This is a genomic window from Peribacillus asahii, from assembly GCF_003570725.1.
Lineage (GTDB): Bacteria > Bacillota > Bacilli > Bacillales > DSM-1321 > Peribacillus > Peribacillus asahii.
The window spans coordinates 1-87,926 of the sequence record NZ_QWVS01000012.1; the positions used below are offsets into that span (position 1 = coordinate 1).

An 87,926-nucleotide genomic window follows, 5' to 3' on the forward strand; every position below is an offset into this window, starting at 1 on the left:
CACCACCTAGATAGTTGCCATGCCTGGCACACTAGGGAAAGCGAGCGATCATCATCGCCCGCTTTTTCATAAATGACATGCAAATATTTTAATCGTTCAATTAACCCACAAAACCGTTCGGTTTAATCGCAATGCTGTGACGTCCTTCAACAAAACGAACAGTACCTGATTTTGCACGCATAACAACTGAATGAGTTGAACCATAATGTCCTTTAAATTGAACACCGCGTAACAATTCTCCATCTGTTACCCCTGTTGCCGCGAAGATAGCATCATCACCGCGAACAAGATCTTCCATACGAAGAATTTTATTTACATCAAGGCCCATTTTCACGCAGCGAGTTAATTCTTCATCACTCTGTGGAAGTAACTTCCCTTGAAGTTCTCCACCTAAGCATTTTAATGCAACAGCAGAAATAACACCTTCTGGAGCTCCGCCTGAACCAAATAAGATATCGACACCTGTTTGATCAAAAGCTGTATTAATTGCCGCAGCTACATCACCATCATTAATGAGCTTAATTCGTGCTCCCGCTTCGCGCAGTTCATGAATAATTTTAGCATGACGATCGCGATTTAAGACAGTCGCTACTACATCTTGAATGTCTTTATTTTTTGCTTTAGCAACAGCTTTCAAGTTATCCAAAACAGATGCATTTATATCAATCTGTCCAACCGCTTCCGGCCCAACAGCGATTTTATCCATATACATATCAGGAGCATGAAGAAGATTGCCTCGATCAGCGACAGCTAACACGGCTAATGCATTCCAACTACCAGATGCAACGATATTCGTTCCTTCTAAAGGATCTACAGCTATATCAACTAAAGGTCCGATTCCCGTCCCTAATTTCTCGCCGATATATAACATAGGAGCTTCGTCCATTTCACCTTCTCCGATAACGACCGTTCCTTGCATAGGAATTGTATTAAATACATCACGCATTGCTGTAGTAGCAGCATCATCTGCTTCGTTTTTCTTTCCGCGTCCCATCCAACGTGCAGAAGATAAAGCTGCTGCTTCTGTAACGCGAACAAGCTCCATTGATAAGCTTCTTTCCATTACTGGTTCCTCCTCAGTGTTCACTAACATATATGACTTGTTATATTTTTAAACCAACAATAGTATAACACATTATATCATATACGATAACACAATAAGAGAAGAATTCAGCTTTTTAGCTGTTCTACTTCTTCTTGCGTCATTTTTTCACGCCAAATAGTCGCTCCGAGCCCCGAAAGCTTCTCTACTAAATGGCTATATCCACGATCAATATGCTCAAGTCCTGTTACTTCAGTCACCCCTTCGGCCATAAGACCTGCAATAACAAGAGCAGCTCCTGCTCGTAAATCGCTCGCTTTGACCTTCGCACCTTGCAACTGAACCGAACCGTCAATAATTGCGGATCTTCCTTCGACTTTAATCTTCCCATTCATTCGACGAAGTTCATCAATATGCTTAAAGCGAGCACCATAGATCGTATCTGTAACAATGCTTGAACCGTTAGCCCTCGTTAATAAAGAGGTAAATGGCTGCTGTAAGTCCGTTGGAAATCCAGGATATACAAGCGTCTTAATATCAACGGCTTTCAATCCCTCTCCTCGTGAAATAAACATTTGATCATCTGCCACTTCAATTTGAACACCCGCTTCACGAAGTTTAGCTGTAACAGATTCAAGGTGCTGAGGGATCACATTATCAATTAAAATCCCTTCTCCTACGGCTGCTGCCAAAATCATAAACGTTCCCGCTTCAATTCGGTCTGGAATAATCGTATGGCGACAACCATGCAGATGCTCTACTCCATCAATGCGAATAATATCCGTTCCCGCCCCTTTAATTTTGGCACCCATGTTCGTGAGTAACGTAGCAACATCAATGATTTCCGGCTCTTTTGCTGCATTTTCAATCACGGTTCTTCCTTTTGCCAAAACAGCAGCTAACATAATATTAATCGTAGCGCCAACACTTACGACATCAAGGTAAATACGAGCTCCTTTTAATTCATCTGCTCGCAAATAAATGGCGCCTTGTTCATTTGTTACTTTAGCCCCTAATGCTTCAAATCCCTTAATGTGCTGATCGATTGGGCGAGGACCTAAATGACAGCCGCCAGGGAGACCGATAACAGCCTTTTTAAATCTCCCAAGCATAGCCCCCATTAAATAGTAAGAGGCACGAAGCTTTTTCACACGCCCGTTTGGTAAGGGCATAGAAACCATCTTTCTAGGATCTACTGTCATTTCTCCATCTTCAAAACGAACTTGTCCACCGATTTCTTCCATTAACGCTTGTAATGTTTGCACATCTGAAATATCTGGTAACCCTTCAATCGTCACAGGAGAATCCGCTAAAATAGTTGCAGGTATTAGAGCAACCGCACTATTTTTAGCACCGCTTACACGAATGCTTCCTTTCAAAGGATAACCGCCAGCTATTTTTAATTTTTCCATATTAAACTCCCTTCTACGCTAAGCACTGAAGAAGATATTTTAAATAGTTATTTTTTCCAATTGACATGTGCAAAAATCGACAAATTTATTTTTTCATTTTATTAGTGTGCACAAAAATGGCAAATTCATGTAAGAAATTAAGAAAAATAAAAAGAAAACTCGTCGATTGGCTCGCTTTTAAATAACCTAAAGCGTAGTTGCCCATATACGATTTCCATAGACTAAGCAACTACGTCAAAATGACTTCTATACGATTATATAAAGCCCACAAAATACCACGGCTTAGCGAGAAAGACTCTTATTGTTCTGTACGTGAGCTCCAATCCTTAAGAAATGCTTCAATCCCTTTGTCTGTTAGTGGGTGATTGAATAATTGTAGAATAACTTTATAAGGAACTGTCGCAATATGCGCACCTTTTAAAGCAGCTTCTGTAATATGCATTGGATGACGAATAGATGCTGCAATAATTTCCGTTTGAATATCATGAATAGCAAAAATATCTGCAATATCTGAAATAAGTTGTAAACCATTATGCCCGATATCATCTAAACGACCAAGGAATGGTGATACATAAGTAGCTCCTGCTCGAGCCGCTAACAGTGCTTGGTTGGCGCTGAAAATAAGCGTAACATTTGTCTTAACTCCTTTTTTCGAAAGAGCCGCTACCGCTTTTAAACCATCTGGAGTCATAGGCACTTTAATTGTGATATTCGGAGCGATGGCTGTTAGCTCTTCTGCTTCCTTCATCATTCCTTCAAAATCAAGAGCAATAACCTCTGCAGATACAGAATCTTTCACTAAGCTTGTAATTTCTCTTAAACGATCATGAAACGAAACGCCTTTTTCCTTTGCTACTAGTGATGGATTCGTTGTTACACCTGCTAAAATCCCTAAAGCATGTGCTTCACGAATTTCTTCAATATTTGCTGTATCAATAAAAAATTTCATGAGTAAGCCTCCAATAAGTAAGTAATTGATAACAAAGTCCTTTCATGCTAAATGAATGTAACTCCTGCATGAAAGGACATAAGATGGATTATTAAAAAAGATTACGCTTTTCCGTTCGAACCAAATTCACGAATCTTTCCAATAACAGTTTCTTTAATCGCTTCACGTCCAGGTCCGATAAATTTACGAGGATCGTATACTTTTGCATCCTTATTCAAAATATCACGAACTACTTTCGTAAAGACGATTTGATTTTCTGTATTTACATTGATTTTAGATGTTCCAAGTGAGATTGCTTTTTGGATATCTTTCGTAGGAATGCCCGTACCGCCGTGCAGCACTAATGGAACTTTCGTTAAATCACGAACCTCTTCCATTTCTTTATATCCAAGGTTTGGTTCACCTTTATAAGGGCCGTGAACAGACCCAAGTGCTGGAGCAAAGCAGTCCACATTTGTTTCTTTTACTAACTGTTCACACTCTTTTGGATCTGCATAAATAACACCTTCAGCCACAACGTCATCCTCTTGTCCGCCAACTGTTCCTACTTCCGCTTCTACAGATACGTTACGCGCATGTGCATATTCCACCACTTGCTTTGTTGTACTAATATTTTCTTCAATTGGGTGATGAGACGCATCAATCATGACAGATGTGAAACCAGCATCGATTGCTGCTTTACACTTCTCAAAGCTTGATCCATGATCTAAATGAATCGCAACAGGAACTGTAATGTTCATATCCTCCAGCAACCCTTTAACAAGCATTACAGTCGTTTTAAATCCACCCATATAGCGGGCAGCTCCCTCAGATACTCCTAGAATAACCGGAGACTTCTCTTCTTCTGCTGCAGCTAAAATAGCTTGTGTCCATTCTAAATTATTAATGTTGAATTGCCCCACTGCATATTTTTCTGCAAGTGCTTTGTTCAACATTTCTTTCATTGAAACTAAAGGCATGTTTGTTCCTCCTATGTAAATAAAAATCTAAGTGTTTTTTACAACATGTATTCAATCTCTAGCTATACCCTTAAATGACTCTGGTCAATCGCTTAGAGTTCATGTTTTTTCTCTTTTAGCATATCAATACATGAAAAAAACAGCAACAAATACCCCATGTTTATTTACTTACTTTTAGGCTATATTTTATTATTATTTATTCCTGCTCCGGCATCTTGAAAGACGTGAGAAACTACTTTTCATAACAACACGGCTGTTCTTTTCATAAGGACAGCCGTGTTGTTATAGTTAGAAAGAGCTAAAGCGTGTCCATATACCGTTTCATTCTCATAGGAAACACTTATTGAACATTGCCGAATTAATTAGATTGAATCGGTAAATAATCCCGGACAGCTTTTCTTATATCATCAATATCAAATGGTTTAGCAAAATGAGTAATAGCTCCTAATTCCTTCGCTTCCTGAATCATATCGAGTTCTCCGTAAGCTGTCATAATAATCACTCGAATCTCAGGTTTAATTTTCTTTACTCGTTTTAAAATTTCAATGCCATCCATACCTGGAATTTTCATATCTAATAAAACTAAATCAGGATCATGTTGGTGAACGATTTCGAGCGCCTGTACACCGTTTGCTGCTTGATAAGTTTCATATCCTTCTCGAACCATAACCTCATTTAACAAAATCCTAATTCCAAATTGATCGTCGACAATTAAGATTTTCCCCGCCATACTACCACCTCTTCTTTATCTCCTGATTTTTCGTACAAACTATTCTCTCGCTTCATAATTCGCTAATAATGATAAAATTCCTGCATTAGCGCATTAGTAATATACATTAACATTTATCACTATTTTATCCTTTTTCTCCATAATGTACAGACAAAATCATTCAATTCGTGAAAAACTGCAATTTCTGATAGTATGAAAAGAAAAAATGAAAGGAAGCTTACACACTCCATGTTGAAAATATTTTCTACTCAAATTAATGGGTTATTTAAAAAAATGATAGACCAGGAAGAATTTAATATAGAAGATGCCGCTCGGCTCTTAGCTCAAGCCGTTATCGGTGAAGGATCCATTTATATATATGGATTTGAAGAAATGGACGGTGTAACAAAGGAGGCCTTAAGCGGGGTTGAACCTTTACCTTCAGCAAAGGTCTATTATCTTGATGAAGCACTAACACTTGGCTCTGAAGATCGATTCTTATTGTTCAGTCGATTCTCTAACGACCCAGAAGCCGTTCGATTAGCACAACGATTACAACAAGCGGACATTCCTTTTGTTGCTGTATCGACCGTTGTTGAAGCAGAGGGCGATTCTCTCGCTACACTCGCTGATGTACATATTGATTTACGCGTACAACGAGGATTAATTCCAGATGAATTAGGCAACCGAGTCGGCTACCCTACTTTATTAACCGCTTTATTCGCTTACTATGGCATTAAATTTACCATAGAGGAAATTTTACAGGAGTATCAGTGAATCAGCGGAATTCCTCCTGAAAACAAACAGAAACAGAGGCTGCCCAATTGGACAGCCTCTGTTTATTTTTTTACACGTTTTCGCTGCGTTGTAATGCCGTACCAACAAAGTCACGGAATAACGGCTGCGGGCGATTCGGGCGTGAAATAAACTCTGGATGGAATTGTGATGCTACAAACCAAGGATGATCTGTCAACTCTACGATTTCTACTAGACGTCCATCTGGGCTTGTACCAGAGAAGACAAAACCAGCTTTCTCCATCTGTGGACGATATTCATTATTGAACTCATAGCGATGACGGTGACGTTCGTAAACAACAGCTTCTTTATATGCTTCAAACGCTTTTGTTCCTTCTGTCAATTTACATGGGTATAATCCAAGACGAAGCGTTCCACCTAAATCTTCCACATCTTTTTGTTCAGGAAGCAAGTCGATAATTGGATTTTTTGTCTCTGGCTTAATTTCCGCTGAATGTGCATCCGGTAAGTTTAATACGTTGCGCGCATACTCAATAGATGCCAGCTGCATACCTAAGCAAATGCCAAGGAACGGAACTTTATTGACACGTGCATATTCAATCGCCACAATTTTCCCTTCAATTCCACGGTCACCGAAACCGCCTGGAACAAGAATACCATCTGCACTTTGAAGTAATTCTTCCACATTTTCTTTCGTAACATGTTCAGAGTTAATCCAATCAATTTCAACATCCGCATCGAAAGAATAGCCAGCATGTTTTAATGCTTCTACAACAGAAAGGTAAGCATCTTGTAATTCAACATATTTCCCAACAAGAGCAATTTTTGTTTTCTTTGTAAGAGATGTTACTTTTGCTACAAGCTCTTTCCAATCTTCCATATCCGCTTGACCACAATCTAATTTCAAATGATCACAAACGATTTGGTCCATGTTTTGTTCTTGCAATGAAAGCGGAATCGAGTATAGCGTATCTGCATCTTGACATTCAATAACAGAATCTTTGTCAATATCACAGAATAACGCTAGTTTATCTTTCATATCTTGTGAAATAGGTTTCTCAGTACGTACAACGATGATGTTTGGTTGAATACCAAGGCTGCGAAGTTCTTTTACACTATGCTGAGTTGGTTTTGTTTTCAATTCACCCGCTGCTTTGATATATGGAACAAGCGTACAGTGAATGTACATTACATTGTCACGACCAATATCACTCTTAATTTGACGGATTGCTTCTAGGAATGGAAGAGACTCGATATCCCCTACAGTTCCTCCAATTTCTGTAATAACAACATCAGCATTCGTTTCTTTTCCAGCACGGAAAACACGATCTTTAATTTCATTTGTAATATGCGGAATAACTTGAACTGTTCCACCTAAATAATCACCGCGACGTTCCTTTTTCAACACCGTTGAATAAATTTTACCTGTTGTTACGTTACTATGTTTACCTAGGTTAATATCGATAAAACGCTCATAGTGGCCTAAGTCTAAGTCTGTTTCTGCTCCATCATCTGTTACGAATACTTCTCCATGTTGATATGGACTCATAGTACCTGGATCCAAGTTAATGTATGGATCAAATTTTTGAATCGTTACATTTAATCCTCTATTTTTTAAAAGTCTCCCTAAAGAAGAAGCTGTAATCCCTTTACCTAGGGAAGAAACTACTCCACCTGTTACAAAAATATATTTGGTCATGATATGTCCTCCTCTTAAAGTTATCAACCAATGCTGTTGATTTAATTACTGCTCAGATGCTTACCCAGCAACGCGCACATCCTCTGTTCATCCTACAACTTCCACTCGGCTTCCTACCTAGTTTCTACTTCTTTAAAAAATTCATTTGAAAAAATAAAAAAATGATGTCATTGTTCATTCCATCATCTGTAGTCCATTACCGATTAAAAGCTGTACATATACTAGCAGCTCTTGTTTTACCTATACTAACTTACTCAGCCCATTACAAGCCAAGCAGTACAAGACAATTACACTGTGTTATATAGCGCCATTCATTTTTTAACCTATTTCATTTAATGAAAAGGCATAACTAACGAAAGTCTCATAAAAAATACACCCAAAAATAAAAACGCTCCACCTACTAGTGTAAGGGAGCGATATCATTCATCATTGTGTCCTTTTTAAGGAGCCCAAAAATGATTCTACAAATTTCGTCATGAAAAGTCAAGCCCGATTATTTTACTTTTTATCTTCCTCATCTTCGAATAATTCGTCTTCTTCCTCTTCTTCGTCTTCTTCGTCCAGCTCAAATTCTTCATCTTTTAATAAATCTTCATCCAAATCTTCTTCTTCATCTACGTCATCGAGAAGATCATCATCTAAGTCATCATCATCATCAAGAAGATCGTCATCTTCACTATCATCAAGATCTTCTGCCAAATCCTCAAGATCTTCATCAAATTCTAAATCTTCATCATCTAATTCATCGAAACCGTCAAGCACAGCAGCTGCAGCCTTTTTCGATTTCTTTTTCTTTTTCGGTTTATCTGTATGTACGACTTCTTCTTCCACTTGATCGACTGGATACCAGATTTTTAATCCCCAACGATTTTCCCCAAGTGAAGTAAAGCGACCATCTACATTTAAATCTGTATAGAACTGAGCAATTTTAGACGCAAGTTCTTCTTTTGATACACCTTTTAATGCAGCCATTTCTGCCACTAAATCATTAAAAAAGACTGGCTCATTTTTCTCTACTAATAAATCGTATGCTAATTCAATTAACGACATTTCTGCCAATTGTTCTTTTGAGCATTGTTGTAAACTCAAATGACACACTTCCCTTCTCTATTTAAACAGCTTCACTTAACCATTCTATTTTTGATAGGCTCTGTTATATGACATTGTTGCCTTTTGAATAATAGTATTAATTAGCCTTTTAATCAACCATTTAACTAGAACTTGATAGGCACAGCTCCAGCTAAACATATAAACCATTATAAACAAATTGCAGAGGTTTATGCTAGTTCAATCTAAATACTTTCACAGTTTTTCCCTATTTTAATCCTCTTACTTTACTTTCCTTTGACGATAAGCTGCTACAAAACAAATAATCGATAAAATTAGAAAAGCAATTGCTCCTAATTGATGTTCATATAATGTGATACAGACAAACAAAGTGAACACACAACCGATAATTATCATAAGCAGTCTCATTACATCTCTCAACTCCAAAATGGGGTATTCCCTGTTTTATCATCTATTATAATCGAAAAGTCTGCTAAACGAATGGTATATAATGAAACTCAACCTAGTTCTTTTTCTTTATTCTGTTATAGAAAGCTGTTGATTTTTGGCCCATTTCGTGCGGAATTGAGGTTTCGTACTCCTTTTCTTAAGACCATGTGATGAACAGAACTGACAAATCAACAATAAAAAGAAGGTTGTCGAACATGTTCGACAACCTTCCTCCCTTTTACGTATTTCTTCTATATTTTCCGCCAACTTCATATAAAGCATGAGTAATTTGGCCAAGGCTTGCAACTTTAACCGTTTCCATAAGCTCTACGAAAAGATTTTCTCCATTTAACGCCGCTGCTTTTAGACGGTTGATTGCCTCATCATATTGAGGTTTATTTCTTTCTTGGAAAGCTCGAAGGTTTAAGATTTGACCTTCTTTTTCTTCGTACGTTGATCGAGCGATTTCCATATTGTCAATTTCTTCAAGAGAAGGAGGATTTGGATTCAAATACGTATTAACGCCGATGATCGGTAATTCTCCACTATGTTTCTTCATTTCATAAGTCATTGACTCTTCTTGAATTTTCCCACGTTGATACTGCGTTTCCATTGCTCCTAGAACGCCGCCGCGATCATTAATTCGATCGAACTCCTGAAGAACAGCTTCTTCCACTAGTTCTGTTAATTCATCTACAATAAATGCTCCTTGTAGCGGATTTTCATTTTTAGAAAGACCATGTTCTTTCGTAATGATCATTTGAATAGCCATAGCACGTCTAACAGATTCTTCCGTTGGCGTTGTAATCGCTTCATCATAGGCATTTGTATGCAATGAGTTACAATTATCTTGAAGAGCCATTAACGCTTGTAAAGTTGTTCGAATGTCATTAAAATCGATTTCTTGAGCGTGTAGGGAGCGACCAGATGTTTGAACATGATACTTCAGCTTTTGGCTTCGTTCATTTGCTCCATACTTATTACGCATTACCGTTGCCCAAATTCGGCGTGCCACACGCCCAATTACTGTATACTCCGGATCAAGTCCATTAGAGAAGAAGAACGATAAATTTGGTGCAAAGTCATCAATATTCATGCCTCTGCTCAAATAATATTCGACATATGTCAAACCATTTGCAAGCGTGAATGCAAGCTGAGAAATTGGATTCGCTCCAGCTTCTGCAATATGATAACCCGAAATGGATACTGAATAGTAATTTCTTACTTTATTATCAATAAAGTACTCTTGAATATCACCCATTAATTTCAACGCAAACTCTGTAGAGAAGATACATGTATTTTGTCCTTGGTCTTCTTTTAGAATATCCGCTTGAACCGTTCCACGTACCGTTTGTAAAGTATATGCCTTCACCTCTGCATATTCTTTCTCAGTTAACTTACGATTTAGTTCTTGCTCTTTTTTCTCCACTTGTTGATGGATAGCTGTATTCATATACATCGCTAAAATAATCGGTGCAGGTCCGTTAATTGTCATTGATACGGATGTAGACGGATGACAAAGATCAAATCCAGCATACAGTTTTTTCATATCGTCTAACGTACAAACGTTAACACCGCTTTCCCCGATTTTCCCGAAGATATCCGGACGATAATCTGGATCTTCTCCATAAAGAGTCACGGAGTCAAAAGCCGTACTCAATCGCTTCGCATCATCATCCTTTGATAAATAATGGAAACGGCGATTTGTTCGTTCAGGCGGCCCTTCTCCAGCAAATTGACGTTTTGGATCTTCTCCCTCGCGTTTGAACGGGAAAACCCCAGCCGTATAAGGGAAAGAACCTGGTACATTTTCACGATAAACCCAACGTAAAATTTCGCCATAATCCTCATACTTTGGAAGTGAAACCTTTGGAATAGACAGACCTGAAAGACTTTTCGTTTGCAACTGTGTCACGATTTCCTTATCACGGACCTTCGTGACTAATTTCTCTCCTGCATACTGTTCTTTAAGCGCTTGCCATCCCGCTAAAATTTTCCTAGATTCGTTAGTTAATTGAGCGATCGCTTCTTCTTTCAATGCTTCAAGGGCAGCGATTACTCCTTCATTGTTCTCACGATCTTGAACAGCTGCTATTGCACCTTCTAGTTGGAATACTTTTCGAGCAATTCTAGCTTGTTCTTCTGATTGCTTATGATATGAACGAACCGTTTCACTAATTTCTCGTAAATAGTAACGACGATCTGTTGGAATAATCACGTCTTGCTTATGAACTTCCGCTTTCTTTGAAAAACGAGTGCTCCATTGTACACCTGTTTTCTCATTTAACTTTTCGATTAACGCAGCGAATAAGGCATTTGTTCCTTCGTCATTAAATTGAGAAGCAATTGTACCGTAAACAGGCATATCAGCTAAGTCACGGTCAAATTCCTGACGACTTCTTTGATATTGCTTACGAACTTGGTTGCGCGCGTCTTCTGAACCTTTTCGTTCAAACTTATTAATAACAATTAAATCGGCATAATCAATCATATCGATTTTCTCTAACTGTGAAGGAGCTCCAAATTCGCTCGTCATCACATACATTGCTACATCACAAATCTCTGCAATTTCAGCATCGCCTTGACCAATACCGCTCGTTTCTACGACGATTAAGTCAAATCCAGCTGCTTTTGTAACTGAAATGGCATCTTTAATAGCTAAAGAAAGCTCTGTTTTGGAGTTTCGAGTAGCTAAACTTCTCATATAAACGCGGTCTGAGAAAATGGCATTCATTCGAATTCTGTCACCAAGTAAAGCTCCGCCTGTTTTTTGCTTTGTCGGGTCAACCGAAAGAACGGCAACTCTTCGATTAGGTATTTCATTAAGGAAACGACGAATCAATTCATCTGTTAAGGAGCTTTTTCCTGCACCACCTGTCCCTGTAATACCGAGAACTGGAACCGCTTGCTCTGATGTCTTAATTTGTTCAAGGAGGCTCTCCGTTGTAGCCGCTGATTCACAAACAACATCAAACTTATTCTCAGCAAAGGTAATAAATTGCGCAACTGCTTTTACATCGCCACTTAACAGCTCATCCAAACGATTTTGCAATGGCGATTGAACCGTTGGATAATCACACTCCTGAAGCATTAAATTAATCATCCCTTGAAGGCCATACTCTCGCCCATCATCAGGTGAAAAAATTCTTGCAATTCCATAGTCATGCAATTCTTTAATTTCACGAGGGATAATAACGCCTCCGCCACCCGCATAAATCCTAATATGCGATGCTCCCTTTTCCTTCAACAAATCATACATATATTTGAAATACTCAACATGTCCGCCTTGGTAAGAAGACATCGCAATTCCTTGTACATCCTCTTGAATTGCCGCATTGACTACTTCCTCAACAGAACGGTTATGACCTAGATGAATAACTTCTACTCCGCTCGATTGTAAAATACGTCTCATAATATTAATCGATGCATCATGACCATCAAATAAACTAGATGCTGTAACAAAACGAATATGGTGCTTTGGTTTATATACCTCTACTTCACTCATAAGAATCCCCCTCATTAAAATGTTTTAGATTCAACATCCCTCTTGTTCAATATGCCTTTTAATAATAGGTCAGTTTGAAGCTCAATGTACTCTTCTAGATTATATGTTTTATTCAATGCCCATCTGCGGAAGCTCCACATTTGCCCATGTACAAAAATGTTATGAGCCATGAGACATACTTCTTTTTCATTTAATTCAATTTCACCTTTGTCGACACATCGTTGAATCAGTTGCTCAAATATGGAGACCATTTCAATCTCCTTCTTTAATACATAAGATAAAGCATCTTTTGTCAGTGCTTTCACTTCTTGATACATAACAAGCACTTCATCCTGTCTTTCATCAATAGATTGATAGAAGTAAGCAATCGATCGCTTTAATCCTTCAACTGTGCCGTCACTTTTATGAAATTCTTCTTGTAAATTTTCTTGAAACTGTTCATAAATATAATCACACACGAGATATAAGACATCTTCCTTTGAGCGAATATATTCATAAAGAGTGCCAATACTAAACCCAGCTGCTTTAGCAATTTCTCGAGTAGTTGTTCGATGGAAGCCCTTTTCACGAAAAAGAGTTACAGCACCTTTAATCATTTGCTTCCGTCGCTTCTCGACAAGCCGCTCATCCTTAACAGATGCATGAACCTCTCTCTTCTCCATCCTTCCTCTCCTTTATAAAAGGAGTTACCCGGCACTATACTTACAGCCGGATAACCGCTCACCTATTTTATTTATTTTGTTACCATTCTAGAGATAACAAGCTTTTGAATTTCTTGTGTTCCCTCATAGATTTGAGTAATTTTCGCATCACGCATATAGCGCTCTACTGGATAATCTTTTGTATAACCATAACCGCCAAATACCTGAACAGCCTCTGTTGTTACTTTCATAGCTGTGTCACCTGCAAATAGCTTAGACATTGCAGATTCTTTCCCGTATGGTAGACCTTCAGATTCTAACCATGCAGCTTGGTATGTTAATAGTCTAGCTGCTTCAATGTTCGTTGCCATCTCTGCTAATTTGAAACCAATTCCTTGTTGAAGAGCAATTGGCTTTCCAAATTGAACACGCTCTTTCGCGTAATCTGTTGCAGCATCCATTGCGCCTTGTGCAATTCCAACTGCTTGAGCAGCAATTCCGTTACGACCGCCATCAAGTGTCATCATCGCAATTTTGAAGCCTTCACCTTCTTGCCCTAGTAAGTTTTCTTTTGGTACACGGCAATCTTCAAAAATGATTTCTGTTGTTGGAGATGAACGAATACCTAATTTTTGTTCTTTTTTCCCTACGCTGAAACCTGGGAAATCTTTTTCAACGATAAATGCACTTGTTCCTCTTTGTTTAGATTCTGGATCTGTTAGTGCAAACACTACATATGTATCGGCAATACCGCCATTTGTGATAAAGATTTTAGAGCCATTTAAAATATATTCATCACCAACTAGTTTAGCTGTTGTTCTCATACCGCCTGCATCTGAACCTGAACCTGGTTCTGTTAAACCGTAACCACCGATTTTTTCACCTTGAGCCATTGGACGTAAATATTTTTGTTTTTGTTCTTCTGAGCCAAATTTATAAATCGGCCAACCTGCAAGTGATGTATGTGCAGATAGTGTAACACCTGTAGAAGCACATACTCTCGATAATTCTTCGATTGCAATACAGTATGCTAAATAGTCGCTGCCGATACCGCCGTACTGTTCCGGCCAAGGAATACCTGTTAAACCAAGCTCCGCCATTTTATCAAAAATTTCACGATCAAAACGCTCTTCTTCATCACGCTCAGCTGCTGTTGGAGCTACTTCGTTTAACGCAAAATCGCGAACCATTTTTCTAATCATTTCATGTTCTTCTGTTAATTTAAATTGCATAGTCTGTTCCCCCAATAAATGTAGTTTTTATAGATGTTTACTAATAACTATTCGTTGAATTTCACTTGTTCCTTCATAAATCTCTGTTACTTTTGCATCCCGGAAGTAACGCTCCACAGGATATTCTTTCGTATATCCATAACCACCAAACACTTGAATAGCTTCAGTCGTCACTTCCACCGCTGTTTTAGAAGCAAACAGTTTTGCCATCGAAGCTTGCTTGCTGCATGGCAGTCCTTGTGCACGTAAAGATGCAGCTTGATAAATTAGTAGTCTAGATGCTTCGATTGCTGTCGCCATATCAGCCAGCTTAAAGCCAATGCCCTGCTGCATAGCAATTGGTTTCCCAAATTGAATGCGCTCTTTTGCATATTGCACAGCGTGTTGATAGGCTCCTTCGGCAATCCCAAGTGCCTGAGCAGCAATTCCAATTCGCCCGACATCGAGATTCGCCATGGCGATTTTAAACCCTTCGCCTTCTTGACCAAGCAAATTCGCTGCTGGGATTCGCATATCTTCAAACGATAATTGAAGAGTCCTCGAACCATGAAGTCCCATCTTATGCTCATCTTTACCGAAGATTAAACCAGGTGTTCCTTTCTCGACAATAAAGGCTGAAACTCCTTTACTGCCCTTGGATGGATCGGTTGAGGCAAAGACAATGTATACATCCGCTTCACCAGCGTTCGTAATAAATACTTTCGAACCGTTAATGCGGTAATAATCCCCCTCCTTTACTGCTTTTGTTTTCAAACTTGCAGCATCTGAGCCTGCACTCGGTTCAGTTAAACAAAACGCGCCAAGCCATTCACCTGAAGCAAGTTTTGGTACATAGCGCTGCTTTTGCTCTTCCGTACCGAAATAAACAATTGGATTTGTACCAACTGACGTATGTACAGAGAGAATAACACCGATTGTTGGGCTTACTTTTGAGATTTCATGAATCGCAATAATATAGGACATAAAATCCATTTCAGCCCCGCCGTATTTCTCCGGGATGGGAATACCCATCAAACCAAGCTCTCCCATTTTGTACAAAACCTCACGCGGAAATTCACCATTTTCCATGTTTGCTATAAATGGAGAAATATGTTCTTTAGCAAAATCACGGACCATATTCCGCATCATTTGTTGTTCTTCCGTAAATTGCAGTTTCATGAATATTCCTCCCACTGAAAATCAAATGCAAGACTTAGTTATACTCGTAAAAGCCACGTCCTGATTTCTTGCCATACCAACCTGCTTTTACATATTTGCGCAGCAGTGGACATGGACGATATTTATCATCACCGAAGCCTTCGTGCAATGTTTCCATAATGTATAGACATGTATCTAAGCCAATAAAGTCAGCAAGCGTTAACGGTCCCATTGGATGATTCATCCCAAGTTTCATAACCTCATCGATAGCCTCTTTTGTTGCTACTCCTTCATATAAGGCATAAATTGCTTCATTAATCATTGGCAGCAAAATACGGTTCGATACAAACCCAGGTGCATCGTTAACTTCTACCGGAGTCTTCCCTAATGATTTAGCCATTTCTTCAATTGCCACGTATACTTCATCAGCAGTTGCCAGACCGCGAATGATTTCTACCAACTTCATAACTGGAACTGGATTCATAAAATGCATACCAATCACCTGAGTCGGGCGCTTTGTTGCGGCTGCAATTTCTGTAATCGGTAATGATGATGTATTCGTTGCTAAAATAGCATGTTTCGGAGTGATTTGATCTAGCTCTGCAAACAACTTTGATTTAATTTCCATATTTTCTACAGCTGCTTCAATAACTAAATCAACATCTGCTGCATTTTGCAGATCAGTAGATGGCGTTAATCTTGATAAAGTCGCATCTCGCAATTCTGCAGTAATCTTTTCCTTTTCTACTTGGCGAGCTAGGTTTTTTGTGATAGTAGCCAGACCTTTTTCTACAAAAGCTTCTTGTAAGTCGTGTAGAATAACCTGATAGCCACCCATTGCACATACTTGGGCGATACCTGAACCCATTTGCCCCGCTCCAATGACCATTATTCTTTTAATTGCCATAACTGTATGCCTCCATTATTAATAATCCATTAATCTTGTTTTGGTACTTCAATTAAAACAGCATCACCTTGGCCGCCACCGCTGCAAATCGCCGCAATTCCTAATCCGCCGCCACGACGCTTTAGTTCATGCATCAGGGTGATAATAATTCTGGCGCCACTTGCTCCAATCGGGTGTCCTAGCGCAACAGCCCCTCCATTGACATTTACTTTCTCTGGATTGACCTTTGCAATCTCCTCAGTAATCAGTGCCACTGCTGCAAAGGCTTCATTGACCTCAAACAAGTCAATTTCCTCTAAAGATTTTCCTGTTTTCTCTAATAGTTTATTGATGACATGGCCCGGTGCTTTTGGGAAATCCTTCGCTTCCATTGATAGCTCAGCATGACCAACAATATAAGCAAAAGGTATTTTTCCTTCTTTTATTGCACGTTCTTCACTCATCAATACAAGAGCACCAGCTCCATCATTTACGCTTGGAGCGTTCCCTGCTGTAATCGTTCCTTCTTTATTAAATGCCGGTGCTAATTTAGCTAAAACTTCAAGTGAAGTATCCTTTCTAGGTGACTCATCTTTTTCAATCAAAATCGGTTGGCCTTTGCGGACCGGAACTTCAACAGGTACAATTTCTTCTGCAAAAATACCGCTTTCTATAGCCTCAATTGCTTTTTGATGGCTGCGATATGCCCATTCATCCTGAGCCTCGCGGGATAGCTTGAATTCCTCTGCTGATTGGTCTCCATACGTCCCCATAGATACACCCGTAAAGCTGCAGCTTAATCCGTCATGAGTCATTGAATCTTTTAACTCAGCATCACCCATACGTAAACCCCATCTTGCTTTTGGAATGAAGTACGGAGCATTGCTCATCGATTCCATACCGCCTGCCACAATCACTTCCTCATCCCCAGAGCGAATAATTTGATCGGCTAATGTAACACTTCGAAGTCCCGAGGCACACACTTTATTAATCGTCTCTGTTTTAATATCCCAAGGAAGGCCCGCAGCACGAGCAGCTTGACGAGAAGGAATTTGGCCTTGCCCTGCCTGTAATACATTTCCCATAATAACTTCATCTACTTGATCAAACGGTACACCCGATCTCTCAAGTGCTTCTTTAATTACAATTCCGCCAAGTTCTGAAGCCTTTAAACTGCCTAATCCACCGTTAAACTTTCCAATTGGTGTTCGAACTCCACTCACAATGACTGTTCTACCCATTAAAATCATTCCCCTCCGAAATATTATAAAGATTCCGAAAACTAATTGACTGAACGCTCGCTCAAAACGACATCATAAAAAATGGGCCTATACGTCTTTCATTACACCTTCAACATACATTGCAATCTGATAGATTATTAGTAGTTGGTAGATACCTGCCTCAATAGACCATCGAAGCAGGTATTCTACTGTTTAAGAAACTAAAATTGTGGAGTCACCAATGATGGATTTTTCTAATAATTCTGCTACATCATACGTTTTTACATTTTCTTCGACTTCTTTTGCTTTTGTTCCATCAGATAACATGGTTAAACAGAATGGACATCCAGAGCTAATAACTGATGGATTAACTGCTAAAGCCTGCTCAGTACGAGCAACGTTAATACGGTGTCCTGTTTCTTCTTCCATCCACATTAAACCGCCGCCTGCACCACAGCACATACCTGTTTCACGTTTCCGCTCCATTTCAACAAGCGTAACACCTGGAATCGATTTTAAAATCTCCCTTGGCGGGTCATAGACCTCATTGTAACGACCTAAGTAACAAGAATCATGGAATGTAATCTTCTCATTTACTTCATACTTCGGTACAAGTTTCCCTTCTTGAACAAGCTTCGCTAATAGTTCAGTATGATGATAGACTTCTGCCTCTAAGCCGAAATCCGGGTACTCATTTTTGAAAATATTAAAGGCATGAGGATCAATCGTTACGATTTTCTTCACTTCATTCTTCTCAAACTCAGCAATATTATTGCCTGCAAGTTCTTGGAATAAGAACTCGTTTCCTAAACGGCGTGGAGTATCACCTGAGTTTTTCTCTTTATTTCCCAAAATAGCAAACTTTACTCCCGCTTCATTTAGTAGTTTCGCAAAAGAAAGGGCAATCTTTTGACTGCGGCTATCGTAAGAGCCCATAGAGCCAACCCAGAATAAATATTCGAATTCTTCGCCAGCTTTTTTCGCTTCTTTCACAGTCGGTACATGAACATCGTCACGAAGCTCTCTCCAGTCTTCTTTTTCCTTACGGTTTAAGCCCCACGGATTCCCTTGACGCTCGATGTTTGTCATCGCACGCTGTGCATCTGGATCTAACTTACCTTCCGTTAACACTAGATAACGACGCATATCAATGATCTTATCTACATGCTCATTCATAACAGGACATTGGTCCTCACAGTTTCGGCATGTTGTACATGACCAAAGCTCTTCTTCTGTAATAACCTCACCAATTAAGCTTCTCGAATATACTTCTGCTGTTGCAGCTGATTCTTGAGCGCCAATTGAATTTGCTGCCGCTGCTGCCAATTGATTTCCTTCTGCGTTTCCAAAAACAAAAGTCGGAACCCACGGCTGTTTACCTGTTACAACAGCTCCTGTGTTCGTTAAATGATCACGCATTTTAACAATGATATCCATCGGAGACAGCATTTTGCCTGTTCCTGTTGCTGGACACATATTTGTACAGCGCCCGCATTCTACACAAGCATATAAATCAACAAGTTGAAGTTGCGTAAAATCTTCGATGCGTTTCGCACCATAATAAACTTCCGCTTCTTCATTCTCTGGTTCTTCCTCAAAATTAATCGCTTTCAACTTTCCTGGATTATCTAAACGATTCAAATATACATTCAACGGTCCAGCAATCAAATGGAAGTGCTTAGATTGTGGAATATATACTAGGAACGTTAGAATAATAAGCAGATGCAACCACCAAGCTATGTAGAAAACTGTAATAGCCGCCGTTTCACTCATCCATCCAAACAGAAAAGAAATACTGGAAGCAACCGGTTCAGACCATGCAGCTTCATGCCCATGCCAGATCATTGCCATTCCATTTCCTAGTAAAACTGTAATCATAATTCCCATGATAAAAATAACAACTAAGCCTGATTTCAACCCTCGTTTTAAACGAACTAGCTTTTCAATATAACGACGATAAAAAGCAGCAAAAATAGCGATAAGCACTGCTAGCGTAACAATCTCTTCAAAGAAAGTGAAAATTGGATACACAGGCCCCAATGGCAAATGAGCCCCTGGCTTAATTCCTTTAATAATGAAATCAATCGCGCCAAATTGAACAAGAATAAATCCATAGAAAAGAAAAAGATGAATGATTCCACTCTTTTTATCCTTGAATAGCTTTTTTTGCCCGAAAACGTTGATTTTAACTTTTTCGAGTCGTTCTTTTACACGATTGTCAAATTCTACCTTCTTACCGAGCTTCACATAAGCTGTTCGTGTCTTTAACAAGTAGACAAACAAACTTACCCCGTAAGCGGTTACAAGTAGAGTAGCAATTAAGTTAATCCACAGTAAGCCATTCATTTCTACACTCCGCCCCCTTTTGCATATTTTAAATGATTTAAAAATACCATATATTCTGTTTTTTTGTATAATTGGTATTTTTAAGAAATTATATGTTACCTCTATTATATAATGAATGAGCATTCAGTCAATCACTTTTTTGAATTTTTTACATATTTTTCTTTGGTTAGGAAATGGGTTTTTTGAAGAAAATGAAGAAACAAGGGGTAAATCGGCGTTCTTCATACTTTGAGCTTCACCTACATTAAAGGATTATTGGAACATAAAAATTAGTTAAAAAGGGGAAATATTGTTGGAAATCGCTAGAACGATAGCCTTCATCATCTTCATCATAATTATTCTATTGTGGATTGATTATAAGTGGGGCCAAGCACAATATCGAAAAAAAGTGAAGAAAAAAACGTATCCGCTGCGTCGAAGCAATATCAAAATTTTTAATTCAGGACCAAAGCTGTTCTATGACTTATTTACAGAAATTGAACATGCCCAAAAACATATTCATATTTTGTTTTATATTATTAAAAATGATCAGTTCAGTCAGAAATTCATCTCCCTTTTAAAGCAAAAAGCTGAAGGCAATGTGGAAGTTCGTTTGCTAGTAGACTGGATAGGTGCCCATAAGTTGTCTAAACAAATCATACGGGAATTAAAACAAAGCGGCGTACATTTTTCCTATTGCTTCAAACCGCGATTTCCGTTCTTTTTTTATACATTACAAAAACGGAACCATAGAAAAATTACCGTCATTGATGGAAAAATTGGATATATGGGTGGGTTAAATATTGCAAAAGAATATGTCAATCAAGATGACAAGCTAAATCCTTGGCGGGATTATCATATAAAAATAAAAGGTGAAGCTGTTCAGGATTTGCAAAGCACATTTTTAACCGATTGGTATATGGCTACAAAAGAGGATTTGCGCGTGCATCCACATTATTTTCCACCGCTTTCTCCCGGTACCCAAAAGCAGCAGCTAGTAGTGACAGATGGCTGGGGAGTTGAAGGAACATTCCTAGATCTTATTGACCAGGCAAAAGAAAAAATCGTGATTGGTACACCTTACTTTATTCCAAGTGAAAGATTATTTAATAAACTAAGACAAGCGCTCCATAAAGGCGTTGCTTTAACAATTATTGTTCCAAAAATATCGGATCATATTTTGGTTAAAGAGGCCTCCTATCGGTACTTTCGTGTATTAGAAAAAGAAGGAGCAACCATTTTACAATTTCATAGAGGTTTCTATCATGCAAAAGTGATGCTGATTGACGATCAAATCAGCGATATCGGAACATCCAATTTCGATAAGCGAAGTTTATTTTTGAATAGTGAAATTAATGCTTTACTATTCGATTCTATATCGATTGAACAGACCAAAAAGTATGTAGAAGTCGACATTACTGAATCCGCTCCAATTAACGAGAAAGCTTATAAAAAACCTAATGCATTTCACAAATTAAAAGAAGCAATCGCTTTTGTCCTATCACCATTTTTATAAATAGTTTTATTAAATATTTTTTAAATAAAATGTTTTCGGCTCATTTCGTGTGAAACATCGGTTTCATAAGCCTTTTAGCATAACCTAACAAAGGGAGAGAATCATAGATGAAAATCCGCTTCGGTTATGTCGCCAATGCTACTTGTTTATGGGAGGCCTCCCCTGCTAAAACTTTAACCTTTAAGAGATTCACAACTCTAGGTAAAGAAGAAGGGCTGGCAAAACTGCTTAACGTGACTAAGCAAAATATCGAAAGTACACGGCGTATCTTATATTACAATACCGCTCATCAAATCGAACTCTATCGTCTTTCGAGTTCACTTGTTCCATTGGCGACACATCCTGATATTGAGTGGGATTTTGTCACTCCGTTTAAACAAGAATGGAGGGAGCTCGGCGATTGGATTATACAGCATGCTTTGCGTGTTAGCTTCCACCCTAATCAATTTACACTGTTTACAAGCCCGCAGCCCCACATAACAAAAAATGCAGTAAAAGATATGATCTTTCATTATCGAATGCTTGAAGCGATAGGCATAGAAAAGCAGTCCTATATCAATATTCACGTCGGCGGGGCCTACGGGGATAAGGTTGCAGCTACTGCTCGTTTTCATGAAAATCTAAAACAACTTCCCCAACAAGTAAAAGCGCAGATGACATTAGAAAATGACGATAAAACGTATACCGCACTCGAAACGTTCCAGATTTGTCAGAAGGAACAAATTCCACTTGTATTTGACTATCATCATCATATGGCCAATTTATGTGAGGTACCGCTTACAGACTTACTTTATGATGTTTTTTCCACTTGGAAGCATACGAATGTAGTACCGAAAATTCATATTTCTTCTCCAAAATCAGAAACAGCCTTTCGCTCACATGCTGATTTTGTGGATATTGAGTTTCTTAAACCCTTATTCAAGGCTCTACAAGAAATTGGACAAAATGTGGATTTCATGATTGAGGCTAAAATGAAGGATCAAGCAATGCTAAAATTAATCGAAGATATAGCCAAAATTCGCGGTGTTAAAAGAGTAAGTGGCGGCAGTGTTATATGGAAATAGAAAAAACGGACAAACCATTTTGGTGTTTGTCCGTTTTTTCATAAGCTGATTAAGCTATTTCCGCTTTTCTTTTTATCCAGCTCCAACGGCTAGCTCGCTTTGAAAAAGATGAAAGCCCTCGAAAGGCAAAGAGCGCCTTCCGGGTCTTTCCCTATTTTCTTTGCGAGCTGATCGAGCCGTTTCCGCTTTTCTTTTTACATCTTCTCTGGCGCAGATACACCGATTAGTGCTAGGGCATTTTTCAATGTAATTTGAACAGATTTAACAAGCGCTAAACGTGCTTTACTTCTGTCTAACTGATCTGCATCTAATACTTTCTCCGCATTATAGAAACTGTGGAATGTAGATGCTAAATCAAAAATATAGTTCGTGATGCGGTGCGGCATCCGTTTATCCGCAGCTTCTGCAATAGCTTGAGGAAATTCTCCTAGCTTTTTCAACAGCTCAATTTCTTTTTCAGAAGAAACTGCAGTGAAATCCGTAACTCCTTCAAAGCTAATGCCTTGTTCTGCACCTGAACGTAAAATACTTGAAATACGAGCATGCGCATATTGTGCATAGTATACTGGGTTGTCATTTGATTGAGAAACAGCTAGATCCAAGTCAAAATCCATATGTGTATCGGCACTTCTCATCGCAAAGAAGTAGCGCGTTGCATCTAAACCGACTTCATCAATTAAATCACGCATCGTCACAGCTTTACCTGTACGTTTACTCATTTTCATTTTCTCGCCGTTTTTATATAAATGTACAAGCTGAATAATTTCCACTTCAAGCTGCTCACGATTGTATCCTAGCGCTTCAATAGCCGCTTTCATACGCGGAATATACCCGTGATGGTCCGCTCCCCAAATATTAATTAATGTTTCAAAACCGCGCTCTAATTTATTGCGGTGGTAAGCAATATCTGGTGTTAAGTACGTATAAGAACCATCTTGTTTAATTAACACGCGGTCTTTATCGTCACCAAGCTCCGTTGAACGGAACCAAGTTGCTCCGTCTTGCTCATAAATATGACCATTTTCTTTTAGTACAGCTAGTGCAGCATCGATTTTTCCATCTTGGTAAAGAGATGTTTCTGAATACCATACATCAAAACCGACACGGAAGTTTTCAAGATCTTGCTTTAATTTAGCCATTTCATATTTTAAACCGTACTCACGGAAGAAATCGAAACGTTCTTGTTCATCCATATTCACATACTTGTCGCCAAACTCCTCAGCAAGCTTTTTCCCAATTCCGATAATATCTTCCCCATGGTAACCATCAGCAGGCATTTCTTTATCGATGCCTAACGCTTGGAAATAACGTGCTTCTACTGAAAGAGCTAAGTTATTAATTTGATTCCCAGCATCATTAATGTAGTATTCGCGAGATACATCATAGCCTGCTTTCGCTAACACATTACATAATGAATCCCCTACAGCTGCCCCGCGAGCATGTCCTAGGTGTAGATCACCAGTTGGGTTTGCCGAAACAAACTCTACCTGAATTTTCTCACCCTTTCCAAAATCGCTTGCACCATAACTATCCTTTGCATCAAGAATAACCGGAATAAGCTCCGTTAAATATGAATTATTCATATAAAAGTTAATAAAACCTGGGCCCGCAATCTCAATTTTTTCAATCGATGCTTTAGATTGATTGAAGTTCGCAATTAATTCTTCTGCAATCATTTTTGGTGCTTTTTTTGCAGTCTTTGTTAGGCGCATCGCCATATTGGTTGAATAATCACCGTTTGCTTTATCTTTTGGCAATTCTAGAATAACATCTGGTAGTTGTTCTTCTGTTGCTAGGCCAGCTTTTAAGACAGCTGCTTTAATTTCTTCTTTTAACTTTGCTTGCACTTGTTCTACAACGTTCATTTCGCTGTTTCCTCCTTATAAGAAATCTTCATCTCATATTGTCCAGGCTCGCTTCCTTGCATCTGTAATGTATAACGCAACATAAGCTTCCCTTCTCTTGCTTGCTCATCCCAATGATAACTGCGTACTTTCGTTTTCGTTTGCGTTCCAAGCCGACCATATATACTTTCATAGTAGCCGTCTGTTAATTCGTTTAAACGAAATACTTGACGCATTTTAAACACACCGCTTCTAAGCAGTAATGTTTCATTTTCTTTATGCTTAACCGTTGTATTTGTCGAACCCGCTTCGTTTTCTTCAGTATATTGAATGTATAACGTATCTCCTTTGTACACACTTGTCCCAAAGGTAATGAGTTCATACGTTTCTGTATCTTGACCAAACGTGATTTTCGTTTGGAGAGTTACTTTAACTTTTTGTTTATTTATATGATGAAGAGACAAAAAAACACTTCCTTCATAGCGTCATCCTTAACTTTTTAAGTATAAAGATTCTGAAGCGAAGTTTCAACTTCGATTTCATGTGAAATAAACAAGCCTTATATAAAAAAACTCTACAGAGAAACAAAAGTCTTTGTAGAGTTTTAATACACATCATAATTATTTTTTTTGAACCCATCCTAAAATCATTTCACGAATCAGCTTACTTGCTGTGTTAGCTGTTTGCTCAGACGGATCATAAACAGGAGCAACTTCGACTAAGTCACAGCCTACCACTTTAATGTCTGAACCAGCAATTGCGTGAATCGACGCTAATAATTCTTTCGATGTAATGCCGCCGCAATCAACTGTACCTGTACCTGGTGCGTGTGCAGGGTCTAATACATCAATGTCAATAGTTACATAGACAGGACGACCTGCAAGCTTCGGTAATACTTCTTTCAATGGCTCTAGAACTTCAAATTTCGAAATGTGCATACCTTGCTCTTTCGCCCATTCAAACTCTTCCTTTAAACCAGAACGAATGCCGAAAGAATACACATTCTTTGGACCGATTAAATCAGCTGCTTTACGGATGATTGCTGCATGTGAAAGCGGCTCACCTTCATAATCTTCGCGTAAATCAGTATGTGCATCCATATGAATAACCGCCATGTCCGGATACTTTTTATACATTGCTTTAATAACCGGCCAGGACACAAGGTGTTCACCGCCCATTCCAAGCGGGAATTTACCATCTTCAAGTAATCCGTCGATATAGCTTTCAATTATATCAATGCTTTTTTGCGGATTTCCAAACGGTAATGGAATATCCCCTGCATCAAAAAACTTTACTTCTTCTAATTCTCGATCCAGATAAGGACTGTATTCCTCTAAACCGATTGATACTTCCCGAATGCGTGCTGGACCGAAACGGGAACCTGGACGGAAGCTAACCGTCCAGTCCATCGGCATTCCATAAAGAACCGCTTCCGACTCTTCATAATTAGGGTGACTTTTAATAAATACATTACCTGAATAAGCTTCATCAAAACGCATGTTTATGCCCTCCTTAGCAGACAAGGGGCGGAATTTTATTAATTTCGTTAACTGGACCAAAATCCGAACTGAGCTTCAACAATGAGCAAAGCTTAGCTCTGTTCACGCCGCCTTTTTTCTTTAACATTTTATCTATAATAGGAGTTTCTAAAAAAACTCTTATTTATTTTACTAAATCTTGAACAAACTTAGGCAGTACAAAAGCTGCTTTATGAAGTTCTTTTGTATATTGCTTCAATCAGTTTGTTCTGTATGTAAAGTACGATTCACTTTCATCGTAATACCAAAGTTCTCAGTTTGTTTCTCGTAAACCAAATGCTCATTTATTCGCATCTATTTATTGAAATGAACCGGTTGCTGTTGGCTTTAGCTAGAAAAAGTATAGACGAATCTAGCAAAATTGCAAGATAAATCTTTGCTATTTACAATTACGACGTTTAAAAAATACTTTTTCTTCCATAATAAATAATAGATAGATGATTCACCTTACTTAGCAAACTTTTTAATAAGGAGGCAAAGCAATGGAAGTGATACCACTTCAGCGATTTAAAAGGGCTGGAAAATATGTGCGAGCATTTCTAATCCTAGCAACACTCGGAATAATCCTTCTATTTATCATGCTTCTGTCTCTGCTCATTTATGCAAAAATCCTTGGCCCACCTCCATTGGCCGTCCCGGAATCTACCCTTTACTACAGTGAAAGCGGGACAGTCATCGGAGAAACCAATAATGGCCAAAAACGCTATTGGGTGTCGATTGACTCCATTTCACCGGAGCTTGTTAACGCGACTGTCGCCGTGGAAGATCGACAGTTTTATACACATAAGGGCTTTGATGTAAAGCGAATTGGCGGCGCCATTATAGCAGATTTAAAAGCAAGAGCAAAAGTCCAGGGAGCAAGTACGATTACTCAGCAATATGCTCGAAATCTTTTTCTCGATCACGATAAAACATGGAAGCGAAAATGGAATGAAGCTTTATATACGATTCGGCTCGAAATGAATTATTCAAAAGAAGAAATTCTCGAAGGCTACTTAAATACAATTTATTATGGACATGGAGCTTATGGGGCTGAGGCAGCCAGTCAATATTATTTTGGAAAAACAGCAAAAGAACTCACTCTTGCTGAGGCCAGCATTCTGGCGGGCATTCCAAAAGGGCCAAGCAGCTACTCTCCAATTGTAAATCTAGAGAAAGCAAAAACTCGCCAAAACATTGTTTTGCATTCAATGGTACAAAAAAACTACATTTCTGAAGCAAAACGAAAACAAGCTCTCCAAGCTCCTTTATCCTTAAAAGGTGAACATACAATTGTTACAAATAAAATAGCTCCGTATTTCCAGGACGCCGTCAAGCAGACGCTGCAAAAGGAGTTAGGAATCGATGAGCGGACCATTGAGCTTGGCGGTTTACGTGTATATACAACATTAGATGAAAAACAGCAAGCATTAGCAGAAGAAGCATTTGAAAAAATCATCACCAAGTCCTCCAACATTCAAGGAGCACTCGTGGCGATGAAACCTAAAACGGGAGAAGTAACAGCGCTTGTAGGAGGAAGAGATTATCAACAATCACCTTTCAACCGAGCTACACAAGCGCTTCGTCAACCGGGCTCTACGATTAAGCCGCTTCTCTACTATGCTGCATTAGAAAATGGGTTCACGCCTTCGACTACTTTAATGAGTGAAAAAACGACATTTAAATTTGATGAGGGCCAATCCTCGTATTCACCAAGTAATTACAACCATCAGTACGCCGATTCGGAAATTACACTTGCTCAAGCCATTGCCCTATCAGATAACATTTATGCGGTGAAAACACATTTGTTCCTTGGACAAAAAGTACTTCGCGATACCGCTAAACGTTTCGGACTAACATCAAAGATGGAAGTCGTGCCATCGCTTGCATTAGGAACGTCGGGAGCACGTATCATAGAAATGGTCAATGCATACAGCCTATTTGCTAATGGTGGGAAAAAGGTAAAACCAGTTTTCATTACAAGAGTAGAGAATCACCAAGGCGATGTTTTATTTCAATATAAAAAAGAAAACGAACAAGTGCTGGACCCTGATCAAACTTTTGTCATGACACAGATGCTAACAGGCGTCTTTGATGAAACGCTTAACGGTTATACCAAAGTAACAGGCAGCACGATTAGTAAACAATTAACGCGCGTGTACGCCGGAAAATCCGGTTCTACCTCTACAGATAGTTGGATGATTGGCTACACACCACAACTTGTTACAGGGGTATGGACAGGGTATGATCAAGCAAAAAAAATTGAAAATCCAGCCGAAAAGGGATACGCTAAGAAAATTTGGGCTACCTTCATGGAAGCAAGTCTTAAAGATAAGCCAGTAAAATATTTTAAAGAAACAAGCAACGTCGTCGGTCTTCATATCGATCCAAAAAGCGGAAAAATTGCGTCCGAACGTTGCTCCAATTCCCGTTTAACCTACTTTGTCAAAGGAACAGAACCAGAGGAATATTGTCCAGAGCATTTCAAAGGTGATGCACCGAAAGAACAACAACCAGCGAAAAAACCTTGGTATAAGTGGATTTTAAAACCTTGGGGCTAATAAACATTGAATTGGCGGGATTACAAGACAATTCAGCGGGATTTTTTACAAATTTGGCGGGATTCTCTCTCTATTTCGCGGGATTTTTTCATTCTAGACAAACAAAGAAGCCACCCAAAAGTATATACTTTTGGGCGGCTTCTTCTACTTCCTATAGTTACTATTATTCAACCGTCAAATCCTGCTTTAATTGCTCTGCAGAACGCTCCCACATACCTGCATCATGATTCTGTAAATAATCGGCTAATATCTTTTTCGATTTATCGTCCATATGCTCGACCATAATATGACGTTTCAATGATTTATCCATTTTATTCACATGCTCTGGCAATGACTTGTATCCACGGCGAATCGAGCGATCAACCGTCATTTCACAAGCCGTTACACCAGCATATAGCGGACCATTTGGACCTACTTCAATCGTAACCCAGACGAGCCAATATGGTTTAGCATTTGGGACTTCCTCTTTAGAAGTTAAAAACTTAATGCCGCGTTCTACCGCACTGCGCGCATGCATCGCACCAATATCCACTTCTGCTTCTCCAGCTTCGACATCAATAATGACCGGTGAAATATTATCAAGCGTTAATACACCTGCACCAAATCCACCATGTCCCTCTGTAGGATCGTTTTTGATAATATTAAAACCGACCTTTTTCTTTTGTTGTTCTTCCATTCTTCTACTCTCCTCCATCCATATTTATCTTAAAAAAAGATACCGCTAAAAAATTGACTTAATGTACCTGAAATAAACGGCAGTACCGTTTGAAATAGTGGATCAATCGTATAATGACTGAGCGGGGTAAGAACGATAATTAAAAACACTAACATGCCATACTGTTCAAATTGCGTTAATTTAGCCCGCATATCTGTCGAAACTAAGTCTTCAATAATCCGATATCCATCCAAAGGAGGAAACGGCAATAAATTAAAGACAAACAACACAAGATTCAGCCAAATAAGCATTTCAAAAAACGGGACAATCAATGGAGATATTTGTACTCCTGCGGCAAGCAATCCGTACCAAACAAAGTACCCTATACTCGCAACCACTAAATTACTAAAGGGACCAGCAAAAGATACTAAAATTCCTGCTAGACGTGGATTTTTAAAATAAAAACGATTCACAGGAACCGGTCGCGCCCATCCAAATCCAAACAGCAAAATAAAAATCGTACCGACTGGATCTAAATGTGAAACTGGATTTAACGTCACTCGGCCCTCATTTTTCGCTGTTAAATCACCAAACTTATACGCCACATAAGCATGGGCAAATTCATGTACGGTAAAAGCAATTAGCAGAACGACGATGACATATGGCAACTGTTGTAAATCAAACGCTAAAAAATCCATCCATAGTTTCTCCCCCATTATTTTATACCCCTAGTATACAGGAAATCACTGAGAAGGGAAAAAACTCTGTTTTCAGATTGTTGCAATTTCTTCCACAATATGAAACACTACAATCATATCGGGAAAGGAGGGAAACTATATGCCATATGTAACTGTAAAAATGCTAGAAGGCCGTACAGACGAGCAAAAGAAAGCATTAGTAGAAAAAGTAACTGCAGCTGTTTCGGAAACAACAGGAGCACCAGCAGAAGCTGTAACGATTTTTATCGAAGAAATGTCTAAAAACCATCTAGCTGTCGCAGGCGTTCGTAAAAGCGATTTATAAAAGGATAGAGAAGTGTAAATTCTAGCTTACTGGCTAGGTCACTGCGAAAAAGACCGGAGCCATCAGTGCCCCATTTGGTACGCAATTTGACCGAGCTAGTCCCGCTTTTTTATTCTATACATAGAGAAAAAGCTAAGCTGTTAGCTCAGCTTAGCTTTCTCTTGTAACTGTTCAATATATACATACGCTTCATCAATTTCTTCGAGTGTATATTTCTGCTTGCTTTTTAATGTAAAAATCTTCTCGATTACCTCATCTTTTTCGAGCGTATCGAAAAATAATACGGTAGAAACAAGCTCTAAAAAGCGTGCATTTTGTTCGTTCATATCTAGCAAGCACTCTTCTAACATTGGCATATCCACTTCCTGCATCGATAAAAAGTCACGACCCGCTTCTGTAATGGAATAGCAGTATTGGTAATACCCAGCCCTTTTTTCTCTTACTTCATTTAAGTAGCCCATATTGCACAGCTCTTCAATTCGTAATGTTAGTTCCTCTGAATACGGTCCATAGAAATGGAACTGATATTTCTCTTGAAAGGGAAATGATAGCTTTTTCGCAATATAGACGATCTTTTGCAGTTTTTTTCGGCCAGAAATCTCTCCTGCAACAGAAATAGCATTTATAATTTTCGCATGATCCTTAAACAAGGCTCATCACTCCTTACCCAAATGTTCCTATCTTATTCCGGCAAATCCAATAGTCTTCGAATTTGTCTTTTTACAATTTTCTTTGTCGATTCATCGCGCAATAAATCTTCAGGGAAATATAGCTTATGATCCGTTCTGCGCTTACCTGAAATAGCATCAACGATTTGTGATTCACGAGACAATTCACGAATCTCTCCGTTATTCTTCAACAGATGAATCGGCAAACGCTCTTCTTCCTCACCTGGACGATAGAAATCATAGGGTAAATCGGATGAAGAATCGACCACGAGATAATATTCGGGATCAATGCCCGCTTTTTTAAATAACGTATTTAATTCCATTAACTTATTCATCTGTTCATTTGATGGGTGAAATTCCACATACTTAAACAATCTACGATTTGCAAACCGACTACATAAATCCTTTAAAATGGCATCCTCTTCATTTTCCCAGCATTGAAAATAATAGAGCATCACGGCTTCATCCATTTTTAAATAATCCGCTAACGTCACATGCCCGTTAAACATCGAATAAAAATGGACAGGCTCTTGAGCGAACGTATAGCCTGACTCCGATAAGTATTTCGCTCTATGCAAAATCTTTGTTAAAATCACTTCCGCACTGCGCGTTACTGGATGAAAGTAGACTTGCCAATACATTTGATAACGACTCATGATGTAATCTTCCACAGCATGCATCCCGCTTTGCTTAATAACAACCTGCTCTTCGCGAGGACGCATAACACGCAGAATCCGCTCCATATCAAAATGGCCGTAGCTAACACCTGTAAAATACGCATCACGCTGCAAGTAATCCATACGATCTGCATCAATTTGGCTTGAAATTAAACTGACAACTAACTTATTTGCATATGTTTTGGCAATAACTTCTGCGACTTTTTTCGGGAAATCCTCCGCCACTTTTTTTAACACAGCATTCACTTCTGTATCACCAAGAATAATTTGCTGAGTAAACTGCTCATGGTCCAAATTAAATACTTTTTCAAAAGAATGAGAGAATGGCCCATGCCCTAAATCATGCAAAAGAGCCGCACATAAAGAAAGAAGCCGTTCCTCCTGCTTCCATTCTTGTCGATTCACAAATACATCATCTACAATACGACGCACAATTTCATACACACCAAGTGAATGATTAAACCGACTATGTTCAGCTCCATGAAATGTCAAATAAGTTGTACCTAGCTGCTTAATTCGACGCAATCGTTGAAATTCCTTCGTCCCTATTAAATCCCAAATCACCCGATCACGAACGTGAATATAGCGATGCACTGGATCTTTAAACACTTTCTCTTCCATTAATTTTTCATGGGAATACTTCATAAGCGCCTCTCTTTTTTAAAATCATTTCTATCAATTATAGCTTGTTTCCCTTTAAAAGCCTATCTTTACAGCAAGAAATGCGGCTAAAATTGTAAGAAGTCTGGAATAAATCTTCTATTAAAGAGGCATCCTACCTATGCATTCGCGATAAAAAATCACCACGCCAATCAACTACGAGGTGATGATGATACAGTACATTATTTAAGCTTCTTATCTATCTTATCCATTAACTCATCTTCTGTTGGCGCTGCTACTGGACGATTATTCACAAAAGCAAAAGATTTCTTTCTTCCTGGACCACAATAGGATTGGCAGCCCACTTCAATCTTTGCATCCGGGTCTAGCTTTTGTAAACGAGGTACCAAAGTTTTGATATTAACTGCCTGGCAGTCATCACACACTCGGAATTCATTAGCCATCCTTCGTTTACCATCCTTTCTATATATAAACAATCTACTCTTTATATTTATATTTAAATAACTAAATGGTATTTTACCGCTTCTACTTGTTTATTTCAAGAGGTGAACATGCACCGAATATACGCTCCTTTTCCTACTTTTTACAAAAGTCATATATGAGTAACAATCTAAAGCAGTCAAATAAAAACTACTATCCTTTTAACTTTTATGAATAAAATTTCCCGAACCTGTCCAAACTGATTAGTAAAATACAACAATGTTCCTAAACTTCAATATCATCAATTTATCATTTTTAGATAGTACAAGAAAGGAAGTATGCGCTTATGAAAATTCGGCAAGATGCTTGGACAGAAGAAGACGATTTATTATTAGCAGAGACGGTACTACGTCATGTTCGTGAAGGAAGCACACAATTAAATGCTTTTGAAGAGGTGGGCGACAAATTAAACCGGACTTCAGCTGCATGCGGTTTTCGCTGGAATGCGGTTGTTCGTCATAACTATGATAAAGCTCTATCACTCGCCAAAAAACAACGAAAGCAACGTCAAAGAATTTTAGGAAAAGACCAAGGTGGAAAGAAGAAGTTATTATATACACCACCTACCCCTACTATAGCAGACATTACTGTACCAAAAGGCGAGCCTAATGAAGTTGAACTAACATTAGAAACTAGCAATTATGAGGACGGTAAAGCGGAAACTACGGTTCACAATTATGCACTCACAGAAACAACACTGACACTCGATACAGTCATTTCATTCCTCGAAACAATGAATGGACGTATGCTGCAAGCGGAAGTGTTAAAAACAGAGAATGAACGTTTAAAGCTTGAAATTAAAGAATTAAAAAAGCGGAATGAAGAACTTGAAGGGAAAGTTAATCATTTAGAACAAAATACGGGCTTAATTCAAGAAGATTATGAAACTCTGATGAAGATTATGAACCGGGCAAGAAAGCTTGTTTTATTAGAAGAAGATGAGCGCCCAACAACGAAATTTAAAATGGACCGCAATGGAAATTTAGAAAAAATGGCGGAATAAGAGAGCAAGATTTTCTTATACTATCTGAATGTATACTAAACGAAAGATAGTATAGAAAAAGGTTATATATAAACAATTTGGTTTTCGACAGTCTCTTATCTAATTTTTTGGCCCCTGTTTTCTCTTTGTTTCATGGAGCTAGAGCTGCCTTTTAGCGTAGCTGAAAGGCGGGTGAGACCGTAATCCCACATGAGCAGGAGCCAAATCAACAGCGTATTCAAATAAACATTCTTATGCCCCTTTAACAAGTTGAACATGTACGGTAATAAGATACGTCTTTTCCTTTCAACATAAACTACTGCCTATGAGCAGTTTAAAATAACTAAAACTCTGTTTATCCTCTTAACAATATGGAAGAGAATAAACAGAGTTTTTTATCATATAAATGAATCTTAAAACTTGTGTATCCCCAAAGAACACACGACTCTTATATAGAAACTTAACTTTTTTCATAAAATTCCCTAAATAGTCTCCATAATTCTTCATAATTTTCGGAATAATCTGTTTACTTACACATAAAGAGCCCTTATAATAAATGTATACTTTTCTAAGGAGGGATGGAAAGATGAGAAAAACAAAAGTTTTTTATGGCGTATTGCTGCTTGTCTTTTTGTCCTTCTTAGTTACTCAATATACGGGCGAAAATACGAAAGCTTTAGATTTGCATGAAAGCAAAGCAATCACCGCCTTTAATGGGGACGTCCAAGACTTTCCTTCAAAAGATGATAATAAGAAACATCCTTTCACTCCAATAAATATTTTACAATTCTTTATCTATTTATCTCTTGTTTTTATCTCATTCAATGTCTTATTAACTCAAACCCGCAATAAACTTATTTTCTTTACACCCATTTTTTATCAGGCGAATTATCTAATACGTACTCCTTGATTTTTTTTAAAAAAATTACAAGGGGGAATATATATGTGGATTCGTTTTTTAATGATGGGGTTCTTTTCACTTACAGCATTTAGCTTTCTTTTTTATCAAGGAATTGAAATTTCCCATGCATTTTTAGATTACTTTAAAAAGAATAATTTATAATCTAAATTCATTCGACTATAGGGCGATTCTCTAATATTCATTCAAGGGGGATCGTCTTTTTTATTTACTCAATCTCACTATGGCGGCTGTTAGTATTCCATTCCGCGCCATTACAATTTGCTCATGGAAGAATGATTATACTACACTTTTGAAAAAAGAAGAGTCACCGAAAGGGAATTTCTCTCTTTCGATGACTCTTCTCTGTGATTAATCTAAACGAGCCAGTTTCTCTTTTCTTGATATCTTGCTCCAGATACCTTCTACTTTTCTTACTTTGGCATCGCCTTGTCATTTCTCTCTTTAATTCTTGTTAAATAAGACTCAAATAATGGTTGCTCTTCCACGGTTAGAGGTAGCATCTGAACTTGTCCAGTATGTGTTTGGAGTACTTGTAAAAAGCGCTTTATTACATCAGATATCGTAAGACGGGTTTGAAGTAATTCTTCTAGGGATGCCATCACATCGGGTTGAATATCCGGATATGTAAATTTCGTTTTTGTCTCCGCAAGCGCTGCATGATAAAACTCTTTGATTAGCTGTGCTCGTTTAGAGCCGCTTCCACTGACACAAAGATAGATTTGAACAGCAACGCCATTTCGAATACGGCGCTGTGAAATACCCGCGAATTTTTGACCAGCAATGCTTAAATCGTAGCTGCCAGGACAATAAGAACCAACAATCTCTTTCGCTTCAATCTCTACCGCAAAATCAGCAAACATAAGCCTAATTAAGTCCCACATTGTGTCGTAACCACGATTGATATCAATTCGATGTTCTGTTTCAGGAAAAACTAATGATAGATTTAATACACCCTCATCTAGTACAACAGCAAGCCCCCCTGAATTTCGAACAATCGCTTGAAAACCATGTCTATCCAACACATCAATACCTTGTTTAAGAAAAGGAAGCTTTGTATCTTGAATGCCTAATACGACGGTTTGATGATGAACCCATGCTCTAGCAACAGCGGTCGTTTGCTCTGCCCCAACTAAAGCGCAAAGCGTATCATCCATCGCAAAGGACTCCAACGCATGAAACTTTGAACCGAGAGATGACTGGTCAATCACTCTCCACTCTCGCTGCACTAACAAAGAATCTGTCTCACGCATATCGATCTCCCCTTCAATAAGTTATCAACAATTTATCCACACCACTTAAAGTGACTGAGCCGCTGTAATAATTGCTAATTTATACACGTCTTCTTCGCTGCAACCGCGGGATAAATCATTAACTGGGCGATTAAGGCCTTGTAAAATTGGACCGACTGCTTCAAAATTGCCAAGACGTTGAACCATTTTGTAGCCGATATTACCCGCTTCAAGACTTGGAAAAACGAATACATTAGCGTTTCCGTGAAGAGGTGAATTCGGTGCTTTACTTTTTGCAACAGCTGGTATGAAGGCAGCGTCAAATTGAATTTCACCATCGACAACAAGCTGTGGATCCATCTCATGTACTAGCTGTACAGCTTTAACGACTTTTTCTGTTTCAGGTGAAACAGCAGATCCCTTTGTTGAAAAGCTTAATAGAGCTACACGTGGCTCAATATCAAACATTTGACCTGTTTTCGCACTTTCCACCGCGATTTCAGCTAAATCTTGGCTATCTGGAGAAATATTGATGGCACAGTCTGCGAATACGTATTTCTCTTCCCCGCGCACCATAATAAATACACCAGAGGTTTTTTGAATACCAGGCTTTGTTTTAATAATTTGAAGAGCTGGACGAACCGTATCAGCTGTAGAGTGCGCAGCACCGCTTACCATTCCATGTGCATCATTCAGATGAACAAGCATCGTGCCGAAATAGTTTCCATCTAATAGGATTTGGCGCGCTTGCTCCTCTGTCACCTTTCCTTTTCGAACTTCTACAAAAGCTGCAATCATTTTATCCATGTCTGGATATTTTTTCGGATCATACAATTCTACCGATTCTAAAGAAACCTTTAATTGATCCGCTTTCTGCTGAATCTCTTCGATGTCTCCAATTAAAATTGGAGTTAATAATTTCTCGTTGGCAAGTCGAGCTGCAGCGGCAAGGATACGCTCATCTAATCCTTCTGGAAAGACGATTTTTACATTTTCTTTAGAGATCTTCTCTTCTAAAATCTTAAATAAATCACTCATTGCTACATCCTCCTTAATGTATACGATTCCCTTCTCTGTTCGCTCATTATGTATGGCGAGAAACGTATGGTTTTTGGTATAACTTAAGAATACTCTAGGATGTATTAAAATTCCATACTTATTAAACCGCTTTCAAACTATTTTCATGGTTTTAAATGATTCCCTTAATGGGAAAACTCTATTTATGAAATTTTTTCGAACATTGTCAATTGATTGTTTAAAGACAAATCTATTATGAAAACTATGTTATATTAAAGGTATCTTAACACTTTAGGAGTGATTGTAATGAGTGAAGCAGCACAAACTCTAGATGGTTGGTATTGTTTGCACGATTTTCGCCTAATTGATTGGGCTTCTTGGAAAACGCTTTCGAGCGATGAACGCCAATTAGCGATTTCAGAATTCCAAGGTTTACTAGACAAATGGAATACAACACAAAGCAACAATGAAGGAAGTCACGCTCTTTATTCAATCGTTGGTCAAAAAGCAGACTTTATGCTTATGTTTGCTCGTCCTACAATGGAAGAATTAAATGCGATTGAAAATGAATTCAATAAAACAAAGCTGGCTGAATATACAATTCCAGCCTATTCTTATGTTTCTGTCGTTGAGTTAAGCAACTACTTAGCAGGTGGAGACGGGGAAGATCCGTATCAAAATCCACATGTACGCGCTCGACTATATCCAACTCTGCCAAAAGCCAAACATGTATGCTTCTATCCAATGGATAAGCGTCGCCAAGGAGATGATAACTGGTACATGCTTAGCATGGATGAGCGCAAAAGCTTAATGCGTTCTCACGGTATGATTGGCCGCAGCTATGCAGGAAAAGTAAAACAAATCATTTCGGGTTCTGTCGGTTTTGATGACTACGAATGGGGTGTTACACTTTTTGCAGATGATGTACTTCAATTTAAGAAATTAGTATACGAAATGCGCTTTGATGAAGTAAGCGCTCGCTATGGAGAGTTCGGTTCGTTCTTCGTTGGAAATATTTTAACAGAAGAATCTATTCCATCCTTCCTATATGTTTAATTAAGAAAAGCAGAAACGGCTCGATCAATCAGCCGTTGGAGCTAGACATTAAGAAACGTGCAAGTGCATTAAGTGAGCTCTCGATTATTCGAGGGCTTTTCATATTCCATATGAAATTAAAATTTCTTCTAGCATAATCCAACCCTTTCCCCCATAAATTTGAAATAGTGATAATTTTAACAGCTTATCACTTACTAATCTTTATACAACATACTGCCTTCCCAACCAACACAATCCGAATGCCCAAGTGTTTCTCAAACCTTTTAAATATTGATTAATTAGGAGGGAATACCATGTCACAAAATAATAACCCAAACCCTTATGGAGTGTATCCTTATGGCGGTCCTTACCCGCCTTTTGAAAGTCCAGATGCTGCTTATAGACAAGGGGAAGGCTATCAACAAGGGTATATGCCACAGCAGCAAATGTCTTTTCCACAACAGCAGGCACCTTTTCCACCGCAACAGCAACAGCAACAAGCACCTTTTCCGCAACAACAAGCAGGTTCGCAAGGTTCCTTACCAACAGGCCAGCCTCCAGGAGGACCTGAAGTCCCTGGTATGCTTCCTGTCGAACAATCTTATATTGAAAACATTCTCCGCTTAAATAAAGGAAAGCTTGCCACCGTTTATGCAACTTTTGAGAATAACAGAGAATGGAATGCAAAAAAATTCAAAGGGATTATTGAAGCGGCTGGACGTGACCATCTCATTCTTAGTGATCCACAAAGCGGACAACGTTACTTAATTCCAATGGTATACGTAGACTACATTACATTTGATGAAGAAATTGAATATGAATATCCATTTGGAGGTGGTTCCAATTTAACCTCCTTCCCACCGAGATAAAAAAAGCTGGTGAAAGGCATAAACCTTTCACCAGCTTTTTGATTTTTACAATTTATAGACCGCAATAATCATAAGAACCCATGCTGCTAAGAAAGCAACCCCACCAATTGGCGTAATGGCACCTAATACCTTAATCTGTGTCACAGCTAAGACGTATAGACTGCCTGAGAAAATAATAATCCCTGCAAACATCAGCCAGCCAGACCAATTAATAAGAGAACCCGAAACTTTTCCGGCAAGTAAACCAATCGCTAGTAAACCACCTGCATGAAACATTTGATATTGAACGGCTTTTCCCCATATATTCAAATATTTATCCGGAATTTTCCCTTCTAAACCATGTGCTCCAAATGCTCCTAAAGCGACCGCTAGAAACCCATTGATCGCTCCTAAAATAATAAACAGCTTCATCTTATCTCTCCTCTATGTTTAAAAATCCAATAACGAACTTCCGTTAGCCCCTTCTACCTTTACTCGCTCTGTTATAGGGACTGCTGTTGTATGTTGCACAGTCGTCATCTGCTTCACGGGTTGACTTATGTGCAGTGGAGAAGTTGACGGCTGCTCATTCACCATCACCTCACACAGTGCTTGTACAGCCATTATGTATCCTTTTAATGCGTCTTCAGAGTCTGCCTGCTTTGCCTTTGCAACAAGCTCCTCCATCTTTTCTAACACTTGCTTCGATGAGATTTGCAATTCTATTCACCTCGCCTATTAGGTCTTATTTAGCATATCAAAAATTCCCCTTCAACAGAAACAATGTGCATGCTAGATTTTCCCCCTCTTTCGCTTATCTTCAAATTTCAGACACACTTCTCCTGACGAGCGAAAGACATCTAGAGATGGTAAGTTTGGTGTTTTAAATTGAAAAGCGCGACACCCTTTCGGAAATTTCATATCCCATGTGACAAAATAATGCTTACATGCCATACAATTTACCCTTTTCATTAACCGGTTTCTCCCTTCCCTTTACCGATTTGAAATTTGCCAATCGATTTCTTGCATACCCCATTGCTTTAAATAGGCGTTTGTCTTCGAAAAAGGCTGGCTCCCAAAGAAACCTCGATTAGCTGAGAGCGGACTTGGATGTGGAGCTGTTAAAACTTTATGACGCTCTATATCAATGAGAGACATTTTACTTTGAGCTGGTTTCCCCCATAGAATAAACACCATCGGCTTTTCTCGTTCATTCAACAAACGAATCACTTCTGTCGTGAACGTCTCCCAGCCCTTCCCACGATGAGAATTTGCCTCTCCTTCTCGTACCGTCAAAACAGTATTTAACAGCAGCACCCCTTGCTTAGCCCATTCAATGAGATAACCATTATTCGGAATGGAACAGCCTATATCTTGATGCAGCTCCTTATAGATATTCTTTAAAGATGGCGGAATTTTCACTTCAGGTTGAACAGAAAAGCTTAAACCATGCGCTTGATTTGGACCATGATACGGGTCTTGCCCAAGAATAACAACTTTCACCTCTTCATAAGGGGTTAATTGAAGGGCCTGGTAAATGTTCTCAGCCTTCGGATATACATGATGCTGTTCATACTCTTGCTCCAAGAAATGTTCGAGCTCCATATAATATGGTTTTCTAAATTCTTTTTCTAAAAGAACTTGCCAATCTTTTGCTAACACGTGGTTTATCATTTTCACCCTCCTTTTTATCTCTCATTATTACCTATCATATAAGCGAAAACAAAGTTCTTCTTCATTTTACAGAATGGAAATAATGGTATATTCTAAAACAAGGATATTGGGTATAATATCATACAGATTTTAATTCTCCTAAGGGGGTCACACATATGACTATGAAAAAAGCGATGACAGTAGCTGGCTCAGATTCTAGCGGGGGCGCTGGTCTTCAAGCTGACTTAAAAACATTCCAAGAATTCGGCATTTACGGAATGTCTGCACTGACAACGATTGTAACAATGGATCCAAAAAACGGTTGGGCACATAACGTATTCCCAACACCTGTTAACGTATTAGAAGCACAAATGGAAACGATCTTATCTGTCGGCATCGACGCAATGAAAACAGGTATGCTCGGTTCAGTAGAAATTATTGAACTCGTTGCTCGAAAAATAGACGAACTAAAATTAGATAAAGTCGTAATTGACCCTGTTATGGTATGTAAAGGTGAAGATGAAGTGCTTCATCCTGAAACAGCTATTGCTCTTCGCGACGTGCTTGTACCAAGAGCAACAGTCGTTACACCGAACCTTTTCGAAGCGGCACAATTAGCTGGAACAGCACCTATTAAAACGATCGAGGATATGAAACAAGCGGCAGAAAAAATTCATGCGCTTGGTGCAAAATATGTCCTTATCAAAGGTGGAAACAAATTAGACCACGATAAAGCAATCGACCTTTTATTCGATGGCAAAGAGTTTGAAATTTTAGAATCCGAAAAAATTGAAACAACAAATACACATGGTGCTGGCTGCTCATCTTCAGCAGCAATTACAGCTCAACTGGCAGAAGGAAAATCAGTAAAAGAAGCGATTTATACAGCAAAAGACTTCATTACTGAAGCTGTACGTCATTCTTGGAAAATGAATGAATATGTAGGTCCAGTTAATCATGGAGCCTATCATAAATATGGCACGCCAAACAAAGTAACTCAATAATGAATCTACATCATCATAAAAGGCTTGCTCCAATATATAGAGCGGCCTTTTCACTTTCATATATAGGGGGGAAAATCGATGAAATCTATTGATTTAAAAGAAGTACAGGCTGTCATTGACTCCTTTGCTAAGCAGGATGTTTATCTTCATTTGGAGACAACAAATGGAGCCTATGCCAGCCATCATAATGAAGCGTTCTTCTCAGCAGGTGCTTATATTAGAAATGCCCTTGTTCAATATGAACATGGAAAAATCATTGGTGAAGGCCCATACCGGGTTGGCTTAAAACTTTCTATCGGCTGGATTTATGCAGAAGGTTTAACTCATTTTGAGGTGGATCAATCAGGTAGATTATTATTAGCCGGACTTGATTATACAGGCAAGCTAGCTGTTGCCTTACAGCTTAGTTACAGTCCGTTTGAATAAGGAATGGAAGGAGAGATAATATTGGAAAAGGAAAAACATATTTTAGTCGTGTTCCCGCACCCTGATGACGAATCGTTTGCTGTTGCCGGAACGCTCGCTCTACACATTCAAGCTGGTACGCCTGTTACATACATGTGTTTAACATTAGGTGAAATGGGGCGCAATCTTGGCAACCCGCCATTTGCAACGAGAGAATCACTTCCAACTATTCGTAAGCAAGAGCTCCTGAATGCTGTTAAAGCAGTTGGGATTCAAGATTTACGAATGATGGGACTACGTGATAAAACGGTTGAATTTGAGGATGACGAAAAGCTAACAAACATGATTACAGAAGCTATCGATGAACTTCAACCCTCTTTAGTAATTACATTCTATCCAGGTTACAGCGTGCATCCTGATCACGAAGCAACAGGAAGAGCTGTTGTACGAGCTATTGCAAGAATGTCAGAAGATGAGCGTCCAAAGCTCCATTGTGTAGCTTTTTCAAACAACTGCCTAGATGAATTAGGAAATCCAGATATTGTACACGATATTCGTTCTGTTCAAGATAAAAAACTAGCTGCCATGAAAGCACATCGTTCTCAAACAGAGGCACTTCTAGCAAATTGGGAAGAACAAGTCGCCAACAAAGAAGTAGAATTCATTTCTCAACTTATGGAAGAACGTATGTGGACATATAAATTTTAAGACAACCCGCCATTGGCAGGTTGTCTTTACTTTCCACTTTCTTTTAAATTTTTCTGTAGACTCCTCAAAGTTCGCCTTGTTACTTCACGATCATTTTCAGGAATATCTTTCATAATATTTTGTTCAAATTCATCGACTATCTTTTTACCTCCCTCATATGTATGTACACCTAAGTCCGTCAACTGAATACGGCGTTCCCTCTTGTCTTTTCCCGGAATTTGTTCAATAAACCCTCGCTCTTCTAAACGATTAACGGTCCTTGTTATAGTTGGTTTTTCCACATTTAAATAAGTGCTAATTTCAACAAGCGTGGCCGTCCCAAACTCATGTAAATAATAAATAACCGACCATTGAGCTTGATGTAAATCTATTTTAGAAAGATGCTCATTTAATTTCTTCGTAAAGAATCGAGATACTTGTAGATAATGGTGAAAAAATTTATTGTAAAAAGGCATTGCTCCACCTCCAAAGATATAACCGCCTAATATTTCCTCATTAGAAAATTCGCCTTTCACTCACCTTTTGGAAAAAGGCCTAGTTATCATTATACTATCCTCTTAAAATCATCAGCTATATCAAAGTACATTTTTCAATCAAAAAAAACGCCTGTAAATATAATTACAGGCGGAGAAAAGGGGGAATACTTTTGGAAAAATTCAATTACGTCAATAGTATGTCCCCTTATGATATCTTTTATACCGCTTTTAAAAATTTTCAGCATGCAATCGTTTACCTGTTTGGCTCGATGCTTTTTTTCCATGAAGGAAATAATACACAACAAGGCAAGCAAAGGCACTGATCGCCATTATGACATATAAACCACGAAAGCCTATAGAAGGTACCAGAAAACCTAATAAGAACGGACCTACTCCAACCCCTAAATCTGTAAATAAGAAGAATGTGGAGGTTGCCAAACCCATTCGATGCGAAGGTGCCTTTTTCACCACAATCGCCTGAGCGCTTGATTGGTATGTACCATAACCAATTCCAATAAGAGCCCCAGCAATTAATAACACTGATCCTATATAAGCCTGACTTAGTAAAACGAGCCCAATGGCAAACAATAGAATCGCTGGATAAATAACTGCATTCTCCCCATATTGATCAAACCAACGGCCCGTAAACGGACGGGATAATAATAAAAAGACAGAGAACATTACAAAGAAAAAGCTTGCTGCACTAACTAAATGAATCTCCTGTGCGTAACTTGTTAAAAACGATAAAACACTTGAGTAAACAAATCCAATAATCGCCATTAACAATGAAACAGGAAGAGCACTTTTCTCAAAGAAATCACCTAATTTTAATCCTTTTTCCGTTTTCTCTTCTGTAAAAGTCAACGATGGAATGCGTATAAATAGTGTCGCTAATAAGCCAGCAACTGAGAAGGCTGTTACAGCGAAAAATACGAATGTATAGCTTAAATATTGTGTAATCATTAACCCGATAAAAGGACCAATTCCCATCGCTATATTCATACTCATCGAGAAGTAACCCGTGCCTTCACCACGTCTTTCGGCTGGAATAATTTCAGCGGCAATTGTTGCTGTAGCAGTCGTCGCAATACCAAAAGCAATCCCATGAATAACACGATTCAAGAATAAAAGAGCTAAACTATTTGTAAAAAAATAAAGAATGCAGGCAATAAGAAATAACACAAGCGACAAGATCAGCATCTTCTTCCGACCAATTCGATTAATGGTCTTCCCTGCAATTGGACGAACTAGAACAGCTCCAAGCACAAATATACTAGAGGCAAGCCCTGCTTGACTCGGGGAGGTCTGAAACTCCTTTAGTGTATAAGCGGTTAATGTAACCATTAATAAATAAAAAGTTAAAAAAATAAAAAAGTTTGTCGACGAAACGATAATAAAATCTTTCGTCCACAATTTCGGTTTGTGACTCATAAATTAACTACTCTCCTTCTTCCTTTCTATAGCATTTAATAACATATGATTAAATATATTGGTAAGCTCATCCACTACTATAGTTATCTAGGTAACTATACTCCTGTTTTTCACACTTGTCTAGTGGTAATTTGCAAAAGTTAAGCTAAAATCTAGCAAGTCCATAATATTTAGTCATATGACCTAATAAAGAAATACCGTACTCTATTGAAGAATACGGCATTGGCTATTAATTAATGCAAAATCGACTTAATTGTATTTCCTTTTGCTAAATCGAGGATATCCGTTTCCATATCCTTTTGAATATCATCAATAATCGTAAAGTCAATCGCTCTTTGATAAATCTTTTCTATCTCATCATGCAGCTTCTTCGCTTCGGATAAACTAGCTGTTCCATCATTCATCTTTGCACGATATATAGCTGAAACGTCTTTAATTTGGTCACTATAAATTTCGTCTGTTCCAGGTAAAATAGCAACCTTATATAAATCGATAATTTCATCGCCTGCACGACTTGGAAAATATTCATGAGGAGCTGTACTATCAAAAATCGCCATTCCAAGCTCCCGAACAATCACCATATCCAAACTATTTGGATCAAATCCACAATGATAGATTTCAACATCAAAGCCTCTATTCTCCGCTGTCGTGGCAAGCTTTTTCAACAGCGTCGATTTTCCTGAACCAGGTCTTCCTTTTAAGAAATAACGTTTCGGCAAACCTTCCGTTAAATTAGGAACATAGTCCACAGCCCCAATCGGTGTAGCAGCTCCTAGAAAACGATGTCGTACATCTGCTTTCTTATTCAAGAAAATATCACCGAAGAACTTTGTTTTTAATTTCCCTGTTAATGCATTTAACTTTTCAAAATCCATATTGGCAATATATATTTCTTCCCATTCATCATGAACAGCTAGTGCCTCAGCATAATATTTGTAAGCCCTCTCATAAGCTTCCTGCCGTTCCTTCATTAAACGAAGAATCTCTGCTTTTTCCGCAACTAACTGCTGTGAATTCCATGCATGACCTAAGTTCACATATTCTTCAATAGCTCCTGGTGCTTTCGGTTCTACGACATGCGGCTCTGTTCCATCCACAATCCCAATTTTTAAAGCCGGAAAAATAACACCATCAATCGAATCTGGATCGGAAGAACAATGAATATACTCTACATCATAGCCTTTTTCTAGCCATTCATTCGCTAATTTTTTCATTAACGTTGATTTTCCCATCCCTGGGCCGCCTTTTAAAATAAAGATCTTCTCTAACTCAGCGAAATTAGATTCGTATAAGCTAAAATAACCTCTTGCTGTATTTCCCCCGGCAAAGTAATGCAATGCTTTTCCTGTCACTTTGAACACACTCTCCTCTTTAACCAGATGTGTTGCTTCAGGATAGGGTATGCAAAACAGAATGGATAGGTGAATGCCTACCTTTTAATAAGTATGGTTTTCCATCAGCTATTCATAGAAACAGCAAAAAGGCTATCCAAAAAGATAGCCTCTATTTCGTTAATGCTTCCACTTTCACCTCAGTCGCAGCTATTAAATTTTCAAGAGTTAGTTCAATTTGCGTACCAATTTTCCCACCGCTGACAATGATGGTATCAAGATTTTTAGCACTATCATCCACAAAGGTTGGATATAGCTTCTTCATCCCAATCGGAGAACAGCCACCGCGGATATAGCCCGTCCATTTTAGAAGATCTTTGACATGAAGCATTTCAATCTTCTTCTCGCCCGCTGCTTTAGCTGCCTTTTTCAAATCTAGTTCTTCTCCTACTGGAATGACAAAGACATATACATGCTGCGGGGCACCATGAGCAACTAACGTTTTAAACACTGACTCAGGATTTTTTCCAATTTTCTCAGCAACCGACAAGCCATCAATTTTGCCGTCTTTATTGTCATAGCTCATCATCTGATAGTCGATTTTCTTTGCATCAAGAAGACGCATCGCATTTGTTTTACTAGCCATAAAAAACAAGAACTCCTTTAATCTAAACGCTTATTCTGTCTCGCGTTCCTTTCTTTTTCCGCCGCGGAATACATTCGCACTACGCGCATATTCTACATCGCTCACACCTAAACGGAAGTTAATAACGCGTGCAACTGCAAATAAATAATCTGATAAGCGATTTAAATATTGAAGTGCTAAAGGAGACACGGCAGCTCCCGTTTTCACAAGGGCAACAACCAATCGTTCTGCACGACGAGTCACTGTACGAGCAAGGTGAATTGTTGCCGCTGCCTTTGATCCTCCTGGTAAAATAAATCGCTCTAATGCTGGAGCTTCTACGATAAATGCATCAATTCTCTCTTCTAAATATGTAATCGCTTCATCCGTTAACTTTTTCGGTGCTTTTTCAGAAATGGTTGCTAAGTCGCCGCCACAGTCAAATAGCTCATGTTGAATTTTTTCAAGATCTGCTAATACATCAGCGAAAACAGCAGGATCTAACTCCGTCACCGCAAGCCCAATATAACTATTCACTTCGTCAACTGTACCATAAGACTCCACTCGAATATCGTCTTTATCTAAACGACCGCCAATCACACTTGTTTGTCCTTTATCACCTGTACGTGTGTAAATCTTCATAAAAAAATTCCTCCTCTATTTTACTTGTTGAGCTATTCCATACCAAATGATGTCAACGCGGCTAGAAGCAGCAGCTATATCTTGAAAAAACCAGCCGGAAGCATCGCGCCAAGTTCGATTACACGCTTCAATTGGGACAATTCCTTTTGTAATATCCGCTCCAATGATAATACAACACCTTGTTTTTTTCTCCTCTTCCCATATTCGCCATCGTTTGATGATTTCCTGCCATTTTATGCGAATTGCCTCTGCCGTTTGCTCTTGTATATCGTTTCGAAGCCACATCTCGACTCCCTGCAATACAACAAAATCTTCATCAAAATCAAAGGGAAGTGCTTCATCTTGATAAGCAGATATCCATTGAACTGGCGCCTTCTCAGAGTAATAATTCCTTACCCATTTTGCTTTTCCATTATAGGCACCACCCGTAACGAAGTGCATCGCTCTCCCCTCCTCCATGCTTCTTTATCATTCCAAAACAATTTATACCCACCTGCATGGGGAATCTGCCAATCCCAAAATGACTTTTCCTCAGGGGCATAATGGGCTAACAATTCACGAACTACGCCGCCATGTGTCATAATGGCGATATTCTCTGCTTTTTCAATGTTAAGATTTCGCCAAGCTTCCCTGATTCTTTCCGAAAAAACAGGATAGCTTTCCCCATTCGGAACATCCGCTTTCATTGGGTTTTCCAACCAAGCTTGATAGTATGAATCTTCCTTCAATTGTTCATACGTTTTTCCTTCCCAAAGTCCCCAATTCATTTCACGAAAAGCAAAGTCTGATATAATAGAGGCATTCGGAAATAGGAGCTGTGCAGTTGTTACACAACGAGGCAAATCACTGGAGATGACATGTTCATATGTATCAAAACAGCCGGCTAATGCCTGAATGTCTGCCTTGCCGCCTTCACTTAGAGGAGAATCTGTCCAACCAAGATAGGCCTTGCGCTCGTTAGCCTCTGTTAGCCCGTGACGAAGTAATGTAATAGCCACAGAATGAACCATAACCACAATTCCACTCCTTCTACTGATGCACCTAATACATCCCCAGTGATTCCGCCATACCATTGCACAATTTTCTTCTTAAGAAATAGCAAAAATAAACCGCTTGCTATCATAAGAATCATTAATAAAATACCGAGTTTCGTTCCTAATACAAAAGCTATCACAGCACTTGCCAGTAAATATAACCAATAAACGTGCAGACTATTTTTGCGAGCAGCACTTTGAAAAAAGGCCCCTAAGCCTTCTTGTTTAGCAAGTGGCATTTTACAAAGCAAATAGCCCATCACACACTTGCTTAAAAACGGCATAATAATGATGAGAAAATAACTCCAAACGGTTAATCGGTCAACAATCTCATAAATAAATAAGAAACGCATAGCAAGCAGCACAATAACCGAAATAACACCAAAAGCACCTGTACGCGAATCTTTCATAATCTCTAAACGTCGTTCTTTATCCTGATAGGAAAAAAATGCATCGCTCGTATCAATCCAGCCGTCCAAATGTAGACCACCGGTTAACACAATTGTTAATAACCAAAGAACAAAAGCGATTGAAAGCGTTGAAAACGGAGTCCATTCAACCATTGCATATAAAACAGCTCCCATTACCAGGCCGAGTAACACTCCTACTAGAGGAAATGTTTGAATGGCACGATGGATAAATGGTTTCTCCATTGGCAGTGCTTTTTTTAGCGGAATAACCGTTAAAAATTGCAGGTTGATCAGAAACCCAATCAGTGCACTCATATTGGCGTTCCTCCTTTTTTCATAACCGGTATCCCCCACTCAACCATGTACGCTGCATCAGCACGTTCTACAATGGCTTGATGAAGCAAGCCTAACATTTTCGCATATGTATGCAGAAATTCGTTGTGGAAAATTGGTTCTTGAATCACTTCATTGCTTACAATAATCAAACAAGCAGCGTGACGCTGAATTTCTTCAATACCATTCATAATTTTTATGAAAGTCTCTTCTAAAAACTCCGCTTCAAGCGGCTTTTGCTGTGTAAATAATTCATTATCCACAAGCGTTGTTAAACAATCTAGTAAAACAACGGAATCTTGATTGATTCCATCTACGATTCTCTCAATATCAGTAGGGAATTCCCAAGTTTTCCATGGAATCGGACTTTTCTCACGATCTTCTTGATGTCTATTTACACGCTCTGCCATTTCAGCATCAAATACTCGTCCACATGCCAAATAATGAAGAGTGGCGTGTTGCTCTATAGCCCATTCTTGTGCAGTTTGTTCGGCAAAGCGGCTCTTTCCACTTCTGACGCCACCTGTTATAAAGTAGAGTGCTGCTTTCGCCATTCACGTAATCCCTCCATCAATACTTCATTATCCCGTTTACTTTTAATCGCGAAACGAAGCCATCTGCCATCCAATCCCGGGAAGTTATACGTGTGGCGCGGGATAATCCCCCGGCTTAATAAAAATTTCAGCATCGCCGTTGAATCTTTAACTTTTGAATCTTTTAATAGGTAAAAGTTAATGGAACTATCAGAAACATCAAACTTATACTCTTCAAAAAACGAAAATAGTTTCTGCTTTTGCTCATGGATATACGCCCTTGTTTTCTCTACATATATCTCTTCAGTAAGACAGAGCTTCCCGGCCTCTAGTGCAATAGCATTAACACTCCAATGCGGTTTATACGGTTTTAATTGCTGAATCATTTCTGCATCTGCTAATAAATAGCCTAAACGTAAACCTGGAATGGCAAAAATTTTCGTTAACGAACGTAAAATCATAACATGCTGATATTGAGCAAGAAGTGGTGCATAGGTAAAAGAATCTTCTGTAAAATCATAAAATGCCTCATCAATGACAACCATACAGTTCGCTTGTTCACATTCCATAATGAGTTCGCGGACCGATTCTTCCGCGAAGGAAATACCTGTAGGATTATTCGGTGTACATAAAAAAACAGCATCACTTTTTTGCAAATACGGACGCAATGATTCGATATGTAACTCCCAATTCGGTTCTTGCAGCTGATAAAAACTCACATCACAGCCGGCAGCGTAACAGCTTTCTGCATATTCAGCAAAAGCAGGCTGAATAATCAGTACCTTCTTGCCCGTTAACAAACGCGCAACAAGGGTAATCATTTCTGCACCGCCATTCCCAACCAGAATAGAATGTTCCGGAAGCTGCTCTTTATAGGCTAAAAGCTTCGTCAACTCCACAGCATGCGGATCTGGATAGTGAATTATGCTGTTAAACAGACGCGACCAATGCTCTTGTAAGCTAGAAGGAGGGCCTAAAGGATTAATGTTCGCGCTAAAGTCGACATAGGATAAAGGCATGTCCATGCCAAGCGCTTCATATAAGTAATGCGGATTAGCTCCATGAGTTGGTAACGCCATAATAAGTCAAGCCTCCTAACCAAAGCAGTATTAAGAAAAGCAACGACGCAAAATGCATAATAGAAATGGTCTTATGAATATGAATGGCTTTTAACGGAACAAGAGGCTGCCCCATTTTTGCACGATAAGAAACCACTCCTTTATACACATTACGACCGCCTAGTTGAATACCTAAAAGAGCAGCCACTGCTGCTTCTGTCCAGCCGCTATTTGGACTTGGATGACGCTTTGCATCTGCCCATAATATCAACCAGCGCTTTTTCCAATGCTGATAGCGCGACGGATAACCGAGCATCATTAAAAAGCCTGTTAATCGACTTGGTATCCAGTTCACAACATCGTCTAACTTAGCAGATGCCCAGCCGAACTCTCCGTATTTATCATTGCGATAACCAACCATCGAATCGCATGTATTAATCGCTCGGTACACCATCGCTAGCGGAGCCCCGCCAATAAGAGCCCAAAATAAAGGAGCTGTAATGCCGTCACTCGTATTTTCGGCGACTGTTTCAACTGTTCCGCGAACAATTTCTCCCTCATCCAGCTGATCCGTATCACGACCAACGATATAGGAAAGCTTTAAACGAGCTTCTGACATATCTCCCTCTACAAGCGGACGAAATACGTCCATTCCTGCCTGACGAAGACTTTTTTGAGCGATCGTTGTGAAAATTAAAATCGCTTCCACAATGATTCCTGCAATCATATGTAATTGATAAGTTAAATAGGTAACCGCAAACGTTAATCCAAATGCTAGCAGCAAAACAATCACTAGCATCCCTATTCCTTTTTGTTTCTTATAATGACCCGTATTCCACTTTTGATCTAATTTACCAATAAGTGTACCAATCCACTTCACAGGATGCGGCCATCTAGGCGGATCTCCAATGATTAAATCGAGGAAAAACGCCAACGTAATCGCATATAGATGAGTTAGTATCATGTTCGTTTCACCCGCTCATTTTTTTCAATCGCTTCAACTGTACAGTCATATACTCCTCGACTAATCAGCTTTCCGAGCGGCGTAATGGTACCTGCATAGTGAAGCCCCTCACCTCGCTGTGTAGCGGCGATTAATATACTATCTGTTGATGTTCCTGTTGCCCATGTATTCGTGACTGGATCTTTCACGCCAAGTTCATGTAAGGCTTTTACTTTCGCTTCTGTTGCTGTGACAATGCTATGAATGAATGCTTCTTCAGCTACGTGACCGTTGATAAATATCCACGTATTAATCGTTCCTGGCCTTGGCGCATCTGAATGTTGATCAGCAAGCGAAGCATCAACTGCGTTTCCGACTCCCGCCGTCACAACGATAAAGATTGAGAAGTTTTCTCCATGTAAAAACCGATAAGACACGGCTTCTAAAAAAACAGCCGTCATCATACCAACTGTTTCACTCGGTTCAAATCCATGACTTCGTAAATAATCCGTCATTTCTTCTACATGATTCTCACAACTATACGTATGAGACACATGACGATTCACGAATTTCTGATGCCAGCCTGTTCCAGAACCAGTCACGCCTGAAGACATCGTCCGCAGTGGGATTGGGGCATGTAATTGAACCATTTCATCTGAAACCGTTAAAAATTGTTCATTAATCACAACTGAGTCCTTCTCTGAATCATGCTGATTGGGAACAATAAACATTTGCGGTCTTGGTATCGCTGGATGTGGATGCTTTTCAATCTCTGTTCGATACACTTGCTGAATTCTCTCCTGCTTAAGCACCTCATTTGGGATGTCATTCACCCTTACTTGGCCTTTTTCAAGCAGCATTAAACGATCACAATATAAACCAGCTAAATTTAAATCATGAAAAATAGCAATGACCGTTAGCTCATACTCCATCGCCATCTTTTTCATTAAATCGAGCAGCCCTTTTTGATAGGCAAGATCGAGATGATTCGTCGGTTCATCTAGAAATAAAATTTCTGGTTCTTGAGCAAGTGCTTGAGCTAACAATACACGCTGTCGTTCTCCACCCGATAACTGTTCAAACTGATAATCACTAAAACCAGCTACTCCTGTCTGTTCCATTACTTTCTGGACGACAGCTTCATCTTCATCTGACCATGAATGAAATAGGCCTTTTTGATGGGCATATCGACCGAGTGAAACGGTTTCTTTCACCGTATAAGAAAACGCGAGAGAAGAATGCTGTGGTAAAACGGCAATCACTTGTGCTAATTGCTTTGCTGAATATTCCTTTAGACTTGTTCCTTTAATTTTAATTGTACCGGCTTTATAAGCTAACACGCCGCTTAACATGCTTAGAAGTGTTGTTTTTCCGCTTCCATTTGGACCGAGTATTCCAAACAACTCCCCTTTATTTACTGTAAAAGAAACCGAATCTAAGACAGGGTGATTATAATACCCACCCGATAACCCCGTTACTTCAAGCATCTTATCTCTCCCCTCGCCTTCTTCTTTTTAGTAAAATTAATGCAAATGCTGGCGCACCAATTAAAGATGTAATAACCCCAATCGGCAATTCAGATGGTGATATAACCATCCTTGCGACCAAATCAGCTAATATTAAAAAACCACTGCCTATGAGTAACGATAACGGCAATAAATGTTTATGATCCGGTCCCCAAATTTGCCGAATAATATGAGGAATAACGAGACCCACAAAGCCAATCGTCCCTGATACAGCAACAGCAGCTCCGGTTAAAACAGAGCCTGCTATTAAAATGGTTAACTTCCTTCTTTGTACGTTCACACCTAAATGCTTCGCCCGATTCTCCCCAAATGTCATGGCATTTAATTCCTGAGTATTCATCATTAAAACAAGTGAACCGATAACGAAAAATGGCAGGATAATGACAATATAGCTCCAACCGCGCATCGACACGCTCCCCATGAGCCAACCAATTATTTGACGTAATTCCTCACCTGTTAACGCAATCATGAGCGAAATGAACGCACTTAAAAACGAACTAAAAATAATTCCTGTTAAAATAATCGTTTCAACCTTCATCGAGCGATCCATTTTCTTAGTAAAAAACAGCACACAAAAAATCGTAACGATCGAAAAGACTACGCTCAATATCGGAAGTGTAAAGTTACCTAAAACAGGTATAGAAATTCCAAGAAAAATCGTTGCAACTGCCCCAACAGATGCACCTGAAGAGACTCCTAGTGTATATGGGTCGGCAAGCGGATTGCGTAACAAACCTTGAAAGGCAGCTCCCGCAATAGCGAGAGATGCCCCTACTAAGCCCGCTAACAGCACACGTGGCAAGCGAATATTCATAACAATATTCGTAAACATCATATCTGGTTGCGCTGCAATAGGTAAATGAAATACTTCCTTACCTAAGATTTGAAATAATGTGAAAAAAGGAACCGAAACTGAACCAATTGAAATCCCTACCATCATCGAAAATAGTAGAAAACTAACGGCAATAATATAAGCTAAAGGTTTATTATTAGTTAAAGATTTCCGGATAGATTGCTTTACCAAGTTCCTCTACTCCCTCTACTAAACGTGGGCCAGGATGGTCAACTAAATCCGAATTTATATTATAAACTTGCTTATTTTTAATCGCAGTAATATCTCCCCAAGCATTGCGCTTTAATACTTCACTAATTGGGTCCTTTGTGCGATAGCCATGAGTTGTAACAATAACATCCGGATTTGCAGTAACAACGGCTTCTTCATCCATTTTCGCCCAACCTTCTAATTGACCTGCAATATTGTCTGCTTGAATGATTTGAAGCATTTCATCCATAAACGTGTTTTTACCTGGCGAATAAATCTCTGGTGGTGGAGACACTTCAATCAAAACTTTTTTGCGTTCGTCAGCTGTTACAACTTTCACTTTTTCTTTAACATCCTTCAATTTCGTCTGCATATCTTCTACGATGACTGTTGCAGCCTCCGTTTTACCTGTTGCTGTTCCAATCATTTCAATAGAATGATACACTTGTTTAAAATTTTGAGCATCATTTACGACAAGGACTGTAATCCCCATCTCCTTTAACTGTTTAACCCCTCCCTCAACATTATTAGAGCTATGGGCTAAAACTAAGTCAGGCTTTAATGAAACTACTTTTTCTATATTCATTTCCAAACCGCCAATTTTCTCAATATCCTTCGTTTCCTCTGGATAAGTATCATAATCAGACACACCAACGATTTGGTCACCTAAACCTAATGCAAAAGCAATTTCCGTATTACTTGGGATAACAGAGACAATTTTTTTCGGCTCCTCTTTAATTGTCACTTTTTCACCTGATCCGTCCGTAATCGTTACGGGAAACTGTGAAGCTGCTTGCTTCGGTTCTTTCGAATTTGAAGCACTATCCTCTTTTGTTGAATTACTGCAACCAACCATCACACCAACCGAAAGCAGCAAAACAAATAATAGACTAACTACCTTTTTCATGTTTCTCCCCCATTTTTCTTTTTTGAACATAGAAAAAACACCTCCTACAGAATAAGAGATGTTTGCATGGCTATATATGTATAAATGGATATCCGCCACACACTTCCCTATCCGCGTAGGTATTATAAGTGTTCGAATATGGCAGGTCTCCTGGCTTTTAGAAATTGTTTACAACACCTTCCCATATAAACATACAGTGGCATTCGCTGCAAACTTCTAATAACAGTGGCGGGACCGCGTTGGATTTTCACCAACTTCCCTTTTAAGTCAATGTAGACACCTTATCCGTTTCATATTTATAGTTCATTATGCTTGATTATACACTAAAGACGGGCGGGCGATAATCTTTTTTATAATTAAACGGAAAATTTAGGATTTATCAGCTTATACAAGCTTTCCATATCAACATGTTGCTTTACATGATTCGCAAGCAAATTATAAGCCTCTTCTCGTCTCTCGGCATCCGATTTAACCGTTTCCTGCACTCCCGGCAACCCTTTTTGTTTACGAATTTGATTAACTAGTTCTCTCGTAAATTGGCGATTATGAAACACACCGTGAAAATACGTGCCGATAACAAGACCATCATTCGATACAGCCCCATCTTCTCGGCCATCTTCTAATAGTAAAAAGGGACTCGCTTTTGCGGCATCAATTTCTGTTCTTCCAAGATGAATTTCAAAGCCTGAAAGCGTCATCTCATTTAATCCGATTGCCTGAACAAGACGACCTGTCATTTGCTTTGTTTTCTTCTCTTTATTAAAAACGGTCTTCACTGGAAGTAAGGAAAGCCCGATAGCACTTTCACCATTGCCTTCCACTGCATCAGGGTCTAGTAATTCACATCCTAGCATTTGAAAACCGCCGCATATACCGATAACTCGCTTTCCTTTTGCATGAAGTTCACAAATGGCCCGGTCAAATCCTTCTTCTTTCAGCCACGCCAAATCACCGATTGTATTTTTCGTACCCGGAATAATTAATAGATCTGGCTCGCCAAGCTCTTTTAATGAACCAACGAGGCGCACACCAACATCCGGTTCATCAAAAAGTGGATCAACATCCGTAAAGTTAGAAATACGCGGCAAACGAATCATCGCTACATCGATAGCAAATTCATTTTGCTTTGGTTTTTTAAAACGTAATGAAGAAAGAGCAAGGGAATCTTCGGCTTCAATATTGACATCAATATATGGAACAACACCGAGAACCGGGATACCTGTTTCCTGCTCAAGCCAACGGAGTCCATCATCCAGCAGTTCACGCATACCACGGAATTTATTAATAATAATGCCCTTAACACGCTTTCTTTCCGCTTCATCTAAGAGTGCTAGCGTTCCAACAATAGAGGCAAATACGCCTCCTCGATCGATATCAGCAACTAAGATAACCGCTGCATCTGCCAGATGAGCCATTCGCATATTAGCAATATCGCGATCTTTTAAATTAATCTCTGCTGGACTGCCTGCCCCTTCCAAAACGATTACATCATAAGATTGTTGCAGCTTACGAACAGATTCTTCCACGATTGGCATCGCTTCTTGAACAAAATTATTGCGATAGCTTCTCGCATCCATATCTAAAAAGTGTCTACCATGAACAATAACTTCTGACACCATATCTTGCTTTGGTTTTAATAAAATGGGATTCATATCGGTTGTCGCAACGACACGTGCTGCTTCCGCTTGAACGCCTTGCGCTCGTCCAATCTCACCGCCATCTGCTGTCACGAATGAGTTCAGCGCCATGTTTTGTGATTTAAAGGGCACGACGCGTAATCCATCATTAGAAAAAATTCGGCAGAAGGCTGTACAAATGACACTTTTCCCTACATCAGAGGATGTCCCTTGAATCATAATTGCTTTTGCAGTCATAAACATACCTCGCTTCTTTAAAATTCTAATCCTTTTACAGCAGGAATTCCGCTTTCATAGTAATGTTTCGTTGCATCAATTGTAGACACAAGATCAGCGAGCTCGATTAATTCGTTCGCCGCACTTCTCCCTGTTACAACGAGATGCATATGAGAGGGGCGGTTACGAATCGCTTCCACCACTTCTGCAAGCGGCAGGACATCATCGATTGGAAATGTCGAAATCGCTAATGCATTATTCAGTTCATCTAACACAAGCAAATCTGTTCCAGGATTTTGGAGCGCTTCTTTCGCTTTTGCCCAAGCCTGCTTTAGGGCTGCCCGATGTTCTTCTGGTGTTTTCGTCCACGTAAACCCGATGCCTAATTGCTCCATTTCGACACCTAACTTCCGAAGTGCCAATGCCTCTCCATATGTGCGCTCTGGCGATTTAATAAACTGCAAGTATTTTACGTTCATTCCCCGGCCAATTGCCCTAAGCGTCACACCAAGCGAGGCCGTTGTTTTTCCTTTCCCCTCACCCGTATAAATCAAGAACAATCCTTGGCGTGCCATCTCAATCTCCTCTTTTCCTTATGATTTAGAGCCAAACGGTTTTTTTCGTATAAGGAGTTCGCTTCGTCGCTGGCACTTCTTGATCGGCTTTTGGATACCCGATAAAAATCGTCCCTACTACCTTTTGATTTTCTGGCGATCCGATAAACTGATGCATTCTTTCGTCATGAACAAGACCGACTCCTCTTGTACGCCAAACGAACCCAAGGCCAAGCTCTCCAGCTGCAAGCCACATCGATTGAATCGCACAACATACGGCAAATACATTATCGTGAGAAGCATCTGAATCATCTGGAACCTGATCTGCCGTTACAACAATGACGACCGGTGTCGATGTCACAACTTTTAGCGAGCTTTCTACTAAATGAGGCTTAGTCGGAAAGCGTTCTTGCAAATATTCTTGTGCTAATGCTTCATAACGCTTTTTTGCTTCATCTTTAATCACATAAAAATTCCAAGGCTCACGCAAACGATCATTCGGTGCATATGTCGCAGCTTCTAATAACTGCTGAATTTTCCCCTCTTCGACTGGAGTGTCCTCATAATTACGAATCGCGCGCCGCTCTTTCAGTGCTTGAATAATCGACAAGTCGTATCTCTCCTTTTTAAGGTGTAACCGTTTCTGTTTCTATTATTTTTTCGTACCATTTAATTTTGTCACGTAATTGAACAACCTCGCCGACAAGAACCATCGCTGGGTTTTGAATATTCTCCTGTACGACTAAATCATGAATCGTTTCAAGGTTTCCAGTAACCGTTCTTTGTTTGTCTGTTGTTCCCCATTCAATCACAGCAACAGGTGTTTGAGCGGATCTTCCATGATCAATTAATTGTTTACAAATATACGCTAAGTTGCCGACACCCATATAAAAGGCCACTGTATCAATGCCTGTTGCAAGCGCTGGCCAATTCAGATGGTCTTGGCCTTTACTATCACGACCGTGCCCTGTGACAATTGCAAAGCTTGATGCATGCTCGCGATGTGTGACAGGAATCCCCGCATAGGCAGGAGCCGCAATGCCCGCTGTTATACCAGGGACAATTTCATATTCGATTCCATGCTCAGCCAATACTTCTGCCTCTTCGGCACCTCGCCCAAATACGCACGGATCTCCCCCTTTTAAACGGGTCACCGTTTTTCCTTCTAGTGCTTTATCCACTAAAAGGGTATGAATTTCATCTTGAATAAAGTGATGTCTCCCTGGTGATTTTCCGCAAAAGATTAGCTCAGCTCCCTCTTTTGCATATTCTAATAATTTCGGATTAACAAGCCTATCATAAGCAATTACATCCGAAGTTTGAATACATTCAAGTCCATAAACTGTAAGTAGTTTGGGATCACCTGGCCCTGCACCAACTAAATAGACTTTCCCTTGACTCATGGCGCAATCCCTCCTGTTAATAATTGTAGTAAGCGCGCTTCTCGTTCTTTATAATTGGCTTGCCTCGTCAACTCTAAAAATTGCGGTTCAAGCAAACCTTGTAACATTTGTCTTCTTATTGTACTATCCGCAACTTCTTCTATCACTCTTTTTCGCGATTGTTCAAGAAACAGCAGATATTCTTCGTATACTTCATCATACTCTTTCGCAAGATCTTGTTTAATTTTCCGGGCCAATCCTGGACTCGCTCCAGAAGTAGAGACTGAAATCGTCAATGCCCCTCTTCGAAGCGAAGCTGGCACGATAAAATTACTTAAATCAGGACGGTCCACAAGGTTTATTAATTGCTGACTGTTCGCAGACTCATACACTTGCACATTAATCGCCGATTGATTAGTAGCTGCAATAATTAAGAAGAAATCTTGCAAATCATCTGGTTCAAATCTCTTTTGCTTCCAGATGATTTTTTTTGCTAAAAAAACTTCCCTGATGCTTTCATGAAGTTCGGGACTGATAACCGTGACTTCGGCATCCGCTTCTAACAGCGTCAAAATCTTTCGAGCTGCGACTGCTCCACCACCAATCACAACTGCTTTTTTTCCTGAAAGATTCAACATGGCTGAATAGTAATTCACCATGTTCTACTTCACTACCTTACGCTTATGATGGACACACGCCTGAATCCAACGCTCAACAATTTCTGGATTGGAAGCAAAGTGGAAGTGTGTATAGCCCGCGACAAGGTTTTCTTTTAAATATCCTTCTTGTTTCTTGCCAAAACGACCTTTTGTTTCATAGGCATATGGCAAACCTTCCGTTCGTTCATACGTAGAGTAATGAAATTCATGACCTTTTGCTTGTTGATTCGGATCAATTAGGAAATTCCCTTCTGTTCCGAATATTTCTCGATAGCCTAACGCCGCCAGCTTCTTCTGCATCGTAATTTTCCCTGGAATAAGTCCCACCATTGGATACTCCACACCTTCAGTACTTGCAATCGATTCTGTTAAATACATAAAGCCGCCGCATTCAGCAAGCGTTGGGATACCGCTCTTAACAGCTTCTTGAATCGATGCTTTTGCACGTTCATGATGAACTAACTTAGCTGCAAACTCTTCCGGGAAGCCTCCCCCAAGATACAAACCATCCGCTTCAGCAGGAACTTCCTCATTCTTTAATGGAGAAAAATACGTCAATTTTGCTCCGTAAGCTTCTAATAATTCAAGGTTTTCTTGATAATAAAAATTGAATGCTGCATCTTTAGCAACTGCAATACAAACCCCTTGATCTTCACGCTGCTCAAATAAACCTGTTGGCTCTTCCACAATTTCCGTCGTTTCCGCTAATTCATATAGACGGTCTACATCAATTGTTTCTGAAATAAGGTTTGCCAGCTTTTCAAAAAACGGATTTAACTCGCCTCGTTCAATGGCTGGAATTAACCCTAAATGACGACTAGGAATATCAATATCCTGCTCTCGCTTCATGTAGCCAAGTACAGGCACATTGCACTCTTGCTCAATGGCAGCCTTTACAATCTTATAATGCCCTACGCTGCCAACTTGATTGGCAATCACACCGACAATATTCGGACCAGTCGCTAACGTTTGAAAGCCTTTTACAATTGCCGCTGCACTCCGCGCCATACTAGCACAGTTTACAATAAGCAGGACTGGACTTTCCGTAATCATGCTAATCTCAGCCGTTGAGCCTGTATTCTCTAATGGACTTTTCCCATCATAGAAGCCCATTACTCCTTCAATAATAGAAATATCGGCTCCTTTACTTGCTCGTGCTACTATTTCACGTACCGTATCATGTTTAAACATCCAACTATCCAAATTTCGTGAAATTCTGCCTGTAACCGCAGTATGATAAGAAGGATCAATATAATCCGGTCCGCATTTAAACCCTTGCACGGTATAGCCTTTTTGTTGCAAAGCAGCCATGATGCCGATTGTACATGTCGTTTTACCAACTCCACTGCCAGTCCCAGCAATGACTAATCTTCTTGTACTCATACAAAGGTCCCTCCATTTAAGAAAAGCGCAAGGTGTCCATAATCCGCAACAAACATAAGACACAAAACGCCTTGAAAGTTTATCATTTCTTAATTTTTAGACTTTATTACATAACTCTGTTGTAGCTGAAAGACGTGTGAGACCTTGGTCTCACACGAAATAAGTCAAAAATCTCCATCAACAATACGGATTAACATAGCCTTTTTTAAAAAGGAATAACCCCGACAGAAATCGTGACATTGCCGGACTTTTTCTTTACAAGCTCTAATTGCTCTGCTCCTGAATATAAGCGAACAGCTGGTTCACTCACTCCATAAGCACCTGTATATTTAAATACAGTATCAGACGGTGCTTCAATCGTCACTGTATTTAATTCAACTGGCGGATAATACACAAACTCCCAGCCATATTTCTCTACAACTTCCAATAAGCCCGCTTCATCTTTTTTCAAATCAATAGTACAAAGCGCCTTCACGCTTTTAATAGAAATATGAAGTTCTGCCAGCGTATCCACAATCACTTGCTCAATTTCTTCTGCTGATGTTCCACGATTGCACCCCATACCAATTACAACTGTTTTTGGTCGAAAGACAATCCCATTTTCTAAAATAACTTCTTCTTCTTTCGTTAACAAACGATGAGTCACGATTAACGCAGCTTTCGGTTTCGCTTCAATTGCCTCAGCAATAGAAGGGTAGCTAATAATAGATTCTGGAATAGGGGCATCATGCATCCACCAATTACGCTCACCTGATTCTTGGACAATCGCAACATGCTCTTCATTTACAACAGATGCGCTTACAGGCGTTAGTTTTTCAGCCGAATCCCATACCCATCCGAAGCGAGAGCCGAATAAATCAACAGGAATCGTTTTTTGCACATCAGAAGCAGTCGTAATAATTGCTCTTGCATCTAAAGTAGCAGCAACTTCTCGTGTTAGTTCATTAGCACCGCCAAGATGACCAGATAAAACACTAATAACATTTTCTCCTCGATCATCAATGACCACAACAGCTGGATCTGTTTTTTTATCTTGTAAAATCGGGGCAATCATTCTGACAACAGCACCGAGGGAAATAATCATAATAATGCCTTTATATTGTTTAAAAAGCGTAGGGAGCAGCATCCGTACACTGCCTGAAAACAACTGGATATGCTTCTGCTCCTCATCCCCCTTTTCAAATTTGCTCATATAATATAAATCTGAATTAGCAAACATCGTATGTAAACGACGAGATATTTCGACGCCGTGCTTCGTAATCGCTACAATCGCATAAGAATTCTTTTGGACAACGGACGGTTGAATTCCTTCTTGCAATTCGATAATCATGATTTAATTCCTTTACGGAATCCATGTGTAAAGCTCGCATCGTATAGCTTTGAACGATATTCATCTTTCTCGTGAATATTTGGATCCAATGCCCATCCTGCTAAAATCATTGCATGTTTACGAATTCCATTTTTGCGCATATCTTCATCTAGATTCACTAATGTTGTACGAACAATTTTTTGGTCTGGCCATGAAGCACGTTGAATCACAGCAACTGGTGTTTCATCCTTCCAACCAGCTGATTGAAGTTCTTTAACGATTTTCTTTGTTAACGTAGCACTTAAGAAAAGTGCAATTGTGCAATGGTGACTTGCTAGATCTTTTAGCTTCTCAAACTCCGGAACCGGCGTACGTCCTTCTGCTCTTGTCAAAATAAGTGTTTGTGTTAAATCAGGAATTGTCAATTCCGCACCAATTGCTGCAGCAGAAGCAAATACCGAGCTCACCCCTGGAATCACTTCATATCCGATTTCTTCTTTCTTCAAAAGTGCAATTTGTTCCATAATCGCTCCATACATAGCTGGATCGCCTGTATGAATACGAGCAACCATTTTACCCGCATTTACACGGTCTACCATTACATCGACGATTTCTTCTAGGTGCATGCCAGCTGTTTTTAATACTTCTGCTTCTGGCTTTGCCTTGGCAATTAATTCTTCATTTACTAACGAATCCGTATATAAAACAACATCTGCTGTTTGAAGAATGTTTAAGCCTTTTACTGTAATTAAATCTGGATCCCCCGGACCTGCTCCTACAATATAAATCTTCTTCATTATTTTCTCACCACCATTAATGTTAAGTATTCAAGCTCAGCGCCTTCTAACTCGCTAACCTTCCAAATCACTTCTTCATCAGATGTTACCTTTGTTACAACAGAAGCTTTCTCTAAAAGGTCTAAATCTTTTAAAACTGTAATCATTAAATCTATTACTTTCGCCACTTTAATAAACACAACCGCGTCATGATCTTCAAGCGCTTTTTTCATCGCTTCATAATCATCACGAGCTGGAACAATTGCCACATGATCATCGCCATCAGCTAAAGCAATTCCTAATCTTGAAGCAGAACCGTTAAAGGATGAAATGCCTGGTACGGTTTTAATGTCTACTTCAGGGTGCAATTCCTGCATTAATTTCATCATATGAATAAACGTACTATATAAAAGCGGGTCGCCTTCCGTTACAAAAGCTACATCTTTCCCTTCCTGCAGCTTCTCCCAAACCTTCTCAACCGTTGCATTCCATTCACGATCTAAGATTGCTTGGTCTTTCGTCATTGGGAAAACAAGGCCAAGCATTTCTTTTTCTTCAGGGCGAATATATACTTCAACAATTCGATGTGCATAGCTTTTGCTGCCTTTACGTTTCCGTGGGTAAGCAATAACTGGTGACTCTTGAATTACGCGAAATGCTTTAACTGTAATTAATTCTGGATCTCCTGGACCAACGCCAAGACCATATAATGTGCCAAGATTACTCATTCGTTTCTTCCTTTCTTTGTGCCGTAATAATATAAATTGGATTCAGTGGAACAAAACGATTCATGCCTAGGATTGGCTTGCTCCGGGAAATTTGTGCATGCATAATGGATGTTTGAAAGCCTGCTTGTGCGAAAGCTTCATTCGCTCGATATAAATTCTCAATGGTCGCAGCATTAAGAACAATCCTTCCGCCTTCTTTCAAGCGCTGACAGCATGTTTGGATTAAGTCGACCATTTCGCCGCCCGTTCCCCCAATAAAAATCGCATCCGGATCTGGAAAATTGTCAAGCCCTTGCGGTGCTTTTCCATGGATGGCTGTTAAATCGGTACGAAACTTGCGTTGATTCTGCAAACAATTTTCTAAATCCGGTTCATTTTTTTCAACAGCAAATACTTGCCCTTCTGGAGCTATTCTTGCTGCTTCAATCGCCATTGAACCAGTACATGTTCCAACATCCCAAACAACGCTATCCTTTTTGAGGTTTAACGCATATAAACTTAATACGCGAATTTCTTTTTTTGTAATGAGCCCTTTGTCCGGCTTCCGTTGTGAAAACTCTTCATCATCAATACCTAGTGACCAGCTTGGACCATCCGCCGTTTTTTTCAAAATCACAACATTTAATGGCGAAAACTCTTGATTCACCATGTCTTGGAGTTCATACCAGCCTACTTTTTCATTTTCCCCTTGCAGGTTTTCGGCAACAAATGCGCGATACTCGTTCATCCCGAACGAAAGGAGATATTCGGCAAGACGATTCGGACTATTCTCAGCATCTGTCAGCAACGCCACTTTTGCCTTGCCATCGATTCGCTGTGCCAGTCCTTTCATACTCCGACCATGAATACTTGTTACATAAGCATCCTGCCAGCTTTCGCCCATTTTTGAAAAAGCAAGTTGCACAGAGCTTACATATGGATATACTTCTATATTTATTTTGCTTGAAAGATAACCGCCAATTCCGTAATAAAGCGGATCACCTGAGGCTAATACAACTGTTGGACGTGTTTCTTCTTGCAATCTCTCTACAAGCGCTTTTAATCCGCCTTTTACAGCAACTTTCTCTCCTTGATAATTCGGGAAGAAAGAGAGCACTCTCTCACCGCCAACAAGCACTTCGCTTTCTTCAATCCATTGTGCATATTGCGGCAGCAAGCTTTCTTGTCCGTTATCCCCGATTCCAATTAATTTCATCGATTGAGTCAATGCCAACAGCCCTTCCTAGTAATTGTCCTTTCATCGAATAGATCGCCGTTCCCATTTCTATTCCACCTTTGATATGGTGTAATGACGAGTAGCAGCACGCTTCACAAAGATGATCAAAAAAGGCATCATGACCTGTCTCAGCCATCAGCTCACCGACTTGAGAAGCAGTATTCGCACTTGCTACTTCTGCCACAAGCTCTTCGCTAGCCCCAATATCACGTGCCAGCTCCGAAAGGAATTCAAAATTAATCGGAGCACTTTTTGAGTGAACCATCATCACGCCTTGCGCAACTTTTGAGAATTTTCCCATCATCCCAACGAGCGTGACCTTCTTAATTCCTTGCTTTTTACATTGCTTTAGAGAGAAGCCGACAAAGTCACCCATTTCAATGAAAGCTTCCTCTGGTAACTCAGATAGCAGCCCCATCGCGTATTTCTCACTGCGTCCGCCTGTCGTTAAGACGAGATGCTCACAGCCTGCCATTTTGGCCACACTAATGGCTTGAACAATACTCGCCATATAGGCAGAACTAGAAAAAGGAACTACGGTGCCTCTTGTCCCTAAAATCGAGATGCCACCGATAATTCCTAGTCGGCCATTTAATGTTTTCTTCGCAATTTCTTCACCGGCCGGAACAGAAATTACAACTTTTACACCTCTATTAACCTGAAACTCTTCTAACGTCTGCTCTACAGTCGTTAAAATCATTTTGCGCGGCACTGGATTAATTGCCGCTTCACCGACTGGAACCGGAAGACCGGGCTTTGTCACCCGACCAACTCCGATTCCTCCGTCCAAAACGATGCCTGGTGTATCCGTCCAGCTCACGGTTGAAACAATTAACGCTTGATGAGTCGCATCTGGATCATCGCCTGCATCTTTAATCGTTTCACAACTCACGGAGTCTTTGCCCATTTCACATTTTTCTATTGTGAAAGTCGCATCACGCCCAATAGGTAAATGAATCGTTGCAGTTTCCTGTGCCTCACCAGTAATTAAAGCGGTTAATGCTGCTTTCGTTACTGCCGTTGAACAAGCTCCTGTCGTATAGCCATGTCTCATTTCCGACGGGTCTTTTTTCGCTTTCTTTTGCATGATTATACCTGATCAGCTAAAAGAGAAATCGCATTCAAGGCTGCAACTGTAACCGTACTTCCGCCTTTTCGACCAACGTTCGTAATGAAAGGAACTTCAGTAATTTTAGCTAGCTCCTCTTTTGATTCAGCAGCAGAAACGAAACCTACAGGCATTCCAATAATTAAATCAGGCTTTGCAATTCCTTCTTTGATTAAACGAATGAGTTCTAATAAAGCAGTCGGCGCATTCCCGATGGCATAAATACCGCCTTCATTTTCACGTACTGCTTTTTGCATCGAAATAATCGCACGTGTTGTATTTTGTTTTTTTGCTTCAATGGTGACATCTTCATCTGCAATATAGCAATGCAGGTCTCCGCCATACTTTTGAAAACGTTTTTTCCCTGTACCGCTTTCAATCATTTGTACGTCCGCAATAACATGACGTCCTTTGCGAATCGCTTCGATTCCCGCACGAATCGCATCAGGATGAATAATAACGCTTCTTCCTAATTCGAAGTCTGCTGATGCGTGAATAATACGGCGGACAATTTTCCACTCGTCTTCTGAGAAATTATGCGGTCCCATTTCTTCTGCGATAATCGCAAAGCTATAATCATAAATTTTGTCAGGATCAACTGTTAACGGTTTGAAATCTGTTTTAAAATCCATTGTATTTTCCCCCTAATTGTTTATTCAAATTGTTAATCACATCTTCAAAGTTCGAATACACATTTTGATAATTCACATTTGGACGAGCAATCATAATCGTTTCAATACCGCACTCCAAAGCGGCTTCCAGCTTCTCATCGACCGAGCCAACTTTTCCGCTTTCTTTCGTAATCATTAATGTGACACCGTATTGGTTATATAGTGCTTTATTTAACTCCTTTGAAAATGGCCCTTGTATCGCAACAATATTTTTTTGCTCGACACCTAACTCTGCGCATTTTTCCATATTATCGATACGCGGCAGCATTCTCGCAATTAATCTAGTATTCTCTAAACCTATTAATTCTTTTGCAAAAATCTCTAATGTCTTACTACCCGTTGTCAGCATGATAACGCCTCGCTTCTTTGCAGCAAGCTTAGCCGCCTCAGCATAATCGCTAACAACCGTTAATTTGTCATCATGGAATCGTTGGCTTTCTCGTTCATAACGAATGTAAGGAACATTCGCTTCTTTTGCTCCTTGAAGCGCATTCTTCGAGGCCTCTTCTGCAAATGGGTGACTTGCATCCACGACCGCTTGAAATCCTTTTTCAGCAATTAATACCGCCATATCTGCTGCTGTTAGCCGCCCGATTTGCGTATCAATCCCTGCATCTTGCAAACTTTTCGCGGCTGATTCTGTCACGACTGTTGCTAGAACCGGAAAACCAGCATTCTGTATCTCAATCGCTAATTCTCTTGCATCACTTGTGCCCGCCAAGAACAAAATCATTTTGATGCCTCCACCTCGTGTACATGGTCATGGTCGTGATCGTGGTCATGATGGTGGTGGTGATGATGGTGGTGATGATGATGCGCGTCACCATGCTCCTCGACATACAAACGATAGTTTTCTAAATCTTGAGTTCCTCTTGATGTTCCTTCTAACGCTTCTGCTACACGCTCTTTTAAAATGGTTTGAAGCTTCGGATGATAACCAAAGTAATCCGCTAACACAAACTCATGATTTGGATACTGCTCCTGGTAGCCTTCTAGCATCTTCGCCATTCGCTCCATTAAGATACCTGTAAACAAGAAGTATGGCAGCATAACCACTTTTTTGGCACCAAGCTTGATACAGCGTTCAATCCCTTCATCGACAAGTGGTGTCGTAACACCCATGAAAGCACTTTCTACCCATTTCACATTCAATTTCTCCCAAAGCAAACGAGTAATTTTATAAAAATCACTATTCGCATCGGCATCACTGCCACCGCGGCCAATTAATAAAACAGCTGTGTCATGATGTTCCGCATTTGTATCAAAGCCGATGCCTTCCAAACGATCGGTTAAGATCTCTAATGCTGCTGGATGAACATCAATCGTTTGTCCATATATAAATTTCACTTCTGGATACTTAGTCTTTCCATCCTCAATTTCCGCAGGGATATGCAGCTTCGAGTGACCCGCATGTAGCAAAATAATTGGAATAACAGCAACTTCTGTCGCTCCTCTTTTCACACAATTGTCGATCCCTTGTGAAATATTAGGTGATGCGAATTCCAGGAAACATGTTTCAATGATTAAGCCTTCATCCATTGTTGGAATCATCTTGTCTACAAAAATACGAACCTCTTCATTTCCAGCCTCTAATCGGCTTCCATGTCCAACAAACAATACTGCTTTCATTCACTATTTCCCCCTATTCATTAATCCTCACATGGTGCTGGCTCTATGTGAATCTTTGGTGCAATGTCTTGATATTGAAAACCTTGAATCTTTTTCGCACGCTTGAAGTATTTAAATAATCGTTCATTAGGATGTGCGTTCTGCTTGTACTCTTCCACAATATTTGTAATTAATTCAACAAGGCGATCTGGCTCAATTCCCTCCGCAACGGGTTGACCTGGATGAGCTGTTCGTCCAACTGGTTTGGCGCCTACAAATAAGTCAAATTTCCCTCTGCGGAAGACGATTCCGATATCATCCATGACCGCACTATAACAGGCCATCCCGCATCCATTAAACCCAATGTTTAATTCTTTCGGCATCTCCATTCCACCAAGTACACGCTGCAATTCATCCGCATAAGGAATTGGTTCTTCTTTTTCTCCATCACAAAAATCACACGCTTTTAACGTCACAACATCGCCAATTGGAGACAGTAAAAAGCCAACGGATTGCAGTTTCTCTGTAATTAAATCTGGTTCAGTCGTCGGGATTTTTAATACGATTTTATGATTCGGCGTATATTCCATCGTTCCTTTTTCACCAACAACTTGTGCTAGTGTCATCATTTGCTGCGGTGTAAATTGCTTATTCGCAACACCCGGGCTAACCGCTAGTTCAAATATGGATTCTATGTTTTGTTGAACGAACGATGAAGTTGTTGGCTTAACCACACTTTGACCAGATACTCTCGATAAAGCTTCCAACGCTACCTCGTAAGAAGTGCTCGTACTCTTCTTCTCAGGCGCTTTCGTCAGCAACCCAACAGCGGCTTCTCCGTAAGAGCCTTGCGTGAGTCCTGTTTCTTGATCCATCGCCCATGGCTCTGCTTCTTTTTTCAAGCGTTGATGCGGCTTTAACGGCTGCTTTTCTGAACCCAATGTATACTTTCTTTGATAGCCGCGAGGCGTAATGATTTTATTGTCATATAAGAATGTCGATGAATTCCCGATTACAACGGTTGTCAGCATTCCAATATCATGATTCAACATTTCAGCTAAATTCGTAATGGTAATCTCCTGACGCTCGCGATACGCACTTTTCACTAGCCCTACCGGCGTATCCGGCGAACGATATTTCAGTAAAATTCGCTGTGTTTCAACAATTTGTCTTGTTCGACGACCACTGCGTGGATTATAAAGCGCAATAACAAAATCAGCCTGTGCCGCTGCTTCAACTCGTTTCGCAATCAGCTCCCACGGTGTTAAGTGGTCACTCAAACTAATCGTACAAGAGTCATGCATAACAGGTGCCCCAAGTAATGATGCACAGGAATTAATCGCTGAAATCCCAGGAATAATTTCAATTTCAACACCTGTTGATTCTTTCCATCCCTTTTCAATCAAGACCTCATACACAAGGCCTGCCATTCCATAAACCCCTGCATCACCGCTTGAAATAACGGCTACTTTCTTGCCGTTTTCCGCTTGTTTTACCGCTTCTTGTGCACGCGATACTTCTTCTGTCATTCCTGTACTAATAATCGCTTGATCGGTTAATAAATCTTGAATCAATTCCACATATGTTTTGTAACCGATGATAAAATCACTTTCCTGAAGTGCTTCCACAGCTCGCGTTGTAATATGTTTAAAGTCCCCTGGACCAAATCCAACAACAAACAGTTTCCCTTTTTGTGCCATACAAAACATCCCCTTTCATACAATTTGCAACATCATTCTATTTTTTCTTTGAAACCCCTACGATAGCAGCAGCTGCTGGATTAGGTGACATTTCTCCGTTCACAAATTGATATACTTTGTGCGTTTCAAGGCTTGATTCATGCATATCCCTAACAATTTGGCGGCCAATTTCAGGGGAATCAACTCGATACCAATTACCCTCTGGATAAGCAATGACGATACAAGCATCTTTGCATCGTCCATTGCAACGAGTTCGTGTCGTATGAATCTCTTCATCCAATCCTAGTAAACTAATTTCATCACGAACGGCTTGTGTCACTTCTTCGCCACCTTTTCTCATACAACTACTTCCGTTACAGATCAGCAGATGAGACTTTGTACCTTTTAAATTCCAAGTTGTCATATGTTTCCTCCTATTAGGCAGAAGAGAATAAAAAAAACCTTAACTCTCTTGAGTTAAGGTTTTTAAAAAGCTAAAAAATAACATGCATTAGCATAAACATGCCGCTCCATATATTTGACAGCCTCTACCCTTCCCTCCGAAAAGTATTACTTTTTCGCTTAAAAGCAGGTTTCCTGGCTTACGCTTCTCTTTACTCTTGTCCCTTCCCAGTTTGCACCAGTGGTATTGACAATTTCATCAGCGTTACAGTAGCGGGGGCTGCATCGGATTCTCACCGATTTCCCTATTATCCCTAGCATGACACTTCGGGCACTTTTAAATTTATATTCAATTGTTTTATAACAATATTCTCTCAATTCATAAAACTGTATCTATCATATACCATCTTTTTAAAATTTTAAATAGATAATTACAACTTACATATAAATCTAACGTGTACAGGGAAAATAGTTCAGCAAAGATTTTCCGCTTTTTGTTCCATTTTTTCTAAAAAAATCAATATTTTTCTATATTTTGTTTTTGAAATAAAATCATTTAAAAAAATTTTTTATAGAAGAAGTGATTTTCTCATGGTACACTATGCTAGAAATCTTAAAATTTTATAAACTTTACGGTGCTAAATTTTAATATTTGGCTTAAAAGGGAAGTCGGTGTAAGTCCGGCGCGGTCCCGCCACTGTAATGGGGAGCATCATTACTTATGTAAGAACCACTGTCTACTCTAAGATGGGAAGGTTGTAATGATGTCGTGATCCAGAGCCAGGAGACCTGCCATAAAGGGTAAAACTGTTTCAACCTACGAGGATGGGGATACGGATATATAGCTAGTCAGTGTTTTTTAATCACAGTCCTGCTACTATTCAGTTATGCACTTCTTTCAAGGATGAAAGAAGTGCTTTTTGTTTTGTACATAATTTTACAAAGCTCAGACACACTCTCACGTTCTTCAGGGATAACAAATGAGGAGGTGATGGCAGCGGCAAAAAAGTACGTAAAACGCTGCCGATTGTTTTTCTAAAATAACAAAGATTAAAAAGGAGACATGTATGAAAACATTGAATTGGAAAGTTCTTTATTTTATCGCAGTATTGCTTTTCGTTCCTAATAAAGCCTCCGCTATGCATATTATGGAGGGATTCCTCCCTATTGAGTGGGCAATCTTCTGGTGGGCGGTTACCCTCCCATTTTTAATTCTTGGTTTCCGTTCTATTCGTAAAAGCATCAAAGAAAACCCTGAAACAAAAATGATGCTTGGTTTGTCAGGGGCTTTTGCCTTTGTTCTATCCGCACTGAAAATTCCATCCGTTACCGGAAGCTGTTCTCACCCTACTGGAGTTGGCTTAGGTACGGTGCTGTTTGGACCATTTGCAATGAGTATCGTCGGATCAATCGTCTTATTATTTCAAGCTTTATTACTTGCTCATGGAGGATTAACAACGCTTGGAGCGAACGCTTTTTCCATGGCTATTGTTGGACCGATTATCGCCTATCTTGTATATAAAGGTGCAACAAAAGCTGGCTGGTCTTTTTCCGTGGCTGTTTTCTTAGCAGCAGCACTTGGCGATTTAGGAACATACGTCATGACGTCTGTTCAACTTGCTTTAGCATTCCCTTCTGAAGTTGGCGGTTTCATGGCTTCTTTCACGAAATTCGCTGGAATCTTTGCGTTAACACAAATTCCATTAGCAATCAGCGAAGGGCTATTAACTGTTATTGTTATGAACTTCTTAAAAAAATATAACGTAAGCGAATTGAAAGCACTGCGCGTTCTAACGAAGGAGGCCCGTTAAGATGAAAAAAAATCTATTACTGCTCGGATTAGTAGTCATCCTAGCGATTTTCCCTCTGTTTATTCAAAAAGGAGCTGAGTTTGGTGGAGCTGATGGCGAAGCAGAAGAAGCCATCGGCGAAATCAATTCCAGCTATGAACCTTGGTTCTCTAACATCTGGGAGCCTCCAAGTGGGGAAATTGAAAGCTTGTTATTCGTTCTTCAAGCAGCAATTGGAGCTGGATTCATCGGCTACTTTATAGGGTATGCAAGAGGAAAACATAAATCAAAAAAAGAAGAAAGCCCATCTAAACATGTTGCTAATCGATAAATATGCCTATTTCAATCGTCTAAAGCATATTCACCCAGTAGAGAAGATGACATTCGCGCTATTTCTTCTCCTGTTTGCTTTAACTGTCAAAGACACGATTGTTTCACTCATCACCTTCGCTGTGATGAGTGCTTTTATCATTTTGGGAGCAAAAATTCCGCTTCGTTATTATATTAAATTGCTGCTTCTTCCAGGGTTCTTCCTTTTATCAGGAATATTAACAATTGTTATTTCCTTTGCTAGTATCAAAACAACAACACCTCATGTACTATGGTCTGTAGAATTTGGCTACTGGAAATTATTTATAACGGAAAATAATATTAAAATAGCAACAAAGCTCATTCTTGTTGTATTGAGCAGTATAAGCTGTTTATACTTTTTAACGTTAACAACACCCGTTAATGCGATTCTTCAAGTGCTGCGTAAACTGAAGGTACCGCAATTACTCATTGAAATAATAGAAATTACGTATCGCTTTATTTTTGTTTTTTTAGAAACGGCATTACACATTTATCAAGCCCAAAATTCTAGACTTGGCTATATGACAATGAAAAAATGGCTGCATTCGCTTGGGTTGTTAATTTCTTCTTTGTTTATTAACGTCTTTAAACGAGCGAAAGAGCTAACAATCGCAATGGATTCACGTGGATACACAGAGGACATTATGTATATAGACGACAACTATCAGTACTCAGCTGTAAATTGGATAATTATCACAATCATTATCGCTAGTATCGTGGCAGTCTATCTATTATTTGGAGGGACTTTATAATGGACGAGCTTTTTTTTAAAATCGACCAGCTCACCCATCGCTATGTCGATGGCACAACAGCGTTAAAAAACCTTTCTCTCTCCATTAAAAAAGGAAAGAAAATTGCTCTATTAGGGAACAACGGAGCCGGTAAATCAACCTTATTTCAACATTTAAACGGAATCTTACAGCCCACAACAGGTTCCATTTTATTTAAGGGAGAACAGGTGCGATATAATCGAAAGTTCTTGATGACATTAAGAAAGCAAGTAGGTATTGTCTTTCAGGACCCTGATTCACAGCTGTTTTCTGGCAATGTACGACAAGACATTTCATTTGGACCGATGAATTTAGACTGGTCACAGGAAAAAGTACACAAGCAAGTAGAATGGGCGATGGAACAGACAGAAGTGACCGCGCTACAAGATCGTCCCATTCATTTTTTAAGCTTAGGACAAAAAAAGCGTGTCGCTATTGCCGGGGTATTGGCGATGAATCCGGAAGTTTTCATTTTAGATGAACCTTCCGCAGGCTTAGATGCCTATTATTCAAAGCAAATCATGCACATTCTCCGCGATATTCATCAAGGGGATAAAACGATTATTCTTTCCACTCATGATGTTCACTTTGCTTATGAATGGGCAGATGAAATCATCGTCATGAGCGATGGTGAAATTTTGTATCACGGTGACCCTGTAACTGTTTTTTATAACGAAGCATTACTGAATCAAGCTCATTTAGAAAAACCGTGGGTATTTGAAACGGCACAACAATTGCTGGAAAAGCAACTTCTTCGGGATGAAGGACCGATGCCCCGCAGCAAAGAAGAATTGTTCCAGTTACTGAAATGAAGGGGCTGTTTTAACAGTCTCTTTTTCTTTGGAATGAAGAATCTTCTTACATAGAGAAGAAACCTTACCTATCTACCAAATCCATTTAATCAAGCCTCGGATTCCCCACCACACTAGTCGGAACGGCCACAAAAGCAATTCTGGAACAGAAAATAACACTTCCATTAAAATATCCCACCAAGAGCTTTCGTTCGATTTCTTTTTAGCTGCTCGCTTCCGCTTATGTTTTTCCTTTCTCTCTCGAAATGTCACTTCAATCATCCTATTCGATATCTAATTTCCATTATTATAATCCATATTCACAATCCAAGCCGTTGTTTTATTGATAATTTTTCAACTTAGCAATATAATAAATTACGTTAACCACTTCATATGTCCCAGTAGCTCAGCAGGATAGAGCGACAGCCTCCTAAGCTGTAGGTCGTAGGTTCGATTCCTATCTGGGACGCTTATACAACAGAAACCCCTTAATTAATTAAATTAATTAAGGGGTTTCTGTTGTATATAAAAATCATGATAAATGGATAACAGGCATATTGCCGAGAACTTGCTGAAAATATAAAAAGGGATGCTTCAACTAAAAAGGGAGTACGTTTTGATGTGCAAAAAAATCGTAAATATTAGGTCAATTCACGCAAGAAATAGTATTCTAATTGAAACTAAATAAAGAACTAGAAATTTACGACATTCTCTATCATTTGTTGTTTAACTTAAGTCCCATTAGTTGAGGATGAACCATCCTTATTAGTTTAGTTACCTAAAATAAGTATTAAACAAGCGTAAGTTAACCATTATTTACATACACAAGTTTCCCCTGCACATCAACCCGCACAATACTGTCTGTTTTTCCCCTTTGTATGTCAATGCCTCTCAATTACGATTTCTGACTAACATTCCTGTTCACAGAGCTCGTCATTGACACATGTTACACAATCCTTACACGTTCCTTCTAATTTCGCAAAACACTTCAGCTTATGAAGGATATGCTCTTTTTGACTTTCAAAATCATAATTACGAACGGTTGACATACGCATAGCCTCTGGTGAACCACCGCCATGAAGACTTATGACAGAATAGAAGCCACCTTCTTTAGACGCCGTTAAATCCTCAATAAAGCGTGCCATTTGGATACGTTCATTTCCTGTAACACCGTGCTTACCGCCTAAGTAACGGTTAATTAAATCTCCCGACTCTGGTAACGCCATATCCTCTGCTGTTGGTGCTGTTACTACGATTCCACCACTAATCTCATGTGCGATTCTGAAAATATCATAAACTTGCTCAGCTAGCATCCATTTACCGATATTGGATTGAACTGAGTCAGGTACATAATTTCCCGCCATCGTTTTATGACCATAAACAGCTGCGGCTACCCCTGTTGCATAAAATCCTTCTGTAATGCGAATGAGTTCTCCCATGCTTCTACGAATGTGACTGACTTCATTATGAGGAGCACCGTTATACTCTGACATTAAGGCAGAGGCACCAATAATCATATCTCCAAGCCCGGCGCGAGCTCCAATACAGGATTGACGATGGTGATTTGCAAAGGCTTCCGCTAATTTACCTGTGTATTCCCATTCACCACATAAGAAAACTTTATCCCATGGAATGAATACATCATTAAATATAATAAGTGCGGTTGATTGACCGTAATTTGAGCTAAAAGGCGCTTCTGCGTCATCCGGTCTTCCTGCTGGTTTAGCAATCATTCGAAGACCTGGCGCATCAACAGGTACGGCAAAAGATACGGCATAATCTACATCTTCTTTTTTCATAGCACGGGTTGGAAGCACGATAAATTCATGCATATATGGCGCTCCTGTGATGTTCGCTTTTGCCCCGCGCACCACAATACCTTTATGATTTTTTTCAACAACACGTACATATAAATCCGGATTCTCTTGTTCGTGAGGTCGTTTGCTACGGTCTCCTTTTGGATCTGTAACAGCCGTTCCACAGGTTAAATCATATTTTTGAACATGGTGGAGATAACCTTTTAATACAGAAAAATAATCTGTTTTCTTTTCAGCATCCATCATCGCTGTAATTTCAGCTAAAGCACCTAGGGCGTCATGCATAAGATAACGCTGCCCACACCCTGTCCATTTACAGATTAATCGTGTCGCTTCAAGCTTTTTTAATAAATCGTCTGTACTGAAATCGAGTGCATTCATACGGTTAATCTTCGTACCATCTGGTAACGTTGCAAGCATGATATCTTTGTGTTTATCTATATGAGCTAGTTCATATGTTACGGCTACTGCGTTAATTCCTGGTTTAAATAATGGCTCATCCGCTACACTTGTCACCTTTTTCCCCTTCACCTGTATATCAGGATTATACTCTCTTAAACTCTCAACATACTCCATTCCATTCATTAGTTTCATAATTTAAAATTCCCCTCTCGATTTTATTAAAAATAAAACTGACTAGTTGGTCGTTTTTTGTGTATAAAAGAACTCTTTATGTTAAAAGAGTTTCTAATAGTTCACTTCTGGTCGCTATATATTTTTCTATGGTGAACTTGTTTGTTAATGACCATCTTCTGAATGCCCACATTTGTGATTGAACGAGAATATCATCTGCTATTAGAAATACTGATTCCTGTGAAATCTTAAAAACGCCTGAATCGATTCCCCTTTGAATTTGTTTCTCAAGATGATTGCGCAGCCTTTGCTCCCTTTGAAGGAACGACCTTCTTGCCTCTTTATCTAAAGATGCTGTTTCCTGATACATTAAGACAACATAATCCGAAACTTGATCGACAATCTCAAATAGAGCAGTCATATCTTTCTTAATCGCTTCTAGCGGAGTAGAGTTCTCTGAAGTAGCAGCATATAAAGCTTTTTCAATCAATGAATGAATATGGCAGCACACAAGATACAAAATATCTTGTTTGGTTTTTACATATTGAAACATCGTCCCAACATTCATTCCTGCTGCTTCTGCTATTTCCTTTGTCGTTGTTGCATGATAGCCTTTTTCTGAAAAAATCTTTACAGCTGCATCGATAATTTCAGCTCTTCTCTTCTCAACTCGTTTCGGATTTTTTACTGAAGTTGCTACGATGTATTCCTCTGTCTGTGTTTCGCTCATTTTATTCCCTCTTTGCTGTGAATTGGAGCCTTTCAGCCAAACTAACTGATTAGTCAGTTTTTTAAATTATATATACCTTTTCTATTTTTTGTCAATACATTTACAGAAAAACTAGATTATTAAATGAAATATACTATCCTATCTTGGGTAATGCAACACTTTTCTGTAGTCTCAACTTTTCCTACAAGACCTCCAAAAGACTAAAACATTGGTGAATTTGATATTTCAAATAAAGCATAGCCAATGCCTATTAAAAAATGATAATACTACTAATAATTATTTTTTCTTCTTCATAAATCCCTCAGGCTATTTATACTTTCAAATAAAAAATAACGTAATTTGTTGTTTTATTATCCTTACTTTACTAAATAGAAAAAGAGGGACAAGAAAAGACTAAAATATAGAAGTCTAAAGCATTTTACGGGAAAATATTAGGGACTTTTACACTTAATACCCGGTTAAAGTATCGAAATTACCCTTTTAACAGAATTTATAAACAGTTTCTACATACCGGAATCTGAAAATCAACAGTGCCTCCTAAGCTGATAGCGACAAGTGCCAGACACTTGTCGCTTTGCAATTGAATTATTTATTCATAAAAGCTTTGATTTCTTCTTCTGTCATGGATGAATCGCATTTCACGTTTACTGTGTCACCATTAGTAAAGATGAAACCAGGAACCGTTGGAATGTCGTATTCATTACGGAAGGCCGTAATACCTTCCATATCAGATTTTTCCACACTATTGACATAATAGATATGAGTATCAGTTTCTTCAGCAACTTTTTTTAGTTTTTTAATGAATTTTTGACAATAAGGACATACAGCCTTACCAATATAGATAACAGCTTCGCCTTCCCCTTTTACCAATTTTTGTGCTTTTTCGGAATCAATTTTATCAAAACTAGCTACATTTTCTTCATAAGTAGCAATCATCGCTCAATCTCCTTTCTCTAATGTCATTATTATACAACAATGTGTAAATGCTCAAATAAATTATGCTTACATGTTTGAATGTCGAACCTTATCAAAAATTGATGTAAAACACAAAAATTAATCTCAATCAAAATATTAAGAGACTGAAACGTAAAAATATAAATTCTTTCTAAAAGAATCGCTTATTGTGAAGTAATATATATTTAAACGATTTCATTGTTATATTTTTAAGTGTCAGAAAGTATGATACACAGTATTTAAACAATATTATTTTAACCCCGACCTTACTCAGAACGGGGTTATGCATATTTGAGATTTGAACATTAAATAACTTTATTGTTACTCAACAGCTTAACATTGTAAATCCACATTTTGCTAGTGGTCCCCCTAATTTGACTGACTTTGCAATAGTTCAGGGAATAAATAATGTATGATATGCATAGTTAAACGTCGAGACTCTCCTTTATATGGATAGATATGCATATACATGGATGGATTAAAGTTCGCTTCAATAATTCCGTAAGCATTTTTATTAGCAGCAGGAACTTCGGTATTTTCAATAATCAAATCGATACCACAAATTTTAACTCCAAGTGCGGATACCGCATCCACTGCTATTTTTTTATAATCATCAGGAATTTGATCTGTCACATCAATCGAGTCTCCACCTGTACTAATATTAGAGTTTTCACGCAAATAGATGATTTCATCATTCTCTGGAATTGAATCCGTTCGATATCCTTGAGCTTTAAGCATAAGATTCTCCAATTCACCTAATTGTATACTTTCTAAAGGTGTCCTATGGTCTCTTCCTCTTAACGGGTCACGATTCTTTTGCATGACTAACTCTTCGATTGTATGTTTACCATCACCTTTAACATTCGCAGGAACTCTTAATAAAACAGCATAAACTCGATCATTTAATACAAAAAATCGGTATTCTGTTCCATTAAGAAATTCTTCTACTAATATAGAAGGGGCTTCTTTAAATGCTAGTGTAATGGCTTTTTGATAATCTTCGTAATTGGCGCCTTCTTTGAAGATCGATATTCCTAATCCATAGTTTGTTGTTTTCGGCTTCACAACAAAAGGTTTGGTGGAAAAGAGATCATAGGAACGTAAAGCCTGTTCAATCGTCTGAAATTCCTCACCTTTTGGCACACGGAATCCATGTTGCTGAAGAATTTTCTTTGTTACTGTTTTATTTTCCATAATTAAAGTGGATACATAATTATCTTTACTTGTCATATTCCCATTTTTCACATATTCAACATGATCTTTTAATTTCAGCTTCAAAAATTGATCTTGTCGATCCAAGATTTCTACTTGGATTCCTTGTTGAATCGCATCAAACATTAAAATCTGAGTGGACAACTCCATGTCCGTAAATCCTGCTAATTGATATGGCTTATCCCATGATTTTTTATAATTTTCTTTAGCAATCGACGTAGCCAATTGACCTTGACTGCTTTTTTCACTTTCTTTATATAGTCTTCCAGCTAAAGTCTTGCTTGGGTCCATTAGCATTTCTCTCAGATGAACAAATAACGTATCTGAAATCGTCAAATTTAAAATTGCTGCTAACTGTTCCATCTCATCAATCATATTTTCAGCTTCTATTTCAAATTGTGTAGGCTCTAATGGATGCTCAAGAGCCACGATATCATTGTAAAAGTTGCCCATTTTTACCCACTCATCACAATTTTCCCCTTCATCTTTCCATAGTAAATAAAGTAAGAAAAGATGGAGAAATTCTGCTTGTTCATAGCTAATTCCATAATTTTCAAAAGGATTTAAATCTATATTTCGCAATTCAATATAACTAATACCGTGATCCTCTAGATCTGAAACATGATGTCCACCTCTTAAACGGACAGGTGAATAAAATTCTCTTTCTGCTGATAGAAGCCCTCTTTTAACCATCAAAGAAAGATCTGATACATAATTCTGTATGCTGCTATATGACACTTGAACATCATCCGAATTCGTATAACCATATTTACTGCTTCTAATGCTTCTTACTGCCTCATTCAACGAATCTTCTTCAAAAAAATTCTTTTCACTACTAGGAGAAGCTCCATAAAAATAAGTGACGAACCATCGATAGTGTAAATAGTTTCTTGTGGCTTTTAGATAAATCTCTGTTTTAAAATGCTGATAATCTTTAATCTCCGATTGTGCGTTAAATAACGCTTGAATGAACTCATCGCCAAATTCAAAGTTAAAATGAACACCACAAAGCATTTGTTTACGACGGCCATAAGAATTCGATAAAGATTGACGATATCGAACATTTTCAGCACTTTTCAATTTCGCAATCACAATATCTTCGTCTTTTTCTGGTAACTGTGGCGGCATGCTTAATGGCCAAAGCATTTCATTCTCACCCATAGAACGATAAGCAACATCATGGATCGCTGCTAAGTAATCAAACAGTTCCTCTAATGTCTCAGTAACAGGTGTGATTATTTCCATCTGTAATTCTGAAAAATCCCGCTGAATATACGGATGATCATCTCGCAGCGAAATACTTTTAGGATGATCTGTTTTAGCTAAATTTCCTGATAAGTCAACTCGTTTACTTTCTTTTTCAATCCCATAACGGGCTTTTAATAAGTATCGTTTAACACGGTCATTGACTAACATTTTTTTAAAATCCGTTTTAACGATAACCCCCAATTAGCTCACCCCTTCTTCAAACCATTTCTTATTTTTAGATAATAAACTTTAAAATACAACAACATGCAGTTACCAAAAATATCCACATTCAATTACAATGTGGATATTTTTCGTACAAAAGAATTATCTTAAGTACTCCATATGAAAAGCGAAATGTTCCTCTAAGAAAGTAGCAATAAAGAAATAGCTGTGATCATATCCTTCAACCTTATTGTAGTTAACTACTCCATTATTTTCCTGAGCATTCTTTAAAAAATAAGTTTCATCTAATTGTTTTGGATAAAAATCATCTTGAGTTCCTTGCGTAATGAGAATAGGTGGAAGACATGCTTCTTTGACCAGTTCTGAAGCATCCCATTCTTTCCAAGAAGCTTTATCTTCACCTAAATAAGTTGAGAAAGCTTTTATTCCCCATGGGACTTGACTCGGACTTGAAATAGGAGAAAAGGCAGAAATCGCTTTGAATCTGGCAGTATTTTTCATACCAATCACTAAAGCACCATGACCTCCCATGGAGTGACCCATTATACTTTCTGCTCCTGAAAAATGAGGTACTAAAGTGGACGCAATGGCTGTTAATTCATCTACTATATACGTATACATGTTATAGTGCTTTGCCCATGGATCTTGTGTGGCATTTAAATAAAAACCTGCACCTTGTCCAAGATCCCACGCTTCATCATCAGCAACATTTTCTCCACGTGGTGAAGTATCTGGAATTATGACTGCCACTTGATATTTTTCAGCCAATCTCTGAAATCCGCTTTTTTGACTAAAATTATCATCTGTGCAAGTTAAACCAGATAGCCACCAAATAAGAGGGATCTTTTTCATTTCTTTATTTGACGGCAAGTAGATACTAAATGTCATATCACAATGTAAGACTTCTGAATAATGGCTGTACTTACATTGTTCTCCACCGAAAGAGCGATGTTTTTCAATAAGTTTAAGACTCACTTTTTCACTCTCCATATGTTAAAATCGTACGGATTGACTCTCCCTTATGAAGCAAATCAAATGCCTCATTGATGTCTTTAAAGTTTAAGTGGTGTGTGATAAACGAATCTAAATCGATTTCACCATTCATATAATCTTCAACCATTCCTGGCAACTGGGTTCTTCCTTTAACTCCTCCAAAGGCTGATCCACGCCATACCCGACCCGTTACTAATTGGAATGGACGAGTATGAATCTCTTTACCTGCGCCTGCTACACCGATAATAGTACTTTCACCCCAACCTTTATGACAACATTCAAGAGCAGACTTCATTACTTCAACATTTCCAATACACTCGAAGCTATAATCTACTCCTCCATCCGTCATTTCAATGATGACTTCTTGAATTGGTTTATCAAATTTAGAAGGATTTACAAAATCAGTTGCTCCCATTTTTTTAGCTAATTCAAACTTATCCTCATTTAAATCTACAGCAATAATTCGGCTTGCTTTTGCTTGAACCAATCCTTGAATAACAGCTAATCCAATAGCTCCAAGACCAAATACGGCTGTTACAGCCCCTTCTTCCACTTTTGCTGTGTTGTGTACAGCCCCAATCCCTGTAGTAACACCGCATCCAAATAGACAAACTTTATCAAGTGGCGCTTCTGGGTCAATTTTTGCCAAAGAGATTTCAGGAACGACTGTATATTCACTAAATGTACTTGTTCCCATGTAATGATAAATAGGCTCTCCATTATAAGAGAAGCGAGTTGTTCCATCAGGCATTAAACCTTTTCCTTGAGTTTCTCGTACGGCACTACATAAGTTTGTTTTACCAGAACGACAGAATTTACATTCTCCACATTCAGCCGTGTACAGCGGAATAACATGGTCCCCTGGTTTTACTGAAGTCACTTCATCCCCTACAGCAACGACAACACCAGCACCTTCATGACCTAGTACAGCAGGAAATACGCCTTCCGGATCATCGCCTGATAATGTAAAAGCATCTGTATGACAGACTGATGTATACAGTATTTTTACTAATACCTCTTTTGCCTTTGGTTCTTCTACATCTATCTCTACAATTTTAAGTGGTTCTCCTGGTTTAAATGCAACAGCAGCTTTACTTTTCAAATGAATCCCTTCTTTCTTTTGTTTTCTAATTTACTTTTCCATAATTACATATTATAATTCATTGAACAATACTGACGTTTTTGTCACTATAAACAAAATATCAATAGAAAGTTGTGGTAATATATGGTAATTCATCATAAAGAAAAAACTTTTTTCACTAGCAAAGATTTGGCTTTATCAGTTATAGGTGGACGCTGGAAAATAGCGATTATATGGTGTTTACTCCAACAGTCTCCATTAAGGTTAAGTGAAATACAAAAATACCTTCCCGATGTCAATCAACGTATGTTAATTAGACAATTAAGGGAATTAGAAGAAGATAAAATAATTACTAGAGTTGTATACCCGGTTGTACCTCCTAAAGTGGAGTATCAACTAAGTGAAATTGGTTTACTCCTAGAACCCGTTGTAACTTCCATTTGTGATTGGGGAGATAATTTTAGAGAATTTTTGAAAGAAAATGCTGATAAAACATCAGTTGAATAACAAACTGCACAAGCGATTCTGAATTTGAAGAAGTCAAGCACCAATTCTGTAATGAATACCAAAAAGAATACGGTTGTGCCAACCTCTAACATGAAACTTAAGGTAACGACGCGCTCTCTTAGTACGTATACAAGTATTTTAGGAGGACGTACCCAATGAATAAAACCGTTAAAGAGTTACAAGAACACTTCCGTCAACTACGATTAGCTGAAACGGCAGAGGAGCTTCCGCAGCTCCTTCGCGAAGCTGAAAAAACATCCTGGACTTATTTAGAGTTTTTAGAAGCAATCACAACATTTGAACTAAATAAACGAGAGGCTAAAAGTATTGAGAGACGGATGAAATGGGCTCGTTTCCCTTTTATCAAAAAACTTCAAGATTTTAATATAGAAGAACAAACAGCCCTAACAGAACGACAATTAACGTAGCTTCTAGAATTCAGCTGGTTAGAAAAGCAATATAATTTAATATTTTTAGGACCACCTGGTGTAGGAAAAACATTTCTAGCTGTAGGGCTAGGCATAGAGGCAATTCAAAGAGGGTTTCAAGTGTATTTCATAACGATGGGAGAACTAATTCAGCTATTGAAAACACAAGAATTTGCGCATAAGTCACAGGTACAGATAAAACGATTACAGGCTTCTGATTTAGTGATCATCGATGATTTGATGTACATGGCGATGGATCAACGCGAAGCAAATCTATTCTTTCAGCTGATTAATCACCTATATGAACGAAGTTCAATTATATTAACCTCGAATAAGAGTCCTGAGCAATGGAGTGAATTGATGGGCGATGAAAGGATAACAACGGCTATTCTAGATCGTCTGTTACATCGAGTAGAAATTGTTCATATGAACGGTGATAGCTATCGAATGAAAAATAGACAGCATGTATTTTAAGCAAAAGTGTTCATTTCAAACGAGCAAAAACTGTTATTTTCGCTTGACGGTTACATCTGGGACGCTAAAAAACAGCCCAAACCTTTCATTCATAAGGTTTGGGCTGTTTTAATCTTTGGTTTCCATATAAACATATGTCTCACAAAGATTATTTATATCTTGAATTTTCTAATTTCATTATAAAGATGATGGGACATGTCCTCTAAATCACTTGCTAAGTGATTTAATTGCTCCATTGAAGCCGCTGTTTGTTCAATTGACGCAGATACTTCTTCTGTACCCGCCGCTGTTTCTTGACTAATGGAAATTAATTGTTCGGAGTTTTCCATTGTCTTTTCTAATTGAACAATCATATCTCGTAAAGAACTGGTCATATGCGTGAATTTACTAAATGTTTCTTGAATCATCGTTGCAATCGAATAAAAGGCTTCTTCTGTTTCAATTACTGCTTTTCCTTGATGTTGAATTTGTGTATTTGTTAAACCAATTAAATGTACAGTATGAGATGTATCAGCCTGCATGGTACTAATAATATTTGTAACTTCTTTTGTCGACTGATCAGTCTGCTCTGCTAATTTTCTCACTTCATCGGCTACAACAGCAAAGCCTCTGCCATGCTCCCCTGCCCGAGCAGCTTCAATGGCTGCATTTAAGGCCAATAAATTCGTCTGACTAGCAATATTCGTAATTGTATTAATAATTTTGCTAATTTCATGAGAACGAGCATCCAATGAATGAACAGCTTGGCTCATCGTATCGGCATTTTTTGTTGTTTCCTCAAACTGCTGCTTCATTTCAAGTACCGTCTGTCTTCCACTTTCCGACACTTCGATCATCATTTTTGAATCAACGGCTACCTTCTGTGCATATTGATCAATTGATGTAATATGCCGTGTAACACGTTGAATAGCCCCTTCATTCACCTGAATAATCTCCGTTTGATTCGTTGCTCCTGAAGCAATTTCCTCCATTGTTACCGCTACTTCATTAGAAGCTGCGCTAGTTTCCTCTGCACTTGTGGCAAGAGCCTTTGAAGAATGAGCGACTTGATCAGATATTTGTTCTACTCTAGTAAGTGCCTGATGCACGGATTCACTCATTGTATTTACGCTTCGGGCCAAGTCCCCTACTTCATCGGAGCGTTGTACATCTACTTTAACGGTAAAATCTCCTTCTGCCATTTTTCTTACTGTATTTCTAAGCTGCTTAATGGGCCGCGTAATAAAGCGACTAGCTAGACTAGCAAGCGCAATAGCTACTAAAATAATTATGCCCAGTACAAGTAAGTTTGGTATAAGAATGACATTGGCACGTCCAACAATCTCGCTTTTATCTACTAGTCCAACAATCTTCCATCCCGTTGTTTCATTTGTCACATAACCAATTAACTTCTCTTCATCATAATAGTTTCCAATGAACGACCCTTCTTTTTCACCCATCGCTGCATACAGTGAATCTTTTGAAAAATCCTCTGTCACTTTAGCTGCATCAGGGTGGGCCATATAATATCCATTTTGATCAAGTAAAAAGGCAAATCCTGATTCACCTAATTTTGTTTCGTTAATCATTTCCGTTAAAGTCGCCAGTGTGATATCAATCCCTACAACCCCTGCATCATCCACACTTTTGGCTAATGTGACTATCATATCTCCCGTACGTGCATCCTTATAAGGCTCTGTCCAGACCAACTGATTTGGATTTTTCTGTGCTAATTGATACCACGTTCTTGTACGTACATCAAAATCAGCCCCTAAATCTGCCTTAGGATAGATGAGTACCTTGCCAGATTGTTCAATACCAAAGTATGAGCTACCGATTGCATGATTGTGCTCTGTTGTTTGTTCTAATTCTTTCAATATAATAGAACGTTTTTTTGAAATATCATCTAACTCATCTTTCGCAGCAAGTCGATTAACTGTTGATTCCATATGCTCAAAAAAGAGTCCAAAGGAAGTATTTAATGCATGAACTTGTTCCGCCGTAGCCCTTGTTTGTTCACTTGTCGCTACTTTAATGACATTTCGATAGCTAAAAAAGGAAATAAGAACACAGCTAATTACTAGCAAACTTAGAAATGGAACAAGTATTTGGCGCCGAACGGACACAGTAAACCATTTATTCAAAAATTTCATTATGTACAGTCCCACCTTGATGTTAGTTATTACAAAAGTATTCTAAAAAAATACTACATGCGAATCATTATAACATTAAATGACCTTCAATCATGGGAAATTACATCAAAAAAGTAGGTCGTTTGCACTAAAAAAAGATGAAGCTACACGCTCCACCTTTTTCTATCTATTCGTCAAATTTTAACTTTGCTAACGCATCCGCCAAGGCTGTGTTTAGCGGTTCCTCTTTATTTTGTTTCTTCATATAATTCGATACTTCACGTTTAGATACTTTTTGATTTTTATTTTGTCCTTTTCGTTTTTGATAGGACGATAACTTCTCGTGAAAGCCGCATTTACAAGTAAACGTCTGGGCTTCACCTTGCCCCCGCATTTCCATTTTTTTATGACATTGTGGGCAGCGTGCGTTGGTTACACGTGAAACCCCTTTGCGATATCCACACTCGCGGTCTTGGCAGACAAGCATTTTCCCTTTCTTTCCGTTGACCTCAAGTAACAGCTTTCCACACTCTGGACATTTGCTGCCGGTTACATTATCATGCTTGAATTTTTTGTCACTTCCTTTAATCTCACCAACAATTTCTTTCGCATATGTTCTCATTTCGCTAATAAACGCCTGTTTTGGCAGCTTCCCTTTAGCGATTGCCGTCAATTTTTGTTCCCATTGAGCGGTAAGTGCCGGCGAACGCAATTCCTCAGGTGCTAATTCGAGCAATTGCTTCCCTTTTGATGTCACATGAAGACCTTTTCCTCTTTTTTCAATTAAGAAGCTTTTAAATAACTTTTCGATGATATCTGCACGGGTAGCAACCGTTCCAATCCCGCCTGTTTCACCAAGTGTTTTAATTAAATCCTTACTTTCACCTGCCATGAAACGTGCTGGATTTTCCATCGCTGATAGCAATGTTCCTTCATTAAATGGTTCTGGTGGTTTCGTTACACCTTCTGTTTGTTTCACAGAAGTAATCGTTAGCTTAGCCCCTTGCTGCAGCGCAGGCAGCAACTGTTCAGCTACATCATCCTTCGTTTCTTCATCATCAAATTGATGATCATATACTTCTTTCCAACCAGATTTCAACACAACTTTTCCTTTTGCGACAAAGATTTCATCCGCTATTTTTGCTTTAATTGTCGTTTGCTCATATTCAAAAGGAGGGAGAAGAACAGCTAAAAATCGTTTCACCACAAGATCATAAATTTTTGATTCTTTATCACTTAATTTTCCCGGAAGCGGTGTCTGCTCTGTTGGAATAATCGCATGATGATCTGAAACCTTACTATCGTCAACAAATGATTTATTCACTTTAATTGGCTGGCGCAAAATTTTTGCTGCGACTGGAGCATAAGGCTTAATGCTCACCGCTTGCAGTCTTTCTTTTAACGTATCCACAATATCAGATGATAAGAAACGTGAATCAGTTCGCGGATATGTTAATACTTTATGACTTTCATATAAACGCTGCATAATCGATAATGTTTCTTTTGCTGAATAACCAAATTTCTTATTCGCTTCTCTTTGCAGTTCTGTTAAATCATAGATCTGCGGGGCAAAGTTCTTTTTATGCGTTTTTTTCACTTCGACAACTTCTGCCTGTTCGTTTCGCAAACGTGCGACAAGTTGATTCGCCTTTTCTCGGTCAAATGTACGGAAATCATTCGTTTTAGCATCTTGCCAAACTAGTTTTAACTTAGGCTCTGCCATTGCTGTAATTCCATAATACGGTTTCGGCTCAAACTTCTTAATTTCCTCTTCTCGCGCAGCAATCATTGCAAGCGTTGGCGTTTGTACACGGCCGCATGATAATTGAGCATTATGCTTTGTCGTTAATGCACGTGTAGCATATAGCGATAGGTAAGTCTTTGAAGCTATCTCTA

General features: G+C 39.0%; 84 protein-coding genes, 1 tRNA gene, 2 pseudogenes and 3 riboswitches. Of the genes and pseudogenes, 19 read left to right on the forward strand and 68 right to left on the reverse strand.

Annotated features, from left to right (window positions below; translation table 11 throughout):
- Window positions 1-100: 100 nt before the first annotated feature.
- The 5 genes from glpX to D1953_RS05790 all read right to left on the reverse strand — a co-directional run bounded on the left by glpX (window position 101) and on the right by D1953_RS05790 (window position 5,092).
- Window positions 101-1,063 (reverse strand): class II fructose-bisphosphatase, encoded by a 963-nt coding sequence (gene glpX / locus D1953_RS05770; protein WP_119116219.1) that lies wholly within the window; start codon window positions 1,061-1,063, stop codon window positions 101-103.
- 107 nt (window positions 1,064-1,170) lie between these two features.
- Complete coding sequence (locus D1953_RS05775; RefSeq protein WP_119116220.1) at window positions 1,171-2,454, reverse strand: UDP-N-acetylglucosamine 1-carboxyvinyltransferase; 1,284 nt, start codon at window positions 2,452-2,454, stop codon at window positions 1,171-1,173.
- A 298-nt stretch (window positions 2,455-2,752) separates the two neighbouring features.
- A complete protein-coding gene (gene fsa, locus D1953_RS05780) occupies window positions 2,753-3,403 on the reverse strand; it encodes a fructose-6-phosphate aldolase (RefSeq protein WP_119116221.1) in 651 nt (216 codons plus the stop codon).
- A gap of 101 nt (window positions 3,404-3,504) precedes the next feature.
- A complete protein-coding gene (locus D1953_RS05785; protein ID WP_119116222.1) occupies window positions 3,505-4,362 on the reverse strand; it encodes a class II fructose-bisphosphate aldolase in 858 nt (285 codons plus the stop codon).
- Between the two features lie 358 nt (window positions 4,363-4,720).
- Window positions 4,721-5,092: a response regulator gene (locus D1953_RS05790; protein ID WP_119116223.1), complete on the reverse strand. Its 372-nt coding sequence runs from the start codon at window positions 5,090-5,092 to the stop codon at window positions 4,721-4,723.
- Window positions 5,093-5,320: 228 nt separating this feature from the next.
- Between D1953_RS05790 and D1953_RS05795 the strand changes: the two genes are divergently transcribed.
- Window positions 5,321-5,848, forward strand: coding sequence for a DUF2529 domain-containing protein (locus D1953_RS05795; protein WP_119116224.1), 528 nt, complete (start codon window positions 5,321-5,323; stop codon window positions 5,846-5,848).
- Between the two features lie 70 nt (window positions 5,849-5,918).
- Here D1953_RS05795 and D1953_RS05800 read toward each other — a convergent pair whose 3' ends face one another.
- The 10 genes from D1953_RS05800 to D1953_RS05840 form a co-directional block, all read right to left on the reverse strand.
- Entirely contained in the window at window positions 5,919-7,526 is a 1,608-nt protein-coding gene (locus D1953_RS05800; protein WP_119116225.1) for a CTP synthase, read from the reverse strand.
- 498 nt (window positions 7,527-8,024) lie between these two features.
- Entirely contained in the window at window positions 8,025-8,624 is a 600-nt protein-coding gene (gene rpoE / locus D1953_RS05805; protein WP_342769222.1) for a DNA-directed RNA polymerase subunit delta, read from the reverse strand.
- A gap of 231 nt (window positions 8,625-8,855) precedes the next feature.
- Complete coding sequence (locus D1953_RS21910) at window positions 8,856-8,990, reverse strand: hypothetical protein (protein WP_281271528.1); 135 nt, start codon at window positions 8,988-8,990, stop codon at window positions 8,856-8,858.
- Between the two features lie 271 nt (window positions 8,991-9,261).
- Window positions 9,262-12,528, reverse strand: coding sequence for a fused isobutyryl-CoA mutase/GTPase IcmF (gene icmF / locus D1953_RS05810; protein ID WP_119116227.1), 3,267 nt, complete (start codon window positions 12,526-12,528; stop codon window positions 9,262-9,264).
- Between the two features lie 14 nt (window positions 12,529-12,542).
- Complete coding sequence (locus D1953_RS05815; protein ID WP_119116228.1) at window positions 12,543-13,190, reverse strand: TetR/AcrR family transcriptional regulator; 648 nt, start codon at window positions 13,188-13,190, stop codon at window positions 12,543-12,545.
- A gap of 71 nt (window positions 13,191-13,261) precedes the next feature.
- Window positions 13,262-14,401 (reverse strand): acyl-CoA dehydrogenase, encoded by a 1,140-nt coding sequence (locus D1953_RS05820; RefSeq protein WP_119116229.1) that lies wholly within the window; start codon window positions 14,399-14,401, stop codon window positions 13,262-13,264.
- 27 nt (window positions 14,402-14,428) lie between these two features.
- Window positions 14,429-15,559 carry an acyl-CoA dehydrogenase gene (locus tag D1953_RS05825; RefSeq protein ID WP_119116230.1) on the reverse strand — a complete coding sequence of 377 codons (1,131 nt, stop codon included), beginning with the start codon at window positions 15,557-15,559 and terminating at the stop codon, window positions 14,429-14,431.
- 34 nt (window positions 15,560-15,593) lie between these two features.
- Complete coding sequence (locus D1953_RS05830; RefSeq protein WP_119116231.1) at window positions 15,594-16,445, reverse strand: 3-hydroxybutyryl-CoA dehydrogenase; 852 nt, start codon at window positions 16,443-16,445, stop codon at window positions 15,594-15,596.
- A 29-nt stretch (window positions 16,446-16,474) separates the two neighbouring features.
- Window positions 16,475-17,665 carry an acetyl-CoA C-acetyltransferase gene (locus tag D1953_RS05835; protein WP_119116232.1) on the reverse strand — a complete coding sequence of 397 codons (1,191 nt, stop codon included), beginning with the start codon at window positions 17,663-17,665 and terminating at the stop codon, window positions 16,475-16,477.
- A gap of 192 nt (window positions 17,666-17,857) precedes the next feature.
- Window positions 17,858-19,990 (reverse strand): (Fe-S)-binding protein, encoded by a 2,133-nt coding sequence (locus D1953_RS05840; protein ID WP_119116233.1) that lies wholly within the window; start codon window positions 19,988-19,990, stop codon window positions 17,858-17,860.
- A gap of 292 nt (window positions 19,991-20,282) precedes the next feature.
- Between D1953_RS05840 and cls the strand changes: the two genes are divergently transcribed.
- Both cls and uvsE read left to right on the forward strand, forming a co-directional pair.
- The gene (gene cls / locus D1953_RS05845; RefSeq protein WP_245979948.1) at window positions 20,283-21,485 is read left to right on the forward strand and encodes a cardiolipin synthase; all 1,203 of its coding nucleotides are present in this window, start codon (window positions 20,283-20,285) and stop codon (window positions 21,483-21,485) included.
- A gap of 107 nt (window positions 21,486-21,592) precedes the next feature.
- The gene (gene uvsE, locus D1953_RS05850) at window positions 21,593-22,549 is read left to right on the forward strand and encodes a UV DNA damage repair endonuclease UvsE (RefSeq protein WP_119116234.1); all 957 of its coding nucleotides are present in this window, start codon (window positions 21,593-21,595) and stop codon (window positions 22,547-22,549) included.
- A 194-nt stretch (window positions 22,550-22,743) separates the two neighbouring features.
- Here the strand turns inward: uvsE and argS are convergent, their stop codons facing one another.
- The 4 genes and pseudogenes from argS to D1953_RS22155 all read right to left on the reverse strand — a co-directional run.
- Window positions 22,744-24,414 (reverse strand): arginine--tRNA ligase, encoded by a 1,671-nt coding sequence (argS, locus tag D1953_RS05855; RefSeq protein ID WP_119116235.1) that lies wholly within the window; start codon window positions 24,412-24,414, stop codon window positions 22,744-22,746.
- Window positions 24,411-24,857 (reverse strand): YwiB family protein, encoded by a 447-nt coding sequence (locus D1953_RS05860; protein ID WP_119116236.1) that lies wholly within the window; start codon window positions 24,855-24,857, stop codon window positions 24,411-24,413. The genes argS and D1953_RS05860 overlap by 4 nt, the downstream gene beginning before the upstream one ends.
- A 156-nt stretch (window positions 24,858-25,013) precedes the next feature.
- On the reverse strand, window positions 25,014-25,892 hold the full coding sequence (gene speB, locus D1953_RS05865) for an agmatinase (RefSeq protein ID WP_119116237.1): 879 nt from the start codon (window positions 25,890-25,892) through the stop codon (window positions 25,014-25,016).
- A gap of 237 nt (window positions 25,893-26,129) precedes the next feature.
- Window positions 26,130-26,225: pseudogene (locus D1953_RS22155) on the reverse strand (hypothetical protein); the annotation flags it as partial.
- A gap of 188 nt (window positions 26,226-26,413) precedes the next feature.
- On the opposite strand from D1953_RS22155, the gene D1953_RS05870 reads away from it, so the two are divergent.
- Entirely contained in the window at window positions 26,414-28,471 is a 2,058-nt protein-coding gene (locus D1953_RS05870; protein ID WP_119116238.1) for a transglycosylase domain-containing protein, read from the forward strand.
- Between the two features lie 163 nt (window positions 28,472-28,634).
- Here the strand turns inward: D1953_RS05870 and D1953_RS05875 are convergent, their stop codons facing one another.
- Window positions 28,635-29,147 (reverse strand): YwhD family protein, encoded by a 513-nt coding sequence (locus D1953_RS05875; RefSeq protein ID WP_119116239.1) that lies wholly within the window; start codon window positions 29,145-29,147, stop codon window positions 28,635-28,637.
- 29 nt (window positions 29,148-29,176) lie between these two features.
- The gene (locus D1953_RS05880; protein WP_245979950.1) at window positions 29,177-29,842 is read right to left on the reverse strand and encodes a site-2 protease family protein; all 666 of its coding nucleotides are present in this window, start codon (window positions 29,840-29,842) and stop codon (window positions 29,177-29,179) included.
- Window positions 29,843-29,963: 121 nt separating this feature from the next.
- Between D1953_RS05880 and D1953_RS05885 the strand changes: the two genes are divergently transcribed.
- On the forward strand, window positions 29,964-30,149 hold the full coding sequence (locus D1953_RS05885; protein WP_119116240.1) for a 2-hydroxymuconate tautomerase: 186 nt from the start codon (window positions 29,964-29,966) through the stop codon (window positions 30,147-30,149).
- Window positions 30,150-30,289: 140 nt separating this feature from the next.
- Here D1953_RS05885 and D1953_RS05890 read toward each other — a convergent pair whose 3' ends face one another.
- The 3 genes from D1953_RS05890 to D1953_RS05900 form a co-directional block, all read right to left on the reverse strand.
- Window positions 30,290-30,799 carry a YwgA family protein gene (locus tag D1953_RS05890; protein WP_119116241.1) on the reverse strand — a complete coding sequence of 170 codons (510 nt, stop codon included), beginning with the start codon at window positions 30,797-30,799 and terminating at the stop codon, window positions 30,290-30,292.
- Between the two features lie 32 nt (window positions 30,800-30,831).
- The gene (locus tag D1953_RS05895) at window positions 30,832-32,139 is read right to left on the reverse strand and encodes an HD domain-containing protein (protein ID WP_119116242.1); all 1,308 of its coding nucleotides are present in this window, start codon (window positions 32,137-32,139) and stop codon (window positions 30,832-30,834) included.
- 197 nt (window positions 32,140-32,336) lie between these two features.
- Window positions 32,337-32,558: a YuzB family protein gene (locus D1953_RS05900; protein WP_119116243.1), complete on the reverse strand. Its 222-nt coding sequence runs from the start codon at window positions 32,556-32,558 to the stop codon at window positions 32,337-32,339.
- Between the two features lie 323 nt (window positions 32,559-32,881).
- Between D1953_RS05900 and D1953_RS05905 the strand changes: the two genes are divergently transcribed.
- Both D1953_RS05905 and D1953_RS05910 read left to right on the forward strand, forming a co-directional pair.
- Entirely contained in the window at window positions 32,882-33,598 is a 717-nt protein-coding gene (locus D1953_RS05905; protein ID WP_119116244.1) for an RsfA family transcriptional regulator, read from the forward strand.
- A 565-nt stretch (window positions 33,599-34,163) separates the two neighbouring features.
- Window positions 34,164-34,487: a hypothetical protein gene (locus D1953_RS05910; RefSeq protein ID WP_119116245.1), complete on the forward strand. Its 324-nt coding sequence runs from the start codon at window positions 34,164-34,166 to the stop codon at window positions 34,485-34,487.
- A 422-nt stretch (window positions 34,488-34,909) separates the two neighbouring features.
- Here the strand turns inward: D1953_RS05910 and lipL are convergent, their stop codons facing one another.
- Together lipL and pta are read right to left on the reverse strand one after the other, a co-directional pair.
- Window positions 34,910-35,749, reverse strand: coding sequence for an octanoyl-[GcvH]:protein N-octanoyltransferase (gene lipL / locus D1953_RS05915; protein ID WP_119116246.1), 840 nt, complete (start codon window positions 35,747-35,749; stop codon window positions 34,910-34,912).
- Window positions 35,750-35,794: 45 nt separating this feature from the next.
- Window positions 35,795-36,766 (reverse strand): phosphate acetyltransferase, encoded by a 972-nt coding sequence (pta, locus tag D1953_RS05920; protein WP_119116247.1) that lies wholly within the window; start codon window positions 36,764-36,766, stop codon window positions 35,795-35,797.
- A gap of 285 nt (window positions 36,767-37,051) precedes the next feature.
- Between pta and hemQ the strand changes: the two genes are divergently transcribed.
- Complete coding sequence (gene hemQ, locus D1953_RS05925; RefSeq protein ID WP_119116248.1) at window positions 37,052-37,801, forward strand: hydrogen peroxide-dependent heme synthase; 750 nt, start codon at window positions 37,052-37,054, stop codon at window positions 37,799-37,801.
- A 293-nt stretch (window positions 37,802-38,094) separates the two neighbouring features.
- Window positions 38,095-38,649 carry a spore coat protein GerQ gene (gene gerQ, locus D1953_RS05930; RefSeq protein WP_425454251.1) on the forward strand — a complete coding sequence of 185 codons (555 nt, stop codon included), beginning with the start codon at window positions 38,095-38,097 and terminating at the stop codon, window positions 38,647-38,649.
- A gap of 45 nt (window positions 38,650-38,694) precedes the next feature.
- On the opposite strand, the gene D1953_RS05935 is transcribed toward gerQ, so the two are convergent.
- The 3 genes from D1953_RS05935 to D1953_RS05950 all read right to left on the reverse strand — a co-directional run bounded on the left by D1953_RS05935 (window position 38,695) and on the right by D1953_RS05950 (window position 40,302).
- A complete protein-coding gene (locus tag D1953_RS05935; RefSeq protein ID WP_119116249.1) occupies window positions 38,695-39,060 on the reverse strand; it encodes a DUF423 domain-containing protein in 366 nt (121 codons plus the stop codon).
- Window positions 39,061-39,078: 18 nt separating this feature from the next.
- A complete protein-coding gene (locus D1953_RS05940; RefSeq protein ID WP_245979951.1) occupies window positions 39,079-39,348 on the reverse strand; it encodes a YwdI family protein in 270 nt (89 codons plus the stop codon).
- Window positions 39,349-39,621: 273 nt separating this feature from the next.
- Entirely contained in the window at window positions 39,622-40,302 is a 681-nt protein-coding gene (locus tag D1953_RS05950; RefSeq protein ID WP_119116251.1) for a uracil-DNA glycosylase, read from the reverse strand.
- 155 nt (window positions 40,303-40,457) lie between these two features.
- Here D1953_RS05950 and pdxK point away from each other — a divergent pair, with 155 nt between their 5' ends.
- The 3 genes from pdxK to bshB2 all read left to right on the forward strand — a co-directional run bounded on the left by pdxK (window position 40,458) and on the right by bshB2 (window position 42,398).
- Entirely contained in the window at window positions 40,458-41,285 is an 828-nt protein-coding gene (gene pdxK / locus D1953_RS05955; RefSeq protein ID WP_182480517.1) for a pyridoxine/pyridoxal/pyridoxamine kinase, read from the forward strand.
- A 78-nt stretch (window positions 41,286-41,363) separates the two neighbouring features.
- A complete protein-coding gene (locus tag D1953_RS05960; RefSeq protein WP_119116252.1) occupies window positions 41,364-41,711 on the forward strand; it encodes a YojF family protein in 348 nt (115 codons plus the stop codon).
- 21 nt (window positions 41,712-41,732) lie between these two features.
- Window positions 41,733-42,398, forward strand: a complete 666-nt coding sequence (gene bshB2, locus D1953_RS05965) for a bacillithiol biosynthesis deacetylase BshB2 (protein ID WP_119116253.1) — start codon at window positions 41,733-41,735, stop codon at window positions 42,396-42,398.
- Window positions 42,399-42,424: 26 nt separating this feature from the next.
- Here bshB2 and D1953_RS05970 read toward each other — a convergent pair whose 3' ends face one another.
- The 30 genes from D1953_RS05970 to D1953_RS06115 all read right to left on the reverse strand — a co-directional run bounded on the left by D1953_RS05970 (window position 42,425) and on the right by D1953_RS06115 (window position 70,039).
- Window positions 42,425-42,853 carry a MarR family winged helix-turn-helix transcriptional regulator gene (locus D1953_RS05970; protein WP_119116254.1) on the reverse strand — a complete coding sequence of 143 codons (429 nt, stop codon included), beginning with the start codon at window positions 42,851-42,853 and terminating at the stop codon, window positions 42,425-42,427.
- Between the two features lie 249 nt (window positions 42,854-43,102).
- Window positions 43,103-44,305, reverse strand: a complete 1,203-nt coding sequence (locus D1953_RS05975) for an MFS transporter (protein WP_119116255.1) — start codon at window positions 44,303-44,305, stop codon at window positions 43,103-43,105.
- 233 nt (window positions 44,306-44,538) lie between these two features.
- On the reverse strand, window positions 44,539-45,657 hold the full coding sequence (locus D1953_RS05980; protein WP_119116256.1) for a PRK06851 family protein: 1,119 nt from the start codon (window positions 45,655-45,657) through the stop codon (window positions 44,539-44,541).
- 151 nt (window positions 45,658-45,808) lie between these two features.
- On the reverse strand, window positions 45,809-46,282 hold the full coding sequence (gene ybaK, locus D1953_RS05985) for a Cys-tRNA(Pro) deacylase (protein ID WP_119116257.1): 474 nt from the start codon (window positions 46,280-46,282) through the stop codon (window positions 45,809-45,811).
- A 30-nt stretch (window positions 46,283-46,312) separates the two neighbouring features.
- Window positions 46,313-46,903 carry a cob(I)yrinic acid a,c-diamide adenosyltransferase gene (locus D1953_RS05990; RefSeq protein WP_119116258.1) on the reverse strand — a complete coding sequence of 197 codons (591 nt, stop codon included), beginning with the start codon at window positions 46,901-46,903 and terminating at the stop codon, window positions 46,313-46,315.
- Window positions 46,904-46,918: 15 nt separating this feature from the next.
- Window positions 46,919-47,344, reverse strand: coding sequence for a bifunctional adenosylcobinamide kinase/adenosylcobinamide-phosphate guanylyltransferase (locus tag D1953_RS05995; protein ID WP_119116259.1), 426 nt, complete (start codon window positions 47,342-47,344; stop codon window positions 46,919-46,921).
- Window positions 47,296-47,913 (reverse strand): histidine phosphatase family protein, encoded by a 618-nt coding sequence (locus tag D1953_RS06000; protein ID WP_119116260.1) that lies wholly within the window; start codon window positions 47,911-47,913, stop codon window positions 47,296-47,298. Before D1953_RS06000 ends, D1953_RS05995 begins: the two co-directional genes overlap by 49 nt.
- Window positions 47,871-48,662, reverse strand: coding sequence for an adenosylcobinamide-GDP ribazoletransferase (gene cobS / locus D1953_RS06005; protein ID WP_119116261.1), 792 nt, complete (start codon window positions 48,660-48,662; stop codon window positions 47,871-47,873). The genes D1953_RS06000 and cobS overlap by 43 nt, the downstream gene beginning before the upstream one ends.
- Window positions 48,659-49,234, reverse strand: a complete 576-nt coding sequence (locus D1953_RS06010; protein WP_119116262.1) for a bifunctional adenosylcobinamide kinase/adenosylcobinamide-phosphate guanylyltransferase — start codon at window positions 49,232-49,234, stop codon at window positions 48,659-48,661. Before D1953_RS06010 ends, cobS begins: the two co-directional genes overlap by 4 nt.
- Window positions 49,207-50,292 carry a threonine-phosphate decarboxylase CobD gene (gene cobD, locus D1953_RS06015; RefSeq protein WP_119116263.1) on the reverse strand — a complete coding sequence of 362 codons (1,086 nt, stop codon included), beginning with the start codon at window positions 50,290-50,292 and terminating at the stop codon, window positions 49,207-49,209. The genes D1953_RS06010 and cobD overlap by 28 nt, the downstream gene beginning before the upstream one ends.
- The gene (gene cbiB / locus D1953_RS06020) at window positions 50,267-51,235 is read right to left on the reverse strand and encodes an adenosylcobinamide-phosphate synthase CbiB (protein ID WP_119116264.1); all 969 of its coding nucleotides are present in this window, start codon (window positions 51,233-51,235) and stop codon (window positions 50,267-50,269) included. The genes cobD and cbiB overlap by 26 nt, the downstream gene beginning before the upstream one ends.
- On the reverse strand, window positions 51,232-52,701 hold the full coding sequence (locus tag D1953_RS06025; protein WP_119116265.1) for a heme ABC transporter ATP-binding protein: 1,470 nt from the start codon (window positions 52,699-52,701) through the stop codon (window positions 51,232-51,234). The genes cbiB and D1953_RS06025 overlap by 4 nt, the downstream gene beginning before the upstream one ends.
- A 1-nt stretch (window position 52,702) precedes the next feature.
- Window positions 52,703-53,764, reverse strand: a complete 1,062-nt coding sequence (locus tag D1953_RS06030; protein WP_119116266.1) for a FecCD family ABC transporter permease — start codon at window positions 53,762-53,764, stop codon at window positions 52,703-52,705.
- The gene (locus tag D1953_RS06035) at window positions 53,730-54,689 is read right to left on the reverse strand and encodes an ABC transporter substrate-binding protein (RefSeq protein ID WP_119116298.1); all 960 of its coding nucleotides are present in this window, start codon (window positions 54,687-54,689) and stop codon (window positions 53,730-53,732) included. Before D1953_RS06035 ends, D1953_RS06030 begins: the two co-directional genes overlap by 35 nt.
- Window positions 54,690-54,812: 123 nt before the next feature.
- Window positions 54,813-54,988: riboswitch (cobalamin riboswitch) on the reverse strand.
- A gap of 57 nt (window positions 54,989-55,045) precedes the next feature.
- Complete coding sequence (locus D1953_RS06040; RefSeq protein WP_119116299.1) at window positions 55,046-56,563, reverse strand: cobyric acid synthase; 1,518 nt, start codon at window positions 56,561-56,563, stop codon at window positions 55,046-55,048.
- 17 nt (window positions 56,564-56,580) lie between these two features.
- Complete coding sequence (locus D1953_RS06045) at window positions 56,581-57,117, reverse strand: cob(I)yrinic acid a,c-diamide adenosyltransferase (RefSeq protein ID WP_119116267.1); 537 nt, start codon at window positions 57,115-57,117, stop codon at window positions 56,581-56,583.
- Between the two features lie 25 nt (window positions 57,118-57,142).
- On the reverse strand, window positions 57,143-57,706 hold the full coding sequence (locus D1953_RS06050) for a nitroreductase family protein (RefSeq protein ID WP_119116268.1): 564 nt from the start codon (window positions 57,704-57,706) through the stop codon (window positions 57,143-57,145).
- Between the two features lie 16 nt (window positions 57,707-57,722).
- Window positions 57,723-58,499 carry a uroporphyrinogen-III C-methyltransferase gene (gene cobA, locus D1953_RS06055; protein ID WP_119116269.1) on the reverse strand — a complete coding sequence of 259 codons (777 nt, stop codon included), beginning with the start codon at window positions 58,497-58,499 and terminating at the stop codon, window positions 57,723-57,725.
- Window positions 58,496-59,137: a precorrin-2 dehydrogenase/sirohydrochlorin ferrochelatase family protein gene (locus tag D1953_RS06060; protein ID WP_119116270.1), complete on the reverse strand. Its 642-nt coding sequence runs from the start codon at window positions 59,135-59,137 to the stop codon at window positions 58,496-58,498. Before D1953_RS06060 ends, cobA begins: the two co-directional genes overlap by 4 nt.
- Before the next feature lie 3 nt (window positions 59,138-59,140).
- Window positions 59,141-60,520 (reverse strand): cobyrinic acid a,c-diamide synthase CobB, encoded by a 1,380-nt coding sequence (locus D1953_RS06065; protein WP_119116271.1) that lies wholly within the window; start codon window positions 60,518-60,520, stop codon window positions 59,141-59,143.
- A gap of 205 nt (window positions 60,521-60,725) precedes the next feature.
- Window positions 60,726-61,850, reverse strand: coding sequence for a cobalt-precorrin 5A hydrolase (locus D1953_RS06070; protein WP_182480518.1), 1,125 nt, complete (start codon window positions 61,848-61,850; stop codon window positions 60,726-60,728).
- Window positions 61,847-62,626, reverse strand: coding sequence for a precorrin-4 C(11)-methyltransferase (gene cobM, locus D1953_RS06075; protein WP_119116272.1), 780 nt, complete (start codon window positions 62,624-62,626; stop codon window positions 61,847-61,849). The genes D1953_RS06070 and cobM overlap by 4 nt, the downstream gene beginning before the upstream one ends.
- On the reverse strand, window positions 62,626-63,333 hold the full coding sequence (gene cobI, locus D1953_RS06080; protein WP_119116273.1) for a precorrin-2 C(20)-methyltransferase: 708 nt from the start codon (window positions 63,331-63,333) through the stop codon (window positions 62,626-62,628). Before cobI ends, cobM begins: the two co-directional genes overlap by 1 nt.
- The gene (cbiE, locus tag D1953_RS06085) at window positions 63,326-64,540 is read right to left on the reverse strand and encodes a precorrin-6y C5,15-methyltransferase (decarboxylating) subunit CbiE (RefSeq protein WP_119116274.1); all 1,215 of its coding nucleotides are present in this window, start codon (window positions 64,538-64,540) and stop codon (window positions 63,326-63,328) included. The genes cobI and cbiE overlap by 8 nt, the downstream gene beginning before the upstream one ends.
- The gene (locus D1953_RS06090) at window positions 64,503-65,636 is read right to left on the reverse strand and encodes a cobalt-precorrin-5B (C(1))-methyltransferase (protein WP_119116275.1); all 1,134 of its coding nucleotides are present in this window, start codon (window positions 65,634-65,636) and stop codon (window positions 64,503-64,505) included. Before D1953_RS06090 ends, cbiE begins: the two co-directional genes overlap by 38 nt.
- Window positions 65,637-65,638: 2 nt before the next feature.
- The gene (locus D1953_RS06095) at window positions 65,639-66,289 is read right to left on the reverse strand and encodes a precorrin-8X methylmutase (protein ID WP_119116276.1); all 651 of its coding nucleotides are present in this window, start codon (window positions 66,287-66,289) and stop codon (window positions 65,639-65,641) included.
- Window positions 66,279-67,061: a precorrin-6A reductase gene (gene cobK / locus D1953_RS06100; protein ID WP_119116277.1), complete on the reverse strand. Its 783-nt coding sequence runs from the start codon at window positions 67,059-67,061 to the stop codon at window positions 66,279-66,281. Before cobK ends, D1953_RS06095 begins: the two co-directional genes overlap by 11 nt.
- Window positions 67,058-67,957 carry a sirohydrochlorin chelatase gene (locus tag D1953_RS06105; protein ID WP_119116278.1) on the reverse strand — a complete coding sequence of 300 codons (900 nt, stop codon included), beginning with the start codon at window positions 67,955-67,957 and terminating at the stop codon, window positions 67,058-67,060. Before D1953_RS06105 ends, cobK begins: the two co-directional genes overlap by 4 nt.
- A 20-nt stretch (window positions 67,958-67,977) precedes the next feature.
- A complete protein-coding gene (gene cobJ, locus D1953_RS06110) occupies window positions 67,978-69,636 on the reverse strand; it encodes a precorrin-3B C(17)-methyltransferase (protein WP_119116279.1) in 1,659 nt (552 codons plus the stop codon).
- Between the two features lie 37 nt (window positions 69,637-69,673).
- The gene (locus D1953_RS06115) at window positions 69,674-70,039 is read right to left on the reverse strand and encodes a (2Fe-2S) ferredoxin domain-containing protein (RefSeq protein WP_119116280.1); all 366 of its coding nucleotides are present in this window, start codon (window positions 70,037-70,039) and stop codon (window positions 69,674-69,676) included.
- 146 nt (window positions 70,040-70,185) lie between these two features.
- Window positions 70,186-70,371: riboswitch (cobalamin riboswitch) on the reverse strand.
- A 262-nt stretch (window positions 70,372-70,633) separates the two neighbouring features.
- A riboswitch (cobalamin riboswitch) is annotated at window positions 70,634-70,828 on the forward strand.
- Window positions 70,829-71,084: 256 nt separating this feature from the next.
- Here D1953_RS06115 and D1953_RS06120 point away from each other — a divergent pair.
- From D1953_RS06120 to D1953_RS06135, 4 genes are read left to right on the forward strand one after another with little or no spacing between them, the layout of a single operon-like run.
- Window positions 71,085-71,828 (forward strand): energy-coupling factor ABC transporter permease, encoded by a 744-nt coding sequence (locus tag D1953_RS06120; RefSeq protein WP_119116281.1) that lies wholly within the window; start codon window positions 71,085-71,087, stop codon window positions 71,826-71,828.
- A gap of 1 nt (window position 71,829) precedes the next feature.
- The gene (locus tag D1953_RS06125) at window positions 71,830-72,138 is read left to right on the forward strand and encodes an energy-coupling factor ABC transporter substrate-binding protein (protein WP_119116282.1); all 309 of its coding nucleotides are present in this window, start codon (window positions 71,830-71,832) and stop codon (window positions 72,136-72,138) included.
- Window positions 72,122-72,910 (forward strand): cobalt ECF transporter T component CbiQ, encoded by a 789-nt coding sequence (gene cbiQ / locus D1953_RS06130; protein WP_119116283.1) that lies wholly within the window; start codon window positions 72,122-72,124, stop codon window positions 72,908-72,910. Before D1953_RS06125 ends, cbiQ begins: the two co-directional genes overlap by 17 nt.
- Window positions 72,910-73,740 (forward strand): energy-coupling factor ABC transporter ATP-binding protein, encoded by an 831-nt coding sequence (locus D1953_RS06135; protein ID WP_119116284.1) that lies wholly within the window; start codon window positions 72,910-72,912, stop codon window positions 73,738-73,740. The genes cbiQ and D1953_RS06135 overlap by 1 nt, the downstream gene beginning before the upstream one ends.
- Window positions 73,741-73,812: 72 nt before the next feature.
- Here the strand turns inward: D1953_RS06135 and D1953_RS06140 are convergent, their stop codons facing one another.
- The gene (locus D1953_RS06140) at window positions 73,813-73,992 is read right to left on the reverse strand and encodes a hypothetical protein (RefSeq protein ID WP_119116285.1); all 180 of its coding nucleotides are present in this window, start codon (window positions 73,990-73,992) and stop codon (window positions 73,813-73,815) included.
- 122 nt (window positions 73,993-74,114) lie between these two features.
- Between D1953_RS06140 and D1953_RS06145 the strand changes: the two genes are divergently transcribed.
- Window positions 74,115-74,188: transfer RNA gene (locus tag D1953_RS06145), tRNA-Arg, on the forward strand.
- 439 nt (window positions 74,189-74,627) lie between these two features.
- Here D1953_RS06145 and D1953_RS06150 read toward each other — a convergent pair.
- The 6 genes from D1953_RS06150 to D1953_RS06175 all read right to left on the reverse strand — a co-directional run bounded on the left by D1953_RS06150 (window position 74,628) and on the right by D1953_RS06175 (window position 82,531).
- Window positions 74,628-76,130 (reverse strand): 4-hydroxyphenylacetate 3-hydroxylase family protein, encoded by a 1,503-nt coding sequence (locus D1953_RS06150; protein WP_119116286.1) that lies wholly within the window; start codon window positions 76,128-76,130, stop codon window positions 74,628-74,630.
- 76 nt (window positions 76,131-76,206) lie between these two features.
- Window positions 76,207-76,839, reverse strand: coding sequence for a TetR/AcrR family transcriptional regulator (locus D1953_RS06155; RefSeq protein WP_119116287.1), 633 nt, complete (start codon window positions 76,837-76,839; stop codon window positions 76,207-76,209).
- A 585-nt stretch (window positions 76,840-77,424) separates the two neighbouring features.
- On the reverse strand, window positions 77,425-77,775 hold the full coding sequence (locus D1953_RS06160) for a DUF6568 family protein (protein WP_119116288.1): 351 nt from the start codon (window positions 77,773-77,775) through the stop codon (window positions 77,425-77,427).
- A gap of 387 nt (window positions 77,776-78,162) precedes the next feature.
- Entirely contained in the window at window positions 78,163-80,421 is a 2,259-nt protein-coding gene (gshAB, locus tag D1953_RS06165; protein WP_119116301.1) for a bifunctional glutamate--cysteine ligase GshA/glutathione synthetase GshB, read from the reverse strand.
- A gap of 156 nt (window positions 80,422-80,577) precedes the next feature.
- Window positions 80,578-81,411 (reverse strand): S-formylglutathione hydrolase, encoded by an 834-nt coding sequence (gene fghA / locus D1953_RS06170; protein WP_119116302.1) that lies wholly within the window; start codon window positions 81,409-81,411, stop codon window positions 80,578-80,580.
- A 4-nt stretch (window positions 81,412-81,415) separates the two neighbouring features.
- On the reverse strand, window positions 81,416-82,531 hold the full coding sequence (locus D1953_RS06175) for an S-(hydroxymethyl)glutathione dehydrogenase/class III alcohol dehydrogenase (RefSeq protein WP_119116289.1): 1,116 nt from the start codon (window positions 82,529-82,531) through the stop codon (window positions 81,416-81,418).
- 123 nt (window positions 82,532-82,654) lie between these two features.
- Between D1953_RS06175 and D1953_RS06180 the strand changes: the two genes are divergently transcribed.
- Window positions 82,655-83,017: a winged helix-turn-helix transcriptional regulator gene (locus D1953_RS06180; protein WP_119116290.1), complete on the forward strand. Its 363-nt coding sequence runs from the start codon at window positions 82,655-82,657 to the stop codon at window positions 83,015-83,017.
- Between the two features lie 155 nt (window positions 83,018-83,172).
- Window positions 83,173-83,919: pseudogene (gene istB / locus D1953_RS06185) on the forward strand (IS21-like element helper ATPase IstB).
- Between the two features lie 152 nt (window positions 83,920-84,071).
- Here the strand turns inward: istB and D1953_RS06190 are convergent.
- Both D1953_RS06190 and topB read right to left on the reverse strand, forming a co-directional pair.
- Window positions 84,072-86,051, reverse strand: a complete 1,980-nt coding sequence (locus D1953_RS06190) for a methyl-accepting chemotaxis protein (RefSeq protein WP_119116291.1) — start codon at window positions 86,049-86,051, stop codon at window positions 84,072-84,074.
- 166 nt (window positions 86,052-86,217) lie between these two features.
- A partial coding sequence (gene topB, locus D1953_RS06195; RefSeq protein ID WP_119116292.1) for a DNA topoisomerase III occupies window positions 86,218-87,926 on the reverse strand: 1,709 nt, incomplete at its 5' end.

Bases quoted from the DNA above. Each gene is read 5' to 3' on its own strand.
- glpX (WP_119116219.1), bottom strand. From the start codon at position 1,063: ATGGAAAGAAGCTTATCAATGGAGCTTGTTCGCGTTACAGAAGCAGCA.
- D1953_RS05775 (WP_119116220.1), bottom strand. From the start codon at position 2,454: ATGGAAAAATTAAAAATAGCTGGCGGTTATCCTTTGAAAGGAAGCATT.
- fsa (WP_119116221.1), bottom strand. From the start codon at position 3,403: ATGAAATTTTTTATTGATACAGCAAATATTGAAGAAATTCGTGAAGCA.
- D1953_RS05785 (WP_119116222.1), bottom strand. From the start codon at position 4,362: ATGCCTTTAGTTTCAATGAAAGAAATGTTGAACAAAGCACTTGCAGAA.
- D1953_RS05790 (WP_119116223.1), bottom strand. From the start codon at position 5,092: ATGGCGGGGAAAATCTTAATTGTCGACGATCAATTTGGAATTAGGATT.
- D1953_RS05795 (WP_119116224.1), top strand. From the start codon at position 5,321: ATGTTGAAAATATTTTCTACTCAAATTAATGGGTTATTTAAAAAAATG.
- D1953_RS05800 (WP_119116225.1), bottom strand. From the start codon at position 7,526: ATGACCAAATATATTTTTGTAACAGGTGGAGTAGTTTCTTCCCTAGGT.
- D1953_RS21910 (WP_281271528.1), bottom strand. From the start codon at position 8,990: ATGATAATTATCGGTTGTGTGTTCACTTTGTTTGTCTGTATCACATTA.
- icmF (WP_119116227.1), bottom strand. From the start codon at position 12,528: ATGAGTGAAGTAGAGGTATATAAACCAAAGCACCATATTCGTTTTGTT.
- D1953_RS05815 (WP_119116228.1), bottom strand. From the start codon at position 13,190: ATGGAGAAGAGAGAGGTTCATGCATCTGTTAAGGATGAGCGGCTTGTC.
- D1953_RS05820 (WP_119116229.1), bottom strand. From the start codon at position 14,401: ATGCAATTTAAATTAACAGAAGAACATGAAATGATTAGAAAAATGGTT.
- D1953_RS05825 (WP_119116230.1), bottom strand. From the start codon at position 15,559: ATGAAACTGCAATTTACGGAAGAACAACAAATGATGCGGAATATGGTC.
- D1953_RS05830 (WP_119116231.1), bottom strand. From the start codon at position 16,445: ATGGCAATTAAAAGAATAATGGTCATTGGAGCGGGGCAAATGGGTTCA.
- D1953_RS05835 (WP_119116232.1), bottom strand. From the start codon at position 17,665: ATGGGTAGAACAGTCATTGTGAGTGGAGTTCGAACACCAATTGGAAAG.
- D1953_RS05840 (WP_119116233.1), bottom strand. From the start codon at position 19,990: ATGAATGGCTTACTGTGGATTAACTTAATTGCTACTCTACTTGTAACC.
- uvsE (WP_119116234.1), top strand. From the start codon at position 21,593: ATGAAAATCCGCTTCGGTTATGTCGCCAATGCTACTTGTTTATGGGAG.
- argS (WP_119116235.1), bottom strand. From the start codon at position 24,414: ATGAACGTTGTAGAACAAGTGCAAGCAAAGTTAAAAGAAGAAATTAAA.
- speB (WP_119116237.1), bottom strand. From the start codon at position 25,892: ATGCGTTTTGATGAAGCTTATTCAGGTAATGTATTTATTAAAAGTCAC.
- D1953_RS05870 (WP_119116238.1), top strand. From the start codon at position 26,414: ATGGAAGTGATACCACTTCAGCGATTTAAAAGGGCTGGAAAATATGTG.
- D1953_RS05875 (WP_119116239.1), bottom strand. From the start codon at position 29,147: ATGGAAGAACAACAAAAGAAAAAGGTCGGTTTTAATATTATCAAAAAC.
- D1953_RS05880 (WP_245979950.1), bottom strand. From the start codon at position 29,842: ATGGGGGAGAAACTATGGATGGATTTTTTAGCGTTTGATTTACAACAG.
- D1953_RS05885 (WP_119116240.1), top strand. From the start codon at position 29,964: ATGCCATATGTAACTGTAAAAATGCTAGAAGGCCGTACAGACGAGCAA.
- D1953_RS05895 (WP_119116242.1), bottom strand. From the start codon at position 32,139: ATGAAGTATTCCCATGAAAAATTAATGGAAGAGAAAGTGTTTAAAGAT.
- D1953_RS05900 (WP_119116243.1), bottom strand. From the start codon at position 32,558: ATGGCTAATGAATTCCGAGTGTGTGATGACTGCCAGGCAGTTAATATC.
- D1953_RS05905 (WP_119116244.1), top strand. From the start codon at position 32,882: ATGAAAATTCGGCAAGATGCTTGGACAGAAGAAGACGATTTATTATTA.
- D1953_RS05910 (WP_119116245.1), top strand. From the start codon at position 34,164: ATGAGAAAAACAAAAGTTTTTTATGGCGTATTGCTGCTTGTCTTTTTG.
- lipL (WP_119116246.1), bottom strand. From the start codon at position 35,749: ATGCGTGAGACAGATTCTTTGTTAGTGCAGCGAGAGTGGAGAGTGATT.
- pta (WP_119116247.1), bottom strand. From the start codon at position 36,766: ATGAGTGATTTATTTAAGATTTTAGAAGAGAAGATCTCTAAAGAAAAT.
- hemQ (WP_119116248.1), top strand. From the start codon at position 37,052: ATGAGTGAAGCAGCACAAACTCTAGATGGTTGGTATTGTTTGCACGAT.
- gerQ (WP_425454251.1), top strand. From the start codon at position 38,095: ATGTCACAAAATAATAACCCAAACCCTTATGGAGTGTATCCTTATGGC.
- D1953_RS05935 (WP_119116249.1), bottom strand. From the start codon at position 39,060: ATGAAGCTGTTTATTATTTTAGGAGCGATCAATGGGTTTCTAGCGGTC.
- D1953_RS05950 (WP_119116251.1), bottom strand. From the start codon at position 40,302: ATGATAAACCACGTGTTAGCAAAAGATTGGCAAGTTCTTTTAGAAAAA.
- pdxK (WP_182480517.1), top strand. From the start codon at position 40,458: ATGACTATGAAAAAAGCGATGACAGTAGCTGGCTCAGATTCTAGCGGG.
- D1953_RS05960 (WP_119116252.1), top strand. From the start codon at position 41,364: ATGAAATCTATTGATTTAAAAGAAGTACAGGCTGTCATTGACTCCTTT.
- D1953_RS05970 (WP_119116254.1), bottom strand. From the start codon at position 42,853: ATGCCTTTTTACAATAAATTTTTTCACCATTATCTACAAGTATCTCGA.
- D1953_RS05975 (WP_119116255.1), bottom strand. From the start codon at position 44,305: ATGAGTCACAAACCGAAATTGTGGACGAAAGATTTTATTATCGTTTCG.
- ybaK (WP_119116257.1), bottom strand. From the start codon at position 46,282: ATGGCTAGTAAAACAAATGCGATGCGTCTTCTTGATGCAAAGAAAATC.
- D1953_RS05990 (WP_119116258.1), bottom strand. From the start codon at position 46,903: ATGAAGATTTACACACGTACAGGTGATAAAGGACAAACAAGTGTGATT.
- D1953_RS05995 (WP_119116259.1), bottom strand. From the start codon at position 47,344: ATGCACTTCGTTACGGGTGGTGCCTATAATGGAAAAGCAAAATGGGTA.
- D1953_RS06000 (WP_119116260.1), bottom strand. From the start codon at position 47,913: ATGGTTCATTCTGTGGCTATTACATTACTTCGTCACGGGCTAACAGAG.
- cobS (WP_119116261.1), bottom strand. From the start codon at position 48,662: ATGAGTGCACTGATTGGGTTTCTGATCAACCTGCAATTTTTAACGGTT.
- D1953_RS06010 (WP_119116262.1), bottom strand. From the start codon at position 49,234: ATGGCGAAAGCAGCACTCTACTTTATAACAGGTGGCGTCAGAAGTGGA.
- cobD (WP_119116263.1), bottom strand. From the start codon at position 50,292: ATGGCGTTACCAACTCATGGAGCTAATCCGCATTACTTATATGAAGCG.
- cbiB (WP_119116264.1), bottom strand. From the start codon at position 51,235: ATGATACTAACTCATCTATATGCGATTACGTTGGCGTTTTTCCTCGAT.
- D1953_RS06025 (WP_119116265.1), bottom strand. From the start codon at position 52,701: ATGCTTGAAGTAACGGGGTTATCGGGTGGGTATTATAATCACCCTGTC.
- D1953_RS06035 (WP_119116298.1), bottom strand. From the start codon at position 54,689: ATGAAAAAGGTAGTTAGTCTATTATTTGTTTTGCTGCTTTCGGTTGGT.
- D1953_RS06040 (WP_119116299.1), bottom strand. From the start codon at position 56,563: ATGACTGCAAAAGCAATTATGATTCAAGGGACATCCTCTGATGTAGGG.
- D1953_RS06045 (WP_119116267.1), bottom strand. From the start codon at position 57,117: ATGGCACGCCAAGGATTGTTCTTGATTTATACGGGTGAGGGGAAAGGA.
- cobA (WP_119116269.1), bottom strand. From the start codon at position 58,499: ATGAGTCAAGGGAAAGTCTATTTAGTTGGTGCAGGGCCAGGTGATCCC.
- D1953_RS06060 (WP_119116270.1), bottom strand. From the start codon at position 59,137: ATGGTGAATTACTATTCAGCCATGTTGAATCTTTCAGGAAAAAAAGCA.
- D1953_RS06065 (WP_119116271.1), bottom strand. From the start codon at position 60,520: ATGAGTACAAGAAGATTAGTCATTGCTGGGACTGGCAGTGGAGTTGGT.
- D1953_RS06070 (WP_182480518.1), bottom strand. From the start codon at position 61,850: ATGATTATCGAATTGCAAGAAGGAATTCAACCGTCCGTTGTCCAAAAG.
- cobM (WP_119116272.1), bottom strand. From the start codon at position 62,626: ATGAAGAAGATTTATATTGTAGGAGCAGGTCCGGGGGATCCAGATTTA.
- cobI (WP_119116273.1), bottom strand. From the start codon at position 63,333: ATGAGTAATCTTGGCACATTATATGGTCTTGGCGTTGGTCCAGGAGAT.
- D1953_RS06090 (WP_119116275.1), bottom strand. From the start codon at position 65,636: ATGCAAAAGAAAGCGAAAAAAGACCCGTCGGAAATGAGACATGGCTAT.
- D1953_RS06095 (WP_119116276.1), bottom strand. From the start codon at position 66,289: ATGGATTTTAAAACAGATTTCAAACCGTTAACAGTTGATCCTGACAAA.
- cobK (WP_119116277.1), bottom strand. From the start codon at position 67,061: ATGATTTTGTTCTTGGCGGGCACAAGTGATGCAAGAGAATTAGCGATT.
- D1953_RS06105 (WP_119116278.1), bottom strand. From the start codon at position 67,957: ATGAAAGCAGTATTGTTTGTTGGACATGGAAGCCGATTAGAGGCTGGA.
- cobJ (WP_119116279.1), bottom strand. From the start codon at position 69,636: ATGGCACAAAAAGGGAAACTGTTTGTTGTTGGATTTGGTCCAGGGGAC.
- D1953_RS06115 (WP_119116280.1), bottom strand. From the start codon at position 70,039: ATGACAACTTGGAATTTAAAAGGTACAAAGTCTCATCTGCTGATCTGT.
- D1953_RS06120 (WP_119116281.1), top strand. From the start codon at position 71,085: ATGAAAACATTGAATTGGAAAGTTCTTTATTTTATCGCAGTATTGCTT.
- D1953_RS06125 (WP_119116282.1), top strand. From the start codon at position 71,830: ATGAAAAAAAATCTATTACTGCTCGGATTAGTAGTCATCCTAGCGATT.
- cbiQ (WP_119116283.1), top strand. From the start codon at position 72,122: ATGTTGCTAATCGATAAATATGCCTATTTCAATCGTCTAAAGCATATT.
- D1953_RS06135 (WP_119116284.1), top strand. From the start codon at position 72,910: ATGGACGAGCTTTTTTTTAAAATCGACCAGCTCACCCATCGCTATGTC.
- D1953_RS06150 (WP_119116286.1), bottom strand. From the start codon at position 76,130: ATGAAACTAATGAATGGAATGGAGTATGTTGAGAGTTTAAGAGAGTAT.
- D1953_RS06155 (WP_119116287.1), bottom strand. From the start codon at position 76,839: ATGAGCGAAACACAGACAGAGGAATACATCGTAGCAACTTCAGTAAAA.
- D1953_RS06160 (WP_119116288.1), bottom strand. From the start codon at position 77,775: ATGATTGCTACTTATGAAGAAAATGTAGCTAGTTTTGATAAAATTGAT.
- gshAB (WP_119116301.1), bottom strand. From the start codon at position 80,421: ATGTTAGTCAATGACCGTGTTAAACGATACTTATTAAAAGCCCGTTAT.
- D1953_RS06180 (WP_119116290.1), top strand. From the start codon at position 82,655: ATGGTAATTCATCATAAAGAAAAAACTTTTTTCACTAGCAAAGATTTG.
- D1953_RS06190 (WP_119116291.1), bottom strand. From the start codon at position 86,051: ATGAAATTTTTGAATAAATGGTTTACTGTGTCCGTTCGGCGCCAAATA.